The 95,412-nt window shown below is 41.3% G+C and carries 79 protein-coding genes, 1 tRNA gene, 5 pseudogenes, 1 CRISPR repeat array and 2 riboswitches; of the genes and pseudogenes, 54 read left to right on the top strand and 31 right to left on the bottom strand.

The features are described 5' to 3' along the window. Positions 1 to 156 precede the first annotated feature (156 nt). From V7K79_RS05980 to ftsH2, 7 genes are all read left to right on the top strand, one after another. Positions 157 to 1,341, top strand: a complete 1,185-nt coding sequence (locus V7K79_RS05980; protein WP_335045609.1) for an esterase-like activity of phytase family protein — start codon at positions 157 to 159, stop codon at positions 1,339 to 1,341. 324 nt (positions 1,342 to 1,665) lie between these two features. Further along, positions 1,666 to 3,288 carry a serine/threonine protein kinase gene (locus tag V7K79_RS05975; RefSeq protein ID WP_335045607.1) on the top strand — a complete coding sequence of 541 codons (1,623 nt, stop codon included), beginning with the start codon at positions 1,666 to 1,668 and terminating at the stop codon, positions 3,286 to 3,288. A gap of 101 nt (positions 3,289 to 3,389) precedes the next feature. Then, complete coding sequence (locus V7K79_RS05970; protein ID WP_335045605.1) at positions 3,390 to 4,916, top strand: serine/threonine protein kinase; 1,527 nt, start codon at positions 3,390 to 3,392, stop codon at positions 4,914 to 4,916. Positions 4,917 to 5,025: 109 nt separating this feature from the next. Further along, positions 5,026 to 5,099 (top strand) — tRNA-Asp (locus V7K79_RS05965). 126 nt (positions 5,100 to 5,225) lie between these two features. Then, a complete protein-coding gene (gltX, locus tag V7K79_RS05960) occupies positions 5,226 to 6,671 on the top strand; it encodes a glutamate--tRNA ligase (protein ID WP_335045603.1) in 1,446 nt (481 codons plus the stop codon). A gap of 223 nt (positions 6,672 to 6,894) precedes the next feature. Then, entirely contained in the window at positions 6,895 to 7,389 is a 495-nt protein-coding gene (locus tag V7K79_RS05955; protein ID WP_335045619.1) for a hypothetical protein, read from the top strand. Positions 7,390 to 7,797: 408 nt separating this feature from the next. Next, entirely contained in the window at positions 7,798 to 9,684 is a 1,887-nt protein-coding gene (ftsH2, locus tag V7K79_RS05950) for an ATP-dependent zinc metalloprotease FtsH2 (RefSeq protein WP_335045601.1), read from the top strand. A gap of 143 nt (positions 9,685 to 9,827) precedes the next feature. On the opposite strand, the gene rnc is transcribed toward ftsH2, so the two are convergent. From rnc to V7K79_RS05930, 4 genes are all read right to left on the bottom strand, one after another. Beyond that, positions 9,828 to 10,514 (bottom strand): ribonuclease III, encoded by a 687-nt coding sequence (gene rnc, locus V7K79_RS05945; protein WP_335045599.1) that lies wholly within the window; start codon positions 10,512 to 10,514, stop codon positions 9,828 to 9,830. A 134-nt stretch (positions 10,515 to 10,648) separates the two neighbouring features. Next, positions 10,649 to 10,882: a hypothetical protein gene (locus tag V7K79_RS05940; RefSeq protein WP_335045597.1), complete on the bottom strand. Its 234-nt coding sequence runs from the start codon at positions 10,880 to 10,882 to the stop codon at positions 10,649 to 10,651. A 51-nt stretch (positions 10,883 to 10,933) separates the two neighbouring features. Further along, complete coding sequence (locus V7K79_RS05935; RefSeq protein WP_335045595.1) at positions 10,934 to 11,311, bottom strand: NYN domain-containing protein; 378 nt, start codon at positions 11,309 to 11,311, stop codon at positions 10,934 to 10,936. A 551-nt stretch (positions 11,312 to 11,862) separates the two neighbouring features. After that, positions 11,863 to 12,474: a hypothetical protein gene (locus V7K79_RS05930; RefSeq protein ID WP_335045593.1), complete on the bottom strand. Its 612-nt coding sequence runs from the start codon at positions 12,472 to 12,474 to the stop codon at positions 11,863 to 11,865. Between the two features lie 213 nt (positions 12,475 to 12,687). On the opposite strand from V7K79_RS05930, the gene bchD reads away from it, so the two are divergent. Further along, a complete protein-coding gene (bchD, locus tag V7K79_RS05925) occupies positions 12,688 to 14,718 on the top strand; it encodes a magnesium chelatase ATPase subunit D (protein WP_335045591.1) in 2,031 nt (676 codons plus the stop codon). Positions 14,719 to 14,761: 43 nt separating this feature from the next. On the opposite strand, the gene V7K79_RS05920 is transcribed toward bchD, so the two are convergent. Then, complete coding sequence (locus V7K79_RS05920; RefSeq protein ID WP_335045589.1) at positions 14,762 to 15,547, bottom strand: RNA polymerase sigma factor SigF; 786 nt, start codon at positions 15,545 to 15,547, stop codon at positions 14,762 to 14,764. A gap of 622 nt (positions 15,548 to 16,169) precedes the next feature. Between V7K79_RS05920 and V7K79_RS05915 the strand changes: the two genes are divergently transcribed. The 11 genes from V7K79_RS05915 to V7K79_RS05865 all read left to right on the top strand — a co-directional run bounded on the left by V7K79_RS05915 (position 16,170) and on the right by V7K79_RS05865 (position 25,755). After that, entirely contained in the window at positions 16,170 to 16,331 is a 162-nt protein-coding gene (locus tag V7K79_RS05915) for a hypothetical protein (protein WP_335045588.1), read from the top strand. Next, positions 16,259 to 17,002: a hypothetical protein gene (locus V7K79_RS05910; protein ID WP_335045586.1), complete on the top strand. Its 744-nt coding sequence runs from the start codon at positions 16,259 to 16,261 to the stop codon at positions 17,000 to 17,002. Before V7K79_RS05915 ends, V7K79_RS05910 begins: the two co-directional genes overlap by 73 nt. Then, complete coding sequence (locus tag V7K79_RS05905) at positions 16,995 to 19,058, top strand: RNaseH domain-containing protein (RefSeq protein ID WP_335045584.1); 2,064 nt, start codon at positions 16,995 to 16,997, stop codon at positions 19,056 to 19,058. The genes V7K79_RS05910 and V7K79_RS05905 overlap by 8 nt, the downstream gene beginning before the upstream one ends. Before the next feature lie 112 nt (positions 19,059 to 19,170). After that, positions 19,171 to 19,899 carry a Bax inhibitor-1/YccA family protein gene (locus V7K79_RS05900; RefSeq protein ID WP_335045582.1) on the top strand — a complete coding sequence of 243 codons (729 nt, stop codon included), beginning with the start codon at positions 19,171 to 19,173 and terminating at the stop codon, positions 19,897 to 19,899. 219 nt (positions 19,900 to 20,118) lie between these two features. Beyond that, positions 20,119 to 21,189, top strand: coding sequence for a PCRF domain-containing protein (locus V7K79_RS05895; RefSeq protein WP_335045580.1), 1,071 nt, complete (start codon positions 20,119 to 20,121; stop codon positions 21,187 to 21,189). Between the two features lie 127 nt (positions 21,190 to 21,316). After that, positions 21,317 to 22,439 (top strand): peptide chain release factor 2 gene (gene prfB / locus V7K79_RS05890; RefSeq protein WP_335045578.1). Its coding sequence is split into 2 segments (ribosomal slippage): positions 21,317 to 21,388 and positions 21,390 to 22,439, totalling 1,122 coding nucleotides; the frame shifts between segments, so codons are not numbered across the junction. 142 nt (positions 22,440 to 22,581) lie between these two features. Continuing rightward, complete coding sequence (locus V7K79_RS05885) at positions 22,582 to 22,737, top strand: DUF3285 domain-containing protein (RefSeq protein WP_012408076.1); 156 nt, start codon at positions 22,582 to 22,584, stop codon at positions 22,735 to 22,737. 81 nt (positions 22,738 to 22,818) lie between these two features. Further along, positions 22,819 to 23,307, top strand: a complete 489-nt coding sequence (gene ybeY / locus V7K79_RS05880) for an rRNA maturation RNase YbeY (protein WP_442938890.1) — start codon at positions 22,819 to 22,821, stop codon at positions 23,305 to 23,307. Between the two features lie 153 nt (positions 23,308 to 23,460). Then, the gene (locus tag V7K79_RS05875) at positions 23,461 to 23,916 is read left to right on the top strand and encodes a diacylglycerol kinase family protein (protein ID WP_335045576.1); all 456 of its coding nucleotides are present in this window, start codon (positions 23,461 to 23,463) and stop codon (positions 23,914 to 23,916) included. A gap of 468 nt (positions 23,917 to 24,384) precedes the next feature. Further along, the gene (locus tag V7K79_RS05870) at positions 24,385 to 24,984 is read left to right on the top strand and encodes an anthranilate synthase component II (RefSeq protein WP_334850504.1); all 600 of its coding nucleotides are present in this window, start codon (positions 24,385 to 24,387) and stop codon (positions 24,982 to 24,984) included. Positions 24,985 to 24,987: 3 nt separating this feature from the next. Continuing rightward, complete coding sequence (locus V7K79_RS05865; RefSeq protein ID WP_335045575.1) at positions 24,988 to 25,755, top strand: MBL fold metallo-hydrolase; 768 nt, start codon at positions 24,988 to 24,990, stop codon at positions 25,753 to 25,755. A 104-nt stretch (positions 25,756 to 25,859) separates the two neighbouring features. Here V7K79_RS05865 and V7K79_RS05860 read toward each other — a convergent pair whose 3' ends face one another. Both V7K79_RS05860 and V7K79_RS05855 read right to left on the bottom strand, forming a co-directional pair. After that, positions 25,860 to 27,101, bottom strand: coding sequence for an FG-GAP repeat domain-containing protein (locus tag V7K79_RS05860; RefSeq protein ID WP_335045573.1), 1,242 nt, complete (start codon positions 27,099 to 27,101; stop codon positions 25,860 to 25,862). 507 nt (positions 27,102 to 27,608) lie between these two features. Continuing rightward, positions 27,609 to 28,064, bottom strand: a complete 456-nt coding sequence (locus tag V7K79_RS05855) for an NUDIX hydrolase (protein ID WP_335045571.1) — start codon at positions 28,062 to 28,064, stop codon at positions 27,609 to 27,611. Between the two features lie 298 nt (positions 28,065 to 28,362). Between V7K79_RS05855 and V7K79_RS05850 the strand changes: the two genes are divergently transcribed. Beyond that, entirely contained in the window at positions 28,363 to 29,673 is a 1,311-nt protein-coding gene (locus V7K79_RS05850) for an aminopeptidase P N-terminal domain-containing protein (protein ID WP_335045570.1), read from the top strand. A gap of 49 nt (positions 29,674 to 29,722) precedes the next feature. On the opposite strand, the gene V7K79_RS05845 is transcribed toward V7K79_RS05850, so the two are convergent. Further along, positions 29,723 to 30,913 (bottom strand): sensor histidine kinase, encoded by a 1,191-nt coding sequence (locus V7K79_RS05845; protein ID WP_335045568.1) that lies wholly within the window; start codon positions 30,911 to 30,913, stop codon positions 29,723 to 29,725. 440 nt (positions 30,914 to 31,353) lie between these two features. Further along, positions 31,354 to 31,554, top strand: a riboswitch (cyclic di-AMP (ydaO/yuaA leader). 96 nt (positions 31,555 to 31,650) lie between these two features. On the opposite strand from V7K79_RS05845, the gene ntrB reads away from it, so the two are divergent. From ntrB to V7K79_RS05825, 4 genes are all read left to right on the top strand, one after another. Further along, entirely contained in the window at positions 31,651 to 32,502 is an 852-nt protein-coding gene (gene ntrB / locus V7K79_RS05840; RefSeq protein WP_335045565.1) for a nitrate ABC transporter permease, read from the top strand. Between the two features lie 78 nt (positions 32,503 to 32,580). Continuing rightward, positions 32,581 to 34,023: an ABC transporter substrate-binding protein gene (locus tag V7K79_RS05835; protein ID WP_335045563.1), complete on the top strand. Its 1,443-nt coding sequence runs from the start codon at positions 32,581 to 32,583 to the stop codon at positions 34,021 to 34,023. A gap of 50 nt (positions 34,024 to 34,073) precedes the next feature. Then, positions 34,074 to 34,910, top strand: a complete 837-nt coding sequence (locus V7K79_RS05830; RefSeq protein ID WP_335045616.1) for an ABC transporter ATP-binding protein — start codon at positions 34,074 to 34,076, stop codon at positions 34,908 to 34,910. Between the two features lie 17 nt (positions 34,911 to 34,927). After that, positions 34,928 to 35,141: riboswitch (cyclic di-AMP (ydaO/yuaA leader) on the top strand. Positions 35,142 to 35,341: 200 nt separating this feature from the next. Continuing rightward, on the top strand, positions 35,342 to 35,962 hold the full coding sequence (locus V7K79_RS05825) for a universal stress protein (RefSeq protein ID WP_335045614.1): 621 nt from the start codon (positions 35,342 to 35,344) through the stop codon (positions 35,960 to 35,962). A 290-nt stretch (positions 35,963 to 36,252) separates the two neighbouring features. Here V7K79_RS05825 and V7K79_RS05820 read toward each other — a convergent pair whose 3' ends face one another. Together V7K79_RS05820 and V7K79_RS05815 are read right to left on the bottom strand one after the other, a co-directional pair. Beyond that, a complete protein-coding gene (locus tag V7K79_RS05820; protein WP_292778499.1) occupies positions 36,253 to 36,465 on the bottom strand; it encodes a high light inducible protein in 213 nt (70 codons plus the stop codon). A 41-nt stretch (positions 36,466 to 36,506) separates the two neighbouring features. Next, the gene (locus V7K79_RS05815) at positions 36,507 to 36,710 is read right to left on the bottom strand and encodes a high light inducible protein (protein WP_292778497.1); all 204 of its coding nucleotides are present in this window, start codon (positions 36,708 to 36,710) and stop codon (positions 36,507 to 36,509) included. Positions 36,711 to 37,446: 736 nt separating this feature from the next. Between V7K79_RS05815 and V7K79_RS05805 the strand changes: the two genes are divergently transcribed. The 4 genes from V7K79_RS05805 to V7K79_RS05790 all read left to right on the top strand — a co-directional run bounded on the left by V7K79_RS05805 (position 37,447) and on the right by V7K79_RS05790 (position 42,839). Then, positions 37,447 to 40,557 (top strand): MFS transporter, encoded by a 3,111-nt coding sequence (locus V7K79_RS05805; protein WP_335045560.1) that lies wholly within the window; start codon positions 37,447 to 37,449, stop codon positions 40,555 to 40,557. A gap of 453 nt (positions 40,558 to 41,010) precedes the next feature. Beyond that, the gene (locus V7K79_RS05800; protein ID WP_335045558.1) at positions 41,011 to 41,283 is read left to right on the top strand and encodes a hypothetical protein; all 273 of its coding nucleotides are present in this window, start codon (positions 41,011 to 41,013) and stop codon (positions 41,281 to 41,283) included. A 278-nt stretch (positions 41,284 to 41,561) separates the two neighbouring features. Then, a complete protein-coding gene (locus V7K79_RS05795) occupies positions 41,562 to 41,804 on the top strand; it encodes a hypothetical protein (RefSeq protein ID WP_335045555.1) in 243 nt (80 codons plus the stop codon). A 93-nt stretch (positions 41,805 to 41,897) separates the two neighbouring features. Then, a complete protein-coding gene (locus V7K79_RS05790) occupies positions 41,898 to 42,839 on the top strand; it encodes an extracellular catalytic domain type 1 short-chain-length polyhydroxyalkanoate depolymerase (protein ID WP_335045553.1) in 942 nt (313 codons plus the stop codon). A 12-nt stretch (positions 42,840 to 42,851) separates the two neighbouring features. Here V7K79_RS05790 and V7K79_RS05785 read toward each other — a convergent pair whose 3' ends face one another. The 4 genes and pseudogenes from V7K79_RS05785 to V7K79_RS05770 form a co-directional block, all read right to left on the bottom strand. Continuing rightward, entirely contained in the window at positions 42,852 to 43,682 is an 831-nt protein-coding gene (locus tag V7K79_RS05785; protein WP_335045612.1) for a dienelactone hydrolase family protein, read from the bottom strand. Between the two features lie 306 nt (positions 43,683 to 43,988). Beyond that, a CRISPR array of direct repeats spans positions 43,989 to 44,745; the repeat unit is 37 nt; unit sequence ATTGCAATTCATCAAAATCCCTATTAGGGATTGAAAC. A 9-nt stretch (positions 44,746 to 44,754) separates the two neighbouring features. Then, a pseudogene (locus tag V7K79_RS05780) lies at positions 44,755 to 45,153 on the bottom strand (DUF29 family protein); the annotation flags it as partial. Between the two features lie 4 nt (positions 45,154 to 45,157). Then, a complete protein-coding gene (locus tag V7K79_RS05775; protein ID WP_335045551.1) occupies positions 45,158 to 45,679 on the bottom strand; it encodes a DUF29 family protein in 522 nt (173 codons plus the stop codon). Positions 45,680 to 45,782: 103 nt separating this feature from the next. Continuing rightward, positions 45,783 to 46,406 carry a class I SAM-dependent methyltransferase gene (locus V7K79_RS05770; RefSeq protein WP_335045549.1) on the bottom strand — a complete coding sequence of 208 codons (624 nt, stop codon included), beginning with the start codon at positions 46,404 to 46,406 and terminating at the stop codon, positions 45,783 to 45,785. A gap of 93 nt (positions 46,407 to 46,499) precedes the next feature. On the opposite strand from V7K79_RS05770, the gene hemH reads away from it, so the two are divergent. After that, on the top strand, positions 46,500 to 47,666 hold the full coding sequence (hemH, locus tag V7K79_RS05765) for a ferrochelatase (RefSeq protein WP_335045547.1): 1,167 nt from the start codon (positions 46,500 to 46,502) through the stop codon (positions 47,664 to 47,666). A gap of 96 nt (positions 47,667 to 47,762) precedes the next feature. On the opposite strand, the gene V7K79_RS05760 is transcribed toward hemH, so the two are convergent. The 7 genes and pseudogenes from V7K79_RS05760 to V7K79_RS05730 form a co-directional block, all read right to left on the bottom strand. Further along, positions 47,763 to 48,314 (bottom strand): DUF4126 domain-containing protein, encoded by a 552-nt coding sequence (locus V7K79_RS05760; RefSeq protein ID WP_335045545.1) that lies wholly within the window; start codon positions 48,312 to 48,314, stop codon positions 47,763 to 47,765. 371 nt (positions 48,315 to 48,685) lie between these two features. Then, positions 48,686 to 49,981 carry an adenylosuccinate lyase gene (gene purB, locus V7K79_RS05755; RefSeq protein ID WP_335045542.1) on the bottom strand — a complete coding sequence of 432 codons (1,296 nt, stop codon included), beginning with the start codon at positions 49,979 to 49,981 and terminating at the stop codon, positions 48,686 to 48,688. A 40-nt stretch (positions 49,982 to 50,021) separates the two neighbouring features. Beyond that, positions 50,022 to 50,309 (bottom strand): annotated as a pseudogene (locus tag V7K79_RS05750) (DUF421 domain-containing protein); the annotation flags it as partial. 465 nt (positions 50,310 to 50,774) lie between these two features. Further along, positions 50,775 to 51,761, bottom strand: coding sequence for a YihY/virulence factor BrkB family protein (locus tag V7K79_RS05745; RefSeq protein ID WP_335045541.1), 987 nt, complete (start codon positions 51,759 to 51,761; stop codon positions 50,775 to 50,777). A 319-nt stretch (positions 51,762 to 52,080) separates the two neighbouring features. Beyond that, entirely contained in the window at positions 52,081 to 52,782 is a 702-nt protein-coding gene (locus V7K79_RS05740) for a microbial rhodopsin family protein (RefSeq protein WP_335045539.1), read from the bottom strand. A gap of 723 nt (positions 52,783 to 53,505) precedes the next feature. Continuing rightward, positions 53,506 to 54,300, bottom strand: a complete 795-nt coding sequence (locus V7K79_RS05735) for a hypothetical protein (RefSeq protein ID WP_335045538.1) — start codon at positions 54,298 to 54,300, stop codon at positions 53,506 to 53,508. 156 nt (positions 54,301 to 54,456) lie between these two features. Further along, entirely contained in the window at positions 54,457 to 55,986 is a 1,530-nt protein-coding gene (locus V7K79_RS05730; protein ID WP_335045537.1) for a YifB family Mg chelatase-like AAA ATPase, read from the bottom strand. A 465-nt stretch (positions 55,987 to 56,451) separates the two neighbouring features. On the opposite strand from V7K79_RS05730, the gene V7K79_RS05725 reads away from it, so the two are divergent. From V7K79_RS05725 to V7K79_RS05710, 4 genes are all read left to right on the top strand, one after another. Continuing rightward, positions 56,452 to 56,625 carry a transposase gene (locus V7K79_RS05725; protein WP_334925951.1) on the top strand — a complete coding sequence of 58 codons (174 nt, stop codon included), beginning with the start codon at positions 56,452 to 56,454 and terminating at the stop codon, positions 56,623 to 56,625. Between the two features lie 448 nt (positions 56,626 to 57,073). Beyond that, entirely contained in the window at positions 57,074 to 57,418 is a 345-nt protein-coding gene (locus tag V7K79_RS05720) for a hypothetical protein (RefSeq protein ID WP_335045534.1), read from the top strand. Positions 57,419 to 57,770: 352 nt separating this feature from the next. Beyond that, positions 57,771 to 63,716: an AAA family ATPase gene (locus V7K79_RS05715; protein ID WP_335045532.1), complete on the top strand. Its 5,946-nt coding sequence runs from the start codon at positions 57,771 to 57,773 to the stop codon at positions 63,714 to 63,716. An 8-nt stretch (positions 63,717 to 63,724) separates the two neighbouring features. Further along, positions 63,725 to 64,354, top strand: a complete 630-nt coding sequence (locus V7K79_RS05710) for a response regulator transcription factor (protein ID WP_335045530.1) — start codon at positions 63,725 to 63,727, stop codon at positions 64,352 to 64,354. 49 nt (positions 64,355 to 64,403) lie between these two features. On the opposite strand, the gene V7K79_RS05705 is transcribed toward V7K79_RS05710, so the two are convergent. Beyond that, entirely contained in the window at positions 64,404 to 65,939 is a 1,536-nt protein-coding gene (locus tag V7K79_RS05705) for an FAD-dependent monooxygenase (RefSeq protein WP_335045528.1), read from the bottom strand. Between the two features lie 749 nt (positions 65,940 to 66,688). On the opposite strand from V7K79_RS05705, the gene V7K79_RS05700 reads away from it, so the two are divergent. The 16 genes and pseudogenes from V7K79_RS05700 (at position 66,689) to V7K79_RS05630 (ending at position 78,285) form a co-directional block, all read left to right on the top strand. Then, a complete protein-coding gene (locus V7K79_RS05700; protein ID WP_335045525.1) occupies positions 66,689 to 67,246 on the top strand; it encodes a DsbA family protein in 558 nt (185 codons plus the stop codon). Positions 67,247 to 67,360: 114 nt separating this feature from the next. Continuing rightward, positions 67,361 to 68,170: an alpha/beta fold hydrolase gene (locus V7K79_RS05695; protein WP_335045523.1), complete on the top strand. Its 810-nt coding sequence runs from the start codon at positions 67,361 to 67,363 to the stop codon at positions 68,168 to 68,170. Positions 68,171 to 68,288: 118 nt separating this feature from the next. After that, positions 68,289 to 68,495, top strand: a pseudogene (locus tag V7K79_RS05690) (choline dehydrogenase); the annotation flags it as partial. Positions 68,496 to 68,575: 80 nt separating this feature from the next. Further along, complete coding sequence (locus tag V7K79_RS05685) at positions 68,576 to 69,007, top strand: cupin domain-containing protein (RefSeq protein ID WP_335045517.1); 432 nt, start codon at positions 68,576 to 68,578, stop codon at positions 69,005 to 69,007. Between the two features lie 319 nt (positions 69,008 to 69,326). After that, positions 69,327 to 70,076: an SDR family oxidoreductase gene (locus V7K79_RS05680; protein WP_335045514.1), complete on the top strand. Its 750-nt coding sequence runs from the start codon at positions 69,327 to 69,329 to the stop codon at positions 70,074 to 70,076. Between the two features lie 406 nt (positions 70,077 to 70,482). Further along, positions 70,483 to 71,352: pseudogene (locus V7K79_RS05675) on the top strand (alpha/beta fold hydrolase). A gap of 161 nt (positions 71,353 to 71,513) precedes the next feature. Continuing rightward, on the top strand, positions 71,514 to 71,732 hold the full coding sequence (locus V7K79_RS05670; RefSeq protein WP_335045512.1) for an alpha/beta fold hydrolase: 219 nt from the start codon (positions 71,514 to 71,516) through the stop codon (positions 71,730 to 71,732). 142 nt (positions 71,733 to 71,874) lie between these two features. Continuing rightward, positions 71,875 to 72,870: an alpha/beta hydrolase gene (locus V7K79_RS05665; RefSeq protein ID WP_335045509.1), complete on the top strand. Its 996-nt coding sequence runs from the start codon at positions 71,875 to 71,877 to the stop codon at positions 72,868 to 72,870. A 230-nt stretch (positions 72,871 to 73,100) separates the two neighbouring features. Next, on the top strand, positions 73,101 to 73,319 hold the full coding sequence (locus V7K79_RS29940) for an alpha/beta fold hydrolase (protein WP_442938889.1): 219 nt from the start codon (positions 73,101 to 73,103) through the stop codon (positions 73,317 to 73,319). 32 nt (positions 73,320 to 73,351) lie between these two features. Beyond that, positions 73,352 to 73,534, top strand: coding sequence for an alpha/beta hydrolase (locus V7K79_RS05660; RefSeq protein WP_335045507.1), 183 nt, complete (start codon positions 73,352 to 73,354; stop codon positions 73,532 to 73,534). 165 nt (positions 73,535 to 73,699) lie between these two features. Next, positions 73,700 to 74,092, top strand: a complete 393-nt coding sequence (locus V7K79_RS05655) for a DUF6130 family protein (protein WP_335045505.1) — start codon at positions 73,700 to 73,702, stop codon at positions 74,090 to 74,092. A 255-nt stretch (positions 74,093 to 74,347) separates the two neighbouring features. Further along, positions 74,348 to 74,827 (top strand): nuclear transport factor 2 family protein, encoded by a 480-nt coding sequence (locus tag V7K79_RS05650; RefSeq protein WP_335045504.1) that lies wholly within the window; start codon positions 74,348 to 74,350, stop codon positions 74,825 to 74,827. 151 nt (positions 74,828 to 74,978) lie between these two features. After that, the gene (locus V7K79_RS05645) at positions 74,979 to 75,344 is read left to right on the top strand and encodes a hypothetical protein (RefSeq protein ID WP_335045501.1); all 366 of its coding nucleotides are present in this window, start codon (positions 74,979 to 74,981) and stop codon (positions 75,342 to 75,344) included. 161 nt (positions 75,345 to 75,505) lie between these two features. After that, on the top strand, positions 75,506 to 76,900 hold the full coding sequence (locus V7K79_RS05640; RefSeq protein ID WP_335045499.1) for a mercuric reductase: 1,395 nt from the start codon (positions 75,506 to 75,508) through the stop codon (positions 76,898 to 76,900). A gap of 10 nt (positions 76,901 to 76,910) precedes the next feature. Continuing rightward, positions 76,911 to 77,069 (top strand): hypothetical protein, encoded by a 159-nt coding sequence (locus tag V7K79_RS05635; protein WP_335045497.1) that lies wholly within the window; start codon positions 76,911 to 76,913, stop codon positions 77,067 to 77,069. A gap of 346 nt (positions 77,070 to 77,415) precedes the next feature. Continuing rightward, positions 77,416 to 78,285: a DUF5895 domain-containing protein gene (locus V7K79_RS05630; RefSeq protein WP_335045495.1), complete on the top strand. Its 870-nt coding sequence runs from the start codon at positions 77,416 to 77,418 to the stop codon at positions 78,283 to 78,285. A gap of 169 nt (positions 78,286 to 78,454) precedes the next feature. Here V7K79_RS05630 and mltA read toward each other — a convergent pair whose 3' ends face one another. Beyond that, on the bottom strand, positions 78,455 to 79,714 hold the full coding sequence (mltA, locus tag V7K79_RS05625; RefSeq protein WP_335045611.1) for a murein transglycosylase A: 1,260 nt from the start codon (positions 79,712 to 79,714) through the stop codon (positions 78,455 to 78,457). A 3-nt stretch (positions 79,715 to 79,717) separates the two neighbouring features. Beyond that, positions 79,718 to 79,972 carry a hypothetical protein gene (locus V7K79_RS05620; RefSeq protein ID WP_190728057.1) on the bottom strand — a complete coding sequence of 85 codons (255 nt, stop codon included), beginning with the start codon at positions 79,970 to 79,972 and terminating at the stop codon, positions 79,718 to 79,720. Positions 79,973 to 80,428: 456 nt separating this feature from the next. Between V7K79_RS05620 and V7K79_RS05615 the strand changes: the two genes are divergently transcribed. Next, on the top strand, positions 80,429 to 81,817 hold the full coding sequence (locus V7K79_RS05615; RefSeq protein ID WP_335045493.1) for a serine/threonine-protein kinase: 1,389 nt from the start codon (positions 80,429 to 80,431) through the stop codon (positions 81,815 to 81,817). A 73-nt stretch (positions 81,818 to 81,890) separates the two neighbouring features. Here V7K79_RS05615 and V7K79_RS05610 read toward each other — a convergent pair whose 3' ends face one another. Continuing rightward, entirely contained in the window at positions 81,891 to 82,805 is a 915-nt protein-coding gene (locus V7K79_RS05610; RefSeq protein WP_335045491.1) for a c-type heme family protein, read from the bottom strand. 181 nt (positions 82,806 to 82,986) lie between these two features. Here V7K79_RS05610 and V7K79_RS05605 point away from each other — a divergent pair, with 181 nt between their 5' ends. Further along, on the top strand, positions 82,987 to 83,841 hold the full coding sequence (locus V7K79_RS05605) for a phosphate/phosphite/phosphonate ABC transporter substrate-binding protein (RefSeq protein WP_335045490.1): 855 nt from the start codon (positions 82,987 to 82,989) through the stop codon (positions 83,839 to 83,841). Between the two features lie 211 nt (positions 83,842 to 84,052). Here the strand turns inward: V7K79_RS05605 and V7K79_RS05600 are convergent, their stop codons facing one another. From V7K79_RS05600 to V7K79_RS05585, 4 genes are all read right to left on the bottom strand, one after another. After that, positions 84,053 to 84,823 (bottom strand): hypothetical protein, encoded by a 771-nt coding sequence (locus tag V7K79_RS05600; RefSeq protein ID WP_335045488.1) that lies wholly within the window; start codon positions 84,821 to 84,823, stop codon positions 84,053 to 84,055. A 623-nt stretch (positions 84,824 to 85,446) separates the two neighbouring features. Further along, positions 85,447 to 88,194, bottom strand: a complete 2,748-nt coding sequence (locus V7K79_RS05595) for a GAF domain-containing sensor histidine kinase (protein WP_335045486.1) — start codon at positions 88,192 to 88,194, stop codon at positions 85,447 to 85,449. Between the two features lie 557 nt (positions 88,195 to 88,751). Further along, positions 88,752 to 89,222, bottom strand: coding sequence for an NADAR family protein (locus V7K79_RS05590; protein ID WP_335045484.1), 471 nt, complete (start codon positions 89,220 to 89,222; stop codon positions 88,752 to 88,754). A gap of 249 nt (positions 89,223 to 89,471) precedes the next feature. Beyond that, the gene (locus V7K79_RS05585) at positions 89,472 to 90,245 is read right to left on the bottom strand and encodes an SDR family oxidoreductase (protein WP_335045483.1); all 774 of its coding nucleotides are present in this window, start codon (positions 90,243 to 90,245) and stop codon (positions 89,472 to 89,474) included. 206 nt (positions 90,246 to 90,451) lie between these two features. On the opposite strand from V7K79_RS05585, the gene V7K79_RS05580 reads away from it, so the two are divergent. After that, the gene (locus V7K79_RS05580) at positions 90,452 to 90,949 is read left to right on the top strand and encodes a hypothetical protein (RefSeq protein ID WP_335045481.1); all 498 of its coding nucleotides are present in this window, start codon (positions 90,452 to 90,454) and stop codon (positions 90,947 to 90,949) included. A gap of 343 nt (positions 90,950 to 91,292) precedes the next feature. On the opposite strand, the gene V7K79_RS05575 is transcribed toward V7K79_RS05580, so the two are convergent. Next, positions 91,293 to 92,132, bottom strand: a complete 840-nt coding sequence (locus tag V7K79_RS05575; RefSeq protein WP_335045479.1) for a nuclear transport factor 2 family protein — start codon at positions 92,130 to 92,132, stop codon at positions 91,293 to 91,295. An 84-nt stretch (positions 92,133 to 92,216) separates the two neighbouring features. On the opposite strand from V7K79_RS05575, the gene murG reads away from it, so the two are divergent. Then, positions 92,217 to 93,293 carry an undecaprenyldiphospho-muramoylpentapeptide beta-N-acetylglucosaminyltransferase gene (murG, locus tag V7K79_RS05570; protein ID WP_335045476.1) on the top strand — a complete coding sequence of 359 codons (1,077 nt, stop codon included), beginning with the start codon at positions 92,217 to 92,219 and terminating at the stop codon, positions 93,291 to 93,293. A 25-nt stretch (positions 93,294 to 93,318) separates the two neighbouring features. Beyond that, entirely contained in the window at positions 93,319 to 94,608 is a 1,290-nt protein-coding gene (locus V7K79_RS05565) for a hypothetical protein (protein ID WP_335045475.1), read from the top strand. Positions 94,609 to 94,631: 23 nt separating this feature from the next. On the opposite strand, the pseudogene V7K79_RS29935 reads toward V7K79_RS05565, so the two are convergent. Beyond that, positions 94,632 to 94,998, bottom strand: a pseudogene (locus V7K79_RS29935) (VOC family protein). Between the last annotated feature and the right edge of the window lie 414 nt (positions 94,999 to 95,412).

The raw sequence follows: 95,412 nt of genomic DNA, 5'->3' as shown, positions 1-95,412 counted from the left end.
GTGGATGTTTGAATGGTTCATTCAACACACTACCTTTGATTTTGCCACCCTTCAGATGTACGGGATTTGTTCAAAACTCAAATAGGATTCCTATAGTATCATTACTATTTCAGTGTTATCTTGTTTATTATTTTCAAAATTTAGCAATACTTTTTCATGCAGTTCATTAAAAAATTCTTTGTATTCCCACGAATTCTTTACTTTTTAATCCCGATTTTAATTATTAGCTTCGTATTCACAAACTTTGCATCAAATGGTATTGAAGTCAGTAGCATAGAATTTATTGGGGAAGCCACCTTACCGAAAGGTCTAATATTCCAAAAAACTGAAGTCGGAGGTTTATCTGGAATTACATATAATGCCAAAAATAACCTTTATTACACTATTTCCGACGACCGTGGTCAAAAATCTGCTACTCGTTTCTACACCTTGAAAATCGACTTGAGCAAAGGTTTACTAGAAAAAAATGGAATTATTCCAGTCAGTGTTACTACATTATTAAATGAAACTGATCAAACATTTCGCCCTGGTGAAACTGATACAGAAGGTATTGCATTAACTAATAAAGCAACTGTATTTATTTCTTCTGAAGGTGACGCGGCAAAATTAATTAATTCTTTTATTAAAGAGTTCTCCCTATCTTCTGGCAAAGAACTTTTCACACTTCCCATCCCAAACAAATTTTTGCCAGATAAAACTAGTCAACAGGGTATCCGCAACAATTTAGCTTTTGAAAGTCTCACCATCACACCCGATAACAAGCATCTATTCACAGCCACCGAAAATGCTCTAATTCAAGATGGGGTCGCCGCTAAACCTAATATCGGTAGTCCTTGCCGAATTTTGCAATACAACTTGCTCAACAATCAGCCAGAAAGGGAATTTCTTTATGAAACTGAACCAGTTACACCATTTTTGAATCTGATTGGCAAATTCGCTAGTGGATTACCTGATTTACTTGCTCTCGATAATCAAGGGCACTTCATAAGTTTAGAACGGTCTTTCACTGGTTTAGGATTTGCTATTTCGCTGTTTCAGGTTTCTTTAGAAGAAGCCGATGATATTCATAATATTAATAGCCTTCTAGCAGTTGATTTAAAAAATATTAAACCAGTTAATAAAAAACTGTTGTTAGATTTGAGAAAACTAGATGTACTCCTAGACAACATCGAAGGCTTAACTCTTGGCCCTAAACTACCCGATGGGCAGCAATCATTAATTCTCATTAGTGATAACAATTTCAATTCTCTACAACGCACCCAGATACTAGCCTTTAAAATTAAAATTGAAAATTCGCTAATTAGATTATTACATCGGTTACTCCCAAATCTTAACTTTTAACTATATAGAGATAAAATTGCGTAGGCATAGCCCGTCGTAAACATCGCGGGTTGACTGCTATTTAGTTATTCCTGATTATTCCTGTGTATTCACTGAATCTACTAAGTAACTTTATCTGGCTTATTTATAGTTTACGTGTAATTTCTCAACCGTAATTATTAATAAATATGTTACATAATGTTTAGTAGCTTTTGCAGAGAGCTTAAGTATATTTACAGCATATAATTAATTTTCTCAAACTCGGATATTTCTTAGATTTAAATTTAATAATTAGCTAAAATTATGAAAGTATTTTCTCAATAAAGTTTTTTGTAAATGATTTTTATGTCAGAAAATAAAATTGATACTATGGTAGGGCAAAAAGTAGAATTAGACGATTACATCGGACAATTTTTAAACAATCGCTATTTAATCAGAGATTTGATTGGCAAAGGCGGGATGGGTAGAGTTTATCTAGCAGAAGATACTGCTAAAGGCGGTATGCCGATCGCAATCAAAATCTTATCACTTAGTTTATCAAATCAACAAATGTGCCAACGTTTTGCCAGAGAGATTTTTATTGGCGCTCAATTAGGTCGCAAAAGTAAACATATTGTTCGCATTTTAAGTTATGGAGTTACTGAGGATAAAACTCCATTTTATGTAATGGAATGTCTTCAAGGAAAAAATCTCAAACAAATTCTAAAAATTCAGCCTTTAACAATATCGAAGTTTTTAGAAATTTCTAATCAAATTTGTTTAGGTTTACAATGTGCCCATCAAGGTATCAGCCTTAAAGGAGAGATTTATCCTATTGTTCACAGAGATATTAAACCAGAAAATATATTTATTGCTGAAGATAGTAAAAAAGGTGAAACTGTTAAAATACTAGATTTTGGTATTGCCAAGTTTTTAACAGAGCGAAGTGGTATGACCTTAACAGATTCTTTTATTGGTAGTTTACCTTACTGTTCTCCAGAACACATGGAAGGGCGTAAACTGCTAGATGTCCGCTCTGATATTTATAGTTTAGGAGTACTAATGTTTGAGATGCTAACAGGGAAACATCCATTTCAAACAAAAAGTAACTCTTTTGGTACTTGGTATCAAGCTCATCGCTTTCAGATGCCACCGACAGTTGAAGAAGTAAATCCGCAAGTTAAAATACCAGAAATATTGCAAAAAATATTAATGAGTTGTTTAGCTAAAGAAGTAAGCGATCGCCCTCAGAATATTAACCAAATATTAGAAGATTTAGAAAAAGTTAACGCTCAAGTTAACAATGTTATTCCTAGCAATAGTAGTGACATTATTAAAGTCTCACTTCCAGTTCAATTAGTACCCGTAACTTTACTATCAGAAAAAGAGTGTTTGCAGAAAAATTGGCCTAAAAATAAACCAATTGCACCAATTGGATTTCCTCATTTACTACAGACTGCTCAAAAACCTATACCAACTTTTTGGGCAATGTTGCCCAAACAAGAGATTGCAAAATTTTTGGATAAAATACATAGTACTGAATTTATTAGCAAAATGAATGTATACCCGATGCTACTGTGGGTAACAATACTATATGATATGCAATCTTCTACGACTAAGTGGTTACCTTATTTTTTGGATCTAAAAGATAATAAAGGTCAAAAAATAGCGCATAGTTTAGCAGAATTAGGCTACTATCATTTACTATTTTTCCCCTTAGAAGAGCCAACTCATTGCTCTCATGTAACAACTTTAAATCTTACAGCTAAACAGCGTCAACAACTTGTAGATTGGTTAGATATGAGTCAAAGTTCAAATGAATCAATTTTGCCTAGTCAAGCCAAAAATATTCTAAAAATAGAGTACGAAAAGCTGAAATCAGATATATTACGAAACTTAGTCACACATCAAAAATCTGAGACAGATGGTTTAAAAACTTGGATGATTAAATTTTTGGAAATATTTTTAAAACTACTATTACGTCGTTGAAAGTCTGCCATTTAAATCAAAATGCTTGCCACCATTACCTAATAATATTTTTATATATTTATTGCTAACTTTAAATGGACTCAGTATCAGAGGTGAACAAAGTGAATAAAAGCCCATTTACATCTCCAAGTAGTACGGGCTTGCTTGCCAATCGTTATCAACTCAAACAATTAATTGGTAGCGGTGGCATGGGTGAAGTTTTTTTAGCAAATGATGTTTTGTTAGGAGGTATACCAGTTGCTATCAAGTTTTTGACTCAAACTGTTGTTAATACCAAGATGCAACAAGACTTTGCTCGTGAAGCTTTAATGAGTGCAGCCTTGAGTCAAAAGAGCGTACATATAGTGCGGGCGTATGATTATGGTGTGAATGAGAAAGGAAAACCATACTACGTTATGGAATATCTATGTGGCAAGAATTTAAAGGATTTAATTCCACTACCTCTACCCATGTTTTTGACTCTCTCTCGTCAAATCTGTTTGGGCTTACAGTGTGCCCATCAAGGTATCAACATTGATGGCAAAATTTGTCCGTTAGTTCATCGAGATATCAAGCCTGCCAATATATTAGTTATTCCCGATCCGATATTGGGCCAGTTAGTTAAAATTCTTGATTTTGGTATTGCTAGATTTTTAAATTATGCATCAACAGCTAGTACAAGTAGCGGATTTAATGGCACTTTACCCTATTGTTCTCCTGAACAATTAGATGGAGAAAAATTAGATAGTTGTTCTGATATTTACAGCCTGGGTGTAATGATGTTTGAGATGCTCACAGGCAAAAAACCTTGGCAACCAGAAACTGATTACTTTGGTGCTTGGTATAAAGCACATCATTTTGAAACACCAAAAACGATCGCTGATGTTAAACCTAATCTTAAAATACCTCACAAGCTAAATAATTTAATTATGGCTTGTCTAGCTAAGAAAGCAAGCGATCGCCCTCAAAATATCGCTGAGATTTTACAAGTATTAAATAGTTTAGAACAGTCTAGTTGTGCTAGTTTTCCTCCAAATTTCGCCTCTAACTCCAGCCTTGACAGTCCCTTAAGTTTTGCATTACCAATCACAGCAGAACAAAGCTATCGCCAACTTTTGTGGCCTCAAAATAAACCCATTCAAGAAATTGTTTTTCCCCAGCTTATAGACACTCCACAAGGATCTATAACAGCGCTATGGTTGATGTTGTCTAAACAAGAAATCAAAAACTATACGGTTTCTACCCGTTACAACCAGTTTATCTTCATTACATCCCCCCACCCAATGTTGTTGTGGGTAACTGTACTCTATAATCAACAATTTCCTCCTAAGTGGCTACCATGCTATTTAAATATGCAAAATCCCCAAAATCTGAGGATGGTAAATTTCCTGGCTGAAAATGAACAATATCCTTTGATTTTCTTTACTCTGGAAGCACCACATTCCTGCATCAAGGTTCTCAGCAGTCGCATTGAGTTAACTCAGCGGCAAATGTTGAAAACTTGGGTGCAACAGAGCCATCGTCTACCACCTGCTTCTCAACCCCAATTGAGCAAACAGCTATTGAAACAGCAGTATAAACAAATGCAATCTCGAATATTGCAGCATTTAGAATCAGAGCCACAGGTTGTATTATCACGGTCTTTTTAATGAATAATTCGTATCTAAAAGATACAGAGCAAAACAATTCCTAATTCCTAACTCCCAAACACTTGACAAGTAGGAAAAAAATAGTGATAATAGCAAAGTTGCCAAACAAGGGACTGTAGTTCAATTGGTTAGAGCACCGCCCTGTCACGGCGGAAGTTGCGGGTTCGAGCCCCGTCAGTCCCGTTTTAAATTTAGAAGTAGCATATCACCGAATTTAGATGGTAGTGAATTTTGAATTAGCTAAAGAGGCTGATTCAGAGTTTAAATATAAGCTACATTTATCATGCTTTGCAAAAGAGAGAATTAACTGTGACTGTTAGAGTCCGTATTGCGCCGAGTCCAACCGGAAATTTACATATTGGTACAGCTAGAACGGCTGTATTCAACTGGTTATTTGCCCGTCACTACGGCGGGAAGTTTATACTGCGAATAGAAGATACAGATTTAGAGCGATCGCGTCCCGAATACACCGACAATATTCTTGAAGGATTGCGTTGGCTAGGACTTAACTGGGATGAAGGGCCATTTTACCAATCCCAACGCCTGGATCTTTATAAAGAAGCAGTAGAAAAACTGTTAAATCGAGGATTAGCCTATCGCTGCTACACTACTTCCGAAGAACTAGAAGCGCTTCGAGAAGCTCAAAAAGCTAGAGGCGAAGCACCCCGCTATGACAACCGTCACCGCAACCTCACCCCAGAACAACGCGCCGCTTTTGAAGCAGAAGGTCGCTCCTCTGTGATTCGCTTTAAAATCGAAGACGATCGCGAAATTGTCTGGAACGATTTAGTCAGGGGAAAAATGTCTTGGCGAGGTAGCGATTTAGGTGGTGATATGGTCATCGCCCGCGCCTCAGAAGAAAGTAGCGGTCAACCTTTATACAACTTTGTGGTTGTAGTGGATGACATAGATATGCAAATCACTCATGTCATTCGCGGAGAAGACCACATCGCCAACACCGCCAAGCAAATTTTGCTATATGAAGCAATGGGTGCAAAAATTCCAGAGTTTTCTCATACGCCATTGATTTTGAATATGGAAGGGCGCAAGCTTTCTAAGCGAGATGGTGTAACTTCCATTTCTGACTTTAAGCAAATGGGCTTTATTGCTGAAGGCTTGGTAAATTACATGACATTGCTGGGTTGGTCGCCACCAGACTCGACGCAAGAAATATTTACTTTAGAAACAGCAGCTAAAGAATTTGGTTTTGAGCGTGTAAATAAAGCAGGTGCAAAGTTTGACTGGGACAAGCTGGATTGGTTAAACAGTCAGTATATCCACAACACACCAATAGATAAACTTACAGATTTACTCATCCCCTATTGGGAAGCGGCTGGGTATAAATTTGATGGTGGAAGAGAACGTTCCTGGTTAGAACAGCTAGTAACTTTAATTAGTCAGAGTTTGACTCGCCTGGTAGATGGAGTAGCTCAAAGCCAACTGTTTTTTAGCGATACAGTTGAATTTAGCGAAGAAGGCAGTACACAACTGAAGCAAGAAGGTTCTACTGCTGTTCTGGAAGCGATTGTCACAGCTTTAGAAAATCAACCGCAACTGTCAGAAGCCGCCGCTCAGGAGATTATTAAACAAGTTGTCAAAGAGCAGAAAGTCAAAAAAGGCTTAGTGATGCGATCGCTCCGAGCAGCTTTAACTGGAGATGTTCATGGCCCCGACTTAATCCAATCTTGGTTATTACTAAATCAGATTGGTTTAGATAAGCCGCGCTTGAGTCGGGCGATAACGGAAGCTAAGTAGCGATCGCTTCTAGATTTTAGAAATATTTTAGATTTTAGGGGCGCACAAATGTGTGCCCCTATTCATAAGGTAAAGCAATTATGGAAACAAGAAATCATTGACTAATTACTAATGAATTATTCTCAATTTCACATCTAAAATAGTTAGTCAATTCTCCTCATGTTGGGAACTTGGTGTGTAAAATTCATGTCTTCAAAAACACTTAGAAATGAACGTAATTACAATGCCGACAAAAGCGCTCAATAGAGGGATGAGATTATCGTTCATAATAGTTACGCTCTTCATCACATCGACAGTGATTGCTGCGGTAGATGCTCAGGAAGCGCCAACGATATTTGGAGATGTCACCATTAGCCCTCAGTTTTCACCAGACCCCCTGACAGTTCGCGGGATGAGTGGTGGCTCAATATCTGGGAGTCAAGTAGGTGGGAGAACTGAAACAGCCACCGGGCCTTGTACTGGATTTGTTGATGAAACACCAGACCACACATTAGTGTTAACAAGTAAATTTGACTACCTGAAGTTGCAAGTGCAAAGTCCTGAAGACACCACCATGATTATCAAAGGGCCTGGTGGTACTTGGTGCAATGACGATTTTGATGGCAAAAATGCTGGCATTATTGGTGAATGGCTACCTGGAAGTTACCAAATTTGGGTTGGTTCTTACGAAAAAGGCAAGTATCTTCCTTACACTCTAAAAATTACAGAAGTAAAGTAGGGCATTGGGCATCGAGAAGAAACAAGGTAGACAAGGAAGAGGGGGAGACAAAAAAAAGGCTTGTTCAATAATTCCCCCTTGTCCCCAGTCCATAGTCCCCAGTCTCCACAATCATTATTGAGAGCGGCTTGAACGACGCGAGAAGCACTCCGAAGAAATTCTCTGTGTCTTTGCATCCCGTTGCGTTCCCTTTTCTCGTGCGATATTGTATTAAAATTAAGTTAACTTTGATTAAGATTCTTGTTGGCATCGCCATAATGCTCTAATTGCCTTACGGCAGTGCATATAAGAGATCAAATTAAATAAAATGGATTTATAAACATCCGTTTAACGGCTTAAAGTGACGGAGTGATGAACATTCGGTTATTAGAGCTAACAAGTTGTATAGGCATCTAGAGGCAAATTAAAATGAAATTCTCTTGGAAAGTCGTAGCACTCTGGACGTTGCCGGCTTTGGTAATTGGCTTTTTCTTCTGGCAAGGTGCGTTTGCCGGCGCTCCTGCCGACATGAGTAAGAATGCAGCCAATACCCGCATGACTTACGGTCGCTTTCTAGAATACTTGGACAGCGATCGCGTCAGCAGTGTGGATCTTTACGAAGGCGGTAGGACTGCAATTATAGAAGCCCGGGATCCAGATCTGGAAAATCGCGTCCAAAGGTGGCGTGTGGATTTGCCTGTTAACGCTCCTGAGTTAATTAGCAAGCTCAAAGAAAAAGCCATTAGTTTTGATGCTCACCCCATGCGGAATGATGGCGCAATCTGGGGATTGTTGGGCAATCTCATCTTTCCAGTTTTATTGATTACTGGGTTATTCTTTTTGTTCCGACGTTCTAGCAACCTCCCCGGCGGTCCTGGTCAAGCGATGAACTTCGGCAAATCCAAAGCACGTTTCCAAATGGAGGCAAAAACCGGGGTCAAATTTGACGATGTAGCCGGAATCGAAGAAGCTAAGGAAGAACTACAAGAAGTTGTCACCTTCCTAAAGCAGCCAGAAAAATTTACGGCTGTGGGCGCACGGATTCCTAAGGGAGTGCTGTTAGTTGGGCCTCCAGGAACTGGTAAAACTTTATTAGCAAAAGCGATCGCAGGTGAAGCAGGCGTACCTTTCTTCAGTATTTCTGGTTCAGAATTTGTAGAAATGTTTGTTGGGGTAGGTGCATCCCGCGTCCGTGATTTGTTCAAGAAAGCTAAAGATAACGCCCCCTGTATCATCTTCATCGATGAAATTGACGCTGTAGGACGGCAAAGGGGTGCTGGTATCGGTGGCGGTAACGACGAGAGAGAGCAAACCCTCAACCAATTGCTCACTGAAATGGATGGGTTTGAAGGTAACACAGGCATCATTATTATTGCTGCTACCAACCGTCCCGACGTATTAGACTCAGCCTTATTGCGTCCCGGTCGCTTTGACCGCCAAGTAACAGTCGATGCACCCGATATCAAAGGGCGTTTGGAAATATTGCAAGTCCATGCGCGGAACAAGAAATTAGACGCTAGTGTATCTTTGGATGCGATCGCTCGCCGCACTCCTGGATTTACTGGTGCTGACTTAGCCAACTTACTTAACGAAGCAGCAATTCTCACAGCTAGAAGACGTAAAGAAGCGATTACCCTTGGCGAAATCGATGATGCGGTAGATCGGGTAGTAGCTGGGATGGAAGGCACTCCCTTGGTAGATAGCAAGAGCAAGCGCTTAATTGCTTACCATGAAATCGGACACGCTTTAATTGGGACTTTGTTAAAAGACCATGACCCAGTACAGAAAGTTACCTTAATTCCACGGGGACAAGCACAGGGTTTAACTTGGTTTATGCCCGACGAAGAACAAGGATTAATTTCTCGTTCCCAGTTGAAAGCTAGAATTACTGGTGCTTTGGGTGGTCGTGCTGCTGAAGAGGTGATTTTTGGGGCTGCGGAAATTACAACTGGCGCTGGTGGCGACTTACAGCAACTATCGGGAATGGCCCGGCAAATGGTGACTCGTTTCGGGATGTCCGATTTAGGGCCACTGTCGTTAGAAAGCCAGCAGGGAGAAGTATTCTTGGGTCGTGACTGGACAACCCGATCTGAGTATTCTGAATCCATTGCTTCTCGTATTGATGGACAAGTTAGGGAAATTGTTGAGCAGTGCTACGACAATGCTAAGAAGATCATCCGTGACCATCGCACTGTTACCGATCGCTTAGTAGATTTGCTCATTGAAAAGGAAACCATTGACGGCGAAGAATTCCGCCAGATTGTAGCTGAATACGCTGAAGTACCTGAGAAGCAACAGTACGTACCGCAACTATAATAGTTGACTCTTTTATAGATACCATCAGGAAAAGAATAAAGTAACAACAACTCAAATGAGGATGGCGTCTACTATCCTCATTTTTTTGCGATTTTTTGGTGTTAGGAAGATTTTAATTTTAAAATTATCAAAATTTATAAACTCTACAACAAACCTTGTTTTTTTAACTTAGCTAGTGCATCTTCCGCAGCAGCTTTTTCTGCATCTTTTTTATTGCGTCCTTTACCTTCTCCGTAAATTTTTTCATCCACCAATACTTTAGCGATGAATTCTGGCGCATGAGAAGGGCCTCCTATTTGATCTGTGAAATATTTGGGGGGATTTGGAGTAACATTGCGTTGCACCCATTCTTGAAAGCGGTTTTTTGAATCTACATTAGAACGAGGCACAATTATATGCTTAGGATCTACAGAATCAAATAGTGGTTCTATAATTGCGCGAACTGTTTCAATATTGGACTGATTATCCAAATAGTAAGCACCAAGAACTGCTTCAAAGGTGCTACTGAGCAAATTAGGATTTTGGTAGCCTCCATCTCGAATTGCACCTTTTCCTAACCGCATTCTAAAGTCTAAACCTACCTCTTGGGCAAACTTTGCCAATTGCTTTTCATCTACCAGCGCCGAACGCCGTCGGGTTAATTCATCTTCTCCCATTTCTGCATGACGACCATAGAGATATTCGCCACTTAAGAAATTCAGCAAAGCATCACCAAGAAATTCTAGGCGTTCATTGTGTTCGCCTTCTCCGGGGTTTTCATGAACATAAGAACGGTGGGTAAGCGCACGGCGTAGAAGTTTTTCATCATGAAATATTAGAAGTTTGTGCATTTTTATATTGTGTTTTGTTGTGATTAACTGTTGAGAGACTTTATAATTATTGCTTTTTTCAGACAGAAAAAAACCGCGAATTGCGGTGTCTTGGTAAAACCTAGTTGTACTCAACTAGGTTTTTTAAATTTCTTTTAAGCAGCTAGTTTGTCTAACTCAACTAAAAACAATTCCTGACCTTGTTTTTGAACTTTACCGTCTCTGACAGCAGCATCAATAAACTGACTAAAGTTTTTAAACTTTTTACCGTTAGACATAGAAATAGAGGAAAACCCCTGATATTTATGGCAACGTTGACGCATCAATTTATCAATGTAGCTAAATTCTGTACGTTTGCCTTGACTTAAAGTAATTGTGATTGCTTTCATCAAGCATTCTGTAGCCTCATTGTAATTAACCTCAAACTCAATATAAGTGGTTTAAGATTTAGTTTTTTTATCAATTAACTCAGGTAACTTGTTTATAAAGTAAAATTCATCAGCAAGTTCTTTTAGCTTCTGTTTTACATTACCTGCTTGAGCAAAGATGATGACCCTTTTGCCCAAATTTTGCAAATTACGAACCAAATTTACAAAGTCTCCATCTCCTGAGGCTAGATTATTTTTTGCAGCCGCTTGATCTTCGCACTGCGAATTATAGTAGATGTTTTTGCCAATTAAACGTCCTCTGGATTTGGCAAAAACTAGTAATAGTTTGGCTAATTCCAGGTTTAATTTAGCATTTTGATAATCCCAATAAATCAAAACATTAAGTTGCTTATGACTGGTTCTATTTGAAGTTATATGAGTGTCTAACATTAGTAATGTGTCCAGAATTTATTTTTACGAAGAACTGGACAGCTTCAACAAATTACACATTTAGCAGTATTAAGAATTTATACGAGGAATTTGTACTTAAGAAGTACTTCTCTACGATAAAGCTTTTTACCGTCGCTTTCGTTTGGTTTAAGTCTCAGCAGTAGAACTCCCAGTTTCCTAGCAAGTTTCGCGTCATACCTTCCTCTGAATATTCATCCAAACATCTGTCTTCCCATTGAAGTCTAGCCAATCAGTTGACCTGACATTGGACTGAACATTCAGCCGAAGGAACAACACGAAGCTCGGCAGGAAACTAGGAATTCTGCTGCTGAGACAACACCAAAAACCTGCGCTTTAGAGTGCGGTTATTTTGCTGTCTTAAGTACATACTTTCATATCTGATGCCACATTGTCAATAAAGTTACTTATAAAGATTTCGTAAAAGCGTAGACGCGTAGTAGCTTGTGATAAAACATCACCTGTTATTGATAAACTTTAAGAATCATCTGTGGTATTCTTTCACAAGCACCATTTTTTAGTTAATAAATAATTTAGGGTTTGTTTTGCGCGATCGCACTATACAAAATACCTAAAATTTTCTTAATATCTTTAATATAGTATTCACTTAAATCAATCGAAACTACATTTCCTTCCAGCTTTAAAAATTGCCAAATAGTACCGATAGTAACAGCACCATATATAGCTTTAATTTGATTATTTCCACCTCTTTCGTTAAATAACTGAGCAGCTACCATTTCAGCAATACATTGCGCTAAACCAGACCTCAAGTTCTCATTTTTACTTTCTACTAAAACAACTACCGGACTACGTACAAGCAACTGTTCAGAAGAAAGACTCAAAATAAAATCACAAAAGCCGTTTAATCCTCGTTGGCTATCAACAGTAAAGTCCACTCCAGAAAAAAAGCTGATTTCATAATTAAATTTACGTCTAATTTCTAATAAAATTGGACTGATTATCATTTCGCTTCGAGCTTTTTCTGAACTTATCGCTACCGCTAAATCAACATTTTCTTGAAGTATGGTAGATAATAAATCACTGCCTTCTTGCTCCTGCACAGTCGCAAAGAGTCCAGATGACTCGTGGATAATTAACCCAAAAGAATCAATAACCTCAATAAGCTTGAAATCACTATAAGCCATAAAACTTACTCCCTGATTTTATGACTGAATATTATCTCATTGCTATCGCAAAGCTTAAAAATTCAGTTTGTGCGGAAACACCCTCACTAAATCAAGAGATAAATCTGGAAAGCAAGGAAAATTTATTACTTGATTCGATAAAATAATTCGCTATATTCTAAATGTGTCAGAAATTGGTATGCTAAAGGCCGAGACTCGCTATAAAAGCAAACAATGCCTGCGCCTACTATCAATCCCACCATCACTGCTTTTCCCTTAACAGCCGTAATCGGTCAAGAAGCAATTAAATTAGCCTTGCTGTTAGCAGCAGTCGATCCTGGTTTGGGAGGAGTAGCGATCGCAGGCCGTCGCGGTACAGCAAAATCTGTAATGGCTCGTGCTATCCACGCTTTACTACCGCCGATTGAAGTTGTCAAGGGTTCAATCAGTAATTGCGACCCCAACTACCCAGAAGAATGGGACGATCAACTGTTGGCGGAGTACGCAGATAAAGATATTCAAGATGTTCCCGTCGAAATCATTCCCGCACCTTTTTTGCAAATTCCTCTAGGTATCACAGAAGACCGACTTATCGGTTCAGTGGATGTGGAAAAGTCGGTAAAACAAGGTGATACTATTTTTCAACCAGGTTTACTCGCTACAGCAAACCGGGGTGTACTGTACGTAGATGAAATTAATTTATTAGATGATCAAATATCAAATCAGCTTTTAACAGTATTATCTGAGGGACGCAACCAAATTGAACGGGAAGGAATTAGTTTTCAGCATCCGTGCAAATCTCTATTTATTGCCACCTACAACCCAGAAGAAGGCGGATTACGGGAGCATTTACTAGATAGAATTGCGATCGCACTTTCTGCTGACGGTGTACTAGGCTTAGATCAAAGAGTAGCAGCAGTTGAGGTTGCGATCGCTTATTCTAAATCTCCCCAAGATTTTCTTCAGCAGTACGACGAAGATTTAGACGCCCTGAAAACCCAAATTATCTTGGCGCGGGAATGGTTGAAAGAAGTAACCATTACCCACGAACAAATTGCCTACTTAGTAGATGAAGCCATTCGCGGCGGAGTTCAGGGACATCGCGCCGAGTTATTCGCCACACGGGTTGCCAAGGCGGCGGCGGCTTTGGAGGGACGAACAACAGTGAATGCCGAAGATTTGCGCCGTGCTGTGGAATTGGTAATTGTACCACGCGCCACAATTGTGCAGACACCACCACCAGAACAACAAGCACCACCTCCGCCTCCGCCTCCACCCCAGAATCAAGAAGAACCTCCAGACGAATCAGAAGAGGAAGAAGAACAAGAAGAACAGGAAGAAAATCAAGAGCAAGAACCCCCCAGCATCCCGGAAGAGTTTATCTTTGATCCGGAAGGGGTAATTCTTGATGACAGCGTGCTTTACTTTACTCAAATGGCAAAGCGGCAAGGTAAATCTGGTAGTCGCAGTGTCATCTTTTCTGATGACAGAGGACGCTACATTAAGCCGATGTTACCCAAGGGGAAAGCGCGACGCATTGCAGTAGATGCCACCCTCAGAGCAGCGGCTCCTTATCAAAAAGCACGAAGAGAAAGACAACCAGATAGAAAAGTTATTGTCGAACAGCCTGATATTCGCTCGAAACGCCTGGTACGCAAAGCAGGGGCGTTAGTAGTATTTGTGGTAGATGCTTCTGGCTCAATGGCTTTGAATCGAATGCAATCGGCTAAAGGTGCGGTGATGCAACTGTTGACAGAAGCTTATCAAAACCGCGACCAAATAGCATTAATTCCCTTCCGAGGAGAACAGGCAGAGGTATTATTGCCTCCAACACGTTCTATTGCTTTGGCGCGTAACCGTTTGGAAAGGTTGCCCTGTGGTGGGGGTTCGCCCTTAGCGCATGGTTTAACTCAAGCTGTGCGCGTTGGCTTAAATGCTCAGATGAGTGGAGATATTGGGCAAGTTGTCCTTGTAGCAATCACCGATGGGCGAGGTAATATTCCCTTAGCGCGTTCTTTGGGTGAAGAACTAGAACCAGGAGAAAAGCCAGATATCAAAGGAGAATTATTAGAAATTGCTGCGAGAATCCGGGCTTTGGGTATGCAACTATTAGTAATTGATACAGAAAGTAAATTTGTGTCCACGGGCTTTGCTAAGGAACTATCGCAAACAGCAGGCGGTAAATATTATCATTTGCCAAAAGCGACAGACCAAGCTATTGCTGCTATGACCAAAGGTGCGATCGCTGATTTAAAATCTAGATAATTAGTCATTTATCATTGATCATTGGATTTTTGACTCAATATGACTACGATCCAGTGGGCATTACTTGTGGTTGTAAATAACAAATCAAATCTTGAATTCCCTTTTGCAGATAGCGTGTTACTGTCATTGGACTAGTACCAATATTTTTAGCAGCATCCTTGCGAGAAAGTTCCTTCAAGAATACCATTTCAACTGCCATACGGGGCTTTTCTTCTAACATATTTATTGCGCCTTGCAGTTGTTGGCGTTCTTCTTCTTGTTGTAGAAGCACATGAGAACGAGGACAAGGAAGTGCCTCACCCAAGGTTATTTGGCAATCAACATAGTTAACTGCGGTTGCATCTAAACTCAGAGGCATCCGGTTTTGAGCAGCTAACTTGGTTTCTTGCCACTCTTGTACAGATACCCGAAGGTGGCTGGCAATTTCAGCATCCTTGGGCGGGCGACCTAAAGAGATTGATAAGTACTTGCGAATCTTTTGTCCTTCATTATATAATTCTTGCCAACGACGAGGAATTTTTAATAAAGTACTGCGATCGCGCAAAAAGTGCAGCATCTCACCGCGAATATATGGTACTGCAAAGGAACTAAAAGCATATCCTTGGCTAGGGTCGAAGCGCTCAATTGCCCTAATTAAACCAAAATAACCGATTTGTTCTAAATCTTCATAAGGTTCATTACATTGATGGCTGAATTTATGAGCCATCTTCCGCACTAAGCCAGTGTGTAACTGTACAAGTTTATTACGAAGTTTAATAGAAGGATTCTGGTGGTACAAGTGTAATAATTCTATACCATCAGTTCGTAGAGAGGACTCACTTGCTGCCATATAAATTCCTTTGTTGTAACTCCTATTTATGAGAAAATGGAGTTGCGTATATATTTTTCAAAGCTGTCATTATTTTCCTTAGCTAAGGGTGAATAAGCCATCGTCGTTTCACTGAACTTATCAGAAGTCATACTCCATAATTCAGTATATGTACGCATGATTTTATTACTTCATCTCTGGCTGCTTATTTTTATTTACCAGGTAATAAATGAATAGCAGGTAATCCTTAGCTTTTGCGAAAAAACTAGCTATTTATGCTGAAAGATGCATCAGTTACCCAATATTTATCTTTCATACTGAGTACAACGCAGATTGGTACTAGATTAATGGTGAAAGAAACTGGGCAATCTAATTTTTTAGTTGGGCATGCATGGAGCTTGTGAATCTAATAAACAAATTAATTTATCTACTGGTTGTACAGATTTCTGTTTCTTCACCAGCGTTATTCAAGCTTCTGACAAGACACTTGGCGCTGATAGAACCTTCAAAATTGCAGAACTGTGTCAGAAATGCGTAAGTAATAAAACATGGAAACTTTGGAAACTTAATGGAAACATAGAAACATTTGATTGACACGCAAGTTTGCTGGGTGTCACACTTCTCCTAAATATGAGTGTGAACAATGAGAATCACCAAGCACCTACAAAAAATTCTCAATGCACTTGAGCAATGGTTTAGTATCCATCAACTGGGACCAACATTGGAAGAGTTGTGTCAAGAACTCGAAATGCAACCACGCCAGAAAGCAACACTTCAGAAGTGGTTGCTTTCTGGCGTGGTATAGATGTTGAATGGGATGACCATAGCGCCCGCAGTCTTTGCCTTCTTCAATCTGAATCGGAGACACCATCTTTACAGATATCTGTGACAGACACTCTACGGTATTTGGCTACCGGCGTAGTGCAGTGGGAAAAACTAGAGCTAGAAAAGCGAAGTCAAGTACCAGAAGCCTTTCGCATTGGAATGTCGCGTATGTACTTAACTTCCTTACTGCGGGGAGAACAAGCCTCAAAGAACCTACCGCAATTTTTTAATTGGGCGGAAACATCTAATCTATTACTTTCTGGAAACCTAACCCTAACTCAGGTTGCAGATATCTTCTACCAGAATGCTGCTGCTGAAATGGTCAATTTGAACTATACAGCGTGGTCTTTCCAACAACTAACAAAAGACGAGCGCTCAGTACTTTGCTGGACTCAGTTAGTAAGTATCTGTCAAATCATCGGGCGTTTGGTACGTGGTGGTGTACCAGCAGTAGTCCATTTTCTCGATGTGAAATTTGCCCCAAATTCAGCCATAGGCGAACAAGACAGCGAAACCACTTCACTTTTGGTTGCCATCATCAAAGTGCTGGAACCCTATATCGAAAGTGAGGATATTTTGGCGCGATCGCTTTATGGCCCTTTTTTAAATGCACTTCAACAAATGAAACAAAGAAACTTCAACTATGACTAAAATTATTCTTCCTGGTGCTTGGGAACCCACTGCAACGAATCCAACATACAAACTCTCTGCAATCTATGTTCCCACTGCATGGCGACAAGTCGCCAACAACCTTGCTCAACAGCGTGCCAGATTCAGAGGTCAAGGTTATCGAGCCGTACCAGTTTATTCTCTTGACCCTTTGATAGTTGGTAGCTTTCCTGAAATTATCAAAACTATGCGTAATGGCTGGCAGAAAGGCAATGTACCTTGGTTGTTAGCCACAGAAACCATAGACCTTTCTGACTTGGGTAACTATATCAAAGATTGGTTGATTGAAGAATTCAGTTCTTTAAAAGATGTTGAGTCACAGCTTGCAAATCTGAATAATCATGATTGGCACTGGGAAGAGCCAAAAATCTATGATTTACTTCATCCTCAAGATCAGGTCGAAACAAGCAACCTTTACCAAGCTATTCCAGATTACCTTGCCAAGGAGTTTCTCGTTGTTGATGAAGATAACCAATCTTCCAAGCCTAAAAAAGCCAAGAAATCTGAAGACCCAAATCATTCAGCTACGCCAATGCTGCGACCAAAATTAGCAGCACCAGCAGTCTTTCGTAAACTTGAAAATCCTCTTCACACCATACTGATTTTGTGGGAAACTCCACAATGTCGCGATGCATTAATTGATGAGATTTGTAAGTTACTGTATCTATCACCTACAAACGTAGATAATATTTATGAAGGAGTATACGGTTTCCTGTGCATCAAGACTCAACACGTTGGCGACCTCACACAAAACCTAGAAATTAAAAGTTTTTCTGAAGCAAAAAGAACTTCTCAACAGCAACGTCCTGATTTATTAGCAGAACGCATTAACAAGATTACTGCATTTCTACCCCCAACCAAAGAACTAAGCGGAGCATTAATTGAAATTAGACCTAAATCGTTCAGATCAGAAGCTGATCCCAAGCTTGCTTGGCGAATTAGGGCTGTGAAAGCAGGCTATCTCAATCAACATATCCATCGAATTACTACTATAACAGACCCGAATAAGCTGAAAAAATCTGGTTTAGAACCAGTGAAACAAGCAGTATCAGACTTACTAAGACAATTCGGAATTTTACCTGATACTCCTTTAATTGATTCCAAAAAAGATGGCATTGATATTGATATCTGGTTAACGTGCTTTTATGTTCTACGCCGCACCCGCAAAAATAATGCTGAAAATATTCCTAAAACTGTGGTTTTGATAATCAGAGTTAATCCATTAACAGCAAAAGTAGAATTAACAACTCCTGATTTCTTTAAAGAACAAGGCTGGTTATCATATCCTGTTGGACTTGCACATCTTTCAGATGAAGACTGGGACACTAACTTCTACGATGAAAGTAATGAAGAATTAGATGATGATCAAAAACGTAAAGAGCAAACGAAAGAACAAAGATTAATCAATAAATTTGTTGCTGAATGTTTGCAAGATTGCTTAAATACACCAATTACTGATAAAAAATCCCCACGTGTATTATTCATGGCAGAGGCACAAAATGCTCGCAAAATGCTGAACTGGCTACAAAACCGAAATCTACTAACTAATGACCCACTACAAACGCTCAAACAGCACCTTTCACAAGAAGAAATAAATCGCCTATGGATTGTGCGCTTACGAGTTGCAGAGAATGGTGAAGTGCCAGTTACTATTGTTAAAGATTCTCCCGGAAGTCGAACCAGTGGTGTTTATCGATGGCAGGGTGTGTGTGATGATGGAGAGCGATCGCTCTACCTAAGCGTTAGAAAACCTTTAAATACTGAAAAGCACATATTACGCACATGGCAGTCTCGTCTTGACAATGGCAGTAGACAAGCTGGAAAAGCGAGAATCTTAGAAATTGCCCTGATTCATCACCCACAAATCAAGGGTGACAAGCTAGCTCATTTTGTTCACTCTCTCAGAAGTCGCTGGCCTTATTTTGCAAATGACATTATTCTCCCATTGCCTTTTCGCTTTGCTATCAAGGCTAAAGAATATGCTGTCAGTACTAAAGATCCTGTAGAATTCTCAGAGACTGACGATTCTAATTTTTAACAACAATACTGCCATTAAGATTTTGCAACCTATTAAATCCTTGGCTGTTAACTTCAAAAATTGGTAAGAATAGGAATAGGTAGAACGTTTTCCTAAAAAACAGTATTTCAATATGAGCAATACCAGTAATTTTCGTGAAGCTATCCGTGAGGCTAAATCTCACGCTCTCGTTGGCCCAAACGTGATTGCCAACGCCCTCCCCTACGTTGGTGGTGGATTAGTGCTAACGGCATTAGGAACCTACGGCGGTTTGGGAATTATCCGTACTAACCCCGAAATATTCTTTCCCACCTTTCTTGGTGCAGTGATTCTGGAATTAATTTTGTTCTTTGTTGCCCAAAATGTTGCCCAAAAAGGTAACAGGGGACTTGCATTACCTCTGTTGGCAACCTACAGCCTCTTGTCTGGATATACTCTTAGTGGCTTAGTATTTGTCGCTTTAAGATCCCAAGGTGTTGGCATTCAAGGGATTGGCTTGGCTGCCCTTGGTTGTGGTATCACCTTTATTGCTGCCCGTCAAATAGGTTCAAATCTTTCTGAACAAGACGGCATGGCTTTGACGAAAACCATCAATCTTGGTGTCATTGCCTTGGTGGTTGTATGTCTAGCCCAATTTGGGTTTGCCATGTTTGGTGTCTACACGCCCAATTGGTTAGAAATTGCTATCTCCGGTTTGGGAGTATTCCTGTTTGTTGGGGTTTCTGTTGTCGATTTCTATATCTTGCCCCGCACTTACAGCGATGATCAGTATCTGCCTGCTGCTTTGTCGATGTACTTAACTTACATCAACTTGTTCGTCTTTATCTTGCGGTTGCTAATTGCCATAAATGGCCGCGATTAATTATCTGTAGGCGCTAACAAAAGTCAAGTTTTATAAAATAAAAACTGTGGTTAAATTTTTAGCAACCACGGTTTTTTCATTTATTTAATAGTAGAATATGTAGATAAGTTAAGTCTCAAGTGAGCAAAACTATGCTTGAATTCTTAAATATCAAAATCGAAGTAGAAAGATTGTCTAATATATTAGGAAAGGGTGAAGACTGTCTTTGACCTTGAATATTTGACTGCAAGAATTCAATATTTAGATCGAGTAATTGCTCAACCTGATTTTTGGAATAATCCAACGCTTGCTTATGAGACACTTCAAGAAATTGAATACTTCATATTCTACAAGCATCAGCAATATCAGCGCTGGTGTTCGATTTTAGAAGATATCAAGGCTGCTTTGGAATTGTTAGAATTATCAGATGATGAGGAATTGTGGCAAGAGGCACAAACCAATCTTATCCAACTCCAGCAAGAACTAGAAACAGCAGAAATACGACAATTATTGTCTGACCCCCACGACGAAAAAGCTGCATTACTCACTATTACTGCTGAAGTTGATAATGCAGACAGTCATTACTGGGCGTATATGTTGCTGCAAATGTACTGGCGTTGGGGAAAAAGCCACAATTATCAAGTGGATGTAGTAGAGATTTCTGAGGGTAATGAGGGCGGAATTAAGTATGCAACTTTAGAAATTACAGCAAGTTATGCATACGGCTACCTCAAATCAGAAACAGGCACACATCAACTACAGCAGATATCCCCCTTCGATGTTACGAACAGCTTGCGGACGAGTTTAACTAGTGTAGAATTTATCCCAATATTGGATGAGTCCATTGAGTGGAAGATTCTAGAGAAGGATTTGCAAATAACTAGGTGGCAGTGCAATAGCAGGAATATTAATCGCTCCGAAACTTGGGTAAAGGTGGTTCACATTCCTCTTGGGATTAGTATATTTTGTAACCAAGAGCGCAATCAGATGCAAAATAAAGAGAAAGCCTTAGCTATTCTCAAGAGTAAACTGTTGGCGATGTCTACGACGGGCTACGCCTACGCACTAGCCCAAAATGTCGAGCAAATTGACCAAATTCAACCCCGACAGATAAAACCTCTATCCAACAAGCTCATCCGTGAATATATCTTGCATCCTTACACCAGGGTAAAAAATTTACGTACCAATGTAGAAACAACTGTTACGACAGAGGTATTAGACGGTAAAATTAATTTGTTTATCAAAGCCTATCTGCAACAGCTAAATCACACTACTTCAGTAAGCACAGAAGCGCTTGATAATTTCAAGTAACTTTTGTATCTTAATATAAGTAGTGCAGAAAAAATTTGCCCAACTACAGCTAAAATTAAAAAACATTAAGTAGAATAAAGAGCAATTTTCCAAACCAAAGCGCTTTATTTATCATTCAGCAAGCACTATGGAAGTTTTAGAACTCAAACGCGAAATCGAAACGTTGTCTAGCCGCCTGGGTAAAACCCAGGACTATCTTTGACGTACCTGCACTGACAGCTAAAATTCAAGACCTGGAAAAAATATCAGCACAGCCAGAATTTTGGAATGACCAAACCCAGGCCCAACAAACGCTGCAAGAACTCAACGACCTGAAAGCCCATCTCCAGCAATACGATCGCTGGCACGCCAATTTAGAAGATACTAAAGCAGTTGTGGAATTATTGGAGTTAGAAACCGATGAGGCACTACTCCAAGAAGCCGAATCTACCATCACTAAACTCAATCGTGACCTCGATCAGTGGGAGTTACAACAGTTACTTTCTGGGTCCTATGATGCTGAAGGTGCTGTACTGACAATTACTGCTGGTGCTGGTGGCACAGATGCTCAAGACTGGGCATTTATGCTGATGCGGATGTACACCCGTTGGGGCGAAGCTCACGGCTATAAGGTAACTTTAGCCGAAGAGTCGGAGGGTGATGAAGCCGGAATTAAATCGGCAACGCTAGAAATTACTGGTCGCTATGCCTATGGTTACTTGCGTTCAGAAATGGGTACACATCGTTTAGTGCGAATTTCACCTTTTAATGCCAACGGTAAGCGGCAAACCAGTTTTGCTGGGATAGAAGTGATGCCACAGATAGATAACTCTGTGCAGCTGGATATTCCAGACAAAGATTTGGAAATCACCACAACTCGCTCTGGTGGTAAAGGTGGGCAGAATGTCAACAAAGTAGAAACTGCGGTGCGGATTGTTCACCTCCCTACAGGTCTTGCCGTGCGCTGTACAGAGGAGCGATCGCAGCTGCAAAATAAAGAAAAAGCCCTAAATCGCCTCAAAGCAAAGCTGTTGGTCATCGCTAAAGAGCAACGTGCCCAAGAAATTGCCGAAATTCGTGGTGATATGGTGGAAGCCTCTTGGGGAAACCAGATCCGTAATTATGTATTTCATCCATACCAAATGGTGAAAGATTTACGTACAAACACGGAAACAACAGCCATTGGTGATATAATGAATGGTGAACTTGATACATTCATCCAAGCTTATCTGCGCCAAGAAAATAAACTAGTAGAAAATACTTCGGTATAGAGGCAGTTGTTACATAACATCCCGATTGCTAAGGCGTTTCTTTTTGAAACGCCTTAGTAATATGTAGGCGATCGCAATTCATCCAATTCTATCCCAGACCAACTGTTACAGTTATAAAAGAAGAATCTGTAGACAAATAACTATGAGTAATTCTCCTTCAACAGAACCTCAACCTAGCTACGTCAAACTCGCCATGCGAAACATGGTGCGGAAGGGTGCAACTTCCCTAAAGCATTTTGCGTTGACTGCTGTAGGGCTTTTAGCTCTGCTTGTTGGTCTTGCTTACCTTACTCACTAGCAACGACAAATCGTAAACCTCAGACAAGGAGACTTTGTGCCCCTGAGAGTTGAACTATATGTGGAAGAGTCTTTTTATGAGTTGTCCTCGACAATATCTGTAAAAATTGACGAGACTAATGCCCGAATTACTCCTGAAACTTGGGAAAACTGGTTTAATCACTGGTTGGAAATACTTCACCCTCAGATTCCACCAGCGCCAAGTTATGAAATTGGGTTGCGTTTGACAGATGACTTGCAAATTCAAGAACTGAATGCTCAATATCGTCAGCAAAATAAGCCGACAGACGTTTTAGCTTTTGCTGCTTTGGAGGTGGATTTTCCTCAAAGCATAGAAATGCTTGCCTCTGTACCATTATATTTAGGTGATATTATTGTGTCTGTAGATACAGCACAACACCAAGCTCAACAACAGGAACATAGCTTATCAACTGAGCTAGCCTGGTTAGCTGCTCACGGTTTATTGCACCTGCTGGGCTGGGATCATCCTGATGAAAAAAGTTTAGAGCGAATGTTAGAACAGCAAGTGACATTGCTGAATGCAATAGGTATTGCTATTGACATGGAATAGTAGTGGCTGATGCATCTCTTAATGTTAATTTTGGGTAATACTTTTATAATACTTCTGTGGAAAATTGCTTAAAGATTGCCTCAAAGTTAATTCTGCCATTAAGATCGGCGAATATTCCCACTGTAGCAACTCTGTTCTTGTGTTTTTAAGTCTATGTCCCAAAAAATTTCTCCCTCACCAACGCCTACCTCGTTACAAACACTAGTGTCTAACGAACGGGAATTCTCCTGGAAAGTAGCCTCTAATTTATTTATTAGTTTTAAATATGCCTGGGCTGGAATCAGTTATAGTTTTCAAACTCAACGTAACTTTCGCATCCACATAAGTGTTTGTGCAATGGCGATCGCTTTGAGCGTTTTTTTGCATCTGCAAGCGGTCGAAATTGCGGTAATTGGTGTAACTAGTGGTTTAGTTTTGGCATTAGAGTTACTAAATACAGCGCTCGAGTCTGTTGTGGACTTAACCGTTAAGCAGACATACCATGATTTGGCAAAAATTGCTAAAGATTGTGCGGCTGGTGCAGTGCTTGTCTCTGCTTTCGTAGCGATGTTAGTCGCAGGTACGCTATTGCTACCTCCTCTGGTAAGGTTAATTATATCGACTTTGTAGAGGTGATTTGCTCCAACGTAGCCCGCACTTCTTTATGAGACGCTGCGTATAGCTTACTTTCACGTTCGCGTAGCGTGCCGTAGGCAAGTGATACGACAAAGCTTAGTGACCGCCGCAGGCATCGCCAAGTGAGCCAATAAGAGGATCTGTCCGATCCCCTGGAGAACACATTATAAGCAATTTAGAATTGAATAAGTGGCTTATCATTGAGTAGCCGCCTCATATTTACGTGTCCACTTTAGCGTTATTTTTACATCTAGCGAACAAATAAATAAGTAGGCAAGAATAAATCAAACTATGTTATCCAACGTGAAATTAATTAAATTGGTTCATAGTATCCGATAACTCTATTTTAAGGGCTAATGTCACTTACTACAAACCTTTAATTATTCACGCCCACTCACTTAGTATGAGATATTTGTCTATGCTATTGCAACTGATGAGTGATAGAGCTAGGAGTTATAAACTTTGATTATAGTTATCGACAATTACGATAGTTTTACATATAACTTAGTGCAGTACCTGGGAGAATTAGCTTCAGAGTTCCCAGTGGCAAATGATATTAAAGTTTTTCGTAACGACAAGATATCCATTGATGAGATTCAGGCATTAAAGCCGGAAGCCGTAGTTATTTCTCCTGGGCCTGGTCGCCCGGAAGATGCTGGTATTTCTTTAGAATTGATTGAACAGCTAGGACAAGAGTTACCAATTTTAGGTGTCTGTTTGGGACATCAAAGCATTGGTCAAGTGTTCGGTGGTAAAATAATTTCTGCTCCAGAGTTGATGCATGGCAAAACCTCTCAAGTGTCTCACACTGGAGTGGGGGTTTTCCGGGGATTAGAAAATCCTTTGACCGCCACCAGGTATCATAGTTTGGTAATCGAACGTGAGACTTGCCCAGATGTGTTAGAAATCACCGCTTGGGTTGAAGATAACACCATTATGGGAGTGCGACACCGGAACTATCCTCACATTCAGGGCGTCCAGTTTCACCCAGAGAGTGTCCTGACATCTTCAGGAAAACAGTTATTGCGAAATTTTCTGGAACAGTTACAGTCAAGAGCATAATTAATGAAACGACGACAGTTGATGGGCTATGCTGGGGCGGGGTTGGTAACAGCTTTAGTTACTACCTTGGGTTCTGAATCTCAAGCTGACGCACAATCTAGCGGTTTATCAGTTCAGTGGTTGGGTCATACTTGCTTTCTTTTTACTGGTGGTGGTGCGAAAGTTCTCGTCAATCCATTTCGATCGGTTGGTTGTACTGCTAAGTATCGTCCTCCAAAAGTTGCAGCAGATTTGGTACTGATTAGCAGCCAACTACTAGATGAAGGTGCTGTGGATGTACTACCGGGAAATGCAAAACTCATCTACGAACCAGGAGTTTATGAGTTTAAAGGCATTAAATTCCAAGGAATTGCCATAGACCACGATCGCAAAGGTGGTAAGCAGTTTGGTTCAAATACTGCTTGGAGTTGGAAGCAAGGCGGAATTAATATCCTACACTTAGGCGGAGCTGCTGCACCTATTTCCATTGAGCAAAAAATCTTGATGGGGCGTCCCGATGTAGCGTTTATTCCAGTGGGAGGCAGTGCAAAAGCCTACAATGCCGAAGAAGCAAAGCAGGCTGTTCAAGTATTAAATCCCAAGTTGGTGATTCCGACTCATTACCGCACACAAGCGGCTGATGCTGCTAAGTGCGATCTTTCCCCACTAGATAATTTTCTGACCTTGATGCAAGGTACGACAGTGCAGCGTAGCAATGGAGATAGTATTTCCATTAGCCCTGGTAAATTGCCAGAAAAGGGAGAAATTCAGATTTTGAGTTACAAGTTTTGAATAAAAAGACTGGGGATTGGAAACTAGCAAAAAAGCAGGGGAAGCAAGGATATAATAATGACTCTTGCCTCCACCTGATGAATTCTGAAGTCTGAATTCTGATTTTAGAACGTATACCACTCTCCGGTCAGCTTATCTGCGTCGCTGATGGGGTTCTCAACTGCTGTCGTCCCATCTATAGTCCAAATGTTGTCTGTACCTGCTGTCTGATCGCGCCAGTAGATATCAGTCTTGCCATCGCCGTTGAAATCGCCAAGGGATGGTGTCAATGCCGCGTTATTAGCTGGTAAGAAAGCTTCAGTCGCAACTGTTGTGCCATCCATCAACCAAGCAGTGTTCGCACCTGTGGTTCCATTGTGCCAGAAAATATCAGTCTTGCCATCACCGTTGAAGTCACCAATTTTGGAAGTCCAGGATGAGTCAAGTGTGCCCAAAGCACCCTCTGTAACTAAGATGCCACTCATTGTCCAAACCTTGTTCTCACCGGTTTGAGCGTTTCTCCACAGAATATCAGTCTTATAGTCGCCGTTGAAATCACCAAGGGTAGGAGTCCAGGCGGGATCTTGTGATTGCAGTGCCAATTCAGTCTTTTGCGTACCATCCATAAACCAAGCGGTGTTATCGCCGGTGGTCTGATCGCGCCAGAAAATGTCACTCTTACCATTGCCGTCAAAATCAACAATGGTAGGAGTTAGTGCTGTGCTTGTAGTGTCTAGAACAGTTGCATTCAGAACTGTACTGCCATCCATCTGCCAGATAGCATTCTCGCCAGTTGTGCCATTATGCCAGAAGATATCGGTTTTGCGATCGCCGTTGAAATCTCCAATCTGAGGAGTCCAGGCTGGATCGACGGTACTTAGAGCAGCCGCACTAGCAACTTTGGTTCCATCCATCAACACAACGCTATTCTCGCCGGTTGTCTTATTGCGTAACAAGAAGTCGGTTTTGCCATCAGCATTGAAGTCAGCAATTTTGTAATCATAGGCGGATAGGTCGAATTGACCCAAAGAACCCTGTTCCAAAACTTTTGTGCCATCCATCAACCGAATGATAATCTCACCAGTTGAAGAATTGACCCAAACTTTATCTGTTTTACCATCACCGTTAAAGTCAGGAGTAATCGCCGCACTAGTTAAGTAAGGATTAGGATTGGGATTTGCTGACGTTTTAACAGGTGCAGTCACCGGTTCACTTTCTAGTGCTAGTGAAGAACTTTTATTTCCAAACCCTAAATCATAATTTAAACTTTTAAGAGAAGTTGTCAAGATTTCTGATTTTGCAAAAGAATCTGATAACAATCGAGATGTATTCAAAGCTAAGGGTGAGGAATTTGAATTTGCCGGCATGGTGTATTTTTATTATTGGTTGTTATATTCTTTTAACTTTTTTTTGTAATCTCTTTCTGTAACGAAATAACATTTACTAGGGTTTCAATTTTTCTTTACAACTATTATTTCTTTATTAATGTGAGTTTTTGAAGATAAATATTTGTTGATATTAAACTATTTTTTTAAGCTGTTTAAGTTATATATAAGCAATTGCAAAATATTATTTTGTATTTTATATATGATGCTTTATAGATAAACTTTGATTATTTTATTTATTTTCTTTGACATTTAAATATAGTACTTACGTACAATTAACGGAAAAATAACCATAAAGGGTGCAGAGGTCACGGAGAAATGAGAGTTTGAGAGGGTTTTTACGTAAGTTCTAAAATGTTTTATCAAAAATCTACTTATATATTTAAGACACTATTTATAAAGTAAATCTTAAGTAGCGTGTGTTATGGCATTAGCCTAACGCACCATATTATCTGGCGGTGCGTTAAGCGCTTAATCTCAAGTGTTAGCTCAATCCTCACTATTTTTTGTTTTGTCAACCAGCTTAGATAAAAAATAACCTTGACCACCAGCTAGACCTAAATCTGAGCCATCCAATCTAACCCAATAAAAATCAAAAGATATAAAGTTTTTGCTCGTACTTGAATGTATTTCCCAATGCCGCCAAGTAGTTGGTGTACATTGAGTTAATTCGAGATGATAAACATAACGTTCTTGAATTTCATTTCGAGCGGGAGTCATATTGTATTGATAAATACCCAATAACTCAATAATACGAACTCCTTTGATACCTGATTCTTCATAAATTTCTCGCAGTACAGTTTCAGATGGCTCCTCATTTTCTTCAACTGTACCAGCAGGTACTTGTACGCCAGCTTCTGGAAACTCAGTATGTGTAAACACCATTAATTTATCTTTGTTAATTACGTAAGCGATCGCTTTTTTTGTTGTAGATTGAGTAGACATATTTTTGACTGTGCGCTGTGAAATTTCTTAAATAGCGAAAATTAGATAAAATAAAGGATTATAATTTTTTTATGAATATTTTAAATCAGTTGATAATAAGAAGATTTACGAGTTGTTGAAAAACTAGAAAATCTAAGTCTTTCGAGATAATTAATTCTTCTCTAATGATTTATAACTTAAGTGGAAACAAATATTGGTTAGAATAATTTAGATTAGCAACTATTAAGAGGCATAATCTGTGCATCTATTAGTTGCTAAAAGTGTCAAATAACACAATATTTTTATAAGCACATCAACTATGCAAGCAGAATATCGGCAGCGTCGCGAGCAGTTAATGGCAAAAATTGGTGATGGTACAGCCATTTTTCGCAGTGCGCCAATGGCAGTAATGCACAATGATGTCGAGTATGTTTATCGCCAAGATAGTGATTTTTTTTACTTAACTGGTTTTAATGAACCACAAGCAGTAGCAGTGTTAGTGCCGCATCATTCAGAACATCGGTTTGTGCTGTTTGTCCAACCAAAGGATCGCGAAAAGGAAGTATGGACTGGTTATCTTTGTGGGGTAGAGGCAGCAAAAGAAATTTATGGTGCTGATGAAGCATACCCCATTAGCGAGTTAGATGAAAAGTTGCCGCAGTATTTGGAAAAAGCTAGCCGGATTTACTATCACTTAGGACGCGATCGCACTTTCAATGACCAAATCCTGCGACATTACCAAAGTTTACTGCGGACTTATCCGAAGCGCGGTACAGGGCCGATCGCTATTGAAGATACTGGCCCTGTCCTCAACAGCATGAGATTGATCAAAAGCGAAGCTGAGTTGGAATTGATGCGTCAAGCAGCAGCGATCGCCACTGAAGCGCACAATTATGCCCAAGAAATCGCTGCACCAGGACGTTATGAGTACGAAATACAAGCGGAGATGGAACGGATCTTTCGAGTCCGGGGTGGCTTAGGGCCTGCTTATCCTTCGATTGTGGCTTCTGGTGTAAATGCTTGTGTACTCCACTACATTGAAAATAATCGTCAAATGCAGGATGGAGAATTACTACTAATTGATGCCGGTTGTGCTTACGGTTATTACAACTCCGATATTACCCGGACATTTCCTGTAGGGGGTAAGTTTACGCCAGAACAAAAGACGCTGTATGAGATTGTTTTAGAAGCGCAAAAACAAGCGATCGCTCAAATCCAACCAGGTAATCCTTTCAAATTAGTTCACGATACAGCAGTGCGCGTTCTCACAGAAGGTTTAGTCGAAGTTGGCATTCTCAAGGGTGAAATTGATAAGTTAATTGAAGAAGAGAAATACAAGCCATATTATATGCACCGCACCAGTCATTGGTTAGGTTTAGATGTCCATGATGTCGGTGTTTATCAGCATGGTGAAGACAAATCTCAAATTTTACAACCAGGTCAAATTTTGACAGTGGAACCGGGACTATATATTGTGCCAGATACCAAACTAGCAGAAGACCAGCCACAGACCGATCCGCGATGGGTTGGGATTGGTATTCGGATTGAGGATGATGTATTAGTTACACCTGGGGGACATGAAGTATTAACTGCGGGGGTTCCCAAAGCTGTAGATGAAATCGAAAGATAGAAAATGGGGATGGTAGACGTCATCCCTAAGCCGCGACTTCTAGTCGCTTTTAAAATCCCACTTCTAAAGGAAAAGTTACGGTGAAAGTAGAACCAACGCCTACCTGCGAGGCTAGGTTAATTTGACCTTGCAATAGTTTTACCAACCGCGAGACGATCGCTAATCCCAATCCGGTACTATCAGGAAGATAGGGACGATCGCTATAACTCACGCGAAAGTAGGGTTCAAAGACCTGGGCTTGGTTTTCGGGTGCAATGCCAACTCCAGTGTCAGAAACTGCGATCGCCCATCTCTGGTTCTCTAACATCTGACACATGATAATAATTTTTCCCAACTCTGTATAACGAATCGCATTACTAATAAGATTCGTAACAATTTGTTGCAACTGAAAAGAATCTGTAATTAATTTTTCGGGAATGCGATCGCAATCAACTACGATTTGTAAATTTTTTCCCGTAGCTAAAGGTTGCAACATTTCACACGCATTATCGATTAATTTACGTACATCGGTAGGTGCTGATTGGAGTTTTATCTGCCCAGCGTCATAGCGCGAAAGTTCTAGTACATCATTAATTAGATGGAGTAACTGTTTACCATTGCGTAGTACCCGCTCAATATGTTCTAAATTGCTAAAGCAGTCTTTGATATCAGTCTTTCGGCGTTGTTGGCGTAAAAATAGATCCGAATAACCAATAATGGAAGTTAGGGGATGTTTCAATTCATGGGCTAGTTGGGAAACATACTCTTGATTAGCGCTAATTAGCCGCGTCAGTTCATCATTATGGAGCGTTAGTGATGCTTGCAATTTCTGTAATTCCCGTAAGCGTTCCTCAACATAACTCTTGAAACATCGAGCGATCGCTTCGTCTATAATAGCGTCAATCAAACGCATGGAACGAATTATCTCTGACGGGATTCCCTCTAATAAATCTGGTTGTAGAGCATCAAATATTACTGTTCGCAGCAGATGATGTTCTCTGGCAATTTCTGCTGGATCAAAACCTTGTTCGGCTCGAATCGTTCCATGCTGAAAACTGGCAGTAACTATTGATTGAATATCATTCTCTTGAGATTTTGAAAGCACTGTCACCATAGCTTTCAAAACATCAGGAATGTGATCCTTGACCGATGTATAAGATAAATCATCAGCACTTTCAATTCGTCTATCCCTACGAACTGCTAAAATCCATTTATCAAGGATGGTATCCGTTTTTTCAGCCAGTACTTGACTAAAATCCATTATCTTAAATTCAGCTAGAAGATAGATGAGTAAACTTCCATATCCAAATAGTTTAGCGACTAAAGTCAGGAATTACCACAACTAGTAATATTTTTAACCTACCAAAAGAAATAGATTTTTCAGAATTCTGTTATTAATAAGCATTAATACCCGTACACGAAAATTAGAAAGTATAATATGCATCTTAATTTATCAAGATAAATCTAGCAACTAACAGCCTTGTAACTTGACTTAACAAAATTATTGATCTCACTGTGCAAGGATTTGATTCACAAGATAATTAAAATTATCAATTTTCTGGATTAGCGAAAAGTTAGGTTATGCAGGTGGATGAAGTAACAAAATAAACAACAACTATCAGCAGACAGATATTGTTACTGAAGTACCTATGTTAGATTATGTATATCAATGTTATAATGTACATAAATTAGTATTTACTTAGAGTAAGTCAGCCTAATCCAACAGATCGCAGTGGGTGATGTTGGAGCGGAGGAACCAAATTGTGGGGCGTATCTCAGAGAAAGTCAGGAGTTAGAAGTTACTTTAGTAAATATTCAACTCATAACTGATAACTTTTTTTAGAAGGGCATCTCTCAGCCCTAGCCCGTCAGCTAACTTCGTAGGCATTGAGAGGAGACTGAAGAGACGGCATTTTTATAATGTTCCGATCTCATCGGTGTCCAAGGCTGGTACTGCTCAATTTTTTGTACCTGCACTTAAATCTGTTGAGGTCGGAGATGATATTTCAACTAAATTTAGCAGCGATCGCAGCGATCGCTGGACAAGCAACTTGGAAAAAAGCAAAACCTATTATCCTCAAAGATGTCTTCATTCTACCTGTATTGGGCTTCTTGGGAATAATTGTACTGTGGTGGATTATCGCACTTGCCAATCATGAATTGATGCCCACTCCACCAGAAGCGCTAATTGCGAATCTAGACTACATCTTAAATCCTTTCTACGAGCGAGGCCCAGGTAATTTAGGAATTGGTTGGTTGTTGATAGCAAGTCTGCGTCGAGTATTACTAGGCTTTTCGTTAGGTGCAGTAGTAGCGATTCCTCTGGGGTTTTTAATTGGGATGTCCAGACGGGCAATGCTAGCGTTTAATCCGATCATTCAAATTTTTAAACCAGTATCGCCTCTAGCTTGGCTACCCATCGCTTTAGCAATTTTTAACTTAGCAGATCCTTCCGCGATTTTTGTCATATTCATAACTTCTCTATGGCCGACAATTATTAATACAGCCTTAGGAGTTTCTAGTGTTCCCCAAGATTATTTAGATGTGGCACGAGTTTTGGAAATGCCGCGTTGGCGACGGATTACAAAAATAATTTTGCCTGCAAGTTTGCCGTATATTTTTACCGGCTTACGAATTAGTTTGGGGATAGCTTGGCTGGTTATCGTTGCTGTGGAAATGCTCACAGGCGGTATTGGTATCGGCTTTTTTGTCTGGGATGAATGGAGTCGCTTAAATTTAAGTTCAGTATTTTTAGCTGTGTTCGTAATTGGCTTAACTGGATTAATTCTTGATTACGCTGTGGGTAAAATCCAAGAATTAGTCACTCATCGCCCTAAAGCTTCCAACTAACAAAATTCGGCTGCGATTAAAACAGCAGATACTCCGCACCTAGAGTGTGAGTAATTAATCACCAATGGAGTTATAAGAATGGGCGATCCTAACTGGACTCGACGAGACTTTATCAAAGGAATCGGAGCAACCACAACTGGAATAGCGTTATCTTCCTGTGCGATTTCAGGAGATAGATCCGCCAAAGGACTAACTGAAGAAGCTTTAGCTGTACAACCAGTAGTTAGATCGCAAGACCTAGAAAAATCCAACCTGACCATTGGTTACGTTCCCGTTAATGATTGTGCGCCATTTGCGATCGCTTGGAAAAAAGGTTTCTTCCGCAAATATGGTTTGAACGTCACACTTAACCGCGAAGCCAGTTGGGCTACTTCCCGCGACGGTTTAATATTTGGTCGTTTGGATGCTTCACCCGTAGTATCAGGCGCAGTCACCAACGCTAGAATTGGTGCCGAAGGCGCACGCCACGCCCCCTTGTGTGCAGCCATGACTATCCATCGCCACGGTAACGCCATGACAATGGACAAAGCTATGTGGGATTTTGGGCTGCGTCCGTGGTATGAGTACCAAGAACAATATGGTGATGGCGCGCTAGAAGCCTTTGGGCGCGATTTTCGAGGCTACTTTGACAAGCAACCGCCAGAAGGCAAAGTTTGGGCAGTAGTGCTGAGTTCCTCTATTTACGAGTACTTTGTCCGCTACCTATCCGCCGCTGCTGGTGTCGATCCACTTAAAGAGTTTCGGATCATCATTGTTCCGCCACCCCAAATGGTAACAAACGTGCGGATTGGTGCAATGCAAGCTTACATGGTTGCAGAACCCTGGAATACACGAGCAATAACAGGTAACGAAAACATCGGCTTTACTTTTGCACAAGGTAAGGAAGTCTGGTTGGGACACCCAGATCGTTTATTGGGGGTGATGGAATCTTTTATTGATAAATATCCCAAAACTTATCGTTCCCTCGTCAAGGCGATGATTGAAGCTTGCCAATATTGCAGCAAAGTAGAAAACCGCCAAGAAGTAGCCGAACTGCTTACAGAACGTTCCTTTACAGGTGCTAAACCCAAAAAGAAAGATGCCCCAATTGCGAAATTTACAAGTCCAGGAATTCTCGGTAACTATAACTATGGCGGCTTTGACGGCAAAGACCGCACTATCAAAGCTGTTGACACCACGATTTTCTTCGATATCCCAGACAACCTTCCGAAACAGCCAGGAGAACACTCAACATTTTTATGGAGATCCAGAAGTATCTGGTTGATGACACAAGCAGCGCGGTGGGGACAAATTCATAAATTCCCCAAAAATGCTGAGAAACTTGCCCAACAAGGTTGGAGAACAGATTTATATCGGGAGATAGCATCGGAAATGGGCATCCAATGTCCCAAGGATGATTACAAGGTCGAACCACCAGAAGTCTTTATAGATAAGAAAGGCTTCGACCCCAGCGATCCTGTGGGTTATCTGAATAGTTTTGCCATCAGGGCTAACGCTCCGACTCGCTTTTTCATGTCTTAAATCCTAAGTTCAAATATTGATTGACTAAATTATTTGCGGAGCATTTGATGATGGAATATACCTCATTACCTATTAATACTCAGAACAAAGTTTTGCCCCGCCCTGGATTTTTAGAAATTGAAAATTTAGTCAAGTCTTATCCAACACCTGACAAAAATCATTTTGTTGTCTTAGATGGAGTTAATCTGACGATTGGTGAAGATGAATATATTTCTGTAATTGGTCACTCAGGTTGTGGGAAATCAACTCTATTAAAGATAGTAGCTGGTTTGGAAAAAGCAACTTCCGGCTCAGTCAGGCTAGATGGACAAGAAATTCGTCAGCCGGGAGCCGAAAGGATGATGGTATTTCAGAACTATTCGCTGTTACCTTGGTTAACAGTACGAGAAAATATCCGTTTAGCCGTGGATGAAGTGTTAAAAAATGCTAATCGCTCTGAAAAAATCAGCATTGTAAATCAACACTTGGCAATGGTAAACTTGACGGCGGCGGCTGACAAATATCCCGATGAAATTTCTGGAGGTATGAAACAACGAGTAGGTATTGCCAGAGCCTTAGCAATTCGTCCCAAAATGTTGCTGATGGATGAACCTTTCGGGGCGCTAGATGCACTAACTCGTGGCAAATTAGAGCGGCAGGTATTGGATCTTTGGGAAAATAATCGTCAGGCAGTGATGATGATTACCCACGATGTAGACGAAGCAATTTATATGTCCGATCGCATCGTCTTAATGACCAATGGCCCGGCTGCTAGTATCGGAGAGATTTTAGAAATTCCTTTTGAGCGTCCGCGCGATCGCGCCGCCATGCGAAACTCAAAAGAGTATTTTGAACTCCGCAACCATGCCTTAAATTTCCTCGATCGATATTTTACTCAAGACGAGTAAATTAGATTATCATTTTTTATAGTGGGTAGCCTAATTCAAATTCATGAAAGCTGGATTTGGAACGGAGGAACCAATGTTTGGGGCTAATCTTGCAGAGAGCCGTAATTTCAGAGTAAAAAGTGAAGAATAATTAATTTTTAACTCAGCACTCAACACTTAGCACTCATAAGAGAGAGACACCTTCCAGTCTTAGCCCGTCAGCTAACTCCGTAGGCAATGGAAGGAACCCCCAAGACTTTGGCTGTAATTACAGTTATTATTGGGGTTTCCTTAACTAATTTAAGATTTGAAATTTTGGTTATCGTCACTCAATCTAAAATGCAAAATCGTTTGACTGAGCGTAGCTGAAGTCCAAAATCTCAAATTGGTCGCCCTGCTTCTCATTGCTAATTCATTTCATTAGGAGAAGTAAAGCTGTGCAAATTAAGCCAATGTTAGCACGTCTGCAAAGTGCCACAGGTCGAGATGATTTAATTGAACAAATGGTACTGTTGCCAGAACCAAAAAAACCTTTTTCTAAAAAACTTCTAGAGGCGAAAGCAGTTAATCTAATTGTTGCTTATGACGCATCTCCTAAGAGTCATACAGCATTAGATATTGCTTTTTGGATTGCCCATCAAACGCGTTTAGCCACTAATGCAGAAGTTACAGTTCAAGCTGTTTATGTGGTAGAAGATAATCAAAGCAGTCAGTATCCAAATATTTTAAGCTTTCCCCAACAACAGCCTTCATTAGAATGTCAAGTTAGTGAAGTATCAAAGTCTGTCACACAGGTATTAACTCAACCCAAATTACAGACAGCGATCGCTCCTCTACAACAAGCAGATATAATTCTCTGGCAAGCCCGAAGTCTGGCTGAAGAATGGCAAGGTTCCTTCAAATCTCATCTGCGCTTTGGTTCCATTGCCACAGAACTTAACAAAGTTGTTGAATCAGAAGCTGCCGATATTCTATTTGTAGGTTGCAATTCTGTCAATCATCCGATGATTGAGGCTCTAGGTTCTAATTTTCCCTGTGCTGTTTTGGGTATTCCCAGTTCTATTGATGAATAATAACTGTTTAAAATTTCAGTAACTTTTGTCAAATTTTGCTCGGAGATAAGTCACCTAAAACAAGGTGGCTTTTTTCGCTACTATGCAACCAATTCAACTTCGCAAGCTGGGTGCGTAAAACTGATACCGTTATACTCTAGTATAATAATTGGTAAATAAGTAGAAGAAAAGAGTAAGCAAGTTGCTCAATTTTTTAATAAGTTCGTAGTAAGCAATTTAGTCCTTATCTAGGCAGTAAAGTGCTTAGATAAGGACTATTTTAACCTATCATAATGATTGTGGTAAGGCTACTAGTAGCCAATCAGATGTAAAACGTCGCGCAGGACGCTATAACCAGCTAAATCCCAAAGTAAATATGCAAGGAAGCCAATAGCCGCCAAGCGACCATTCCAAATTTCGGCTTGGGGAGTAAAACCAAACAAAAATGCATTCCGGTCTACGCCGTTGTATTCCGGTGCAACAGGTGGTAAATCAGTAGAAGAACGAGTTTCTTTAATTGCCATTTTTTTCTCCAAAATTTAGTAGGTTTTTAAGTGTTTAGTTTCTAGTAGCCAATCAGATGTAAAACGTCGCGCAGGACGCTATAACCAGCTAAATCCCAAAGTAAATAGGCAAGAAAACCAATAGCTGCCAAGCGACCATTCCAAATTTCGGCTTGGGGAGTAAAACCAAACAGAAATTCATTGCGATCGCGGCCATTGTAAGCTTTAGCAGTAGATGATAAATCAGTAGATGGACGAGTTTCCATTGTTTTTTCCTTCCTAATCAAGTTGGTTTTTATTCTTTAATGCTTTAGTAATCAATCAAGCGCAAAACGTCACGCAGAACGCTATAGCCAACTAAATCCCAAACTAGATAGGCAAGAAAGACAATCATTGCAAACGAGCGTTCTAAATTTCGGCTTGAGGAGTCCAACCAAATACAAAATAATTGCGATCGCAATTACTTAGTATTCTGTTAAAATTATTGGCACTCTGGAAAAGCGAGTTGCCATTTTTTACCCTCAATAATTCGTTTGTTAACTTTAATGTAGCTATTAATAATTAGAATGCTTTCTGCCTGTAGACACATACTATAAACACTTCTTAGGGACGATTCTCAGTAACGTATTTTTCTAAACAAATCCACCTGGAGAGGGTGAGAAAAAATAGATATTTAAATCTATTTAAATATTCATTTGTAAACCAACTAGTATTTAAATAGAATCACTCTCTCACAAGTAAGTAATTAAAATTACAAATTACCGATAAAGAATTAGTACTATTTGCCAATTTTATTAACATTTATACTGAGATAGAGTAAAATTTATATCTGACGCTGGATACAGTTTTCAGCCTTTGGAGAGATGCTTTAAACAGCTAAATTCTACGATTCTGATCTAAAGGGTTAGGTATTGCCATAGTTACACACATAATAAATACTAAGAGTTACTTCTCAAGAAATTCTTAATTCCCCCAAATTTAAACTTAGTAGAAGGAAATCCAATGTTCCAAAGTAGGGAAATCGTGGTGGGACTCTATAAACCGCTATTGTGGTTAGCACAGCTTCCAGAACGCTCAAACGTTACACCAGAACAAGCATCTGTTCTCATTTCCGGGCCGCGCTTTTTTGTGGCTTTAATCTCCGGCGTGATTCTTGCCTTTGCTTTCCAATTAGTTTTAACTAATCTCTCCCTTGCAGCCGGTATTTCTTACCTGGGGCAATCATCTGACTCGGATTCGGATAATGGGGAAGTCGGAAGTTTAGGCGGCAGCATTCGCAAAATCGGCACAGCAGTAGGGATTTGGACATTAGTCACTGTGACGGTCGCCTTATTAATCGCTTCTTTCCTGGCAGTAAAATTGAGCCTTGTGATTTCAGACCGAGGATTGGGAGCGATTCTCGGTTTGGTGATTTGGGGTGCTTACTTTTTGCTTTTAGTTTGGGTAAGTTCCACCACCGTAGGCTCCTTAATTGGCTCAGTTGTCAATACGGCAACATCTGGATTTCAGGCGATTATGGGGACAGCTACCGCCGCACTAGGCGCTAAAACTGTAAGTAACCAAGTGGTAGCTACGGCTGAAGCCGCCGCCGCCGCCCTCCGTCGAGAACTTGGAAGCGCCATCGACCCCACGAGTATCCGAGAAAACATTGAAGATTACTTAGAAAAGATCCGTCCTCCAGAGTTAGATGTGTCAAAGATTCGGAGTGATTTTGAAAATTTACTCAACGATCCGCAATTAAAATCGATTGCTGGGACTCAAGATATCCGCAACATCGACCGCCAAAAGTTTATCGAGTTAGTCAGCAGCCGCACCGATCTTTCCAAAAAAGACGTTAGTCGGATTGCTGATACTTTGTATAAAGTTTGGCAGCAAGTTGTCAGTCAACAACCACCCACCGAAGACCGTTTGGGTGATTTAATGGATTATCTGAAATCACTTCCAGCAGGACAAAGCAAAACAGATGAACTCAATGCCAAGCTAGATCGGTTATTAGCAGAAAAGCGTGATTCCAAAGAATCTGACCAAAAGCCAGCTAACGGGCCAATTCCAAGTACACTCCAGCAAGGACTATCTGCTTTAAGCTCCATTGTGTTGGGACGCACAGATTTGTCTGATTTGGATGTGGAAAAAATCTTGGGCAGTCTCACTAGCGCTAAAGATAAAGTTACCGAACAGGCAGATAAGCTAGGGTTGCCAACACCATCACAAACTTATAGTCCAATTCGGGCTGATATCGAAAACTATCTGTACAATACTTATGCTTGGCAACTGAGTCCAGAAAGAATTGCTCAGGAATTTCATGATGTCATCTACGACCCAGCAGCTGACCCTGGAATCGTTCGCAGGGAACTAGAACGACTATCCCGTAATGATTTCGCCAAAATTTTGCAACAAAGGGGATTGCTTACCCAAGGTCAAATTCAGCGCATTGCAAATCAGCTAGATACTGTCCGCCAAGAAGTGTTGGTAACAGTGAAAGCTACCGAAGAAAGAGATATAGTCCAAGACTTGCAACGCGCAGTAGAAAGTTATTTGCTCGTGACCCCCAAGGCAGATTTAACAGCCGAAGGCATTGAGCAGAATTTTAAACCACTGTTGGAAGACTCAGAGGTAGATTATGAAACTCTGACATTGCGACTAGCGCACCTTGACCGTCAAGAAATTCGGCAGATATTGCTACAACGTAATGATGTTCAGTTATATGAAGTAGATAGTATTGTCGATGAGTTGGAAAAACAACGCGATCGCGTCTTGGTAGAATCGAAAGGACTAGCAGAACAGGCACAATATCAAGCAGAAACTCTGTGGCTAAATGTAGAATCATATCTGCGTAACACCGGAAAATCAGAACTGAATCCTGATGGCATCCGCGCCGACTTCAAAAAGCTACTAGAAGATCCTCAAGCTGGAATTAGCTCAATTCAGGCACGCCTGTCTCGCTTTGACCGCGATACCTTAGTACAGTTGTTGAGTCAACGGGAAGATTTGAGTGAAGATCAAGTTAATCAAATCATCAATACTACTGAGGAGTCCTGGTATAATATTCGCCACACTCCCCAAATTGTAGTCGAGAAAGCTAAAGAGCAATACGACTCTGTGACGACAACGATCGCAGATTATCTTCGGAATACAGGTAAACAAGAACTGAATCCAGAAGGAATTGGGCGAGATTTGACCAAATTGTTTGAAAATCCCAAAGAGGGAGCCGTCGCACTGCGTCGTCGGTTGTCGCAGGTAGACCGGGATACACTGGTGAAATTGCTCAGTCAACGCCAAGACTTGAGTGAACAACAAGTCAATGAAATCATTGATTCCACTCAAAATTCTATTCGTAACTTTGTACGTGCGCCTCGTCGCCTAGCTAGCCGCACACAGCAAAGAGTAGAAACATTCACAAATAATTTGGAAGAGTATTTGCGCCAAACTGGCAAAGAAGAACTCAACCCAGAAGGAATCAAACGCGACTTGCAATTATTGTTGCACGATCCGCGAGTCGGCGTAGAAAGTTTTGGCGATCGCCTTGGACAGTTTGACCGTTCTACAATTATCGCTTTGCTGAAAATTCGGGAAGATATTTCTGATGAAGAAGCAGCGCGGATTGCCGATAACATGGTCTCCGTAAGGGATCAATTTGTCGAACAAGTACGGAGCATCCAACGCGGTATTCAAGATGCCATTGATGGGGTTTTTGGCCGCATTCGTAACTATCTTAACTCCCTGGATCGCCCAGAACTTAACTATGATAGTATTAAGCGCGATGTTCGCACAGTTTTTGACGATCCTCAAGCGGGGTTTGATGCCCTGCGCGATCGCTTGTCCTCCTTTGACCGTGATACCCTAGTGGCAATTATGAGTTCTCGTGAGGACATCTCCGAAGAAGATGCCAACCGAATCATTGACCAAATTGAACGCGCACGCAACACAGTATTGCAACGTGCAGAACGCATACAGCAGGAAGCCCAACGCCGTTTAGAACAGGTAAAGCATCAAGCACAACGGCAAGCAGAAGAAACCCGCAAAGCCGCAGCTACAGCAGCGTGGTGGCTGTTTGCCACAGCATTAGTCTCCGCAGTTTTCTCTGCATTAGGAGGAGCGATCGCTGTAGTTTAACAAGTTGTCTCCGCTAACTTTTCAGCCTCCCGATATGGGGGGCTTTTCTATGTTTTGCAGACTTACGAGTAGGGAGTAGAGCATCAGTGAGAGCTTAAGGTCATCAACTATTTCTTAATAAGTAATAGTGCTGCAAAAATTTTCAACAGGTTTTATTCCTCGTAAGAATTCAGCACCCAGGAGTCAGAAGTCAGAATTTCTAAGGAGTTTAGTATTAATAAGATATTCATTTACCAAATCTGACTCTGATTCTTTAACTATTCTGACTCCTGAATTCTGACTCCTGAATTCTTACTATTCCTCTAATCTCAGCAATTAGATAGGTGTAAATAGATTTGCTTTAATGTTTTAATACGATTAAATAACTTGCAATCACATTTCAGCCTACTATCAATAAATATACTCGTAATTTTTGCAAGTTAATAATTCTTACCTAAGTAGTACTTTCAAACAATGGAAAATACATTAATTGATAAAACTTTCCGTGACAGCGATGGCAAAATTGTTTTGGGTCAAATGCCAAACCCACCACTGATTCTTTGGATAGTTGCTAGTTTACTAACTTTAGTTTTTACAACTGGTAAAGTCAGTACAGTATTATACTTTCTGGCAAATGGCGCTTTGTTTACTTGGGCGTGGATGGAGCTATTTCAAGGCGTTAATTATTTTCGCAGAGCGCTAGGTCTTGCCGTATTGATTGGGATGATTGCATACAAAATCCAGTAAACATCAATAATAAAGTGACAAATAATACTAATAAAAGAGGAGTTATAAACTCCCTTTTTTTGTCCAAAGTTCAAAATGTGAATAAAGTCATACTGAAATTATGACTTTATGACACTGTGTTTGATTATTCAGCAATTTAAACTGAGAGCATACAGCAAATCAATTAAGTTGTGTAACAAAAAAACTTACTGTAAAGTTAATCAGTAAGAATATCTGTTCAAAAATTATTGATAAATACTGTATCAAACTCAAGAAAATTAATTGATGGATAGCTGAATATGAAACGTATTCTATTAGGTACATTACTTGCTTTGCCATTTGCAATTTCCTCCTTACCGTCACAAGCATCAGCAGCAGAAATCATTGTCAGACCCAATGTTCATAGAGCTGCTATTGTGCATAGACATGGTGTTGCCCGATTTGAACGAAAGTTAATTCCTGCACATTGGGAAACAGTACGACGTGGTAACAGGTGGGTTAAGGTTAGAGTTCCTGCTCGTTATGTAAATGTCAGAGTTTAATATCTAAATAGAGGCTAACAACTCAACTAGAGTTGTTAGCCGAATAAGATTTTGAATAAATACAAGTAGCTGACATCAGCCAATTTAATCAACATGAATATATATCAGAATTCTCGGCTTGTTAAAAAAATTTTAATTCTTATATTAGGAATTGGTTTAATAACAGCCTGCGATTCCATTCATGCTGATGAAAAAAGTATAACTAAAGAAAAAATCTTGATTGGTGATAATTCTGGAGAACTATACGATCAAGGAAAGTTACGTACTTACTATTTTTACACTCCAAAATCTTATAATTTAGACCGCCCGATGCCGTTAGTTTTGGTATTTCATGGAGATAATGGTAATGGTCGGTCTATCAGTAATGTGACTCGCTTCAATGAATTAGCAGATCAAAAAGGATTTATTGTTGTTTATCCAGATGGAATTGACCAAAAATGGAGCCTTAGAGGTAACACTCAAGGAAAAGTAGATGATGTTTTGTTTGTCAGTGCTTTGATTAATCATCTTCAACAGCAACTTAATATTGATAGTCATAAAGTTTATGCCACTGGTTTTTCTAGAGGTGGCATACTTACCCAAGCACTGGCTTGTAAGTTACCTGATAAAATTGCTGGTTTTGCATCAGTAGCTGGTTCGCTCCCAGTTAGACTCAAACCTAGTTGTCAGCCTCAAACTTCAATATCGATGTTAACCATCAACGGTACAAACGATCGCGATGTCCTTTATGAAGGTAATGACCACACTCAACGAGGAGCGCTGGTTTCGATCTCAGACATGGTAAAGTTTTGGCGATCGCACGATCAATGTACCTTATCGAATGCATCTTTGAATTTTTCTGAAGACAAAGTGAAAACCGCTATCTACACAGGTTGTAGTGGCAACTCTGAAGTCTGGCAGCTAGCGGTAGTCAACGGTGGACATTTCTGGCCTGGTGGTTCTTCAACTGACAAGAGTTTAAACAAATTCAATGCCAAGCTAGGACTGAACGCCAGTGAAACAATTTGGAATTTTTTTCAGCGTCACAGTTCATAAGTAGCTAGTTTTTTAAACACCATTTTGCTTAAACCATGCCAAGAGGCGTTTCCAACCATCCTGAGCTTCTTTCTCATGGTAGGAAGAGCGATAATCGGCAAAAAATGCGTGGGGTGCGTTGGGATAGACGATAATTTCAGATTTGCTGCTGCTGGACTGTAAGCGCTCGCGCATCTGCTCTACTGTATCAAGAGAAATACCTGTATCCTTCCCACCATAAAGTCCGAGAATGGGGACTGTCAGTTTTGATGCAATATCGACGGGATACTTGGGCTGAAGTTCGGTAGCATCGCCCACGAGTCGCCCATACCAAGCCACACCAGCCTTCACCTGGGGATTGTGTGCTGCATATAACCAGGTAATACGACCGCCCCAACAAAAGCCTGTAATTCCCAACTTCGCGCCATTACCTTTAGCTGATTTCTTTGCCCAGTCTACCGTAGCATCAAGATCGGATAACACTTGGGTATCTGGGACTTTGGCGACAATTGGGCGAATTTGGTCTATGCTGCTTAACTTTGAGACATCACCTTGACGGATAAATAATTCGGGTGCGATCGCTAAATATCCTAACTGAGCAAAGCGACGAGTGATATCCTGGATATGCTCGTGTACACCAAAAATTTCCTGGATTACCAGAACGATTGGGAAATTGTCACCAGTAGCCGGTGCTGCTCTATAGGCAGGAATTTCGCCATCTTTGACAGGAATTTTCACTGCACCAGCTACTAACCCCTTGGCATCAGTAGTGATGACTCCGGCAGAAATGGGTTGTACTGCTAGGGCAAAACCTGTCCCCACTGTCGCTGTTGCAATAAATTCGCGGCGCGTTAATTCTTTCATCATCTCTACGTTGAATTACTAAGTTCCTTTATATTTAGGTTACTGTATGGTCAAACGCGCGAAAGGGTAGGTGTACAAATTTCACACTTGAAAAAAAATGCTTCTATTTCAACACCAGCAAGCATTTCACCCAATTAATTGTCCAAATTAATCCGCGCAATCTCTAAAATACTTACAATAATTGAGTTTCAGCCTTCAACCTTTACCGACACTCTTCCCAAAGAAATTCTCTAATGCTATGATTGCTCTATAATCGCGCAACCGCACCTTGAAAACTAAATATAGCTTGGCTTTCAGGCTCCCGCTATTGCAATTCATCAAAATCCCTATTAGGGATTGAAACTAGATTCTGACGGCATGACGGGGGGCAGGATTGCTAATTGCAATTCATCAAAATCCCTATTAGGGATTGAAACGCGGAAGCACTCAGGTTTGTTTGATAACAAACTGGTATTGCAATTCATCAAAATCCCTATTAGGGATTGAAACCCCAATCACGCTTAATGTGGCACTAAGCAAAGATTATTGCAATTCATCAAAATCCCTATTAGGGATTGAAACCAACCAACTCGCAACCATTGCCCTTATTGCTTATTGCAATTCATCAAAATCCCTATTAGGGATTGAAACAGCAGATGTCATTGGCGATAGGGCAATCATTGATTGGGACGATATTGCAATTCATCAAAATCCCTATTAGGGATTGAAACATGACTCAATTCACGGCAAGCCACAGCGACCTCATTGCAATTCATCAAAATCCCTATTAGGGATTGAAACAAGGGTAAGCCCTTCGGGCAGGGGAAAGGTAAAATTGCAATTCATCAAAATCCCTATTAGGGATTGAAACATAATTAGCCATATATACACCCTGAAAACGAATTATTGCAATTCATCAAAATCCCTATTAGGGATTGAAACTTAGGTATTCGCGCGATCGCACTTCTATATTTTTATTGCAATTCATCAAAATCCCTATTAGGGATTGAAACGTAGGTTTCTCCAGTTATTGGATTTTGCATCATTATTGCAATTCATCAAAATCCCTATTAGGGATTGAAACACGGAAAGTTATAATCTGGTTTTTATCTAACGTCGCTGACAATTGAGAACGAGTAAATTTACCATTCATCACTTCCTCACTAGAATCAGCGATCGCATCCTCAATAATTTCCTCTTCTATCAAATTTTCCCATTCATCTAAATTAATATAGTAAGACGCTTTATTATCTTTAATATTCAGCTTTTTAATTTCTCGGATGGAATTACGAATAGAATTGGCCCATGAACCAGTTAGTCGTTGTTCTACTTGGTTTTTAATTAAATGAATTAGCAGAATGTTTAAATAGGCTTGGATATTTCGCAGAATAGCTTGTTTACTCATGCCCTCTAATTCATCTACAATTGCCAAAGCATCTGCATAACGTCCTTCCAAAATGCTATTTTTGAGGTCTATCAATTCTTGTGTCATTTTTTCATCGCCTACCTGCTTTCCAATCTTCTCCACCGATTAGCTGAGTTAAAGTTTCAGCCACAATTGTGGGTAACTCTTTAATTGAATAAGAATAAGTTAGCACTAAAAATTTCAAAGCAGTCTGAATTATTTGGTTTATATCCACCATTTCAGCCAGTTGAAATTGATTATATGCCCCATTCATTACTTCCTCACTAGCATCAGCGATCGCATCTTCAATAATTTCCTCTTCTATCAAATTTTCCCATTCATCTAAATTAATATAGTAAGATGTTTTATTATCTTTAATATTCAGCTTTTTAATTTCTCGGATGGAATTACGAATAGAATTGGCCCATGAACCAGTTAGTCGTTGTTCTACTTGATTTTTAATTAAATGAATCAGCAAAATCCTTAAATAGGCTTGGATATTCCGCAGAATAGCTTGTTTACTCATGCCTTCTAATTCATCTACAATTGCCAAAGCATCTGCGTAACGTCCTTCCTGAATACAAGTTCTGAGGTCTATTAATTCCTGTGTCATTTCTATTAACCTCAAAATTTCATTATGCCAATTTCAATATAACAATCACCTATACTTTATTAATAGCAGGATATCTTACCTACTATTAATAAAGTAGTATTATTCACTTATTCGCTTGTATCACTTGCAAACTCCCACCTGCATACAAAGTTGACTCGCTCACTTTAAAGCCAGTCTTAGCTAACAACTCAGCTAAATCAGTTTTCAGTAATTCCCAAGCTGTTTCTGTCTCAAACAATAACAAAAACACTGATACCCCAGGCCAAAATATCGGATTTGTTGGAGCGTGAAAATCCACCAGTGTAAACACTCCCCTTGGCTTCAGCACCCGATAAACTTCATTAATAATTTTTCGTAATTGCTGAGGCTGCATCTCGTGTAATGCAACGCTGGTATGCACCACATCGAACGAATTATCTGCAAATGGTATCTCCTCAGCAAAAGCTTCTATGTATGAAGCTTCCGGTACATTTAGCCGCGCCCGTTGCAAAGACTTAGGTGAAGCATCCAATCCTGTTACGTTTTGTGAAATTTTTACTAAAAACTCCGTCGTTTGGCCACTACCACAACATAAATCTAAAATCTGAGAATCTGAGTGAATTGTTAAGCCTTGCAAAGCAAGTTGCCGAAAACGGGCTTCACCACCTACACTTAAGGCTGCTAAACGAGAAATCCCATCATACAACCACTGATAACGGTAACTCCAATCCCTTAAAATTGTTGCCATTGCATATTTCCTTGCTATTAAGCTTTATATTTAATAAAGATATATTGTTAACATTAGTAAAAAACCTGAAAAGATTGGGGGAAAGTAACTGCTATGGGTCGTGTAGGCGTCTTATTACTCAATCTCGGTGGCCCTGATAAGCTAGAAGATGTTGGGCCGTTTTTGTACAATCTATTTTCCGATCCGGAAATTATTCGCCTACCATTTCGCTGGTTGCAAAAGCCCCTAGCCTGGTTTATTGCCACGCGGCGAACCAGAACATCTCGAGAAAATTATAAGCAAATCGGTGGTGGTTCCCCATTGCGACGGATTACAGAAGCCCAAGGGGAAGCTCTAAAAGAACAGTTAGGTTTTTTGGGGCAAGAAGTTAATATTTACGTGGGAATGCGTTATTGGCATCCTTATACAGAAGAGGCGATCGCCCAAATTACCCAAGATAAGGTAGAACACCTGGTAATTTTACCATTATATCCCCAGTTTTCTATCAGCACCAGTGGTTCTAGCTTCCGGCTTTTAGAAAAGCTTTGGCAAGAAGATCCAAAACTTCAACCTATTGATTACACCGTCATTCCTTCTTGGTACAAACAATCAGGCTATCTCCAAGCAATGGCGCAACTCATAGCCCAGGAACTTGAGCAATTCCCCAACCCAGATGACGTTCATATATTCTTTAGCGCTCACGGCGTTCCGAAAAGCTACGTTGAAGAAGCAGGCGACCCTTACCAGGTGGAAATTGAAGAGTGTACTGCATTGATTATGCAGACTCTCAATCGACCCAATACCCACACTTTAGCTTACCAAAGTCGTGTTGGCCCAGTAGAATGGCTTCAACCCTATACTGAAGATGCGCTCAAAGAACTAGGCACAGAAGGCGTGAAAGATTTGGTTGTCGTGCCAATTAGTTTTGTCTCAGAGCATATCGAGACATTACAAGAAATTGATATTGAGTATCGAGAAGTAGCCGAAGAATCAGGAATTCACAACTTCCGCCGCGTACCTGCTCCCAATACCCATCCAGTATTTATTAATGCACTAGCTGAATTAGTGATTGATGCACTGAGAAACCCCAGTTTCAAGCTTTCGCAAGCTGCCCAAATGAAGAAAATGGTAAAAATGTACCCTCAAGAGCGTTGGGAATGGGGTCTAACAACTAGTGCTGAAGTCTGGAATGGTCGAATTGCGATGCTGGGTTTTATTGCCTTAATCGTAGAGCTGATTACCGGTCACGGCTTCTTGCACATGATTGGGCTTTTGCAGTAAAGGGTACTGGGTACTGGGGACTGGGAATCGGGTACTGGCGAAGAGGCTCCAGGGGCAGACGAGGCAAGGGGAGAGTAATCTACAATCTCCACTCTTCTAATACCCAGTTTTTAATCCCTGCCGATACCAGTCATACCACTGTTTAGCACTACGAACTGCAAACCAGAGCAGTATTAAAGCAATTACTCCTCCTTGCCAGGGAGCATCAAAGGCAAATAGTACTAAAGCAATGCACAAGGTATCTTGAAGGAAGACTGCCCACAACGGTAGACCACGTAACCGATAAAACCAACCAATTTGGACGAGTTGGAGTACCAAAGCTAATAAACCTCCAATTATGGCAATCAGCCAGTTTGGGGTTGCTGTTGCTGTAGCTACTTCTAACCCCATAATTGCGCCTACAAAAGGGGACATGAATAACTGAACCACTTGGAGAAGTCTTTGTCCCCAGAGCTTTTTTGAGGCTAATAATTCAATTAATGACCAACTGGTGAGGCAACATAATAATATTGGTGGAGAAATGTGAGATAGAATTGGGACTTGTGACCACAAGTTGCTACCTTGCAATAATCCAATAATTAGCAAAGGTATGCCTATTCTCATTCCTGCTGCCGCAGAGGCAGAAAGTGTGGCTAGGATTTCAATCATCAAAGCACTCGTAATATTAATAAAGAAGTAAGTATTTGTTATGTATACTACCCAGTACTGGCAATAATTCGAGCATCAAACAGATTGCAATATTAAATGTTGTTGGTATAGCAGGAGGCAGGAGGTAAAACTATTGCTAACTTCTAGTATTCACCCCATCCTTATGTCCTAAGCTGTGTGACTACGGCTATATCTTTATACATTGGGTAAAGACGTGATAAATCGCGTCTCTACAAACGAGCTATTTGTCACATTTTTTTCAAATTGATATAACTTGACATTCTACTGTATCTTTTTTGATGATATCTGCGTATTTTTGGGATAATTTGCTTGTAGTAGGCGTTTAAGTGCTTATTACAAGCAAATTAATCCTAAATACCTAATCGTTGATAAACTTCTTCTAAATGCCGCAGATGTTGCTGGGGGTCGAAACAAACCTCTAGTTCTGCTGGAGACAACTTTTGAATAACACGCCGGTCTTTGCTAATCAAGTCCTGGAAGTTTCCTTCTGGCTGATTCCAAGCGGCGTGAGCGCTTTCTTGAACGATCGCATAAGCCTCTTCTCGGTTGCTTCCCTTGTCTATCAAAGCTAGTAACACTTTTTGGCTGAACACAACGCCGCCGTAACAGTTGAGATTGCGTTTCATGTTCTCAGGATAGACCAGCAAGTTTTTGACCAAATCAGTTATTTCTGACAACATAAAGTGGGTCAAAGTACAAGCATCTGGCAAAATTACCCGTTCTACAGAACTGTGGGAAATGTCTCGCTCATGCCATAAAGCAATGTTTTCTAAAGCTGCACCGGCATGACTTCTGACGAGTCGTGCCATTCCTGTCAATCGTTCCGAACGTATGGGGTTACGCTTGTGTGGCATTGCTGAGGAACCTTTTTGACCTTTGGCGAAGAATTCTTCAACTTCCAGAACGTCTGTTTTTTGGAGATTGCGAATTTCTACAGCAAAGCGTTCAATGGTTGCTGCTACCAAAGCTAATTGTTGCACATAGTCGGCGTGGCGATCGCGGGAAATAACTTGAGTTGAGGCCGTATCGGGTTCGAGTCCGAGTTTTTGACAAGCGATCGCTTCTACATGCGGTTCAATATTGGCATAAGTTCCCACCGCACCAGAAATCTTACCAACAGCGATCGTCTTGCGGAGTATTCTCAGACGTTCTTGGTGTCGCAATACTTCTGCTAACCAACCAGCTAGCTTAAAACCGAAAGTAATCGGTTCAGCGTGAATACCGTGCGATCGGCCAGCCATCACTGTATAGCGATGTTCCCGTGCTTTTTGGCGAATTACCTGAATCAAATCTTCCAGACGTTGCAATAATATATCCAAACTGGCAACTAATTGCAGTGCTAAAGCTGTATCCAAAACATCCGAACTAGTTAAACCCAGATGAATGTAGCGTCCGACATCACCTACATATTCATTGACATTTGTCAAGAAAGCAATAACATCGTGGCGGACTACAGCCTCAATCTCCAGCACCCGCTTTGGATCAAAATCTGCCTTGGCTTTAATTTCCTCAACGGCTTGGGATGGAATGTAACCAAGTTCAGCTTGAGCCTCACAAACAGCTATTTCGACTTGCAGCCAAGTTTTGAGTTTATAGGCTTCACTCCACAGATTAGCCATTTCCGGCAAAGTATAACGCTCAATCACAGTTCGGCACAGAATACAACCGTCATATTTTACAGTTTAATTAATGTAGATCGCTTTTTAACGCTATTTTCTGCTCACGGACGGCATTAGTTTTTGAATCCGACATGATGATACTAATCCTGCCGTCAGCCTCTATATACGCAAACTTCACATTAGCTAAAAATTTTACACCTTGCTGAGGTAACTTGCTCATCAATTCATCATCTGTAATTAACTCTTGTTGCAGATGGCGCTCAATTATCCGACCATTTTTTACCAATAGCAGCGGTGGCGGATTCAGGAAACGTTGAAACTGGGGAAGTTTGTAACCCAACCAGTTGAGTAAGTAATATCGTGTCCGGTAAAAGACTTATCATTAAGACTGCAAGGGAGCAGGGGACAGGGGGAAAAAGAGTTTTCTTTCTTTTTGCACAGATGCAGGAATTATAACTAATTAGGCGGACATGATATAGGACTCATATTTGATTTCTGAAATTATCTACGTAGCTGGGGAGTAGGGAATCAGGCTTTTCGAGTTGTACGAAGTTTTTTCACGCAATCAAATCATAGTCCTATATATAGCCGTAGTCACATAGGTTAGGACATTTTAAAAGAGTGAAAGCTAGGAATAGTAATAGTTTTACCTTTTGCCTTCTGCCTCCTGCCTCCTGCCTCCTGCTATAACTCCAAAAAAATCAACTGTGGCAAGAAGGGACTAATTCTCTAGACTGGATATTAAATACTTCAATCTCTATCAGATTTATAAATATAAACATCCAGCAATCAAGCATTAAAATCGCTGATTTTTTCTTTTCTACTTTAAGCGTTTTGGTTTCTTAAAATACTTAAATAAACGATTAATAAAGGACTTTTTCTTAGTTTTCGGTGCTTGTTGATTTGTAGCCTTGCCATTGTACTTTGTGTCATCAGATATATGTACAGCATTTTTAGTTGGAACTATGCCGCTTCCATGCCTTCGAGAATAAACTTGAGTAAATTCTGCACCGAAGAAAAGAATCTGTGCGGCATAGTTAACCCAAGCTAAAATCACCACCAGTGAGCCAGCAGCACCATAGGTTGAACCAAAACTACCATTACCTAGATATTGTCCTAATAAAAATCTTCCAATAGAGAACAAAACTGAGGTGAGAGCAGCTCCAATTAAAACATCACTCCATGCAATTTTGACATCTGGTAGAACTTTAAAAATTAGTCCGAACAATACTGTAGTTATTGTAAATGAGATGATGAAATTAGCAATTTGCCAGATAAAATCAAAACCTGGTAACAAATTACTAAAATATGTTACTAATGTTGCTAATATTGTACTAATTACTAGAGAAACTAAAAGTAAAAAGCCAATCCCAATCACCATTGCAAAGGATAAAAAGCGGAGGCGAATCATGTTATTTATGCCACGTCCAGGTTTGGTTTTCACTTCCCAAATTGTGTTCATGGCATCTTGCAACTCAGTAAATAAGCCTGTAGCACCCACTATTAAAATTAGGACACTAATAATTGAAGCGATCGCTCCTGTTTTTGGTTTATTAGCATTTTGGATAGCTGTTTCGAGAAACTTTGCGCCATCTACCCCGACTAAACCTTGAATTTGTTCGACAATTTGACCTCTTGCCGCTTCTTCTCCAAATACTGCACCTGCGATCGCAATTACAATAATTAGCAATGGTGCAATGGAAAAAATCGTGTAATAAGCTAACGCCGCCGCTAATCGTGAGGCTTTATCTTCACTCCATTCTTTGAACGTCTCTTGTAATAGCTTCCAAATTTCCTGCAAATTCATCCAATCAGTCTCCTTGTAGGGGATGTGGCTTAGTCCCTGATATATTGGATACTGATTTCCTGAGTTGTGACATCCTCCCAAGGATATTTGTGAAGTGTCCTAGAGGAGGAATTTAGCAAAGTCGATAATTTATTTGACGAGAATATCTATAAATAATTTCCTTTTTGGTAGACAATATGTAGCGCGATCGCTTTAGCATATAAAATGCAGTGGCAGCGATCACATAATACCTTGATTGATTCTCCTAATATCGTTTCGCTAAAATTCGGAGTTTGTTCATCGGTTAGCTATTTAAAGCATCAGACTGAAAATTTATTACTTACTCATATAAGGGTTCTGATTCAGTAACCAATTCTCCTGCTTGTTCTAAATTACGTAGGGTGTTTAATGATAGAAAACCAAACCCGACTTTAGAGGCAATATCTAGTAACGTATAACCCATTGTTTCCCCAACTTGACCAAAAGCGTTAAACCATTCTGGACTAAGAATCCACACTATTGGATAGAGTGTCCACAGCACCAGATGCACAGTTATCAGCTTGCGAAATGCTTGCTTGGATCTGGGATGTTTGCGTTCTGCCTCGATCCGGTAGGGCTTTACTAATAAGTAGAAAACCGCCAGGTAAGCACCACAACTTACAATATACCAGATGTAACTGATCGGCTTGGGTGTAACTGTAGCTAAAAAGCCAGTGGCAAGCATATAGGCGTTTGCTCCTAACAAGCTACCTGTAATCAGTAAGCTCGTTCTTCCCAAGAAAGTCAGATCCAACAACAACAGCGGCGTTGAGCAAAACCAAGTCACAAATCGCACCCAATAAGTTGGACGATCATTGATGATGTTAACTCCTTGACCGAGTGCCATTGCTAAGTACAGCCCACTAGCAATCAAGCAAATGAAAAAATTAAGTGTATAGAGTATTTTCCAGCGTTCGTTTTTACCATTGTGTGCGCCTACTCCGAAAAAAGCACAACCCACTGCCATACTGATGACACCAATCCACAGCCAAGTTTGAACCATAAGTATTTTCCAGCTTTTTGGTAACTATTAATGATAAATGGTTAATTAGAACTTTCACTAATTAACCTTATTTATTTTTGCTTGCATAGACACTATTATTTGTATTTATTATGTCAGTCTTAATCATTAAATAAAGTCTGCCCTACTTTGAAAATGCGATGTCTACGACGGGCTACACCTACGCACCAATTGGCGATAATAAAGATGCGTTGATGTTGTCATTGCTCCGTTTGCATCAGCGAGAGAACTGTACGCAGTTTTGCAAATTCTCAAGCGTATTGGTGAGTTGATTTATCCTGCGTCTTAGAGGCAAGGCGAATAGAATCATAGAGAGGCTAGTAGTCTGCCAACCCAAAGATGCGCTTTTTCGGGCTGGGGAAAGGGGAAAGGGAACTGGGTTTGGGATTTAAAACCTTTCCCCCTGCCCCTTATCCCCAGAGGGGGCCCCACCTTCCCCCTTACCCAATAAAGAGCTTTCGTCACGAAAGCGAACTACTAGATGAGTTGTTTGTTGGATGGTAATACCAATTCTCTAAAATAAGGCAACATATGTAAGCCAGAAAAGCCTTGCTGCATCTAAATTTCTCAATTGCGAATGGGCAAAAAAGCAAATTGCGAATTGGTATAAGTTGTCGGCTTATCGTTAATAGACTTGCCCCTGTTGCTGTTCATATTGCTGTACCCACACACAGCGTAAAATTTCTACCGCTTTGAGAGGATAAGCTAAGGAGCCAGTTGTGAAGTAAGAGCAGCTAGAGCCGACTTGATTTCCTCTTCAAATGCAAGGCTTTCATCAATTGCCAAGAACGAAACTAAATTGAGCGGCGCATTCTGCTGTGCTGCGGCATACATTTTATGGTGACCATCAAGGAGATAGTGAGCCAAACACCAATGCTCAGTAATCTTAGGATCGCCGTTCCAAACTGCTGGCTGCTTAATGTCCAAAATAGAGAGAGTAAATGCAGTTGGTTGCCCGCCATGCGCTATTTCATCCTCATAATGTATTAATCTCTCTTGACCAAGGCAAGTGAGAGGGAACATAGGAATGACAAACTCGAAAAGTTGGCGATGTTCGCCAAGCGCGAGTGAGTGACTACGATAGTAAGTGATGTGCGGATTATGTGGCAACGGATCGATTCCCCACAAAGCGACCTGCTCTTGAGCGAAATAGTCGTCAGGATCGCCGGGTGCAATTAGGCGTGGAAGTACTGTTGGAAAATTGACATAGTAAGCTCCGGTCGGGAGGATTTGGCTCAGAATAGAAGTAAATGTAGGATCAGTAATGTCAGTTCCAGTATTGAGTTGCTCCGCAATGCCTGCTGCCGAGATACTGCGGTTCGCGCCCTCAAGCCGCACAAAAAAGAAGGCGCAAGTTCCGCAGACATTACCGATGTGATAAGCTCGTTTGTTTTCAATTGTCAGGTAACGATCCCAAACTGGCCAGTCTCCGCCACCAGATTTCTGGAAGCCGATAATTGAAGAAGAATTAGCAATTGTGATACGACTTGGCTCAGTCATAGGTTGATCATATTGCAAGCTGTTGCTAACCATCTAATGATAGCTCTTAAACTTTAAGGGTTTGGCATAGAAATCGTCCTGACTGAGATGGCGACTGCCATAACACGAACTATTTGCGTCAACCTTTAACAGACTTAAGCTATCATCACAAAATTTCTACTGCATTCTATCGATTGTGCGATACTGAATTGCTTCTGCTACATGATTGGTTTTTAACTCATCTTCTCCTGCTAAATCTGCAATAGTTCGTGCTACTTTGAGAATGCGATCGCTTGCTCTTGCCGATAAACCTAATTTTCTAATTGCTGCTTCTAATAAATTGCGGCTAGCATCATCTAACTTGCACCATTTCTGGAGATGACTACTTTGCAAATGGGCATTGCAACGCAGATTTGCTTCTCCTTGGAAACGGGTAATTGCGCGATCGCTTGCTTGTTGCACTCGTTGGCGTACTGATATTGATGTTTCTCCTGTCGGTTGTTGGGTAATTTCTTCTGGTTTCAAGCGATTCACTGCAACTTGTAAATCAATTCGATCCATCAACGGCCCAGAAAGCTTTGCCCAATATTGCTCGCGTTGGCGGGGAGAACAAGTACATTGTTGGATGGTATCGCCATAGTAACCGCATGGACAGGGATTAGTACTCGCCACCAAAGTAAATTGTGCAGGAAACATTACTGATAGTTTGGTGCGGGAAATTGTGACGTAGCCATCTTCTAAAGGTTGACGCAGAAATTCCAACACATCACGTTTGAACTCAGTGAGTTCATCGAGAAAAAGTACACCCCTGTGAGATAATGAGATTTCTCCAGGGCGAGGGAAGCTACCACCACCCACCAGAGAAGGCCCGGATGCCGAGTGGTGGGGACTGCGAAAAGGGCGATCGCGTACCAATGTACCACGATTTTTTAATAAACCAGCTACCGAATGAATGCGAGTCACTTCCAAAGATTCAGCAAAACTCAACGGCGGTAAAATTCCCGGTAAGCGCCTTGCTAGCATCGTCTTCCCACTACCAGGCGGCCCGACAAAAATTAAATTATGCCCGCCAGCCGCAGCAATTTCTAAAGCACGACGCGCATGAGCTTGTCCTTTGACATCATGCAAATCTGCGCCAGGGTAGGATACTGTTGTTGTTTGTGTTGTACTATCTATCTGCACAGGTTTGTAACGCCCTGGATTATTTAAAAAATCCACCACATCAGACAGATGTTTGCAGCCGTAAACAGCCAAATCTTCAACTACTGCTGCTTCTTGGGCATTATCAGTAGGGAGAACTAAACCTGCAATTCCCATTTTTTGGGCTGCTGCTGCGATCGGTAATACACCAGCCACGGGACGCAAACTGCCATCCAAAGAAACTTCGCCCAAAAATAGATAATCCCCCAACAAATCAGCGCTAACTTGCTCAGAAGCTGCCAAAATTCCCACACTAATAGGTAAATCGAAACAGGGGCCTTCTTTGCGTAAATCTGCCGGAGTTAAATTAATTACTATCTTTCGCATCGGAAAGGCAAAGCCAGTATTTTTCAAAGTTGCTTTGACTCTTTCTCTTGATTCTTGAATCGCTGAATCTGGCAGTCCTAAAACAACTATTCCCGGTAATCCTCCTGACACATCGACTTCCACACCTACTTTGACGGCATCGATGCCCACAATTGACGCACTCCAGACTCTAGCAAGCATTGCTTATATAACACTAAACCTTTAGAATCTTTAGCAGATGAGTTGGTAGATTGACATTAGTGAAACCACATAGACAATTTTTCTGAATTACAGCAGTTTTCATCCACATCTGTCCTCAGGTAGCACAGCTGTGCGCCCCTATAACTATCTTTTGTAGAGTGTAAAGAAGTCCTTTATACCAATTTAAGAGATAAGATAACTAGTGGAAAAATTATTAAGAATATCAATACCTTCGCCAAAAAAGAGTATAGCTGTACGAAGAATAGCCGACTAAGTGTTTTTTTTTAATTAATGATTTTAAATATCAGTGTCAAAAGGCTGAGTTAACCTTATAGAACCCATTTGATATCTTTTAGACGAGCAAGTAGAATCAACAGAAATTAGGTGCATTGAAGCAGTTTAGGGTTGAAAATGGGGTATTCAAGCGATTTGACTGACGCATAGTGGGAAATAATTGAGCCATTATTGCCGACTAAAAAGAAAACTAGACCGCCTCTGTGGACAAAGCGGCAGATTCTTGACGGTGTATTTTATCAACTTAAGAATGGTTGCAATTGGGCTGACTTACAAGCGAGATTTCCCACCCTATTCGACTGTATTCTGGCACTACAAGCATTGGTGTCAGGAGGGTATCCTTGATAATATAGCAGGAGGCAGGAGGCAGGAGGTAAAACTATTACTATTCCTAGCTTTCACTCTTTTAAAATGTCCTAACCTATGTGACTACGGCTATAGCTAAAAAAGATATCAAATGGGTTCTATATATCCTTTGACTCCATAAACCTGTCAGTTCACAGATAAGGGCACTCTACTGCCGAGGCAAGGTCGGATCAAGTTATCCGGAAACTTCTCAACGTCTCCCCTCTATCAGGTTTCTGCGATGCGATCTGCTTTGCAGCAACGCTTCGTGATCGCTTTCAGCCCCGAATCATCCCTACTCAATCTTCCAATTAGGCGTATAACCAGAAGTAACTTGGCTATACATTTGCAAGACCGATGCAGAAATACGTCCTAAGAGTTTTGCGATCGCCCATAGCGTCAGGTAAAATCATTTTCAATTGTTGAGAATTCGCTCAGGAAAAAGTTTATGGCAGATAAGTCCGGTCAAGACCCCTCGGAAATCACAGTGGCAACGGTTGATGAAGAACGAAAAGGCACAACTTTCAGCGGTACGGTCATCCTTGGTATAGATCCTGAGGGTGGGGCAGTCGTTTTCTTTAGAGACTTTTTAATTGAAGATTATAAAGGCGAACTTACCGCTTATCTGGCAACAGATGGCAATATAACGAAAAGCATTGATTTAGGCGAACTCGATCATAAAAGCCCCAGTTTTAAGCTGCCAATTCCGCTGGGAACGGATACATTACCCTACAATACAGTCGTGTTGAGCGACAAAAAAAGCAAGAAAAAAATCCTGACGATCAATCTATAAAATTTGTAACTTAGCTCGTAGTTCAGCCAAATTCGATTGCCCTCCTGTATAGATCTCAAATGGGTTCTATAACATAAGTAAAGCTAATAAATCAGCCAAGTGTAAGAGCAGAGTATAGGGTGTAGTAAGACTTTCTTATTTTCTCTACACCCTATCCCTTGCCTTGATAAGGGTTTTGGTACTTCCCGTAAAAAGTTAGTTTTTGTGGGAACTGAGAGGAAGGAACCCCAAGAGGAAACGACTCTTCAGTAAAATATACTACTGCTTCCACGCACAAGTTTCACGTCGCGTATCTCGGCTCAATACCATATAATTGGCACTGTGCTTATGTCCTACCTCAGGAGAGAGTTGGATGATTACCCTGCCTGGAGTTGCCATTCAATGCAAAATCTATGAGAGTTCAGCCTCTTTAGTGTATCGAGGCATCCGAGTGCAAAATGGTCAGGCAGTCGTTGTCAAAATGCTCAAGCAAGATTATCCCTCACCTCAAGAAATCAAGCGCTATAGACAGGAGTATGCCATTACCTGCTCTTTGAACATAAAAGGTGTAATCAAGGCGTACAGCCAGGAGGACTACCAACGTACGCTAGTCATCCTCCTTGAAGATTTTGGTGCAGAGTCCTTGGATTACTGGATGCAGCAGCACCCAAAGATTTTCTGCCCGATGCCTGTATCCACTTTTCTTTTGCTTGCCGTCAAGCTCACACAAATTCTAGGTGAGATCCATGCCGCGAATATTATTCATAAAGACATTAATCCTGGCAATATCGTTCTCAATCCTAATACGGGCGTGGTCAAGATTATCGACTTTGGGATTGCCACTCAATTTAACCGCACCAATCCAACCTTTACAAGCCCTCATGTTTTAGAAGGAACCCTTGCCTACCTATCGCCAGAGCAGACCGGACGAATGAACCGTTTGCTCGATTACCGCACCGATTTTTATTCGCTCGGTGTGACATTCTATCAATTGCTCACTGGGCATCTGCCGTTTGCAACAACGGATATTCTAGAGCTAGTGCATTGTCATATTGCTAAACAGCCGATTCCTCCGTGTGAAATTAGGGGTGTGATGGATGATTCATCACCCATTAACAGTGCAATTCCTAAAGATGTTTCAGACATTGTGATGAAATTGATGGCGAAAAATGCAGAAGATCGTTATCAAAGTGCCTGGGGCATCAAAGCAGATTTAGAACGTTGTGCAGCCCAACTTACAGAAACAGGAAAAATTGGCAATATCCAACTGGGTCTACAAGATGTTTCTGATCGCTTTCACATTCCCCAGAAGTTGTATGGACGAGAAGCAGAGATTGCAGCATTATTAGCAGCATTTGACAGAGTGGCAGGAATAGGAAATCAGAAAAATGCTCAATGCAATATTGAGATGATGTTAGTGTCTGGTTATGCTGGTGTTGGTAAATCAGCCTTAGTACAGGAACTCTACAAACCCATCACAGCAAAGCGCGGTTATTTCACTTCGGGTAAGTTTGACCAATTTGGGCGCAATATTCCCTACAGCGCGATCGCAGATGCTCTACGAAAACTGGTTCAACAATTACTAAGTGAACCTGACGAGCAACTGCAAAAATGGCGATCGCAATTTCTCACCGCATTAGGCAGCAACGGACAACTGATTATTGATGTCATTCCAGAAGTTGAGTGGATTATTGGCAAGCAACCACCTGTAGCAGAAGTTGGAGCAACTGAGGCACAAAATCGGTTTAACCTTGTCTTTCAAAAGTTCATTCGAGCCTGCTGTTCTGTTGAGCATCCTCTGGTCATCTTTCTGGATGATTTGCAATGGGTAGACTCTGCTACGCTTAAGCTTATCGAGTTAATTATGAGCGATCGTGGGATACAAGCCCTGCTTTTAATTGGAGCTTATCGCGATCGCGAAGTCACTCAAACACATTCGCTGATTGCAACCTTAGAGAAGCTAAAGCAGGAAACTATTACTATTAGCCAGATAATGTTAGCTCCGCTAGGACTAGGGGCGGTGGCTCAACTAATTGCTGAAACCTTGCATACGCATACTGAGTCGATTGCACCTTTAGCAGAACTGATATGGCAAAAAGCGAACGGCAATCCCTACTTCACTAATCAATTTCTCAAAGCGCTGTACATTGAAGGTCTGATCGTCTTCGATATTAATCAACAACGCTGGCAATGGGACATTACTCATATTAAAGCCAAAAATATTACCGACAATGTTGTGGAGTTAATTATTGGAAAGCTGAAACAATTTCCAGAGCAAACTCAACAGGTTTTATCCTTAGCTGCTTGTGTTGGTGCTGAGTTTGATTTAGCGACACTCTCAGTCATCTGTGAACGACCAGCAGTTGAAATTTTTGCAGAACTCACAACCGTAATTCAGTCAGAGTTGCTTGTTGCAACCTCAGAGTTAGATGAGAATCTGCTGATTCAGAATTACAAGTTTTCGCACGATCGCGTTCAGCAAGCAGCTTACGATCTAATTCATGAATCCCACAAACAGGTGGTTCATCTTCAAATTGGTCGCAATTTGCTTAAAGAAGCGTTAGCAGATCGACTGTTTGAAGTTGTGGATCATCTCAATCATGGAATCGAATTGATTACTAATCAAGCAGAACGAGATGAAATTGCCAAATTGAACCTGATGGCAAGTCAGAAAGCCAAGGGAGCGATCGCTTATGGTACGGCACAAAACTATTTGGCGATGAGTAGAGCATGGCTGGCAGATTCTAGCTGGCAAACCAACTATGACCTGGCTTTAGAGTTATATACTGAAACAACAGAAGTCGCATATTTGTGTGGTGAGTTTGAAAATGTAGAACATTGGGCAGAGGCTGTTTTGCAGGACGCTAAAACAATTCTCGATCGCGTAAAAGTTTACGAAGTCAAAATTCAGGCTTATATCGCACAGGGTCAGCCCTTAAAGGCAATCAATACAGCATTACAGGTTTTGCCACAATTTGGGATTCATTTGCCCGAACAACCTAGCCAGTCGGATATTCAGCTTGAACTAGACGCAATCTCACACCTCTTGAGTGAGAAATCAATCGAAGACTTGACTTATTTGCCAGAAATGAGTGAGCAGGATAAGTTAGTGGCGATGCGAATTCTATCTATAATTACGATTTCGTCCTGGATTGCCGCTCCCGCTCTGATGGTGCTACTGGTAGCTAAACAGGTCAGCTTGTCAATCAAGCATGGGAATGCCCTTGTGTCTCCCTTTGCGTATGCCAACTTTGGATTAATTTTATGTGGAAAGGTCGGAGATATCGAGACGGGCTACGAATTTGGACAGCTCGCTTTAAGGCTATTGTCACACTCCAATACTCATTCACTCAGCACTAGAACATTGCTGATTGTGAATACTTTCATCATTCATTGGAAAGAGCATCTTATAAACACGTTGCAGCCATTATTAAAAGCCTACCACAATGGATTAGAAACCGGAGATTTGGAGTTTGTCGCCTATACTGCACACGCTTATTGCTTTAATTTCTATGCAGTCGGAAATGAACTCATAGAAGTTGAGCGCGAGATGAGAATATACAATCAGGCAATCGGTCAGATTAAACAGGAAACGGCGCTGACCTGGAATCAAATATTTCAGCAGGTAGTCGCAAATTTGATGGGCTGCTCAGACCATCCAATCCATCTAGCTGGTGAATTTTACAATGAGGAAAATAGATTACCACAACATGAAGTAGCAAATGATGGAACTGCGATTTTTGATGTCTATGCTAATAAACTTTTCCTATGCTACCTCTTTTGTGAGTACGCTCAGGCAGTCGAGAATGCAACGATAGCAGAGCGCTATTTGACTCAAATAGTTGGTACAGCTTTTGTTCCTTTCTACTACCTCTATGCTGCTTTGGCAAGACTTGCCATATACCCTGACAGCGTTGAGGTACAAGCAGAAATTCTGGAAAAAATTGCTGTTAGTCAGGAGAAAATGCAGCAATGGGCGCAATATGCACCCATGAATCATTTGCATAAATATCATCTCATACAAGCAGAGAGGGCGAGAGTTTTAGGTCAGTTGCTTGAGGCAGAGGATTTCTACGAACAAGCTATTCAAGGAGCGAAAGAAAATGGCTATTTGCGAGAAGAAGCCTTAGCCTATGAGTTAGCTGCTAAATTTTATCTGGGTCGTGGCAGAGAGAAGTTTGCCCAGCTTTATATGAGAGAAGCGCACTACTGCTATAAACGCTGGGGAGCCACAGCAAAGGTCAAAGATTTAGAAACTCGTTATCCTCAGTTCTTTCTTCAGTCATCCGGTATGGCTGATGCAACAAGCCTTAAAGCATCTAAAACGACCTCAAATACCTTACATGTCGCTTTCGATTTAGCAACAATCATGAAAGCATCACAAGCAATTTCTAGTGAAATTGAACTAGATCAGTTGCTTCACTCATTGATGCGGATTTTAATCGAGAACGCTGGCGCACAAACTGGATATCTGATTTTAGAAAACTCAGAAGAATGGGTAATTGAGGCTGCTTGTGAACTCCATGAGGGTGAGCAGGTATGTGCTACACAAGTGTTGCAATCGATGCTAATGGTAAATCGTTTACCCGAATCCATTATTCAGTATGTTATTCGGACTCATGAATCTGTCATCTTAAATGATGCAGCTCATGAAGGTAATTTTATTCATGATTCATATATTCAGCACCACAAAATCAGATCGCTGCTATGTTTGCCGCTAATCAATCAAAGTAAGCTCGTTGGTGTGTTGTATCTAGAAAATCAATTAGCAACTGGGGTATTTACACCAGAGCGATCGCAACTTCTGAATCTTCTATCTACTCAAGCAGCGATCGCGATTGAAAATGCCAAACTCTACTCAAACCTACAAAAGAGTGAAAGTAGAATGGCTCAATTTCTAGAAGCAGTTCCAGTAGCCATTGCAATATTAGATGCAAGGGGCCACCCTTATTACGCCAATCAACGGAGAATTCAGCTAGTAGGTAAAGGTGTCGATCCTGCCATAACACCAGAGCGGTTTGCAGAGGTTTATCAGTTTTATCGGGCAGGAACAAATGAAATATATCCAAGTGACCAACTGCCAATTGTCCGTGCATTAAGTGGTGAACGCATCACGGTTGATGACATGGAAATTCGCCGAAACGACAAAAATATTCCAATTGAAGCATGGGGAACTCCAGTTTTTGACGAACAGGGTGACGTGGCTTATGCAATCGTAGCTTTTCAAGACATTACAGAGCGCAGACGAGCAGAGAAACTGTTAACCGAATACAATCTTACCCTGGAACTTCAGGTGGCAGAACGAACGGCAGCTTTACAGCAAAGCGAAGCAGAACTGCGCGACCGAGAACAGGAATTGCGACTGATTGCCGACGCTCTACCAGTTCTGATCGGCTATGTAGATGCCAATCGGTGTTATCAATTCATCAACCGTACCTATGAGGTTTGGTTTAACCAAAGCCGCAATGAAATTCTGGGTAACTCTGTTCGCCAACTTCTCGGTGAGGCGGTTTATCAACGGTTTGAACCGTATATTGATCGGGTGTTTGAAGGGCAAACTGTATCTCTAGAAGCAGAAATCCCTTTTCCGTTTGGTAAGCGGTGCATCAGCGCGACCTTGATCCCTGATTTCGATGACAATGCTCAAGTCAGAGGCTTCTACAGTTTAATCGCAGACATTAGCGATCGCAAACTCGCTGAAGCCGCTTCCATTCTGGAAGAACGCAACCGGATGGCGCGCGAAATTCATGATACACTGGCTCAATCCTTCACAGGTATTCTACTTCAGGTTGGAGCAGCAACACAAGTGCTGGCAGATGACCTGGAAGCAACGCAAGTACATCTAGAAATGATTGAGGAACTAGCACGCGCTGGGCTGGCAGGGGCACGGCGATCTGTATCAGCACTCCGTCCGCGGCTACTAGAAGAAGGTAATTTAGAGAGTGCCCTGCATCGGATTGTGGCTCAAATGCGATCAATAACTGACACGGCTGTGATTTGCGAAACTCAGGGTACAGCCTATTCCTTACCAACCGAAGTGGAGAATAACTTACTCAGAATTGGGCAGGAAGCATTAACCAATGCAATTAAACACGCTTGTGCCAGCGAAATTCGGGTTGAGTTAGTGTATAACGAGACACAGTGTATTTTACGAGTTAAAGACGATGGCAGGGGCTTTGGAGTGGGTAGCATTCCTTTGAGCGGTGGGTTTGGCTTATTAGGGATGAGCGAACGAGCAGAGCGCATTAGCGCACAACTAGCGATTCAAAGCCAACCAGGTCAAGGAACAGAAATTATTGTCACTAGCAATCGAGAGTGAGAATTACAATGAGCCAATCCACTACGATTCGGGTGCTGATTGTTGACGACCATCCCATAGTTAGAAAGGGTTTAGTAACCATCATTAACCGCGATCCAGAAATGAGTGCGATCGCTCAAGCTGAAGATGGACAGCAAGCGATCAACGCCTTTCGAGAATACCAACCCGATGTCACACTAATGGATTTACGAATGCCCAAAATGGGAGGTGTTGAAGCCATTATGGCGATTTGTGCTGAATTTAAGCAGGCTCGGATTGCGGTACTCACGACCTACGATAGTGATGAAGATATCTATCGCGGCTTGCAGGCGGGCGCTCAAGGCTATCTGCTTAAGGATGCGAAACCTGGCGAGCTTTTAAATGCGATTCGCGCCATTCATAATGGTCAGAAATACATTCCGCCAGAAGTGGGCGCAAAATTATTGCAGCGAATGAGCAATCCAGAACTGAGCGAACGAGAGTTGGAAGTGCTGCGTTTGATGGCACAAGGAATGAGTAACCAAGAAATTGGGACTGCTTTGAGTATTGGTGAAAGCACTGTTAAATCGCATGTGAATCGCATTTTGAGCAAACTGGGAGTGAGCGATCGCACACAAGCCGTGATTACTGCTGTTAAGCGTGGGATTGTCAGTTTGTAAGTGGGGGAAAAGTTCACAAGGGTGTTAGGATTTAGCTATTTCACTACCACTATCGACCAAACCAGAGAGCAACCGCTTGTCTGATTAATTGCTCATCAGGTTCGCTCTCAGAAGCCCAGGCTATAATCCCATCAGGACGTATCAGTACAGTGCTCAAGCCTAATTGTTCTTTCGCCTGGGCCGAAACATACTTCATTCGGTCGCCGTATTCACTCGCCAAAGTTTTAAGTGAAGCATTCATATCGAAATTAAGCAGTATCCCGTGGCCATCGTGCATTAGCTCGCCAATTCTTGTACCGTCTTTGAACTCAAAGTTGGGAACGCTGTGGCCTACTAAAGGGTGGTCGCTACCGAGATTGTAATGTGTCAAAACGCCCCACACCCTTCCTGCAATATAAGTGGCACCATCGCGCGTATTCATCAGGTCGCGGATAATTGCATTCAGTGCGCGGGCATCTGGGCCTGGTCTCATGATTGCAACCTGGGCGCGTGACCAATCCAGAACCTGCACACCAACTGGGTGACGTTCGGTATAATAACTGTCCAACAATCCTGACGGCGCAATATTATGGATGGTTGCGGCGAGCTTCCAGCCCAAGTTCATGGCATCGCACAGTCCAAGGTTAAGCCCTTGGCCTCCTAACGGCGAATGAATGTGCGCGGCATCGCCGGCTAAAAGTACATGTCCGTTGCGGTAGATTGTAGCCTGCCGTGCTCGGTCAGTCCACGTGGTTGCGATATGCAGGGCGCTGATGGTAACGTCAGTGTTCGAGACGCGCCGTAACACCTCCTGCACGTGTTGAAGCGTGATTGGCTTTCCTGCATTATGAAATGCCCCACCATCAAAATCCTGAATTACGATGTAGCCCGGCTGAGATTGGAGGTATATACCGGTTGGTGTTACGTTTCGCCCTGGACTCAGCTTCTCTGGGTCTGCAATGTCTACTAAAGTAGTGTAGCCGGTGAATTCTGGCTCCGTACCGGCGAATTCAAAACCGCCTGCCTTGCGAACAACACTACGGCTTCCATCGCAACCCACGAGCCACTTACTTTTAAAAGATTGATCGCCTGACTGAACAGTTACCCGATCCTCAGTTTGGTGAAAGCCAGTCACAGCAAGTCCGCGCTTGATTTCTACATCCAAGGCTTCTGCGCGGCGAGACAGTACCGTTTCAAGCTCCTCCATTTCAGATATCAAACTTGTTTCGGTCGAGCTTGGTAGGCGATATGTCCATTGTGAGGTGTCAATATTGCCCTCATGAAATGGAATGCCGGCGAAGTGTCCAACCTGACGACGCGATCCTTGTCCGGCATTTTGATGGGGATTTTTAAGGCGTTTATGTATCTCAAGCTCATTTAGTAAACCACGACGGTAAAGTGCTTCAATAGTAGGCGCTGAGAGTCCCCGTATCCCAAAAGGAAGTTGCTTCAATAGCGAGTGTGGATTTTCCGCCTTTTCCAGTATTAGAACTGAACATTTGGTCAAGGCCAATTCACAGGCTAGGAAAAGTCCTACTGGCCCAGCCCCGGAAATGATTACATCGTAAACCGATTGATTTTTGTTGTTATTTATGAGTGTTTCCATTTGTACCACCTATTGGTCGGCAGATGTTGCGTATCACGATATTTGTCGTTGGGGTAACAGTAATTTTTGGATAGGTTTATATGGTGAGCTAGCACGATCTTGGGGGTTCTCCCCCAATCCCCAAAGGGGGCCCCGAGTCCCCCATGAGCGACTGGCGTTAGCGAGGAACGAGCGTCACCCGTAAGGGTCAAAATTGGATAGTTGCTTAGTATGAATGTCAAGCATGGGTCGAGGAACTGGTCGATTCCATTCGCAATAAGTAGGCATATTATCAGCAAGGCTTACTGGCTATAAAGCTGATACAGCAAGCACTTTAACTCACTTATCGTCCCTTGAACATGAAAGGCAGAGGGCAGAGGGTAGAGGGCAGGAGGCTCAGTTGGAATACTGCTCTGTGTTCTCTGCTGCGACCTCATTGAGCAAGGGTCTGAGTCCCTCACCATAATCTCCGCTGAAGGTGGCTAAGAATTAAGCGGGGTTAAAGCCCCGTTCAAATTCTTCACTTATCACCTCTGCCTCCAGCATAGCTGCCTTCTTTACCTTTTTCTCTTTAGATTGGCTTTAGACTCCAACTAAAGTTGGAGACAATCTTCCACTACCAGATGGACAGGTTCATCCATCACTTGATTGTACAAAAATGTCAACCCAGAGTGGACGACAACAGAGGGTCAATTCTCTATATTGAATTCATAGCGATGTTGATGCAGTTGGTTTGTGAGGCAAAAGTATTGCTTAATACAAACCGAAAGATGACTTACGACCATAATAATCGTTCTCTATTCGTTCCGCCTTTAACCCAGGATCATATCCAGGGTGTACTGAATGCTGCTGTAGTATTCGTCATGTATGGAGATTATGAATGTTTTCAAAGTGCCAACGTCTATCGATTGATTAAAGTTGCCGGGCAGCAATTGCAGGTTTCGTTTGGAGAAAACAATTTAGGTTTTCTCTTCCGTCATTTCCCTCAAGTACAGATTCATCCACATGCTCACCGGGCAGCGGAAGCCGTAGAAGCAGCAGCCGCTCAAGGGCAGTTTTGGCAAATGCATGAGATGCTATTTATCCATCAACAGGAGTTGGGAAATGGCTATCTAGTAGAGTACGCCAATCGTTTAGGACTTGATATTTCTCAATTTTTGCAGGATTTATCCAAGGGAGCGTATGTCAATCGGATCAATGCGGACATCGAAGGTGGACTGCGAAGTGGAGTGGAGGCTGCACCTGCTTTATTTATTAATGGAATTCGCTATCTCGATCGATGGACTGTTGAGCAGATAATGGCAGCTGTTGTTGCTACAAATGATTAAGATTTTTGGTGCTTATCTTAATAAGTATTTCAGCGGATATTATTTCATAACTTCTATACAGACAACAAGAATCAGAGAATTCAGCAATTTAGCAAGAATACAAAGGCGATCGCAATGATAGTTTTTACATGGAAAAAAGTTCAAAAATTGTTGCTGTGGTTATCTGCATTAAGTGTTGTCGTTGGCATATTAATGCATCCAACATCAGCCACCTCCAAGGAATTACCTCAAGCCTCCAACTCTAAACCTGCGATCGTTCTCGTTCATGGGGCTTTTGCTGACGGTACATCATGGCAACACGTTATTCCATTGTTACAGGAGGATGGCTATAGAGTGACCGCTGTGCAGATTCCGCTCACCTCGCTTGCTGATGATGTGGCAACAACGAAGCGGGTAATTGACAATCAAAAAGGTTCCGTTGTTTTGGTCGGACATTCCTATGGTGGAAATGTGATTACGGGTGCGGCGGCTGGCAATCCACAGGTGAAAGCTCTGGTTTATGTTAATGCTTTCGCCCCAGATGTCGGTGAAAAGACGAGTGATTTAAATAAAAAGTACGCAGCAGCTCCGATTAGCAAGGCGATCGCACCTGATGCTGCAAACTTTCTCTATATAGATCGCGGGAAGTTTCACGAATTTTTTGCCCAGGACGTATCGAAGGCTGAGGCGCGAGTGATGGCAGCAACCCAAAAACCGATCGCCAGCGCCGCGTTTGAGCAATCATTGAATGAAATCGCGTGGAAAACGATTCCTTCTTGGTTTATCGTCACTCAAAGCGATCGCGCCATCAACCCTGAACTTCAACGATTTATGGCTAAACGGATTAATGCTAAGACAACCGAAGTTAACTCCAGTCATGTTCCTTTTATCTCTCATCCAAAAGAGGTTAGCAAAGTGATTGAAGCAGCAAGCACGGCTCTGTGAAGTAATCCCAATTTTAAGAGAAGCAATGAATAACTAACAGTGTTTCAGCGATCGCTCTTTAAATCAGTTTATTCTTGACTCCATTTATCCATTGTAGATAACAGAGGAAGAGAACTTTATGACCAATTATGACTACATTGTAATCGGTGCAGGGTCGGCAGGTTGTGTGGTTGCCAATCGTCTAACTGAAGACTGTGACACAACCGTGTTACTCCTGGAAGCGGGCAACCCAGCTACAAAACCAGAAATTCCAATTCCGGCGCAATGCTTTAGCCTAATAGGCTCTGAAGTTGATTGGGGTTACTTTTCTGAGCCGGAACCCTACCCCCTACACCCTGCTTGCTCTATCTGATCTGCAAGCTTGAGCGTTCATAACACAATTCATTCATTAGAAGGAGTACTTCTATGACGAAATCATTCTGGCTTCTTAATAACTACCTTACCATCGTCGCCGATCACACCACAACTGACGGTAAATATGACCTGATTGAGGGCTATTTCCCTCCTGGTGCACAGACTCCACCCCATCGCCATACACGCTATTCAGAACAACTCTATGTGTTGGAAGGAGAGTTCACTGTCTGGGTTGGTAAGAATAAGGTTGTGCTAGGCGCAGGTGAAAGTGCCTTCATTCCGATGGGCATACCCCATGTTGTTGCTGCACTCAGCGATCAACCAGCTCGCGGGTTAGTCGTTGCTTCGCCTAGTGCTTTTGCTCAACTAATTGAAGCAACAGGGACGCTAAACCAGAATGAGGCACCTGACATGGAATTGTTCAATCGCATCTCTAGCGAAATTGGCGACGAAATTCTGGGTGCGCCCGGAGATCTACCCTAAGACTTCAGGTATAAGTACTCCGACAGAATTGATTACACAAACTTTTTTCTGACTCCTGACTCCTGATACCATTTCACAAAATGGCTGATACAAATGATTGGTCTTTAATTCTTTCCCCCAGCAAGAACTGTTCCCTGCCCCACTGCTGTCTATTTGTATCAACCTTAAAGTGAAATTGCACAGATTTGAGCGCTACTTAACTTGAAGCGTTACCCAAAAGTTAGCGCGACTAGCTTAATTGCTAAAAGCTGTGGGCTAGGTACAGCCTCGTCATTGTGCAAAAATTGCATTTAAACCCAATAATCAGAGGATTCGCAAAATGAAAAAACTAGAAGGAAAAATCGCCCTTGTCACAGGTGGCAACAGTGGTATCGGTCTTGCCACAGCCAAACAGTTTGTTGCTGAAGGTGCCTATGTCTATATCACGGGTCGTCGCCAAGTCGAACTGGATGCGGCTGTAGAAGCCATTGGGAAAAATGTTACGGCTGTGCAAAGCGATGTTTCTAACCTGGCAGACCTCGATCGCCTATTTGCCACCATTAAGCAAGACCAAGGACACCTCGATATCATCTTCGCTAATGCTGGCGGTGGACAAATTGCCCCACTTGGAGCAATCACAGAGGAAGACTTTGACAAAACATTCAACATAAACGTCAAAGGTTTGCTGTTCACCGTACAAAAGGCACTGCCACTGTTGCCAGAGGGCGCTTCTATTATCCTGAATGCTTCGACTACTTCTATAAAAGGTACGCCAGCTTTCAGTGTTTACAGCGCCACCAAAGCCGCCGTGCGATCGTTTGCTCGGAATTGGATACTCGACCTTAGAGAACGCAAGATCCGAGTAAATGCCATTAGCCCTGGTGTGGTTCCGACTCCTGGTTACGATCTTTTGGGACTGAATGACCAGCAGTTGCAAGAATTCGTGGATACCCAAGCCAGCGTTATCCCACTGGGAAGAGTCGGCAAACCCGATGAGATTGCCAAAGCCGTTGTCTTTCTCGCTTCAGCTGACAGCAGCTTTGTGAACGGTATTGAGTTGTTTGTCGATGGCGGTATGGCACAGATTTGAAGTGTCCTAAAAATATCCATCACCAAAACCGTTGAGGAGTTCGGTGCTATGAATGCAAATAACGGCATCATCAGTTAGTCCAGCCCATATTCAGTAACCGAAACCATTGATCGCTTAGAAGCTATCCTTCGGGCAAAAGGCATCACCATTTTTGCCCGCATCGATCAACGAGCTGAAGCCAAAAAAGTTGGACTCAGCCTGCGTCCAACACAGTTATTGCTATTTGGCACCATCACCACGATCGAATGTGAGGTTTTGCACAAACATTTTCACTTGTTTCTGATTTGGCTGAACGAGTAATCATTGATTTTCAATTTAGAAATATCGCTCAATGCCCGGTTTTATTAAATGACAATTTGATCCGGTGTCATAACGTACAACTTCATTCTGAACAAGGAGTAGTCCCATAACTACATATCGCACCGTTTCTATCGATGGTTTAGACATCTTCTACCGCGAAGCGGGTTCCCGTGATAATCCAACGATTCTGCTATTGCACGGCTTCCCAACGTCGTCTCACATGTTCCGTAATCTCATACCAGCACTTGCTGATAAATTCCATCTCGTTGCTCCTGATTACCCTGGCTAGGGTAACAGTTCGATGCCAACTGTAAATGAATTTGACTACACGTTTGATCGCTTGGCTGAGATTGTATAAAAATTCATTGCTGCGATCAATCTCAAAAAGTACAGCCTTTATGTGATGGATTATGGTGCTCCGATTGGCTATCGGATTGCGGCTAAATATCCAGAGCGCGTGCAATCTCTGATTGTTCAAAATGGCAATGCCTACGAGGAAGGTCTGCGCGAATTTTGGGAACCAATTAAAGCATACTGGCAAGAGCGATCGCCTGAGAATGCCCAAAAGCTCAAATATCTTTTCACCCTGGAAGCAACGAAGTGGCAATATACCAATGGTGTTCGTAATCTAGAAGCAATTAGTCCCGATACCTGGACGGTGGATCAACATTTCCTCGATCGTCCCGGAAACGAAGAGATTCAACTGGCGCTGTTTTATAGCTATGGCAGCAATCCACCGCTCTATCCCCAATGGCAAGAGTATTTCCGCAACTATCAACCCCCTACCTTGATTGTCTGGGGCAAGAACGACTACATCTTTCCTGCTGAGGGTGCTTATCCCTACCAGCGTGACTTGAAAGACGTTGAGTTCCATCTACTCGATACCGGACATTTTGCTCTAGAAGAGGATGGGGATGCGATCGCAAACTATATAGAGCAATTTCTCACATCACGACTGCAATCCGTTCTCACTTGATTGGTGGAAATGATAAATTATCCCAGGTATGAACCTTTGAATAAACAAGATCGACTATTTCTGATTCTGTTGAACGATTTGAATTCAAAAGAGTAAACCCATGATCACTTATCGTACAGTATCGATCAAATGTGTAGTTATATCCACAATGGCAAGCTTACTTGCGCCAATATCAACCACCGACGCTAATTGTATGGGGCAAAAATGACCAGGGCTTTTTAGTCGAGGGAGCTTATGCCTACAAACGCGATTTAAAAAACCTGGAGTTTCATTTGTTTGATACGAGACACTTTGCTCTAGAAGAAGATGGGGACGCGATCGCAGACCATATTCGCCGCTTTCTGACCACTCACAGAGAACACCAAGCTAACCACCAGTAACAAATAGTTTTGGCTGGGAAACGATGTCGGTAAAAAGTAATTGTCATTCTACAATTACTACTTATAAAGCAGTACTGTTAAATCAATTAAGTTAACAGTGCCATCTTAACAGATTGTTTACAATTCATTAGAGGAGAATGTCATGGTTGCTCAAGCAAACTCGCAAGCAGCAAAAATTCTGGAAGTTGCAGACGATCCACGTCTTTCCAAAGGAACGAAGGAATTTTTGAAAGTGCTGAATTCAGCGGGTGTGGCACTGGAGAAACTCACTCCAGTCGAAGCACGTCAAGTTCTTGTGGATGCACAGACTTCCGTTTCAGTAGACCTTTCAGGCATTGAAGAATCTGAAAAAACGATTACTGCTGATGGTTATTCAATTACCCTCAATATTGTACGACCTGAAGGGGTCAAGGGCACATTACCTGTTTTCATCTTTATTCATGGTGGTGGTTGGGTGCTGGGTGATTACCCAACACACAAGCGCATGGTTCGCGATCTGGTTGTGCTTTCAGGGTTTGCGGGTGTCTTCGTAAACTACACTCGCACGCCAGATGCTCAGTACCCACAGGCGATCAATGAGATTTTTGCTGCGACCAAATGGGTTGCCGAGCATGGTGAGGAGATTGGCGTGGATGGCAAGAATCTGGCAGTCGTTGGCAACAGTGTTGGTGGAAATATGACAGCGGTCACTACTTTGAAGGCGAAAGAAAACGGAGGACCACACATCAAGCTACAAATCATGATGTGGCCGATCGTCGATGCGGATTTTGAAACGAATTCTTATCATCAATTTGGCGACAAGCGGTTCCTAACCGTACCCACGATGAAGTGGATGTATGACATGTACATCGCTGACCCAGAAAAGCGCAAAGACATCTATGCCTCTCCCCTACAAGCAACGGTTGAGCAACTGAAAGGCTTGCCTCCAGCGTTAATTGTGATTGCAGAGAGCGATATTTTGCATGACGAAGGCACAGCGTATGCACGTAAGTTGGATGAAGCTGGGGTAGCGGTGACAGCGGTGCAGTACAACGGCATGATTCATGACTTTGGACTGCTCAATGGTTTAGCTGATCTGCCAGAAGTCCGTTCTCTGTTTGTTCAAGCTGCCGCTGAATTGAAGAAACATCTGCAATAGGCTGCAAAGATGGAAAGATGCGGTGAGGCAGTCGCAGTCCTGGCGGTTTCCGTCGGTTGCGTTAGCGAAGCGGTAGCGAGTCTTCTCCTGTCGGAGACGCTACGCGAACGAGCGTCACTGCCGAACCCGTTCGCTCTTAGCGTTCCCGAAGGGTAGGGTGACGCAAAGAGCTAAAAAATTGAGTAAGAGTCTTTGCGTCTGCCCTATCTCTGGATTTTCTTGTCATCCTCTTGCACGGCTGGCCCTACGACATTCATAGCTATGTCGATGTCGCGCCTTTACTGGCATCAGCAGGTTACCGGGTGATCGTCCCGTATCTGCGTGGCTATGGCACGACGCGCTTTCTTTCAAGTGAAACAGTCCGAAATGGTCAGCAGTCAGCATCGTCATTCATAACTATCGCTGGCGACTCGGATTGGCTGAAGGCGAACCTAAATATGACGCTCTAGAAAAGCGGCTCGCCGAAGCCCCGGTCATCACCGTGCCCACAATCACGCTTGAAGGTGATGCCAATGGAGCACCGCATCCAGATGCTTCATCCTATACCAAAAAATTCTCTGGTAAGTACACACACCGACTCATCAAAGGCGGTATCGGTCACAATTTGCCCCAAGAAGCCCCACAGAGCTTTGCTCAAGCTATTGTTGAAGTCGATGGTTATTAGTTTATGCACGACTTGTCGCAATCGAGGAAGATACTAAAGCATTTGCATTTGCGGTCTGGGAATTCGCATCGAAGAAACGTTGATCGCTTCTTCAAAGCTATGACTCTGCACTTATTCACCTGCAAAGGGATAGTCATATAAACTACTTTCAGATACTTATCCGCTATGAACAGCCACACACCGAGCGCTAGGGACATTATCGGACCATCACCGTTGATTGCGATCGCAAACGAAGCACCACCCAAGCTGATTGTCGATCCACCGCTTCCCGAACCACTAGCCCAAGGCCACGTCTTTATCCAGTACCGGACAGAGAATTTGCGTGTGTTGCCAGTGTTTGGTAAAGGTGCCCTCGACGTATCGCCGTGCATTGGGCATATCCACATCACCGTTGACGACGCGCTGTGGCACTTTGTTGATGCCAGTGGCGAAACGATTATCCTGGTCGGACTAGAACCTGGTCCGCACAAGGTGCTGATCGAACTAGCTGACCCCACACACAAGGTCATTACTAGCGAAACTGTGACATTCACGGTTCCCGATCTTAATAAATCATGAAAAAACTAGACGAAAAATTGCAATTGTGACGGGGGCATCTGGGGAAACGCTGCACATCGCGGATGGTATTCATTGAACTGTATCAAACAGCTTTTGAGGTAATTCGGTCGGCATGCACTTACAGCATAACCCAGAAGTAAAACAGGGTTCATACCTAGCTTTGGGACTTAGTTTGTGTACTTCACCTTCTTTGAAATCTGTTGTAATTTTAATCCAACCATGCTGAGACGAGCGCGATTCTACCGCTTACATACTATGAACAACCTCGAAAATCCTCAACTACTCCTGCCGCCTTTCGATAATGAATCCGCTATCCAAAAAGTCCGAATCGCAGAGGATGCTTGGAACACACGTAACCCTGAACTAGTATCACTTGCTTACACGTCGGATAGCAATTGGCGCAACCGCTCAGAATTTTTATCTGGTCGTGAGGCGATCGTCCAGTTCTTAACACGTAAGTGGCTTAAAGAATTGGAATACCGTCTGATCAAAGAGCTTTGGGCTTTTCAAGCCAACCGAATTGCTGTACGGTTTGCTTACGAATGGCATGATGATTCCGGCAACTGGTTTCGCTCTTACGGCAATGAAAATTGGGAGTTTGACGAATACGGATTCATGCGATGGCGTATTGCCAGCATCAACGACCTGCCAATTCACCAGAGCGAACGCAAATACCACTGGATACTAGGTCGTCGTCCTGACGATCATCCCGGATTGTCAGACCTCAATCTTTAAATGCAACAGCTGCTCCTCGAGATCCAAAACTGGGTGACGGCTATAAGGCAGCACCGATCTAACTTTGGGTATATCGCCAATGCAGTCCTGTCTACAGATGAAGTTGTAGCAGCAATAAAATAATGTCAAGCTTATTAATTTTACAACACTTATGAAAACATCCGCGTTACTTTTTGCCCTGCCAATCAGTATCTTAGCTAATTTTTCCTTACCTGCTTCTGCTGATTCTACTGCTGGTATCATCCTGAGTACGAAATGCCGGAGCGGCTACAACGTAAATATTTGGCAGAATCATACTTCAGGTGAACTGCTTTATCGCGCCACTAGTCCCAACGGTAATTTAAGTTTGGGCAAAGGGACTAGCCAAGCGACAGAAGGTGTTCGAGTGTATAAGTTTCAAAATGGAATTTATCAATACTGGGTGTGGGATGGCACGTTAGATAATCCGCAGTCTGGAACTTTAGAGGTGTATAAAAACAACCGTCTATTGATGAAGCAAGCTTGTAAAAAAAGTTGAATCTTCTAGGGGGTGTTATGCACTTTTTGTCAACCCAGCTAGAGCAAGCATCTTTAGTTACGCTTGCCAAATACATTATCGCTAAAACTTTCTTGGTCAGTTTTTTCTGAAATTCATAACACCTTCTAAAAATCGTATTCACCCGATCAAACTCAAAGGATATGGAAGTGAACGCTCAACACTATGACGACATTATTATCGGCGGCGGCAAAGCGGGTAAAACACTTGCACCAGCATTAGTCGCTGACGGACGTAAAACCGCTCTGGTTGAACGCAGTTTAAATATGATTGGTGGCGGGTGCATTAATATTGCCTGCATTCCTACTAAAACTATGGTGGCGAGTGCCAATGTGGCAAACACAGTGCGAAACAGTGCCGCTTATGGTGTTAAAGCTAATACACCGATCGTCGATCTAGCAAAGGTGATTCAACGAAAACGAGCAGTTGTGCAATCTGCGCGTGAAATAAACTTGCACAATTTAGAAACGGCTCTGAATAACAACTTGATCATTGCCACAGCAAGATTTGTTGCTGCTAAAACAATTGAAGTGACGACGGCTGAGGGGAATACTCGCATACTTACCGCCGAACGATTGTTTGTTAATACAGGCACACGACCGTTAATTCCATCTCTACCCGGACTCACAGAAGCGGGATTTTTAACAAGTGAGTCGATTATGGAACTAGAACATCTGCCTGAACACCTGATTGTTCTCGGTAGTGGCTATATTGGTTTAGAGTTTGCCCAGATGTTTCGGCGCTTTGGCTCTGGTGTTACTGTCATTGGGCAAAGTGAGCAAATCCTGTCACAGCAAGATCCAGATATAGCGATCGCAGTTCAAACATTGCTGGAACAAGATGGTATTGAATTCTTGCTGAAGGCGAAGGTGTTGAGGGTGGAGCGCACTGGTAATCAAACCATCCTGCAAATCCAAGTTGGCGATCGTGAAATCACTCTCCAGGGGTCGCATTTGCTCGTCGCCGTTGGTCGTGCGCCCAATAGCGAGAGCTTAAATTTAGCTGCTGCTGGTGTAGCAACCGATACACGCGGATTTATTCAAGTCAACCATCGCTTAGAGACGAACATTCCGGGAATTTGGGCGTTAGGCGACATCAACGGCGGCCCGCAATACACTCATATATCACTCGATGATTATCGCATTATCAAAGCTAATTTAATTGATCGGGGCAACCGTAGTACACAGGATCTATTGGTTCCATCTTGTCTGTTCATAGATCCAGAACTGGCTCATGTGGGTTTGACTGAAACTGAAGCACAGCAACAAGGATATGCTATCCGCGTGGCGAAAGTGGATGCATCAGTTGTTCCGAGAGCGAAAACACTCGGTCAAACCGATGGACTTTTGAAGGCGATCGTGGATACAGATACAGGTCGTATTCTAGGGTGTTCCCTGTTGTGTCATGAAGCAGGTGAAGTGATTTCAACGGTGCAGATGGTGATGCAAGCTCAGATGCCCTACACCGTTCTGTGTGATGGTATTTTGACTCATCCTACGATGACCGAAGGGTTAAATATATTGTTTTCCAAGTTGTAAGGAATCCCCAATGAGTGAAGCCGACATAGAAAAACTACTGCGGCTTCAAGATGAAAGCTACCAATGGCTAAAACTTAGTCTGGAGCTAGAAGGAAAATCTTTTCTAGAGCTTTTAGCAATAAGTCTAGCGCTTAACCGGCATCGAAACTGGCAGGCTCCCAGAAAATGAACTGACCAGGGAATTAACCAAATACCGCGACTCACTCAAAGCTAACGTCAGCGAACAAGGCGAGAAACTGCTAGGTGGTAAACACATCCAAGGAAAGCTGATGAGTAAAGTAGTAAACCTACTGTTTCAGGAATTGTGTAAAATAATTCCTCTAACCTGATGCGATCGCCTTTGTCAAAGCATGAAGGGTTTTTAAATCTAAACTTTTACTTATCACCCTGAACAGACAAATAGTTTGGAGTCAAGAATATATAATATCAATACGCTTAGGTACATAACTGACTCTCCTTTCCTCAGCGCCCTGCCGATAAACTTGTTCAATAAAACACTTTGATAGCCCAAAACGATGAAAGCATCTGCTAATTTCGACTTTGAAGACGATAAATTTAATGCACCGCCTTCTCAAGTCCTTCCCTGGTGTCAGATGATTAATCCTCGATATGGCACAGATGGTATGCAATCCCACGGTTTGGCAATTAAGCTGGATAATGCCAATGCTGTCGGCTTTGTGCCAGATGATAATTGGCAGCAAATAGAGCATGAATTTACCTCTGGAGTCGAAACAATCTTTATTACCACTACTCCACGCGTGGTTATAGTGCGTCGGGGACCATTATCTGTCAAAGATCGGGAAAGTGGTCTAAAACTGGGTACGCTCAAAGAGAATTATGATGCTTTTTTAGCCGACAAACTTAAATTTAAAACCTTTACTCGCTATCTAATTTTTATAGTCGGAGAGAATAAAAAGTTTTTACATGAATTACCACTACAACTAACACTTAATGGTGCTGCCGGAGCGAGTTTCAGCAAAACCTACTGCGAATATCAACAAGGTAAAATAGTTAGCGGATTCGTTGCTGAATTAGAAAAAGCTTATGCTGTTTATCGCAAGCAACCTTTGACACCAAAAGGGCCTTTATTCCACGCTCACGGGATTTTTTGTCCCATCATTGAGTGTGAAGAAAGAGGCATTGAACCAAATACAGTTTTGGTAGCTTCAACTGTGGATTATAAACATCCTACCGTAGGGACTTTAACGCAATATTTAATTGCTTCCGATGCTCTTGAGTCTGCAATGATTTGTAAGACTTTTGAAGAATATAAAGATTTCGGCAAGGAACCGATAAAATCAGAAACGCCTAAATTGGCAATGGCAGGAGTTTCCAACTCTTACGTTTATGCTGATGAGGATGATTTTGCTTATCCGCCGTATTAGCCAAGGAGTGGGGAGTGGGCAATGGGGATGAGGGAGCAGGGGAGGCTCTTGAGGCAGGGGGACAAGGGAGATAAATCAATTCAAAATTCAAAATTCAAAATTAAAGAACTTCTGCCTCTTGCCTCTTCTTTTTCAATGCCCCATGCCCTGTTTGCCCCATGCCCAATATTTATTCTTTGAGCAGTAAATAATATAGTGAGCCATTACCGCCTGTAACACCAGCGCGATCGCCCGCTAGTTTACCAGACCCCATGAAATAATCCACCCGGCCCGGCCCTTTGATGGCGCTTCCTGTATCTTGGTCAAGCACAAAGCGGCTGACAGTACGCCTCTCTAGTTTGCCACCACTGGCAGAATAGGGAAACGAATTGTAAATCAGGGCTAGCGCTCCTGGTGGCATAAGAGACTTATCTGTAGCAATGGAACGTTCTGCTGTCACCGGTACATGAATACTGCCTGTAGCACCAGTACCACCAGTTTCTTGGAAGAAAATAAACCGTTTCCATCGCGGTAGATAATTGCTTAACTCCTGAGGTTTTTGCCGGAAATAAGCAATCATCCGTGGCATTGTCAATCCATTTAGTGGAAGTTTGCCATCTTTCGCCAGTTCTTTACCGATACTAGTCCAAGGATAATCAGTTCCACCTGCATAGCCAATTGATGTTGTTTTGCCATTGGTTAATTTAATTTGGGCAGAACCTTGGATATGTACCATGTATGCCTCTAGGCGATCGCGAAACCAAAGCAGTTCTAAACCATGTAACTTGCTCTTATTCCCTTTTAAACCATCCCTCCCTTCCAAATCAATTCGTTTTGGATGAGGTTTTGGCCATTGGCTGAAATTAGGTGGAAGCCGATAAAGAGGATATTTATAGATTGCAGTTCTGACACGGCTAGCAGTGTAAACAGGTTCGTAATAAGCAGTGAACTTAACAGTACCCTTGCCATCGTTGCCCACAGATTGGTAGAACACAAACTCACGTTGGACAGCAGCTTGTAATTGCGCTGCTGACTCAGAACTGACAACCAGTTGGCGGAAACGTAGCAAACTCCGACGGACACGATCGAGAGTAATTTCCCGAACTGGATAATTTTGATATGCTGCGATCGCATCACCCTTTGTTAGGTAAAGCAGACTGTTATCAATGGAATCCAACAGCGCCTTGCGATCGCCTATTTTACCTCTTTGATCCCAAATTTGCTCATCCCAACCCAAGCAATTCGGCCGGAGTGTACAATCGCTGACGACAGTGATTGGTTTTAGCGGCGGCGCGATCTCAGGAGTGATAGGTATTGGTATAGGTGGAAAGTCGGGAGTAGTCGGTAGTGGCAACGGCAGAAAGTTAGGAACCTGAGCAACAGCCGACCAGAGAGGATTTACAAAGGCAATTCCTAAACTCAAGGAAAGCAAAGCAAGGGTTTTTCTCATCATTTAGTTGAATCTTTCAACACTAGAACTAAAAATGGGTTCTACCCGGATTGCCACAATCCGAGAAGGGCGTACTACCATATATTCCCCTTGAATATTTTTGATCGGCACGCTAATAAAGTCATTAGAAGCAGATTTTGGCACAAGTTCGCCGCTATACCATTTCTGAAACTCTTGAATAGTAGGAAAACGTACTTCTTCTCGGTGGCCGCTTTCCAATAGGAGGTATACGGCATATTCATTTGCGGTTCTAGCCATAAAGTTGAATCATTTAAAAAAACATTCAACCCATTGTTAACCACGTAACCTCCGAATGAAAAGGGTAAGCATACGGGAGGTTGGGAGCAAGAAAGCAGAGGGGCAGGGGGGCAGAGGAGATAAGGAGGACAAAAAGAACAAGGGGGAATTATTAAACAAGTCTCTCCCTTGTCTCCTTCCCTTCTTGGTCTACCTTGTTTCTTCTTCATGCCCAATGCCCAATGCCCAATGCCCCATGTCCAATACTCAATGACTCTTCACTCTAGACGCCTAATCCTTTAAGCAGTTCCTTAAAAAGTGTAAGTTTACATTAGCTTTTGTATAACATTCCAATCAATCTCTGATAAGAAAAACCTTACTTGAAATTTTGGCACTAACTACTTTCTGTTTCGACAAACCTTACCAAAGCTGGTAGTTGTGGCAAGATTAATTTGAGGACTTAAGGCAAGTGACACAATGTTAGGACAATTACTAGACGGACGTTACCAAGTCCTCCAGATATTAGGTGGGGGTGGATTCGGTCAAACTTATATAGCCCAAGATACCCATCGCCCAGGTTTGCCAAAATGCGTTGTTAAACACCTTAAGCCCGTCACTCGTAGCCCTGAATTTCTCGAAACTGCCAGACGGCTATTTACTAGTGAGGCAGAAACACTAGAACAACTGGGCAGCCATGACCAAATTCCTCGACTTTTAGCCTATTTTGAAGACAACCAAGAGTTTTTCTTGGTGCAAGAGTTTATTGAAGGGCATACTCTGAAAGCAGAACTATTCCCCAATCAGCGTTGGACAGAAGATCGGGTAATTCAACTACTCGAACAGATTTTGAGTATTCTACAATTTATTCACAGCCACAACGTTATCCATCGAGATATTAAGCCGGACAATATAATCAGGCGGCAACACGATGGTAAGTTAGTGCTGATTGACTTTGGCGCAGTTAAACAAGTCCAAACTCAACTGCTTGCAATTCCAGGGCAGACGAGGGCTACTATTATCATTGGTACTCCTGGATATATGTCTACAGAACAAGGACAAGGTAAGCCCCGCCCCAACAGCGATATTTATTCCTTGGGCATTATTGCTATACAATCGCTGACAGGGTTACATCCAGTAAACTTTCAGGAAGACCCAGATACAGGAGAAATTTCTTGGCAGCATCAAGCTAACGTCAGTTCTGAGTTGGCATCTGTGCTATCTAAGATGGTGCTACATCACTTTAAACAACGTTATCAGTCTGCGGCTGAAGTTTTACACGTGCTTAAGGATCTCGATACTAGAATAGAACCTCAATCACTTCAACTACTATCTTTTACACAACCACCTCAAGCTTCGCTTTCTCAACAAAACTCAATTCGGTATCCGCCCGCTTCTATCTTGTTTGGGGAAAGTTATAACCGCTTAGAAACAATTCTTTTAGAATTTGTCGGCCCCATCGCTTCAAGATTGCTACGACAAGTTGCAGCATCAGCGTCCAGTTTTGAGGAATTAATTAGTCAATTAGCCCTTCATCTTCCAGAAAATCAGCAAATTACTTTTAAGAAGAAAACTATATTTTTACTAGAGAAACCTACTCTCTTACAAGAACTTACTGTTAAATCCGAGCGCTCTGGTATTAACTCAAATAATTTACTGAACCAAGAATCTCAAGTCATCAGTGACAAATTTCTGGAAAAGTGCGAACGTGAGTTGGCTGATTTAATTGGCCCAATAGCTAAGTTTTTAGTTCAAAAAGCTCTGAAATCTTCAGGACAAATCTCTCGTGCAGAATTTGTTAAAATTTTAGCATCCCAAATTTCCGAACCTCAAAAAGCTTTGCAATTTGAGCAACGCCTACTATCTTGATTTTTTCAATATTACGTTTTTCTCTCGGTGAGTTACGTAGCTTGTTCTATACTAAGGTGAGTATTGCGGATTATTAACCTTGATTATTCAACATATCCATAGCTATTTTTAAGCTAGCTTTCATCCGATTAAATGCTTGTGCCAACCCGCCAATTTCATCATGAGAGCTTTCTTCAAAATCAGCGCTCATATCACCAATACTAACTTTTTGAGCTATTTTCTCTATTCTTCTAATGCGCTGAATTACATATTTTGTAATTAAGAAGTTAATTAATAAAACTATAAGTGCAAAGATTGCAATTAAAAGTCCCATTATTAATGTCCAAGTCCGTTTGGCATTAGCAAAAATATCTTCAGAAGGAACAGAGATTATTTGGGCAGAAACAATCTGATTTAGTTTCCAGCCAAAACCATTTTCCGATCCATAAGTTATTAGTTGACTCTTAGGAGCCTGATCTGGTGTAGTATGACATCGCAGACATTTCTGTTGTGTAATCTTGAGTGGTTGGGCAATATAAAATACTTCGCCTTCTGACAATTTACGAAAGCCAGTAATTTCTAGAGTGTTGGGTTCGTTGCGAAAACGCTCTACAAGTTGAGTTTCAAAAATATCGGCTTTATCTGCTAAATTAGTTGGATTAAGTGTTGCATCTTTATGAAAAAAGTTTTTATATTCCGGCTTTTTACGAAAATTCTCAAAAACTTCTTTAGAGGAAAAAGTTGGTACTACTTCAGGCATGAATGTTGGGTTAGTATCTAATCTAGGTTCCAATAGAGGAACTATACGATTTTGTGTATAATCTCTAACTGCGTTCACCATTTGGATGAGAGTCTGTGCTTGAGAAGCCACTTCATTTTGCGCTCTCTCTTGAAGTACACTGGATAAGGCAAAGCCACTCCCTACAATACTGACTATGAAAACTAATATTAAAAGTAAGTTAAATTTAGCACCTATTTTTAAGTTTTTTAACGTAATGTTGTTCAACATAACCTAACTAAGGAAGGCGGTATCTGAGTTTGTCTAATATTTATTTATACCTGTTAGAAAGCATCTCAACAATATTTAAATAAATATTAATTGTTTGCTGTAATATAACCTACTTAGGCAGCAGTCAAACTTATCTAAATTAGTCCTGAAAGCCAAGTTACTTTCTTAAGCATAATTAGTGATGTTTTTGCGATTTCCCCGTCGTTTCTTTCTGTTTAATCTGCTAGGTTTGACATTTGCTGCCTGCCAACCACGAAAAGAGTTTGAGGGTACGTTAACTATTGGTGTGCTCAACTATGGTGGAGGCGAACAGATAATTAATCAATATGCTAAATTTAATAGTTACTTGGGTGAAAAAACAAACTCATATATTCAGCTAGAGCCTGTTTTTAATGAAAATAGAGCGGTTGAGCGCCTTAATGCTCGTGCTTGGTCATTGGTATTTGCTCCACCAGGTTTAGCGGCTATTGCGATCGCACGCCACCAATATGTTCCTCTATTTCCTTTAATAGGTATTAGTAATTTACGTTCAATCTTCGTTGTTCGCAAAGACAATCCCATAACAAACTTGAAACAGCTACAAGGCAAAACAGTGGCTTTAGGACAGTTGGGTTCAGCAACAGGATATTATTTTCCTGTTTACAATTTTTATGGTACAACACTGGCTGAGATACTATTTGCACCCACACCTCAAGCAGCACTAGAATTGGTTGCTCAAGGAAAAGCGATCGCCTGTGCTGTCTCTGAGGCTGAATTAAATCTCTACAGCTCACAGTTGGCGCCAACGGAATTCCGCATACTATTTAGAGATCCTCATTATGTACCATTAGGTGTAGTCTTGATTGGGCCGAATGTAGAACGTAACCGTCAAGAGTTTATCCGCAAAGTGATGAGTGATTTGCCTTCAGGTTTAGCTCAAGAAGTGGGGTATGTACCCAATGGACAAGTACCAGATTACAAATACATGATTTCTGTAGTCGATCGGGTAAGCTCAATTAGTTCCAAGCTGCAAAGTAAACCTGCTCGTTTATTTTAGTCAAAGCAATAATAATACTTTTAGCCTTTGTTCTCTCTAAAATGCTTATCTAATGCTCAAATACCCTACTTTCAGCATTTAAGTATAATCAATTTGTATTAAATAATACTTATTAAAGTCTTCACAAAAAGAAAGACCCTTTAAAGGATCTTGCCGTACTGTTTAAAGAATTAACTTTTTGGTAAATAAGTATTATCTTGTATTATCTTTCTCAAAAAAATAATTTGAATCGTGCTAGCTGGTTTTCAATGGTTCCTGTCAGGATTTTATTCAGTTCTGTAGTGTCTTGAAATTGCAAAATTTGCTGTGTTGGTAAGTCGAAGGGAGATTCACCTTCAAAATCTGGGCGTTGCATTTGCGCTAGTAGAATCTGTTCAGATCGCTTACTTTGAATGGCATAGCCAATCTCAATACAGACATTCGGACTGGGAATTAACTGAGGCGTTTCCTTACCATCAATACTAGCAATGGGCGTGGTGTCAGCTACAAATAATAAACTCTTACGGATTTTCCGCATGATTGTGCGATTAATTCGGAAAGTAGCACCGCTAGGACGAGAGGATTCTATTAATGTTAGGGGAAGACGCGATCGTAAGTTTAAATTGTCCAAACTTTTTCGCAGTTCTTCTTTGAGAATATTTGTCGCTGCGATATACTCAGTTTGATAGGATAAAAAAATCGTTGGTTCTAACTGAGCCAACACCGCCTGCTTTGTGAAATAAATTTCATGACTAATTAAGTCAATGTTAGAGACGCAATAGCCACCACTACCTTCAATATAAAATTCAATATTTTCCCCTTCCAAATAGCGCCCAAACCAAGTTGATGTCTTAACTTCGTCACTGTCTTCCAAAAAATCTGCTCGTAATGCTGATTTCAGCAGACTTTTTTTGCTTAAACGAATGTCTGGCGCACGTTTTTCCAGTTCTGGAATCGGCTCATAATCCTGTAGATACCACGCTCTGAGCGCAATTATTGACATAAGGCGCTATTTCAACTGTTTCTCGCTATTCAACTTCGTATAATCTTACACCCAGAGGAGGCCCTATTTTAGACTTCTTTTTAAACACAACAACACCCAAACCTGTACTCACTGAACTATCTCCCCTTTTTGTTGATCGTATCCAGGGATATATTAACTTCCATTGCTTTTGTAAACAAGTAATGAAAATCAGTTACAGTACCCCCTAATCTTATACATTTGAGAAAACAGCAGTTTTTGCGTTGGGTGTTGCTGTATTTTGACAAGACAGATGTAAATTAAACAGCATCTTATACCTCTTACTAACATTTCAAATGCAGCTGTTATATCTGCCAAGGAAGCTTGTTTCTTAGCTTATACTATTAAATTATCAATTTGTAACTGGGAAGGATTTATTTTGCAACTAAACTTTACTTTTAAATAATTTTTAATCAAATTCTTCAAAATATTACACACTTGAAATCGCTGATAGATATTTTTTAATTTATATATAAAGAAAATTATCATCTACCTTTTGAATTAATTTAAAAATTATAAGTCAATTTTGAAGTTTTGAAACTAACAATTGAGCATTACTCAATAAGCAATAGTGATTCTTCGCCTACGTCCTCATCCTTTACTCTTTATTGCTGGTTAACTATTTTGCCTGGAGGCTTGATGGGAATCTCAATCCAGAACTCTGTGCCTTTGCCAGGTTCTGAAATACACTCCATTGTTCCCCCATGTTTTTCGACAATAATCTGATAGCTGATTGCTAGTCCCAATCCTGTCCCTTTGCCCACAGGCTTGGTAGTGTAAAATGGGTCAAAAATTCGCTTTTTCACATCTTCATTCATTCCGGGGCCGTTGTCAGTAATCCGAATTAACAGACGAGAGTTGTCTGCTGAGACTTTAGTGGAAATTTCGATAGTTGGAATTGGGCATGAGTTCTTTTCTTTGTCATTCTGACTTTGCCACCCTTTACTTCCTACTTCTAGAGCATCTATGGCATTGCTGAAAATATTCATGAATACTTGATTCATTTGACCGGCATAGCATTCTACCAGTGGGATGTTGCCATAATCTTTAATTATCTCTATGCGTGGAAATTCAGGATTTCCTTTGATCCGATGTTGCAAAATTAACAAGGTATTGTCAATGCCTTCATGCAGGTCAACGCGCTTGTTTTCAGCCTCATCCAAGCGAGAAAAATTGCGTAACGACAACACTATTGAGCGGATGCGCTCGGTTCCTACTTGCATTGAGGTCATGATTTTTGGGAGGTCTTCTACCAAAAATTCAAAATCGATCGCTTGGATCGCAGCTTTAATTTCACTATTGGGATGGGGATAATGTAGCTGGTAAAGACGTAAAATTTCTAGTAGTTGTTCAGTGTAATCACTGGCATGGCACAGATTACCGTAAATAAAGTTAACGGGGTTGTTGATTTCGTGGGCGACACCTGCTACTAACTGTCCTAAGCCGGACATTTTTTCGGTCTGAATCAATTTTGTCTGTGTTTCTTGCAGTTCATGTAAAGTCTGTTCTAACTGAGTAGCTTGATTTCTGGCTTCAGTTTCGGCCTCAGAAGTTTGTTCATAGAGTTGTGCTTGTTGAATAGCGATCGCAGCCTGATCTGCCACCTGCTGCAATAAATCAATTTCTGTATCCTGCCAATTTCTGGGAGTCTTACATTCATGGGCAATTAGTAAGCCCCATAGTTCCATACCCATATTAATCGGAACTATTAAGTTTGCTCGCACTTGCAGACTTTGCAAAAACTCTCGATGACAATCACTTAAAGAAGTTGTTGAAAGGTTATTAATTGCTCGTACCCTACCCTGACAGTATAGACGAGTATACTCATCAGGAAAGCATTCCGGTGGTGGATTCACTCCCAAAACTGACTCCCAATTGCCATTAATCTCTTCTACAATCACCGATCTAGTTTTGAGGTAGAAAATCAACACTCGGTCTGAATCTAGCAGGGGACGGACTTCCCGAACGATGGATTGCAGGGTTGCTTGCAAGTCCAATGTGCGGCGAATATGCTCTGTGACTTGCTTGATTACTTTGGTAAACATTAATGATTTTTCGAGTTCAGCAGTTTGCTCTTGTACTCGCAGTTCTAAGTTGGTATTCAGAGATTGTACCTGTTTATACATTTGCTGCTGCTGAATAGCCATTGAGAAATGATCATATAAGGCTTGCCCTAATAAGATATCTTCTAACTTCCACTCAGGTGCTTGCCCTTTTTTCTGCTCTCGCCAAACCTCAAAAGAAAGCTGGGGTAAAAGTTGTCGCCGATTTTGTTCGCATCGTCCCGCCCACAAAATTTCTGTTTCAAATTCCGAGCGGAAAATACTTAATACACCGATAAATTTTTCGCGGTAATGTAGCGGAATCACCATTAGTCCGCGAATTTGAGTAGAACGGAATGCTAAAGCCAAAACTCGCAAACGTGGTTCTTTATAGAGGTCAGTGGTTGCCCAAATATTACCTTGTTGAAACTCAGCCATCCAGTTTTCCCAGATAGAATGCTGTTCGATAATACTGTTATCTAACTCGTAGGAGAGTGTTGGTTGGTCGCCCCAAGTGTATAGTTCTTGACTCTCTGCAATGTAAAGTCTGCCACCGACTCCAGAGAAAGCAGTAATAACTTCTTCTAGTGCTGCTTGTAATTGGATTGTCGGCAGTTTATGCAATAGTGTGGTAACTCGATTAATAGTAGCTTCTCGCTTTTGCTTGGCTTGGGCTTCAGTGAGTAGATTACTTTGAGCGATCGCGATCGCTACCTGGTCAGCAACTTGCTGCAATACTTTTAGTTCTCGCTTCAAAATCTTTTGCGGTTCAGTGTGGTGAGCTACCAACAATCCCCACAATTTAGGTTTTGCTGATTGTCCTTGTGGGTCACAATCTAAAATTGGTACTATCAACGAAGACTGCACGCCCATTGCTTTTAGGTATTGAATATGGCACTGGTCTACCTGCCGATAGTAGATATTCGTTTCTAGACGTTTGCCAGTTTCTTTTGACTGTAGAGGCGATAGCCCGATCTTCTCATTTGGGACATCGACAATCGAACGTTGTCCCACTAACAAAAACATCTCTCTGGCGGCTTCTGGAATATCATCAGCTGGGAAGCGTTGACCCAATAAGGATGGCAGACGTTGTTCATGAATAGATTCTGCAATGACTTCACCACTACCATCAGCATCAAAGCGATACACTTTCACCCGATCTGCACTCAAAAATAAACGCACTTCGCTAACAGTAGTCGTTAATATCTCTTGAAGGTCGAGCGATCGCCTGATCTGTTTTGTCATCCGGTGCAGTAAACTTTCTTGATCAAAGGTTTCCTGCAACTCGTTTGGTTTGTATCTACGTATCATTATTTATAAACACCATTGCAAAAGTATAATTTGCTATATAATTGTCTTTGATAAAAATCTCAACTTACAATACTTTGATTTTTATTCTATTTCAATAAATTCTTGGTACTAATGCATTACTAAGGGCATACATATATTACAAATATTTTTGGAAATAGATTCATTCAAGGATGTTTGAAAAGTAACAGATATTGTGCTTGTTCCCTGTAGCACCTTAAAAAGTGGATCTAGGGATAGATAAAGCCGTTGTATCATTAGATACTTTTAAAATTCCATTTTTAGTCTAAAGTTAAAAAAATTTTAATCATTGACATTTACTAATTTTATATTCTTAATCATTAAACTATTCCAGTAATTTTACTTAATTTGGCTTAGGAAGAATTTCTTGAAATTAAAAATCTTTTTTTAACATTTTTGCCCATTAATTTAATTAATTAAAACTTTTTCAAGAAAATAACTAAATTATTAATAATTTTTGAAAATATTTTTGACTGGGGAATTTGACTATTCCCCGTTTAATTGCTGATTTGATGTTAAATGTAACTATTTTGATGAAATTATTCGTAAATTACTGTTAAAGATAGTAAATTACGAATTTCTTCACGCACACTCATGAGAGTTTTACCGAGATGATTTTGACCGCTTTTATTAGCACCACAGCCCCAAAAAGAATCGGTTGGGGAGTTTTCAACCAAAATCTCATCACCTGTCTTCAGGAGAACTTCTCTAATATCGGCATGAGTGAGAAACTTTTTGAGTATAGCTTCTCGCATAATTTGAGTTTTGACCAAATCCCAGTCTTGTCGGAGTTGTCGAGTACCACATCTTCCTAAAGTGGCAGCTTCTTCTGGGGTGGGGGCAGCATAAATGAGAGGTATAGTTGCCGCATCTGTGCTGCCGACAAACTTTTGCGCTTGATAATAATGCTCAACCGTTGGCCAGTAAGCACCCTCGATCTGGATTCCGTGGAGAGAAAAGTTAGAAAAACAGCCATAAGGCTGCCAAACCTTATAAAAGTAAATGGTCATTTGAAAATTGCTCTTTTATATATCAATTTCACTCTAACTGAGTAGGTAAAGCCTTAACAAACTCTCTAGACGTAAACTAAAACATAAACTGTAAAACTTTAGATATTTGGTGAAATTAAATATGCGTTATCCAAAACCCTTCTAGAGACGTAGCACTACTACGTCTCTACATTTTTTCTACCAAATGTCTCTTGAATAGAGTAAGTCAAAGAGGTAAGTTCTTTTGGAATGGTATGAGATGGGTTAGTTTTATGTTCGTCGATTAACTAGGGTAGCGCTAGCTTGGTCAACAGGCATTAGCACAACTTCATTAATATTGACATGGGGCGATCGCGTTACACAGAAAAATATTACATCGGCCACATCATCTGCTGTTAGGGGTGTAACTCCTTGGTAGACTTTATTGGCGCGTTCAGTATTTCCGTGAAAGCGTACCTCACTAAATTCCGTTTCTACCATACCAGGATCGACAGAAGTTACACGTACCCGCGTACCCAACAGGTCTTGTTTTAAACCTTCAGAAATTGCTCTGACAGCAGCTTTGGTAGCACAGTAAACATTGCCACCAGGATAGGTTTGATGTCCGGCGATGGAACCTAAATTTACTATATGACCGCGATCGCGACTTACCATTCCCGGAACGACATAGCGGGAGACATAAAGTAAACCCTTAACGTTAGTATCAATCATATCTTCCCAGTCTTGAAAGCTGCCTTCGTGCAACTTGTCTAAACCACGACTTAGACCAGCATTATTAATGAGAATGTCAATGTCAGACCAGGTAGAGGGTAGATTTGCAATGGCAGATTCAACAGCATTGCGATCGCGCACATCTAGCTGTAATAAATGAATTTCAGTACTAAAATCTTTAGTAAGAGTATCTGCTAGCTGCTGCAAACGTTCTAACCTTCGTGCTGCTAAAATCAGTTTTGCACCTGCACCAGCAAATATTTTTGCACAAGCAGTACCAATACCGCTGCTTGCACCAGTGATCAAAATGATTTGATTTTCTAGGGAAGTCATTGTTAGTCAAAAGTCAAGAGTCCAGTGTCAATTGTCCAATAATTTGGAACTCAAGCTCTCTAATTCTTGTTTGATTGGGCTAGAAGAGAAGCTGTTGAGTAGTTTTATATCTGAAAAATGACAGTTTAACTCAGATAGACCGCCTTAAGAATATACCCTAAGGTTTAGGAAGATTTGGCTCAATTGACTCGTGAAGCAAATAATCAATGACTTGGAGAACAACATTCATCTTTATGATACTGGCAACTCTGGTAGTGGTACTTATGGGTTGGCTGACCTCAATCGGAATATTACCAATTAGTCAAGTGATTAATTATAGCGATGCTGGACTGAGATTTATTCGAGTCTGGATATTATTAGCGATCGCAATTGGCCTTATTATTCCTACGATTACATTTGTTATTTGGTTTAAATATTCTGAAGTTCGCAAAATTTTTGGCTTCTATTTGCTAGTTATTGTTATCCAAATTGTCACTGAACATATAGCCAGTAGAGTTTTGTTTCCAAGTATAGTGGTGATTATTGGTACACTTTACACTGCATTTCGAGTTTGGCAACTTTGGTATGAGCAGCAATTCATCAAAAGTATTGATTTCTATCAAGCGAACTTCAGGATAATTAGTGGTGTCTTGTGGCTACTGCTTTTGTTTTGGTCGAGTAATTTAATCATGCTGCTGACTCTCTCGTGGCCAAGTATTTTGTAGTTTTGCAGCAATTTTGAGATTTTTGACCTACAAGCGATGGCTGCTGTCAAAGTGAGTTTGGATTAAACTACAATTTCTATTCATTACTAACTCAAAACTCGCCACTTCAGCTTCAGAACTCGGAATTTTTGGAATTCTCAAAGAAAAAGTGAAGTTTAGAGTTGAACAAATATGAAACTAAAGCTATATCTCACCTTGACAGAATTACTCCTAACTCCTAACTAAGTAAGTCGGTGCAATAAAACCAAACTGTGTGAATAAAAGTAAATAAAGCTCAAACTCTTTCTCCCCCTTCTGTCTGCCCCCTGCCTTATTTCAACAATAACTATTTACGCCGACCTACTTACTTCTTCACCACTTGCAAGCGCTGAGTTACCATCGTCATCCCATTACCTCGGAGGATGACAGCAGAAACCCATTGGCTACCTGGGGTAGATGGTGCTTGTCCCGTTTTAAACAATCCGCCAGATGTTAGTAATTCCAAATCGACGGGTGTAGGATTAAGAAATTTATCTGGTTGGATAGATTCTTCTAACGCCGTTCCTAGTATAAAATCATCACCAAGTGGCTGTTGAACGATCGCATCAAAACTATATTTCTGACCGACTTGCACTTGCTGTGGTAATTTAATATCAATTTGGGGCGGATTACTACCAGAAGTAAGTAGGGTGCGTTCTGACAAAATATCTTGGCGGACTATTTTTCCACCTTCAATGCGCTGACGTGATTTAATCGTGGCATTGAGAGCTAACTTATTACTGTTACCAGAGGGTAAGCCAGTTATCTTCGTTTCAGTTTCAGCAATAATCCCATTGGCTTCAGGTTTTGAAGATAGCAGTTTCGTGCTGTATTGCAATTTCGGATATCGTTGCCAAAGTGAAGTCAAAGACCTTTCCAAGGTTTGGCGGTTTAATCCATCGCCATGAGTGAAATTGGGACTGTAGAATTGCAACACCCCTTTGACATCGCCTCGGCTAGCAGCGCTATCAACTTGTGTCAATAGGTTTGTCAAAGCGGCTGGTGCATTTTGGGGTGTTGTGGCTTGGGATAATTGCTGTGGTGTCGTCGCTTGAGTACGTTGCCAACCACTTGTTAAACCAATGGTCAGCAAGAATGAAACTAGCCAGATATTTGCTGGAAATTTGAGTTGGCGTTTCACTAAGGCGGTAATAATGTTAGTCATTGGTAAGAGTTTACTGATTTGATTAGAGAAAGTAAGCAAATTGTTTTATCTTAGTTAAGCTAGACGCTAAACGGTAGAGGTTTGATGGCAAACGCACCGATACGATTATTAATAGCTGCCAGTGGGACTGGTGGACATTTGTTTCCAGCGATCGCACTGGCCCAAAAACTTCCAGCAGATTATCAAATAGAATGGCTGGGAGTACCCAATCGGCTAGAAACTCAACTTGTCCCCAAACAGTATCCCTTGAATACTATTGCAGTTGAAGGGTTTCAGCAAGGGTTTGGACTTTCCTCGATTCGCATTTTGGGTAAACTTGCCCTTTCGATTCTAGAAGTCAGACGAATTCTTAAACAGGGAAATTTTCAAGGAGTGTTTACCACAGGGGGTTACATTGCCGGGCCAGCCGTCATTGCGGCGTGTTCTCTCGGTTTACCCGTGATTTTCCACGAATCTAACGCTTTACCTGGTAAAGTAACTCGCTTTTTTGGCCCTTGGTGTAGTGCGGTAGCTTTAGGATTTGAAGTAGCTGCTAAGTATTTACCTCGTGCCAAAAATGTTTGTGTTGGTACTCCCGTAAGAGCGCAATTTCTTGATGGAGCAATTGATGCACCACTGGATTTAGCTATTCCTGATGGTGTTCCTTTAATTGTTGTTTTTGGAGGTAGCCAGGGTGCAGTTGCAATCAATAAATTGGTGCGCGAATCTGCAAAAGCTTGGTTTGATGCTGGTATTTATGTAGTACACTTAACTGGCGATCGCGATCCCGAAGCAGATAGTCTCAAACATCCACAGTACATAGCCTTACCTTTTTACAACAATATGGCGGCGTTGTTGCAACGAGCAACTCTTGCTATTAGCCGTTCTGGCGCGGGTAGCTTGACAGAATTGGCAGTGTGTGGAACGCCAGCAATTTTGATTCCTTACCCGTTTGCCGCAGAAGACCATCAATCATACAATGCAGACGTATTTACAAAAGCGGGTGCAGCGTTAACTTTGAAGCAATCTGAGTTGACGACTGAAGCGTTGCAAAGTCATGTGTTGAATTTATTGCAGTCACCGCAAGAGTTAGCAAAAATGGCAGAGAAAGCAAAAGCGATCGCAGTTCCCGATAGTGCCGAAAAGTTGGCGCAGTTAGTGTGTGAAGTGATAGAAACATAACGTTAATTATTTAGCATTAAAGAATATGTTATTTAGCAAAAAAACTCGCTTCACAGTAGGTTGTACTGCCTTATTACTTGTCAGTTTAGCAAGTAGTTATCTATATACCCACTCAAAAAATAAACAACTAATTCAACAAAATCAGTCATTTACTCAACAACCAGATTCTGCTTTACCTCAATCACAGATGTATCTGACCTCAAATCAAGCTGGCGAGCAATTTACCTCAATATTTCAAAATGCTTTTACATCTCGACAGAATTTATTAGCAGCATCTGTACCCTATCCAGTTGTTGATGAGTTCAAAAAATATAAATTTAACATTAATGGCAGCCAGATTGCTACTTCAGGAAAACTACCAAACAGTAAGGTAAAGTTCAATCAAGGAGATTTATTAACCGTTCTCGTTAATACTAGAAAATATTTTCAAGATTATGCTTCAGAAGATCCAGATATTATGCGTACAGGAGTGCTTGCTACTCAAGGAGTTAGTGTAGCAGATGTCCTCAAAACTTTGGATTTCATGATTGCTGTTTTGAAAGAGGATATTGCTAATAATCGGGCTACTCGTTTACAAGACTCTAAATTTATCAATACCAATTTTAGAGTCATTAAATGGTCTGCTTACAATCCCAAAAGTAAACAGCAAAAACAATTACGAATTACCAAATATGCTGTTTTTACTCACTCTGGTTCCCGCAAGAAAACCTCTACTTTTAATATACCAATTTATAGCTTAAAAGAAAACTCTAATAACGATAAGTTCTATACTAGATACACAAAGCAAGATGTTTTATCTGGTATTTATGAACCAGGGGGTAGAGAATTTGGAAAAGTTACAACTCTTGCTTATCTAACCAGAAATGGCTTAGAAGAAGCAATTATGGAAGGAACAATCCTGATTAATTTTACAGATGGTTATAAGGCATTTTTTAATGTAGATAGAAACAATGGAATAGCTTATATCCGTGGATTAAAGGCAACAGCGCAAAAGCGTTATTGGTATTTTAGAGAAGTTGATGCGATTAAAGGCTATGGATACAAAATAGATGCAAAAATTTCTATCAAACCTGGAGTGACTTTTGCTGGAGATGTTTTGAATATTGGTTTAGGTAAAGTTATTGTAATTGAGCATAATCAAGGTGGTCGTAAACATCTGCAAATGGGAGTCATCGCAGATACAGGCGGAGCATTTTTACCCAATCTTTATCAACTTGATTTTTTGGCAGGTATTTTTAAGAATAAAAAAGAATTTGGGCAGAATGTCAGTCAATTACCAGACTATGCCACAGCATATTTTTTAGTTAAGAAGTAATGCATTGACCTGATATTAAAAATCTATGCACGGGTTAACAATTCTAAGTTATGGCCATCAAAGTTATAGAAATAGAAGCCACGACCCTCATATTAGTGGTTAATTTGTTTTTTATTCTGATGCATGGGGTCACTAGTGTATTCAATACCTGCTCTTTGACACTTGCAAATATTGCATCAAATTCTTCATCACTGACATGGAACGCATAATGATGCGTCTCAAACGCCTCAACGTCAGCGAAGTCAAGCGTTAATGCATCATTTAATGTACAGCAGCGAAGTGACGAACGGGAAGCTCGACTCTAAACCAAAAATTTTTGCAAAAAACCGCGCTGATACCTCTTTGTCATGTACGGGCACTATGTATGGTGTGATTTAGAGTAATTGTCATGTCACACCTTCCCTCATAATTTTGGTAGTAATCCATATCAACTCTCTATTTAGAGTCAATCGCAACAATGTTCTTTTCGATTTTATCTTTTCAGTGCTAACACCAGAGTAAATACATCGAAATTCTGTACTCGCTGTATTTGGAACACCCGCAAACACTAAGATACAACGTTTGAATAAGTAAACCTGATACGATTTATCAAGTTTACTGAAGCAAAAAAGCTTGATTAAAAATTGTAAAGCAGTGTAAAATAATCTCATAGGCGAAAACAAAACCGCCTAATACATAGATAACCGCAATCATAAAACCATGACAACAACCTTACAACGTCGCGAAAGCGCCAACGTATGGGATCGATTCTGCGAATGGATCACCAGCACCAATAACCGGATTTACATCGGTTGGTTCGGCGTA

This window comes from Nostoc sp. (assembly GCF_036917575.1).
Lineage (GTDB): Bacteria > Cyanobacteriota > Cyanobacteriia > Cyanobacteriales > Nostocaceae > Nostoc.
This window is presented reverse-complemented; position numbering and strand designations above follow the sequence as displayed.

Bases quoted from the DNA above. Each gene is read 5' to 3' on its own strand.
- V7K79_RS05790 (WP_335045553.1), top strand. From the start codon at position 41,898: ATGAATATATATCAGAATTCTCGGCTTGTTAAAAAAATTTTAATTCTT.
- V7K79_RS05885 (WP_012408076.1), top strand. From the start codon at position 22,582: ATGAGTAATTCTCCTTCAACAGAACCTCAACCTAGCTACGTCAAACTC.
- V7K79_RS05735 (WP_335045538.1), bottom strand. From the start codon at position 54,300: ATGACTGAGCCAAGTCGTATCACAATTGCTAATTCTTCTTCAATTATC.
- V7K79_RS05740 (WP_335045539.1), bottom strand. From the start codon at position 52,782: ATGGTTCAAACTTGGCTGTGGATTGGTGTCATCAGTATGGCAGTGGGT.
- V7K79_RS05785 (WP_335045612.1), bottom strand. From the start codon at position 43,682: ATGAAAGAATTAACGCGCCGCGAATTTATTGCAACAGCGACAGTGGGG.
- V7K79_RS05680 (WP_335045514.1), top strand. From the start codon at position 69,327: ATGAAAAAACTAGAAGGAAAAATCGCCCTTGTCACAGGTGGCAACAGT.
- V7K79_RS05935 (WP_335045595.1), bottom strand. From the start codon at position 11,311: ATGTTAGACACTCATATAACTTCAAATAGAACCAGTCATAAGCAACTT.
- V7K79_RS05830 (WP_335045616.1), top strand. From the start codon at position 34,074: ATGGAATATACCTCATTACCTATTAATACTCAGAACAAAGTTTTGCCC.
- V7K79_RS05695 (WP_335045523.1), top strand. From the start codon at position 67,361: ATGATAGTTTTTACATGGAAAAAAGTTCAAAAATTGTTGCTGTGGTTA.
- V7K79_RS05850 (WP_335045570.1), top strand. From the start codon at position 28,363: ATGCAAGCAGAATATCGGCAGCGTCGCGAGCAGTTAATGGCAAAAATT.
- V7K79_RS05845 (WP_335045568.1), bottom strand. From the start codon at position 30,913: ATGGATTTTAGTCAAGTACTGGCTGAAAAAACGGATACCATCCTTGAT.
- V7K79_RS05575 (WP_335045479.1), bottom strand. From the start codon at position 92,132: ATGACTAACATTATTACCGCCTTAGTGAAACGCCAACTCAAATTTCCA.
- mltA (WP_335045611.1), bottom strand. From the start codon at position 79,714: ATGAGAAAAACCCTTGCTTTGCTTTCCTTGAGTTTAGGAATTGCCTTT.
- V7K79_RS05700 (WP_335045525.1), top strand. From the start codon at position 66,689: ATGACTTACGACCATAATAATCGTTCTCTATTCGTTCCGCCTTTAACC.
- V7K79_RS05645 (WP_335045501.1), top strand. From the start codon at position 74,979: ATGAAAACATCCGCGTTACTTTTTGCCCTGCCAATCAGTATCTTAGCT.
- V7K79_RS05875 (WP_335045576.1), top strand. From the start codon at position 23,461: ATGTCCCAAAAAATTTCTCCCTCACCAACGCCTACCTCGTTACAAACA.
- V7K79_RS05720 (WP_335045534.1), top strand. From the start codon at position 57,074: ATGGCAGATAAGTCCGGTCAAGACCCCTCGGAAATCACAGTGGCAACG.
- V7K79_RS05655 (WP_335045505.1), top strand. From the start codon at position 73,700: ATGAACAGCCACACACCGAGCGCTAGGGACATTATCGGACCATCACCG.
- V7K79_RS05770 (WP_335045549.1), bottom strand. From the start codon at position 46,406: ATGGCAACAATTTTAAGGGATTGGAGTTACCGTTATCAGTGGTTGTAT.
- V7K79_RS05800 (WP_335045558.1), top strand. From the start codon at position 41,011: ATGGAAAATACATTAATTGATAAAACTTTCCGTGACAGCGATGGCAAA.
- V7K79_RS05905 (WP_335045584.1), top strand. From the start codon at position 16,995: ATGACTAAAATTATTCTTCCTGGTGCTTGGGAACCCACTGCAACGAAT.
- bchD (WP_335045591.1), top strand. From the start codon at position 12,688: ATGCCTGCGCCTACTATCAATCCCACCATCACTGCTTTTCCCTTAACA.
- ntrB (WP_335045565.1), top strand. From the start codon at position 31,651: ATGATATTTCAACTAAATTTAGCAGCGATCGCAGCGATCGCTGGACAA.
- V7K79_RS05930 (WP_335045593.1), bottom strand. From the start codon at position 12,474: ATGGCTTATAGTGATTTCAAGCTTATTGAGGTTATTGATTCTTTTGGG.
- V7K79_RS05715 (WP_335045532.1), top strand. From the start codon at position 57,771: ATGATTACCCTGCCTGGAGTTGCCATTCAATGCAAAATCTATGAGAGT.
- V7K79_RS05605 (WP_335045490.1), top strand. From the start codon at position 82,987: ATGTTTTTGCGATTTCCCCGTCGTTTCTTTCTGTTTAATCTGCTAGGT.
- V7K79_RS05835 (WP_335045563.1), top strand. From the start codon at position 32,581: ATGGGCGATCCTAACTGGACTCGACGAGACTTTATCAAAGGAATCGGA.
- V7K79_RS05650 (WP_335045504.1), top strand. From the start codon at position 74,348: ATGAACAACCTCGAAAATCCTCAACTACTCCTGCCGCCTTTCGATAAT.
- V7K79_RS05585 (WP_335045483.1), bottom strand. From the start codon at position 90,245: ATGACTTCCCTAGAAAATCAAATCATTTTGATCACTGGTGCAAGCAGC.
- V7K79_RS05610 (WP_335045491.1), bottom strand. From the start codon at position 82,805: ATGTTGAACAACATTACGTTAAAAAACTTAAAAATAGGTGCTAAATTT.
- V7K79_RS05820 (WP_292778499.1), bottom strand. From the start codon at position 36,465: ATGGCAATTAAAGAAACTCGTTCTTCTACTGATTTACCACCTGTTGCA.
- V7K79_RS05620 (WP_190728057.1), bottom strand. From the start codon at position 79,972: ATGGCTAGAACCGCAAATGAATATGCCGTATACCTCCTATTGGAAAGC.
- V7K79_RS05705 (WP_335045528.1), bottom strand. From the start codon at position 65,939: ATGGAAACACTCATAAATAACAACAAAAATCAATCGGTTTACGATGTA.
- V7K79_RS05900 (WP_335045582.1), top strand. From the start codon at position 19,171: ATGAGCAATACCAGTAATTTTCGTGAAGCTATCCGTGAGGCTAAATCT.
- ftsH2 (WP_335045601.1), top strand. From the start codon at position 7,798: ATGAAATTCTCTTGGAAAGTCGTAGCACTCTGGACGTTGCCGGCTTTG.
- V7K79_RS05920 (WP_335045589.1), bottom strand. From the start codon at position 15,547: ATGGCAGCAAGTGAGTCCTCTCTACGAACTGATGGTATAGAATTATTA.
- V7K79_RS05795 (WP_335045555.1), top strand. From the start codon at position 41,562: ATGAAACGTATTCTATTAGGTACATTACTTGCTTTGCCATTTGCAATT.
- V7K79_RS05615 (WP_335045493.1), top strand. From the start codon at position 80,429: ATGTTAGGACAATTACTAGACGGACGTTACCAAGTCCTCCAGATATTA.
- V7K79_RS05955 (WP_335045619.1), top strand. From the start codon at position 6,895: ATGCCGACAAAAGCGCTCAATAGAGGGATGAGATTATCGTTCATAATA.
- murG (WP_335045476.1), top strand. From the start codon at position 92,217: ATGGCAAACGCACCGATACGATTATTAATAGCTGCCAGTGGGACTGGT.
- V7K79_RS05565 (WP_335045475.1), top strand. From the start codon at position 93,319: ATGTTATTTAGCAAAAAAACTCGCTTCACAGTAGGTTGTACTGCCTTA.
- V7K79_RS05825 (WP_335045614.1), top strand. From the start codon at position 35,342: ATGTTAGCACGTCTGCAAAGTGCCACAGGTCGAGATGATTTAATTGAA.
- V7K79_RS05580 (WP_335045481.1), top strand. From the start codon at position 90,452: ATGACTTGGAGAACAACATTCATCTTTATGATACTGGCAACTCTGGTA.
- V7K79_RS05855 (WP_335045571.1), bottom strand. From the start codon at position 28,064: ATGTCTACTCAATCTACAACAAAAAAAGCGATCGCTTACGTAATTAAC.
- V7K79_RS05915 (WP_335045588.1), top strand. From the start codon at position 16,170: ATGAGAATCACCAAGCACCTACAAAAAATTCTCAATGCACTTGAGCAA.
- V7K79_RS05590 (WP_335045484.1), bottom strand. From the start codon at position 89,222: ATGACCATTTACTTTTATAAGGTTTGGCAGCCTTATGGCTGTTTTTCT.
- rnc (WP_335045599.1), bottom strand. From the start codon at position 10,514: ATGCACAAACTTCTAATATTTCATGATGAAAAACTTCTACGCCGTGCG.
- hemH (WP_335045547.1), top strand. From the start codon at position 46,500: ATGGGTCGTGTAGGCGTCTTATTACTCAATCTCGGTGGCCCTGATAAG.
- V7K79_RS05730 (WP_335045537.1), bottom strand. From the start codon at position 55,986: ATGCTTGCTAGAGTCTGGAGTGCGTCAATTGTGGGCATCGATGCCGTC.
- V7K79_RS05975 (WP_335045607.1), top strand. From the start codon at position 1,666: ATGTCAGAAAATAAAATTGATACTATGGTAGGGCAAAAAGTAGAATTA.
- V7K79_RS05860 (WP_335045573.1), bottom strand. From the start codon at position 27,101: ATGCCGGCAAATTCAAATTCCTCACCCTTAGCTTTGAATACATCTCGA.
- V7K79_RS05805 (WP_335045560.1), top strand. From the start codon at position 37,447: ATGTTCCAAAGTAGGGAAATCGTGGTGGGACTCTATAAACCGCTATTG.
- V7K79_RS05665 (WP_335045509.1), top strand. From the start codon at position 71,875: ATGGTTGCTCAAGCAAACTCGCAAGCAGCAAAAATTCTGGAAGTTGCA.
- V7K79_RS05640 (WP_335045499.1), top strand. From the start codon at position 75,506: ATGGAAGTGAACGCTCAACACTATGACGACATTATTATCGGCGGCGGC.
- V7K79_RS05865 (WP_335045575.1), top strand. From the start codon at position 24,988: ATGAAACGACGACAGTTGATGGGCTATGCTGGGGCGGGGTTGGTAACA.
- V7K79_RS05745 (WP_335045541.1), bottom strand. From the start codon at position 51,761: ATGAATTTGCAGGAAATTTGGAAGCTATTACAAGAGACGTTCAAAGAA.
- V7K79_RS05775 (WP_335045551.1), bottom strand. From the start codon at position 45,679: ATGACACAGGAATTAATAGACCTCAGAACTTGTATTCAGGAAGGACGT.
- V7K79_RS05815 (WP_292778497.1), bottom strand. From the start codon at position 36,710: ATGGAAACTCGTCCATCTACTGATTTATCATCTACTGCTAAAGCTTAC.
- V7K79_RS05600 (WP_335045488.1), bottom strand. From the start codon at position 84,823: ATGTCAATAATTGCGCTCAGAGCGTGGTATCTACAGGATTATGAGCCG.
- V7K79_RS05710 (WP_335045530.1), top strand. From the start codon at position 63,725: ATGAGCCAATCCACTACGATTCGGGTGCTGATTGTTGACGACCATCCC.
- V7K79_RS05940 (WP_335045597.1), bottom strand. From the start codon at position 10,882: ATGAAAGCAATCACAATTACTTTAAGTCAAGGCAAACGTACAGAATTT.
- V7K79_RS05760 (WP_335045545.1), bottom strand. From the start codon at position 48,314: ATGATTGAAATCCTAGCCACACTTTCTGCCTCTGCGGCAGCAGGAATG.
- V7K79_RS05685 (WP_335045517.1), top strand. From the start codon at position 68,576: ATGACGAAATCATTCTGGCTTCTTAATAACTACCTTACCATCGTCGCC.
- V7K79_RS05630 (WP_335045495.1), top strand. From the start codon at position 77,416: ATGAAAGCATCTGCTAATTTCGACTTTGAAGACGATAAATTTAATGCA.
- V7K79_RS05980 (WP_335045609.1), top strand. From the start codon at position 157: ATGCAGTTCATTAAAAAATTCTTTGTATTCCCACGAATTCTTTACTTT.
- V7K79_RS05635 (WP_335045497.1), top strand. From the start codon at position 76,911: ATGAGTGAAGCCGACATAGAAAAACTACTGCGGCTTCAAGATGAAAGC.
- V7K79_RS05595 (WP_335045486.1), bottom strand. From the start codon at position 88,194: ATGATACGTAGATACAAACCAAACGAGTTGCAGGAAACCTTTGATCAA.